This window comes from Streptococcus sanguinis (assembly GCF_050220005.1).
Taxonomy (GTDB): Bacteria; Bacillota; Bacilli; order Lactobacillales; family Streptococcaceae; genus Streptococcus; species Streptococcus sanguinis_Z.
Genome location: NZ_CP071413.1, coordinates 1 through 115,343, shown reverse-complemented (window position 1 = coordinate 115,343; position 115,343 = coordinate 1). Strand labels below are relative to the sequence as shown.

Annotated in this window: 104 protein-coding genes, 20 tRNA genes and 3 rRNA genes (1 of these 127 running past the window's edge); 12 read left to right on the top strand and 115 right to left on the bottom strand. The window is 44.1% G+C overall.

Annotation, left to right across the window (positions count from 1 at the left end; all coding sequences use genetic code 11):
• Positions 1-526: the 5' portion of a Holliday junction branch migration protein RuvA gene (gene ruvA, locus J1C86_RS00635; protein ID WP_125409067.1), read on the bottom strand. The gene continues 65 nt to the left of window position 1, outside the view; only the first 526 of its 591 coding nucleotides appear in the window; it begins with the start codon at positions 524-526; its stop codon lies beyond the left edge, outside the window.
• A gap of 167 nt (positions 527-693) precedes the next feature.
• On the opposite strand from ruvA, the gene J1C86_RS00630 reads away from it, so the two are divergent.
• Together J1C86_RS00630 and J1C86_RS00625 are read left to right on the top strand one after the other, a co-directional pair.
• Positions 694-1,197, top strand: a complete 504-nt coding sequence (locus J1C86_RS00630) for a helix-turn-helix domain-containing protein (RefSeq protein ID WP_004185136.1) — start codon at positions 694-696, stop codon at positions 1,195-1,197.
• Positions 1,181-1,702: an RDD family protein gene (locus J1C86_RS00625; RefSeq protein ID WP_168956407.1), complete on the top strand. Its 522-nt coding sequence runs from the start codon at positions 1,181-1,183 to the stop codon at positions 1,700-1,702. Before J1C86_RS00630 ends, J1C86_RS00625 begins: the two co-directional genes overlap by 17 nt.
• Positions 1,703-1,737: 35 nt before the next feature.
• On the opposite strand, the gene mutL is transcribed toward J1C86_RS00625, so the two are convergent.
• Positions 1,738-3,681 carry a DNA mismatch repair endonuclease MutL gene (mutL, locus tag J1C86_RS00620; protein ID WP_111675153.1) on the bottom strand — a complete coding sequence of 648 codons (1,944 nt, stop codon included), beginning with the start codon at positions 3,679-3,681 and terminating at the stop codon, positions 1,738-1,740.
• 184 nt (positions 3,682-3,865) lie between these two features.
• Between mutL and J1C86_RS00615 the strand changes: the two genes are divergently transcribed.
• Complete coding sequence (locus J1C86_RS00615) at positions 3,866-4,306, top strand: LytTR family DNA-binding domain-containing protein (protein WP_111675152.1); 441 nt, start codon at positions 3,866-3,868, stop codon at positions 4,304-4,306.
• On the top strand, positions 4,303-4,773 hold the full coding sequence (locus J1C86_RS00610; RefSeq protein ID WP_111675151.1) for a DUF3021 family protein: 471 nt from the start codon (positions 4,303-4,305) through the stop codon (positions 4,771-4,773). The genes J1C86_RS00615 and J1C86_RS00610 overlap by 4 nt, the downstream gene beginning before the upstream one ends.
• Before the next feature lie 48 nt (positions 4,774-4,821).
• Here the strand turns inward: J1C86_RS00610 and mutS are convergent, their stop codons facing one another.
• Positions 4,822-7,371: a DNA mismatch repair protein MutS gene (gene mutS, locus J1C86_RS00605; protein WP_125409069.1), complete on the bottom strand. Its 2,550-nt coding sequence runs from the start codon at positions 7,369-7,371 to the stop codon at positions 4,822-4,824.
• A 77-nt stretch (positions 7,372-7,448) separates the two neighbouring features.
• Positions 7,449-7,886 (bottom strand): arginine repressor, encoded by a 438-nt coding sequence (gene argR, locus J1C86_RS00600; protein ID WP_002894105.1) that lies wholly within the window; start codon positions 7,884-7,886, stop codon positions 7,449-7,451.
• 300 nt (positions 7,887-8,186) lie between these two features.
• On the opposite strand from argR, the gene argS reads away from it, so the two are divergent.
• Positions 8,187-9,875, top strand: a complete 1,689-nt coding sequence (gene argS, locus J1C86_RS00595) for an arginine--tRNA ligase (RefSeq protein ID WP_125409071.1) — start codon at positions 8,187-8,189, stop codon at positions 9,873-9,875.
• 32 nt (positions 9,876-9,907) lie between these two features.
• On the opposite strand, the gene nrdI is transcribed toward argS, so the two are convergent.
• The 5 genes from nrdI to malQ all read right to left on the bottom strand — a co-directional run bounded on the left by nrdI (position 9,908) and on the right by malQ (position 14,962).
• A complete protein-coding gene (gene nrdI / locus J1C86_RS00590) occupies positions 9,908-10,396 on the bottom strand; it encodes a class Ib ribonucleoside-diphosphate reductase assembly flavoprotein NrdI (RefSeq protein ID WP_125409073.1) in 489 nt (162 codons plus the stop codon).
• Positions 10,397-10,458: 62 nt separating this feature from the next.
• Positions 10,459-10,977 carry an ABC transporter permease gene (locus J1C86_RS00585; protein ID WP_002905578.1) on the bottom strand — a complete coding sequence of 173 codons (519 nt, stop codon included), beginning with the start codon at positions 10,975-10,977 and terminating at the stop codon, positions 10,459-10,461.
• A 32-nt stretch (positions 10,978-11,009) separates the two neighbouring features.
• Positions 11,010-11,174: a hypothetical protein gene (locus tag J1C86_RS00580; protein ID WP_185755755.1), complete on the bottom strand. Its 165-nt coding sequence runs from the start codon at positions 11,172-11,174 to the stop codon at positions 11,010-11,012.
• A complete protein-coding gene (gene glgP / locus J1C86_RS00575; protein WP_125409075.1) occupies positions 11,156-13,417 on the bottom strand; it encodes a glycogen/starch/alpha-glucan family phosphorylase in 2,262 nt (753 codons plus the stop codon). The genes J1C86_RS00580 and glgP overlap by 19 nt, the downstream gene beginning before the upstream one ends.
• A 33-nt stretch (positions 13,418-13,450) precedes the next feature.
• Complete coding sequence (malQ, locus tag J1C86_RS00570; RefSeq protein ID WP_002922704.1) at positions 13,451-14,962, bottom strand: 4-alpha-glucanotransferase; 1,512 nt, start codon at positions 14,960-14,962, stop codon at positions 13,451-13,453.
• 436 nt (positions 14,963-15,398) lie between these two features.
• On the opposite strand from malQ, the gene J1C86_RS00565 reads away from it, so the two are divergent.
• Positions 15,399-16,382: a LacI family DNA-binding transcriptional regulator gene (locus tag J1C86_RS00565; RefSeq protein ID WP_002922705.1), complete on the top strand. Its 984-nt coding sequence runs from the start codon at positions 15,399-15,401 to the stop codon at positions 16,380-16,382.
• A gap of 117 nt (positions 16,383-16,499) precedes the next feature.
• Positions 16,500-18,575, top strand: coding sequence for a type I pullulanase (gene pulA / locus J1C86_RS00560; protein WP_125409077.1), 2,076 nt, complete (start codon positions 16,500-16,502; stop codon positions 18,573-18,575).
• A 43-nt stretch (positions 18,576-18,618) separates the two neighbouring features.
• Here the strand turns inward: pulA and thrC are convergent, their stop codons facing one another.
• From thrC to J1C86_RS00355, 41 genes are all read right to left on the bottom strand, one after another.
• Positions 18,619-20,103, bottom strand: coding sequence for a threonine synthase (thrC, locus tag J1C86_RS00555; RefSeq protein ID WP_125409079.1), 1,485 nt, complete (start codon positions 20,101-20,103; stop codon positions 18,619-18,621).
• Positions 20,104-20,215: 112 nt separating this feature from the next.
• Positions 20,216-21,316, bottom strand: a complete 1,101-nt coding sequence (locus tag J1C86_RS00550) for a LysM peptidoglycan-binding domain-containing protein (RefSeq protein WP_125409081.1) — start codon at positions 21,314-21,316, stop codon at positions 20,216-20,218.
• 217 nt (positions 21,317-21,533) lie between these two features.
• On the bottom strand, positions 21,534-22,487 hold the full coding sequence (locus J1C86_RS00545; protein WP_260468044.1) for a hypothetical protein: 954 nt from the start codon (positions 22,485-22,487) through the stop codon (positions 21,534-21,536).
• Positions 22,488-22,804: 317 nt separating this feature from the next.
• Positions 22,805-23,428 (bottom strand): V-type ATP synthase subunit D, encoded by a 624-nt coding sequence (locus J1C86_RS00540; RefSeq protein ID WP_125409085.1) that lies wholly within the window; start codon positions 23,426-23,428, stop codon positions 22,805-22,807.
• Positions 23,425-24,819, bottom strand: coding sequence for a V-type ATP synthase subunit B (locus J1C86_RS00535; RefSeq protein ID WP_125409087.1), 1,395 nt, complete (start codon positions 24,817-24,819; stop codon positions 23,425-23,427). Before J1C86_RS00535 ends, J1C86_RS00540 begins: the two co-directional genes overlap by 4 nt.
• Positions 24,806-26,596 (bottom strand): V-type ATP synthase subunit A, encoded by a 1,791-nt coding sequence (locus J1C86_RS00530; protein WP_125409089.1) that lies wholly within the window; start codon positions 26,594-26,596, stop codon positions 24,806-24,808. The genes J1C86_RS00535 and J1C86_RS00530 overlap by 14 nt, the downstream gene beginning before the upstream one ends.
• A 174-nt stretch (positions 26,597-26,770) precedes the next feature.
• Positions 26,771-27,466, bottom strand: coding sequence for a GNAT family N-acetyltransferase (locus J1C86_RS00525; protein ID WP_125409091.1), 696 nt, complete (start codon positions 27,464-27,466; stop codon positions 26,771-26,773).
• Between the two features lie 7 nt (positions 27,467-27,473).
• Positions 27,474-27,794: a V-type ATP synthase subunit F gene (locus tag J1C86_RS00520; RefSeq protein ID WP_002898763.1), complete on the bottom strand. Its 321-nt coding sequence runs from the start codon at positions 27,792-27,794 to the stop codon at positions 27,474-27,476.
• Positions 27,781-28,794 (bottom strand): V-type ATPase subunit, encoded by a 1,014-nt coding sequence (locus J1C86_RS00515; protein ID WP_125409093.1) that lies wholly within the window; start codon positions 28,792-28,794, stop codon positions 27,781-27,783. The genes J1C86_RS00520 and J1C86_RS00515 overlap by 14 nt, the downstream gene beginning before the upstream one ends.
• 10 nt (positions 28,795-28,804) lie before the next feature.
• Positions 28,805-29,395 carry a hypothetical protein gene (locus tag J1C86_RS00510; RefSeq protein WP_125409094.1) on the bottom strand — a complete coding sequence of 197 codons (591 nt, stop codon included), beginning with the start codon at positions 29,393-29,395 and terminating at the stop codon, positions 28,805-28,807.
• A 10-nt stretch (positions 29,396-29,405) separates the two neighbouring features.
• Positions 29,406-29,885, bottom strand: coding sequence for a V-type ATP synthase subunit K (locus J1C86_RS00505; RefSeq protein ID WP_002898768.1), 480 nt, complete (start codon positions 29,883-29,885; stop codon positions 29,406-29,408).
• 132 nt (positions 29,886-30,017) lie between these two features.
• Positions 30,018-31,973, bottom strand: a complete 1,956-nt coding sequence (locus tag J1C86_RS00500) for a V-type ATP synthase subunit I (protein WP_002914212.1) — start codon at positions 31,971-31,973, stop codon at positions 30,018-30,020.
• Positions 31,963-32,286, bottom strand: coding sequence for a hypothetical protein (locus tag J1C86_RS00495; protein ID WP_125409096.1), 324 nt, complete (start codon positions 32,284-32,286; stop codon positions 31,963-31,965). Before J1C86_RS00495 ends, J1C86_RS00500 begins: the two co-directional genes overlap by 11 nt.
• Before the next feature lie 150 nt (positions 32,287-32,436).
• The gene (locus tag J1C86_RS00490; protein WP_002901996.1) at positions 32,437-33,333 is read right to left on the bottom strand and encodes an ROK family protein; all 897 of its coding nucleotides are present in this window, start codon (positions 33,331-33,333) and stop codon (positions 32,437-32,439) included.
• On the bottom strand, positions 33,330-34,172 hold the full coding sequence (locus J1C86_RS00485) for a MurR/RpiR family transcriptional regulator (RefSeq protein WP_002901994.1): 843 nt from the start codon (positions 34,170-34,172) through the stop codon (positions 33,330-33,332). The genes J1C86_RS00490 and J1C86_RS00485 overlap by 4 nt, the downstream gene beginning before the upstream one ends.
• Positions 34,173-34,341: 169 nt before the next feature.
• On the bottom strand, positions 34,342-34,794 hold the full coding sequence (locus tag J1C86_RS00480; RefSeq protein ID WP_002901992.1) for a YhcH/YjgK/YiaL family protein: 453 nt from the start codon (positions 34,792-34,794) through the stop codon (positions 34,342-34,344).
• Positions 34,794-36,332, bottom strand: a complete 1,539-nt coding sequence (locus tag J1C86_RS00475; protein WP_002901990.1) for a sodium:solute symporter — start codon at positions 36,330-36,332, stop codon at positions 34,794-34,796. The genes J1C86_RS00480 and J1C86_RS00475 overlap by 1 nt, the downstream gene beginning before the upstream one ends.
• An 84-nt stretch (positions 36,333-36,416) precedes the next feature.
• Positions 36,417-37,334: a dihydrodipicolinate synthase family protein gene (locus J1C86_RS00470; RefSeq protein ID WP_002901989.1), complete on the bottom strand. Its 918-nt coding sequence runs from the start codon at positions 37,332-37,334 to the stop codon at positions 36,417-36,419.
• A 14-nt stretch (positions 37,335-37,348) separates the two neighbouring features.
• Entirely contained in the window at positions 37,349-38,050 is a 702-nt protein-coding gene (locus J1C86_RS00465) for an N-acetylmannosamine-6-phosphate 2-epimerase (RefSeq protein WP_125409098.1), read from the bottom strand.
• A gap of 323 nt (positions 38,051-38,373) precedes the next feature.
• The gene (locus tag J1C86_RS00460; protein ID WP_023916874.1) at positions 38,374-38,481 is read right to left on the bottom strand and encodes an acetylxylan esterase; all 108 of its coding nucleotides are present in this window, start codon (positions 38,479-38,481) and stop codon (positions 38,374-38,376) included.
• A 116-nt stretch (positions 38,482-38,597) separates the two neighbouring features.
• Positions 38,598-39,278: a DUF6796 family protein gene (locus J1C86_RS00455; protein WP_002901985.1), complete on the bottom strand. Its 681-nt coding sequence runs from the start codon at positions 39,276-39,278 to the stop codon at positions 38,598-38,600.
• Positions 39,279-39,359: 81 nt separating this feature from the next.
• Entirely contained in the window at positions 39,360-39,533 is a 174-nt protein-coding gene (locus J1C86_RS00450) for a shikimate dehydrogenase (RefSeq protein ID WP_125409100.1), read from the bottom strand.
• A gap of 187 nt (positions 39,534-39,720) precedes the next feature.
• The gene (gene adhE, locus J1C86_RS00445; RefSeq protein ID WP_125409102.1) at positions 39,721-42,375 is read right to left on the bottom strand and encodes a bifunctional acetaldehyde-CoA/alcohol dehydrogenase; all 2,655 of its coding nucleotides are present in this window, start codon (positions 42,373-42,375) and stop codon (positions 39,721-39,723) included.
• A 356-nt stretch (positions 42,376-42,731) separates the two neighbouring features.
• Positions 42,732-43,355, bottom strand: coding sequence for a hypothetical protein (locus J1C86_RS00440; RefSeq protein ID WP_427150806.1), 624 nt, complete (start codon positions 43,353-43,355; stop codon positions 42,732-42,734).
• Positions 43,352-43,981 (bottom strand): hypothetical protein, encoded by a 630-nt coding sequence (locus J1C86_RS00435; protein ID WP_125409271.1) that lies wholly within the window; start codon positions 43,979-43,981, stop codon positions 43,352-43,354. The genes J1C86_RS00440 and J1C86_RS00435 overlap by 4 nt, the downstream gene beginning before the upstream one ends.
• A complete protein-coding gene (locus J1C86_RS00430; protein WP_002898789.1) occupies positions 43,978-44,595 on the bottom strand; it encodes a hypothetical protein in 618 nt (205 codons plus the stop codon). The genes J1C86_RS00435 and J1C86_RS00430 overlap by 4 nt, the downstream gene beginning before the upstream one ends.
• Positions 44,592-45,221, bottom strand: a complete 630-nt coding sequence (locus J1C86_RS00425; protein ID WP_125409269.1) for a hypothetical protein — start codon at positions 45,219-45,221, stop codon at positions 44,592-44,594. Before J1C86_RS00425 ends, J1C86_RS00430 begins: the two co-directional genes overlap by 4 nt.
• A 159-nt stretch (positions 45,222-45,380) precedes the next feature.
• Complete coding sequence (locus J1C86_RS00420) at positions 45,381-45,908, bottom strand: hypothetical protein (RefSeq protein WP_125409267.1); 528 nt, start codon at positions 45,906-45,908, stop codon at positions 45,381-45,383.
• 252 nt (positions 45,909-46,160) lie between these two features.
• Positions 46,161-47,966: an acyltransferase family protein gene (locus tag J1C86_RS00415; RefSeq protein ID WP_427150829.1), complete on the bottom strand. Its 1,806-nt coding sequence runs from the start codon at positions 47,964-47,966 to the stop codon at positions 46,161-46,163.
• Positions 47,956-48,381, bottom strand: coding sequence for an MORN repeat-containing protein (locus J1C86_RS00410; protein WP_185757515.1), 426 nt, complete (start codon positions 48,379-48,381; stop codon positions 47,956-47,958). Before J1C86_RS00410 ends, J1C86_RS00415 begins: the two co-directional genes overlap by 11 nt.
• Positions 48,374-48,796: a low molecular weight protein-tyrosine-phosphatase gene (locus J1C86_RS00405; RefSeq protein ID WP_125409263.1), complete on the bottom strand. Its 423-nt coding sequence runs from the start codon at positions 48,794-48,796 to the stop codon at positions 48,374-48,376. Before J1C86_RS00405 ends, J1C86_RS00410 begins: the two co-directional genes overlap by 8 nt.
• Before the next feature lie 275 nt (positions 48,797-49,071).
• Positions 49,072-49,641, bottom strand: a complete 570-nt coding sequence (locus J1C86_RS00400; RefSeq protein ID WP_125409261.1) for a nucleotidyltransferase family protein — start codon at positions 49,639-49,641, stop codon at positions 49,072-49,074.
• Positions 49,638-50,636: a Holliday junction branch migration DNA helicase RuvB gene (gene ruvB / locus J1C86_RS00395; protein ID WP_125406436.1), complete on the bottom strand. Its 999-nt coding sequence runs from the start codon at positions 50,634-50,636 to the stop codon at positions 49,638-49,640. Before ruvB ends, J1C86_RS00400 begins: the two co-directional genes overlap by 4 nt.
• A 559-nt stretch (positions 50,637-51,195) precedes the next feature.
• Complete coding sequence (locus tag J1C86_RS00390; RefSeq protein ID WP_125406433.1) at positions 51,196-52,242, bottom strand: aldose epimerase family protein; 1,047 nt, start codon at positions 52,240-52,242, stop codon at positions 51,196-51,198.
• A 24-nt stretch (positions 52,243-52,266) separates the two neighbouring features.
• A complete protein-coding gene (lacD, locus tag J1C86_RS00385; protein WP_125406430.1) occupies positions 52,267-53,304 on the bottom strand; it encodes a tagatose-bisphosphate aldolase in 1,038 nt (345 codons plus the stop codon).
• Between the two features lie 14 nt (positions 53,305-53,318).
• Positions 53,319-54,497 (bottom strand): SIS domain-containing protein, encoded by a 1,179-nt coding sequence (locus tag J1C86_RS00380; protein WP_125406427.1) that lies wholly within the window; start codon positions 54,495-54,497, stop codon positions 53,319-53,321.
• 311 nt (positions 54,498-54,808) lie between these two features.
• Complete coding sequence (locus tag J1C86_RS00375) at positions 54,809-55,213, bottom strand: PTS sugar transporter subunit IIA (protein ID WP_002894390.1); 405 nt, start codon at positions 55,211-55,213, stop codon at positions 54,809-54,811.
• 11 nt (positions 55,214-55,224) lie between these two features.
• The gene (locus J1C86_RS00370; protein ID WP_125406424.1) at positions 55,225-56,049 is read right to left on the bottom strand and encodes a PTS system mannose/fructose/sorbose family transporter subunit IID; all 825 of its coding nucleotides are present in this window, start codon (positions 56,047-56,049) and stop codon (positions 55,225-55,227) included.
• Positions 56,036-56,941, bottom strand: a complete 906-nt coding sequence (locus J1C86_RS00365) for a PTS mannose/fructose/sorbose/N-acetylgalactosamine transporter subunit IIC (protein WP_125406421.1) — start codon at positions 56,939-56,941, stop codon at positions 56,036-56,038. The genes J1C86_RS00370 and J1C86_RS00365 overlap by 14 nt, the downstream gene beginning before the upstream one ends.
• 25 nt (positions 56,942-56,966) lie before the next feature.
• Positions 56,967-57,443, bottom strand: coding sequence for a PTS system mannose/fructose/N-acetylgalactosamine-transporter subunit IIB (locus tag J1C86_RS00360; RefSeq protein WP_002898809.1), 477 nt, complete (start codon positions 57,441-57,443; stop codon positions 56,967-56,969).
• Entirely contained in the window at positions 57,440-59,227 is a 1,788-nt protein-coding gene (locus tag J1C86_RS00355; protein WP_125409259.1) for a glycoside hydrolase family 35 protein, read from the bottom strand. Before J1C86_RS00355 ends, J1C86_RS00360 begins: the two co-directional genes overlap by 4 nt.
• A gap of 139 nt (positions 59,228-59,366) precedes the next feature.
• Between J1C86_RS00355 and J1C86_RS00350 the strand changes: the two genes are divergently transcribed.
• On the top strand, positions 59,367-60,083 hold the full coding sequence (locus J1C86_RS00350; RefSeq protein ID WP_002907683.1) for a GntR family transcriptional regulator: 717 nt from the start codon (positions 59,367-59,369) through the stop codon (positions 60,081-60,083).
• A gap of 328 nt (positions 60,084-60,411) precedes the next feature.
• Here J1C86_RS00350 and dhaM read toward each other — a convergent pair whose 3' ends face one another.
• From dhaM to dhaK, 3 genes are read right to left on the bottom strand one after another with little or no spacing between them, the layout of a single operon-like run.
• Positions 60,412-60,786, bottom strand: a complete 375-nt coding sequence (gene dhaM / locus J1C86_RS00345) for a dihydroxyacetone kinase phosphoryl donor subunit DhaM (RefSeq protein WP_002898815.1) — start codon at positions 60,784-60,786, stop codon at positions 60,412-60,414.
• Positions 60,786-61,364 carry a dihydroxyacetone kinase subunit DhaL gene (dhaL, locus tag J1C86_RS00340; protein WP_125406412.1) on the bottom strand — a complete coding sequence of 193 codons (579 nt, stop codon included), beginning with the start codon at positions 61,362-61,364 and terminating at the stop codon, positions 60,786-60,788. Before dhaL ends, dhaM begins: the two co-directional genes overlap by 1 nt.
• A 10-nt stretch (positions 61,365-61,374) precedes the next feature.
• Positions 61,375-62,364, bottom strand: a complete 990-nt coding sequence (gene dhaK, locus J1C86_RS00335) for a dihydroxyacetone kinase subunit DhaK (RefSeq protein ID WP_125406409.1) — start codon at positions 62,362-62,364, stop codon at positions 61,375-61,377.
• 216 nt (positions 62,365-62,580) lie between these two features.
• Here dhaK and J1C86_RS00330 point away from each other — a divergent pair, with 216 nt between their 5' ends.
• Together J1C86_RS00330 and J1C86_RS00325 are read left to right on the top strand one after the other, a co-directional pair.
• Positions 62,581-63,177 (top strand): TetR/AcrR family transcriptional regulator, encoded by a 597-nt coding sequence (locus J1C86_RS00330; RefSeq protein WP_125406406.1) that lies wholly within the window; start codon positions 62,581-62,583, stop codon positions 63,175-63,177.
• Entirely contained in the window at positions 63,174-63,740 is a 567-nt protein-coding gene (locus J1C86_RS00325) for an NAD(P)H-dependent oxidoreductase (protein WP_125406403.1), read from the top strand. Before J1C86_RS00330 ends, J1C86_RS00325 begins: the two co-directional genes overlap by 4 nt.
• Positions 63,741-63,783: 43 nt before the next feature.
• On the opposite strand, the gene purB is transcribed toward J1C86_RS00325, so the two are convergent.
• The 8 genes from purB to purD all read right to left on the bottom strand — a co-directional run bounded on the left by purB (position 63,784) and on the right by purD (position 70,827).
• Positions 63,784-65,079: an adenylosuccinate lyase gene (purB, locus tag J1C86_RS00320; protein WP_125406400.1), complete on the bottom strand. Its 1,296-nt coding sequence runs from the start codon at positions 65,077-65,079 to the stop codon at positions 63,784-63,786.
• A 19-nt stretch (positions 65,080-65,098) separates the two neighbouring features.
• The gene (locus tag J1C86_RS00315; RefSeq protein ID WP_125406397.1) at positions 65,099-66,559 is read right to left on the bottom strand and encodes an AAA family ATPase; all 1,461 of its coding nucleotides are present in this window, start codon (positions 66,557-66,559) and stop codon (positions 65,099-65,101) included.
• A 30-nt stretch (positions 66,560-66,589) separates the two neighbouring features.
• Positions 66,590-67,279: an aspartate/glutamate racemase family protein gene (locus J1C86_RS00310; RefSeq protein ID WP_125406394.1), complete on the bottom strand. Its 690-nt coding sequence runs from the start codon at positions 67,277-67,279 to the stop codon at positions 66,590-66,592.
• Between the two features lie 3 nt (positions 67,280-67,282).
• Positions 67,283-67,510 (bottom strand): phosphoribosylaminoimidazole carboxylase, encoded by a 228-nt coding sequence (locus tag J1C86_RS00305; RefSeq protein WP_125406391.1) that lies wholly within the window; start codon positions 67,508-67,510, stop codon positions 67,283-67,285.
• A 20-nt stretch (positions 67,511-67,530) separates the two neighbouring features.
• Positions 67,531-67,794, bottom strand: a complete 264-nt coding sequence (locus tag J1C86_RS00300) for a hypothetical protein (RefSeq protein WP_002931759.1) — start codon at positions 67,792-67,794, stop codon at positions 67,531-67,533.
• Position 67,795: 1 nt separating this feature from the next.
• Positions 67,796-68,887 (bottom strand): 5-(carboxyamino)imidazole ribonucleotide synthase, encoded by a 1,092-nt coding sequence (gene purK / locus J1C86_RS00295; protein ID WP_125406388.1) that lies wholly within the window; start codon positions 68,885-68,887, stop codon positions 67,796-67,798.
• Complete coding sequence (gene purE / locus J1C86_RS00290) at positions 68,874-69,365, bottom strand: 5-(carboxyamino)imidazole ribonucleotide mutase (RefSeq protein ID WP_125406385.1); 492 nt, start codon at positions 69,363-69,365, stop codon at positions 68,874-68,876. Before purE ends, purK begins: the two co-directional genes overlap by 14 nt.
• A gap of 196 nt (positions 69,366-69,561) precedes the next feature.
• Entirely contained in the window at positions 69,562-70,827 is a 1,266-nt protein-coding gene (gene purD, locus J1C86_RS00285) for a phosphoribosylamine--glycine ligase (protein ID WP_125406382.1), read from the bottom strand.
• 320 nt (positions 70,828-71,147) lie between these two features.
• Here purD and J1C86_RS00280 point away from each other — a divergent pair, with 320 nt between their 5' ends.
• The gene (locus J1C86_RS00280; protein ID WP_125406379.1) at positions 71,148-73,103 is read left to right on the top strand and encodes a GBS Bsp-like repeat-containing protein; all 1,956 of its coding nucleotides are present in this window, start codon (positions 71,148-71,150) and stop codon (positions 73,101-73,103) included.
• A 122-nt stretch (positions 73,104-73,225) separates the two neighbouring features.
• Here the strand turns inward: J1C86_RS00280 and purH are convergent, their stop codons facing one another.
• The 51 genes from purH to ychF all read right to left on the bottom strand — a co-directional run bounded on the left by purH (position 73,226) and on the right by ychF (position 111,588).
• On the bottom strand, positions 73,226-74,773 hold the full coding sequence (gene purH, locus J1C86_RS00275; protein ID WP_125406376.1) for a bifunctional phosphoribosylaminoimidazolecarboxamide formyltransferase/IMP cyclohydrolase: 1,548 nt from the start codon (positions 74,771-74,773) through the stop codon (positions 73,226-73,228).
• Positions 74,766-75,848, bottom strand: coding sequence for a hypothetical protein (locus J1C86_RS00270; RefSeq protein ID WP_125406373.1), 1,083 nt, complete (start codon positions 75,846-75,848; stop codon positions 74,766-74,768). The genes purH and J1C86_RS00270 overlap by 8 nt, the downstream gene beginning before the upstream one ends.
• A gap of 49 nt (positions 75,849-75,897) precedes the next feature.
• Complete coding sequence (gene purN, locus J1C86_RS00265; RefSeq protein ID WP_125406370.1) at positions 75,898-76,449, bottom strand: phosphoribosylglycinamide formyltransferase; 552 nt, start codon at positions 76,447-76,449, stop codon at positions 75,898-75,900.
• Complete coding sequence (gene purM, locus J1C86_RS00260) at positions 76,446-77,468, bottom strand: phosphoribosylformylglycinamidine cyclo-ligase (RefSeq protein ID WP_125406367.1); 1,023 nt, start codon at positions 77,466-77,468, stop codon at positions 76,446-76,448. The genes purN and purM overlap by 4 nt, the downstream gene beginning before the upstream one ends.
• 59 nt (positions 77,469-77,527) lie before the next feature.
• Entirely contained in the window at positions 77,528-78,967 is a 1,440-nt protein-coding gene (gene purF / locus J1C86_RS00255) for an amidophosphoribosyltransferase (RefSeq protein ID WP_002907653.1), read from the bottom strand.
• Between the two features lie 94 nt (positions 78,968-79,061).
• The gene (locus J1C86_RS00250; protein WP_125409623.1) at positions 79,062-82,796 is read right to left on the bottom strand and encodes a phosphoribosylformylglycinamidine synthase; all 3,735 of its coding nucleotides are present in this window, start codon (positions 82,794-82,796) and stop codon (positions 79,062-79,064) included.
• A gap of 19 nt (positions 82,797-82,815) precedes the next feature.
• On the bottom strand, positions 82,816-83,523 hold the full coding sequence (purC, locus tag J1C86_RS00245; protein ID WP_002901941.1) for a phosphoribosylaminoimidazolesuccinocarboxamide synthase: 708 nt from the start codon (positions 83,521-83,523) through the stop codon (positions 82,816-82,818).
• A 160-nt stretch (positions 83,524-83,683) separates the two neighbouring features.
• On the bottom strand, positions 83,684-83,932 hold the full coding sequence (locus J1C86_RS00240; protein ID WP_002898839.1) for an acyl carrier protein: 249 nt from the start codon (positions 83,930-83,932) through the stop codon (positions 83,684-83,686).
• A gap of 2 nt (positions 83,933-83,934) precedes the next feature.
• Complete coding sequence (gene plsX / locus J1C86_RS00235; protein ID WP_125406361.1) at positions 83,935-84,933, bottom strand: phosphate acyltransferase PlsX; 999 nt, start codon at positions 84,931-84,933, stop codon at positions 83,935-83,937.
• A gap of 5 nt (positions 84,934-84,938) precedes the next feature.
• A complete protein-coding gene (recO, locus tag J1C86_RS00230; protein ID WP_004184500.1) occupies positions 84,939-85,712 on the bottom strand; it encodes a DNA repair protein RecO in 774 nt (257 codons plus the stop codon).
• A complete protein-coding gene (locus J1C86_RS00225) occupies positions 85,705-86,877 on the bottom strand; it encodes a pyridoxal phosphate-dependent aminotransferase (protein WP_004184502.1) in 1,173 nt (390 codons plus the stop codon). Before J1C86_RS00225 ends, recO begins: the two co-directional genes overlap by 8 nt.
• 180 nt (positions 86,878-87,057) lie before the next feature.
• Positions 87,058-87,900: a class B sortase, LPKTxAVK-specific gene (gene srtB, locus J1C86_RS00220; RefSeq protein ID WP_125406359.1), complete on the bottom strand. Its 843-nt coding sequence runs from the start codon at positions 87,898-87,900 to the stop codon at positions 87,058-87,060.
• Positions 87,901-87,994: 94 nt separating this feature from the next.
• The gene (locus J1C86_RS00215; RefSeq protein ID WP_002907639.1) at positions 87,995-88,564 is read right to left on the bottom strand and encodes an LPKTxAVK-anchored surface protein; all 570 of its coding nucleotides are present in this window, start codon (positions 88,562-88,564) and stop codon (positions 87,995-87,997) included.
• Positions 88,565-88,877: 313 nt separating this feature from the next.
• Positions 88,878-89,843 carry a ribose-phosphate diphosphokinase gene (locus J1C86_RS00210; protein ID WP_002894321.1) on the bottom strand — a complete coding sequence of 322 codons (966 nt, stop codon included), beginning with the start codon at positions 89,841-89,843 and terminating at the stop codon, positions 88,878-88,880.
• Between the two features lie 124 nt (positions 89,844-89,967).
• Positions 89,968-91,182 (bottom strand): peptidoglycan hydrolase PcsB, encoded by a 1,215-nt coding sequence (gene pcsB, locus J1C86_RS00205; protein WP_125406353.1) that lies wholly within the window; start codon positions 91,180-91,182, stop codon positions 89,968-89,970.
• Between the two features lie 96 nt (positions 91,183-91,278).
• Positions 91,279-91,779, bottom strand: a complete 501-nt coding sequence (gene mreD, locus J1C86_RS00200) for a rod shape-determining protein MreD (RefSeq protein ID WP_125406350.1) — start codon at positions 91,777-91,779, stop codon at positions 91,279-91,281.
• Between the two features lies 1 nt (position 91,780).
• Positions 91,781-92,596, bottom strand: coding sequence for a rod shape-determining protein MreC (mreC, locus tag J1C86_RS00195; RefSeq protein WP_125406347.1), 816 nt, complete (start codon positions 92,594-92,596; stop codon positions 91,781-91,783).
• 72 nt (positions 92,597-92,668) lie between these two features.
• Positions 92,669-92,756 (bottom strand) — tRNA-Ser (locus tag J1C86_RS00190).
• Positions 92,757-92,765: 9 nt separating this feature from the next.
• Positions 92,766-92,839 (bottom strand) — tRNA-Ile (locus J1C86_RS00185).
• Between the two features lie 33 nt (positions 92,840-92,872).
• Positions 92,873-92,943 (bottom strand) — tRNA-Gly (locus tag J1C86_RS00180).
• Positions 92,944-92,963: 20 nt separating this feature from the next.
• A tRNA-Phe gene (locus tag J1C86_RS00175) sits at positions 92,964-93,036 on the bottom strand.
• A gap of 5 nt (positions 93,037-93,041) precedes the next feature.
• Positions 93,042-93,115, bottom strand: a tRNA-Met gene (locus J1C86_RS00170).
• 19 nt (positions 93,116-93,134) lie between these two features.
• Positions 93,135-93,224, bottom strand: a tRNA-Ser gene (locus J1C86_RS00165).
• Between the two features lie 12 nt (positions 93,225-93,236).
• A tRNA-Ile gene (locus J1C86_RS00160) sits at positions 93,237-93,310 on the bottom strand.
• Positions 93,311-93,323: 13 nt separating this feature from the next.
• Positions 93,324-93,397, bottom strand: a tRNA-Met gene (locus J1C86_RS00155).
• Positions 93,398-93,402: 5 nt separating this feature from the next.
• Positions 93,403-93,476: transfer RNA gene (locus J1C86_RS00150), tRNA-Pro, on the bottom strand.
• Positions 93,477-93,495: 19 nt separating this feature from the next.
• Positions 93,496-93,569 (bottom strand) — tRNA-Arg (locus J1C86_RS00145).
• Positions 93,570-93,600: 31 nt separating this feature from the next.
• A tRNA-Leu gene (locus J1C86_RS00140) sits at positions 93,601-93,686 on the bottom strand.
• 7 nt (positions 93,687-93,693) lie between these two features.
• Positions 93,694-93,765 (bottom strand) — tRNA-Gly (locus tag J1C86_RS00135).
• Between the two features lie 14 nt (positions 93,766-93,779).
• Positions 93,780-93,852: transfer RNA gene (locus J1C86_RS00130), tRNA-Thr, on the bottom strand.
• Between the two features lie 16 nt (positions 93,853-93,868).
• Positions 93,869-93,950 (bottom strand) — tRNA-Leu (locus J1C86_RS00125).
• Positions 93,951-93,955: 5 nt separating this feature from the next.
• Positions 93,956-94,028, bottom strand: a tRNA-Lys gene (locus J1C86_RS00120).
• Between the two features lie 29 nt (positions 94,029-94,057).
• Positions 94,058-94,130 (bottom strand) — tRNA-Asp (locus J1C86_RS00115).
• 16 nt (positions 94,131-94,146) lie between these two features.
• Positions 94,147-94,219, bottom strand: a tRNA-Val gene (locus tag J1C86_RS00110).
• 3 nt (positions 94,220-94,222) lie between these two features.
• A 5S ribosomal RNA gene (rrf, locus tag J1C86_RS00105) occupies positions 94,223-94,338 on the bottom strand.
• A 116-nt stretch (positions 94,339-94,454) separates the two neighbouring features.
• Positions 94,455-97,355: ribosomal RNA gene (locus J1C86_RS00100) — 23S ribosomal RNA — on the bottom strand.
• 127 nt (positions 97,356-97,482) lie between these two features.
• A tRNA-Ala gene (locus tag J1C86_RS00095) sits at positions 97,483-97,555 on the bottom strand.
• A 64-nt stretch (positions 97,556-97,619) separates the two neighbouring features.
• Positions 97,620-99,167 (bottom strand): 16S ribosomal RNA (locus J1C86_RS00090).
• Together the 16S, 23S and 5S rRNA genes with 18 tRNA genes alongside form the textbook arrangement of a ribosomal RNA operon.
• A gap of 268 nt (positions 99,168-99,435) precedes the next feature.
• Positions 99,436-99,921 (bottom strand): sigma-70 family RNA polymerase sigma factor, encoded by a 486-nt coding sequence (locus J1C86_RS00085; protein WP_002927434.1) that lies wholly within the window; start codon positions 99,919-99,921, stop codon positions 99,436-99,438.
• A 213-nt stretch (positions 99,922-100,134) separates the two neighbouring features.
• Positions 100,135-100,208: transfer RNA gene (locus tag J1C86_RS00080), tRNA-Asn, on the bottom strand.
• Positions 100,209-100,213: 5 nt separating this feature from the next.
• Positions 100,214-100,285: transfer RNA gene (locus J1C86_RS00075), tRNA-Glu, on the bottom strand.
• 105 nt (positions 100,286-100,390) lie between these two features.
• On the bottom strand, positions 100,391-102,370 hold the full coding sequence (ftsH, locus tag J1C86_RS00070) for an ATP-dependent zinc metalloprotease FtsH (RefSeq protein WP_002894312.1): 1,980 nt from the start codon (positions 102,368-102,370) through the stop codon (positions 100,391-100,393).
• 17 nt (positions 102,371-102,387) lie between these two features.
• Entirely contained in the window at positions 102,388-102,930 is a 543-nt protein-coding gene (gene hpt / locus J1C86_RS00065) for a hypoxanthine phosphoribosyltransferase (RefSeq protein WP_032905419.1), read from the bottom strand.
• 4 nt (positions 102,931-102,934) lie between these two features.
• Positions 102,935-104,212, bottom strand: coding sequence for a tRNA lysidine(34) synthetase TilS (gene tilS / locus J1C86_RS00060; protein ID WP_125408304.1), 1,278 nt, complete (start codon positions 104,210-104,212; stop codon positions 102,935-102,937).
• Entirely contained in the window at positions 104,209-105,492 is a 1,284-nt protein-coding gene (locus J1C86_RS00055; protein ID WP_125408302.1) for a serine hydrolase, read from the bottom strand. Before J1C86_RS00055 ends, tilS begins: the two co-directional genes overlap by 4 nt.
• On the bottom strand, positions 105,485-105,613 hold the full coding sequence (locus J1C86_RS00050) for an SP_0009 family protein (protein ID WP_125408300.1): 129 nt from the start codon (positions 105,611-105,613) through the stop codon (positions 105,485-105,487). Before J1C86_RS00050 ends, J1C86_RS00055 begins: the two co-directional genes overlap by 8 nt.
• 2 nt (positions 105,614-105,615) lie before the next feature.
• On the bottom strand, positions 105,616-105,984 hold the full coding sequence (locus tag J1C86_RS00045; protein ID WP_002899511.1) for a septum formation initiator family protein: 369 nt from the start codon (positions 105,982-105,984) through the stop codon (positions 105,616-105,618).
• Positions 105,977-106,243, bottom strand: a complete 267-nt coding sequence (locus tag J1C86_RS00040) for an RNA-binding S4 domain-containing protein (RefSeq protein ID WP_002894302.1) — start codon at positions 106,241-106,243, stop codon at positions 105,977-105,979. The genes J1C86_RS00045 and J1C86_RS00040 overlap by 8 nt, the downstream gene beginning before the upstream one ends.
• A gap of 90 nt (positions 106,244-106,333) precedes the next feature.
• Positions 106,334-109,837 (bottom strand): transcription-repair coupling factor, encoded by a 3,504-nt coding sequence (mfd, locus tag J1C86_RS00035; RefSeq protein ID WP_125408298.1) that lies wholly within the window; start codon positions 109,835-109,837, stop codon positions 106,334-106,336.
• The gene (gene pth / locus J1C86_RS00030) at positions 109,830-110,399 is read right to left on the bottom strand and encodes an aminoacyl-tRNA hydrolase (RefSeq protein ID WP_125348528.1); all 570 of its coding nucleotides are present in this window, start codon (positions 110,397-110,399) and stop codon (positions 109,830-109,832) included. Before pth ends, mfd begins: the two co-directional genes overlap by 8 nt.
• Positions 110,400-110,472: 73 nt before the next feature.
• Positions 110,473-111,588, bottom strand: a complete 1,116-nt coding sequence (gene ychF / locus J1C86_RS00025) for a redox-regulated ATPase YchF (RefSeq protein ID WP_125348572.1) — start codon at positions 111,586-111,588, stop codon at positions 110,473-110,475.
• 166 nt (positions 111,589-111,754) lie between these two features.
• Here ychF and J1C86_RS00020 point away from each other — a divergent pair, with 166 nt between their 5' ends.
• The gene (locus tag J1C86_RS00020; RefSeq protein ID WP_125348529.1) at positions 111,755-112,246 is read left to right on the top strand and encodes a DUF1307 domain-containing protein; all 492 of its coding nucleotides are present in this window, start codon (positions 111,755-111,757) and stop codon (positions 112,244-112,246) included.
• Between the two features lie 127 nt (positions 112,247-112,373).
• Here the strand turns inward: J1C86_RS00020 and J1C86_RS00015 are convergent, their stop codons facing one another.
• From J1C86_RS00015 to dnaA, 3 genes are all read right to left on the bottom strand, one after another.
• Positions 112,374-112,568: a DUF951 domain-containing protein gene (locus J1C86_RS00015; protein ID WP_002894296.1), complete on the bottom strand. Its 195-nt coding sequence runs from the start codon at positions 112,566-112,568 to the stop codon at positions 112,374-112,376.
• 127 nt (positions 112,569-112,695) lie between these two features.
• Positions 112,696-113,832, bottom strand: coding sequence for a DNA polymerase III subunit beta (gene dnaN / locus J1C86_RS00010; RefSeq protein ID WP_002908362.1), 1,137 nt, complete (start codon positions 113,830-113,832; stop codon positions 112,696-112,698).
• A 158-nt stretch (positions 113,833-113,990) separates the two neighbouring features.
• Positions 113,991-115,343, bottom strand: a complete 1,353-nt coding sequence (gene dnaA, locus J1C86_RS00005) for a chromosomal replication initiator protein DnaA (protein ID WP_125408296.1) — start codon at positions 115,341-115,343, stop codon at positions 113,991-113,993.

The window sequence follows — 115,343 nt, the reverse complement described above, 5'->3', positions numbered from 1 at the left end:
AGAATTTCTTGATTTTCTTGAGCTCAGCAGCTTTGTAGCCCAGAGCCAGCATGGCTTCCATGGCTTCTTCAAGCTCTTGATTATCCGCAGTCTGGACGGGCGCCTTGCTTTCTGCCAGACCATCCGCCGCCACTACCTTGCCTTCCAAGTCCAGCACCATCTGCTGGGCTGTTTTCTTGCCAATTTTAGGAAACTTGGTCAGGTAGGTGATATTTTTCTGCTCAATGGCTTGCACTAAGCCAGCATTATCATCCGCCGCAATAATTGCCAGGGCAGACACTGGGCCGATACCTGAGACTGAAATCAAGCTGAGAAAGAGTTGCTTCTCCTCCTCAGTCGCAAAACCGTACAGGAGCTCCGCGTCTTCCCTCACCACCTGGTGCACATAGACCTTAGCTTCCTGATGAAGACGCCCTGAGTATGCATAGGGGTTGGCCACATGAAGAATATAGCCGATAGAGTTGACTTCCAATACGATGTACTTGGCTGTAATTTTACTGATGATTCCTTTAAAATATTCGTACATAATCTTCCTTCTTTTTGTATCATTTTGCCTATCTAGTATATCATATTTTCTGTCTGGAAACTGCAAATAGAAGTGCAACCAGCGGTTGACAAAATGTACAGGAAGCTGTATTCTCAAGATAAATAAAAGCTGTTAGGATAGAGATAGAAAAAAAGGAGGCTGTGATGATGAAACTCGCTGATAAATTATTTGAACTAAGAAAAGAAAAAGGCTGGTCACAAGAAAAGCTGGCAGAACAAATCAATGTCTCTCGCCAAAGCATTTCCAAGTGGGAATCTGGCCAAGCACTGCCAGAGCTGGAAAAAATTGTAGAGCTGAGCAAGATTTTCCAGGTGACGACAGATTATCTGCTTTTAGAAGAAAGTGACAAACCAGAAATAAAACCTGTCCTCTCAGAAGACGAAAAAGATCGCTACTATAAGGAAGTGAAATCTTATGGTTTCTGGCAGGTTCTGTATATTTTTATATCAGCTCTGGCTATTTTTCTCTTCTTCGCAGGTTCCAGCTTTCCAGCAACATTCACTGCCCTGGTCTGGTTGACTTTCTTCCTCTTAATCGCATCAGCAATGGCTATTAACAAGGCACTAAAGATTAAGAAAAAGTATCTGGACAAGGTTATAGGCCTTGATGATTCTGAGAAAGAAGGTGCTCAAGATGAAACTAAAAACTGACAATCCCATACCTGTCAAAACTCGTCTGAAAGAGCTGCTTGGAGACTGGCTCTTCATCTCATTCTATCTCATTTCTCTTTTTTTACTAGCTATGGGCTTTTACAATCTGGTTCTAGGAGGCATTCCTTCATTCACTGAAGCTCAGAGCCAACTTCTGGCTTTTTCTAGCTCCGTCCTGCCTCTAACTATCATCTTTGCTTGGCTAGACTATCGAAAAGGAAGTCTTGGCAAGCGTTGGGCAGGTTTACAGTTGGTTTACAAACATAGGAGCCTTTCCCACAGCCTTTTGCGCTCTGCTATCAAATTTTTCCCTTGGCAGCTGGGACATATGGGAGCTATCCGTAGTGCTTATCAAGCAGATGCCCTGTCAATTTTCTTGTCAACTTCAGCAGGGATTCTCTTCTTGATCTTTCTGCTGATGGGACTGCTTCGCAAGGACAAACGCCATCCAGCTGATTTGCTTGCTAGAACACAAGTTCAGGTCAAACATCAAAAACAGCTCTAGTTCTATGACTAGGGCTGTTTGATCTTCTATACAGTTTAGTATTTCCCTAACTCCCGCAGGCTAGTATGATTTTCCTGAATGCGGCGGAACATTTTTTCCATATCCGACTTGGTAAAATTGACTAAGACCGGTCGGCCGTGTGGGCAGTTGTAAGGATTGTCACACTGGGACAGCTGAAAGAGCAAGTCACGCGCAGAGTAGTCATCCAGACTGTGATTGGCCTTGATGGAGCGTTTGCAGCTCATCATAATGGCTAGCTCTGCTCGATATTTCTTGATGGAAACTTCCTTGGTCAGGAGAAGCATATCACACATTTCATAGATGCCGGCCTCAATCTCCTCTTCCTTGAACCAAATGGGATGCTCACGGAGGATAAACTGATTGGCTCCGTACTCTTCTAAAAAGATGCCAGCATCTTCTAACAGCTCCATCCGCTGCTTGATTCGCAGCATATCGTCTGCTGGAAATTCAAAGATATAGGGCACCAAGAGCTGCTGCTGGCTATTGTCCACATCCCCTATCTTCTCCCGATAATACTCATACTTGACCCGCTCTTGGGCAGCATGCTGGTCAATAATGTAAAGACCACCCTTGCCCTGAGCAAAGAGATAAGTGCCATGCATCTGGCCGAAATATTCTAACTCTGGGAAGCTTGACTTCTCTTCCTGTTCCAACTTATCCACAGCCCGCTCCAGACTGGCCTGATCTAGCTCTGGATGATCTAGTTGGTCATAGCTGGCTAGCTTTCTCTCTGCAAATTTGACTGAAGTTGGTTGTGGCTCTGCTTTTTCATTTGTCGCTTCATGAACAGGCCCTGCTGATTCTTCAAAGGATAGCTGCTGCTCGGCCACCTGTGGCTTGAGGAAAAAGTCATTCTGCTCCTTATCGTAGTAGAGGCGATTTTCTTTCAGCGGAAGACTGGTCTGTTCGGGCTTAGTCGCACGCTTAACAGTTGATTTGGCTAGATTTTCCAAAGCATCCGGGATAAGATCCTGCTCCTTGAGACTGGTTGCAATAGCTTGCGAAATCAAGGCCATGAGTTCCCGCTCTTTAGAAATTCGCACCTCTTGCTTGGTCGGATGGACATTGACATCTGCCAGATAGGGATCAATCTGGATATTGATGACCGCTAGTGGGAAGCGGCCTACCATCAGCTTGCTGCCGTAGCCGTCCAAAATAGCACGATTGAGTAGGAAATTCTTAATGTAGCGGCCGTTAATGAGGATCGTAATATAATTACGATTCGCACGAGTCAACTCAGGCAGGCTGACATAGCCACTCACTTCAAAGTCCAAATCTGAAGCAGAGATTTCCACCATTTTCTTAGCTGTTGCCAAACCATAGATTCCTGAAATAGCCTGACGCAGATTACCACTGCCGGCAGTCCGTGTCATTTCGCGGCCGTCACTGATAAGGGTGAAAGCTACTTCCGGATGGGCCAGACTGAGCCGATTAATCACATCAACGATATGGGACAGCTCAGCCTGCTGGCTCTTCATATACTTGAGCCGGGCCGGAGTATTGAAGAAGAGATCTTCTATCTTGATTTTCGTTCCCACCGGACTGCTGGTAGGCACATGCTCTTCGATCTCACCGCCTTGGGCAACCAGCAGGGTCCCGTGCTGGCCGGCTTCCGTTGCTGTTTCAATGGTAAAACGCGAGACAGAAGCAATGGAAGGAATGGCCTCACCACGAAAACCCAATGTCCGAATCCGAAAGAGATCCGCCTGCTTCTTGATTTTGCTGGTAGCATGGCGGCGAAGTGCCAGAGGGACATCTTGGTGCTCTATGCCCTCGCCATTGTCCGTTACCTGAATGCTCTTGAGTCCGGCCTCCTCGATTTCGATAGTAATCTGACTTGCACCCGCATCAATTGAATTTTCCACCAGCTCCTTGACCACGCTGCTAGGTCGCTCAATGACCTCACCTGCCGCAATCTGATTGGCCAGAATTTCTGGAAGTTCGATAATTTTTGACATCTTTTTCTCCGTATTTGTTCTGCTATCTATTATAACACATTGGGCTTTTTCTATCAGAAGGGAGCCTTATCTCGACCACTCTGCTCACCATTCAAACCAAATAGACACAGATAGCTGCCACATAGACACAAGGGCTTGTTTTCGCTACTAAGTTGCGGTTTAATAAAGATGAAAGGAGGAAGTTATGAAAGTTAAGCTAAGAATCGATTCTCAAGTCACCGAAGACTCCGTCAGCATTGAGGCTCGCCTTATGACAGAAAGCATTCAGGAATTGGTCCACTTTGCTCAACATCTAGGCAAAGAGGACAAGATTCATGTCAAGAAAGAAGACGACATCTATCTGCTGGACGCTAAGGAAATCCACCGAATCTATACAGAAAATCGTCAGGTTCGGGTCCGAACGGCAAAAGACAGCTATCGAACTCAACAAGCTCTTTATCAATTGCTGCAGATCCTACCGGACTATTTCCTGCAGATTTCTCAGTCGGAGATTATCAACAGCCAACAAATCAGCCACCTCAAGCTGACTCCAAATGGTCTGATTCAAATATTTCTGAAAAACGGCGATCAGACATACTCGTCCCGCCGCTATCTCAAATCCATTAAAGAAAGGTTGCAATTATGAAAACTCGTCTTAAAGAACTCTTTTTCGGAGGGATTGGAGGGATTTTCATCGGTCTCTTCTTCTCCATGATTGTTTCTTATTTTTACAATCCAGCTTATCTACCGCTTCACCCTCGCTCTCCTATCGGCCACTTCTTTTTGAGCCAGCATGTCCATGTTTCCCTCATCATGCTCTACTGCATGCTTATCTGGTTTAACATGGGAGCTGTTTTCAGATGGAGTGGAAGCTTCTTCCAAAGAGATTGGAGCATCCTGCGCTCCGTCGTCAGCCACTATGGAGTGATGATTCTGAGCTTTGCACTTTTGGCTAATCTAGCTGGATTTTTCCCAAGAGAAAAACTACTCAGCCTGACACTGACTGCCGTCGGGGAATTCACCCTCATCTATCTAATCATTTCAGGTGCCATCTACTACCGCACTTACCGCAACATTCAAAAAATCAATAGCCGTTTGTCTAGAAAATCGTGAGAAACAAAAAGAACAGACTTGAGGCATTAACAAGTCTGTTCTTTGCTTTTACAGCTTTTTCTTGAGATCGGCCACTGCTGCCATGACTTCCAGAGGAGTCATATTATAGATGTCCAAGTCTCGTAGTTCAGTCAGGACTGGATTTCCCGATCCTTCTGCGAAAAGAGACATCTGCTCCGCCACTTGCGAACGTGTTTGTCTAGATTCAGCAGGAAGCTCTGAGCCTAGCCCTGTATCCTGACTTTCCAAATGACTCAAAATGCTATCCGCCCGCTCCAGTAATTTCTCAGGAAGTCCGGCAATCTTCGCCACATGAATTCCGTAGGACTTGTCAGCCGGACCCGGCTCAATCTTATGCAGGAAAGTCACCTGCCCGTCCTTTTCCAAGGTTGCCACATGGACATTTTCCAAATGCTCCAAGCTGTCCTCTAAGGCTGTCAGCTCATGATAGTGGGTGGCAAAGAGGGTTTTGGCCCCAGTATAGTGATGAATGTGCTCGATAATAGCCTGAGCCAAGGCCATCCCATCATAAGTCGCCGTCCCACGACCCAGCTCATCAAAGAGGATGAGCGAACGATCGCTGGCCTGCCGAATGGCCCGATTGGCCTCCATCATCTCCACCATAAAGGTGGACTGGCCGGACACCAAATCATCCGCTGCGCCGATGCGAGTGAAAATCGCATCGAATAGCGGCAGACTGGCAGACTGAGCGGGCACATAAGATCCCATCTGTGCCATGATGACGATGATAGCCAACTGGCGCATATAGGTCGATTTCCCGCTCATATTAGGCCCGGTAATCAGCTGGATGTCCGTTTCCTGATCTAGCAGAATACTATTTGGAATGTAGCTTTGGGCACCCATGACCTTTTCCACAACAGCATGCCGACCTTTTTCAATCTGCAGACGGCGCTCCGCAGTAAAGACAGGGCGCACCAAATGCAGTTGTTCTGCCACCGCAGCAAAGCTCTGCAAGACATCTACAGCTGCCAGCGTTTGTGCCAAGGCCTGCAAGCGCTGGATGTATTTGCCAGCTTCCTCGCGAATCCGCATGAAAATCTCGTATTCCAGATTAGCAGATTTTTCACGCGCCTCCAACATCTCTCCCTCAATCCGGGCCAGCTCCTCCGTTCCGAAACGCTCAGAATTTTTCAGGGTCGCCTTGCGAAAGAAATGACTAGGCACATGAGCCAGTTGGGAATTGGTCACGTGGAAATAGTAACCATCTTTTTTATTGTAATCAATCTTCAAATTGCTGATGCCGCTGTTGGCACGTTCTTTGACTTCCAGCTCCGCAATCCATCCAGTCCCCTCCCTCAGCACAAGCCGATACTGATCCAAGGTCTCATCAAAACCAGTCTGAATAATATTGCCCTCGGTGATGATATGAGGTGCATCCGGCGAAATAGCTGAGCTAATCAAGCCCGCCAACTCTGGAATAGGATCCAAGCCCTCAATCAAACGAGCTAGATGAGGGCTGCCAATCCCTTGCAGGATAGCCTTAATCTGAGGCACATTGCCCAATGTAGCTGCCAACTGCAGCAGATCCTTGGGATTGGTCTTGCAAAAAGACACCCGACTAGCCAGCCGCTCGATATCATAGACTCCCTTTAAGCTCTCCGTCAAATCACTCCGCTCAAAGAAATGATCCAGAAAAACCTCGACGACATTCTGCCGCTGACTAATTCGCGCTTCATCAATCAGCGGACGCTGGAGCCAAGAGCGCAGCATACGGCCACCCATGGCCGTCTTGGTCTCGTCCATCAGCCAATAAAGACTGCCGTGCTTCTTGCCCGAACGAGCATTTTCTGTCAAATCCAGACTCGCCTTGGTGGCATAGTCCATTTGCAGAAAGTCCTTGATTTCATAATGCTGGGCCTTCTTTAAATGGCTGAGCTCCCTCATCTGAGTCCGGTGCACATACTCAAGCAATTTCCCCGCTGCCTGACGCTCCATAGGAGACAGTTCCTCGCCCAGCAGCTGGACATCGTCCAAGGCCGTCTGTACATAGGACAGCAAAAGATTCATCTGTCCAGCCAAGACCTGCTCCTCAGCTTCTGGCAAAGCATAGCCCAGCACCACTTCCCTAGCCTTCAAATTACGGATTTCCCCGCAGACCAAGGCAAAGTCCTCTAAACTAGTCACCTGAAACTCACCGGTCACCAAGTCCATATAAGCCAGACCATAGAGGCCCTCTGAGTAATCCAGAGCTACCAGAAAGTTATTAGCAGAGTCCGGCTTACTGGAGTCCACCACCGTCCCCGGTGTGATAACCTGAACGACCTCCCGCTTGACAACTCCTTTGGCTTCCTTGGGATCTTCCATCTGCTCCGCAATCGCTACCTTATAGCCTGATTCGACCAAAACATCAATATACTGCTGAGCCGAATGATAAGGAACTCCAGCCATGGGAATGGGATTTTCTGCATTTTTATTGCGGCTGGTGAGGGAAATCTCTAAAATCTGGGCGGCATTGACCGCATCATCATAAAATAACTCATAGAAATCTCCCATCCGAAAGAGCAAGAAAGCATCTGGATAGTCCTTTTTGATATCCAAATACTGCTGCATGCCTGGCGATAACTTTTCTACTGCCATCTCTATCCTTTCTAAAAACAAACGAGGTCAGGACTTCCGTCTCAAACCTCTCCATTTTTCCTGAAAAACTGTGATTCTTACATCACTTCCTGTATTTGCTCCTCAATCTCCTGAGCCGCTGCCTGATCCCGGCAAACCACTAAAAGAGTATTGGCACCCGCAACGGTCCCCAGAATACGGCTATCGAACGAATTGTCCACGACATTGGCTAGCACTGTTGCCTCTCCCAGGCCCGTGCGAAGAACCAGACTAAACTCTGCCCTGGCCACACTCTCCACATGCTTGGCTAAAAACTCTATAAAATCAATCTCTTCAGTCTCATGCGCCAAAACATAATAAGTCAGCCCCTTCTTCTTAACCTTGGTCAGACCAATTTCACGAAGGTCACGCGACAGGGTAGTCTGTGTTACATAAATCCCTTGCGCTTCCAGACGATCCTGAATCTCCTTTTGCGTTCCTAGCTTTTCCTCCTTAATCATCGTTTTGACTAACTGATGACGGTCATTCTTTCTCATTTTTACCTCATTATTGAATATTTAGAAGCTGCATTCATGAAGAATACTCCATCCGATGAAAAACTGCTTCTCCATCAATCTAAGCAAAGATTTGCAGGAATACTGAGAATAAACAAAAAACTTTAACCAAGAGTGTCAGAGAAGGAAGCATTTAGATGGAAAACTCATCTATAAATACAGGTTCTTATCCCTCTTATTATATCAGAAAAATTCCTATTAGCCCAAAAATTATTCCCAAAAAAATTGAAGATTCCTTGAAAAATGTGATAAAATAATAACAAAAGACACAAAGGAGCAAATATGGATAACAAACAGTTGATTGCCGGCGAATTGGCCAAGGTTATTGACAGCCTTGATCAAGACGCTATTTTAAATTTATTGGAGCAGCCAAAGAGCTCTGAACTTGGCGATATCTCCTTCCCAGCCTTTTCTCTGGCAAAGACTGAGCGCAAAGCTCCTCAAATCATCGCTGCTGACATCGCTGAAAAGATTGACACAGCGCATTTTGATAAAGTCGTTGCGACTGGTCCTTATGTCAACTTTTTCCTCAGCAAGGCTGAAATTTCTGGCCAAGTCATCAAAGAAGTCATCAAAGACGGAGCTGATTATGGCCAGCAAAACGAAGGAAATAATCAGAATATCACCATTGACCTGTCCAGTCCAAACATTGCCAAGCCTTTCTCAGTCGGCCACTTGCGCTCTACTGTTATCGGTGACGCTCTTTCCAACATCTTCCGCAAGATTGGCTACAACACCATCAAAATCAACCACTTGGGAGACTGGGGCAAACAGTTTGGTCTCCTGATGGTAGCTTATAAGAAGTGGGGAAGCCAGGAAGCTGTTGAAGCCAACCCAATCGACGAGCTCCTCAAACTCTACGTGCGTATCAATGCCGAGATTGAAAACGACCCATCTCTGGATGAAGAAGGCCGCCTTTGGTTCAAGAAGCTGGAAGATGGAGACCCAGAAGCAACTGAGCTCTGGCAATGGTTCCGCGATGAAAGCCTGACAGAATTCAACCGTATCTACGAACTCCTAGGTGTCAAGTTTGACAGTCTAAACGGCGAAGCCTTCTACAACGACAAGATGGACGAAGGGATTCAAATCCTCGAAGAAAAAGGGCTTTTACAGGAATCCAAAGGAGCTAGCATTGTAGACTTGGAAGACTTTAACCTTCCGCCTGCTATGATTAAAAAATCAGACGGTGCTACCCTCTACATCACACGTGATATCGCAACAGCCATCTACCGGGCCCGCACTTACAACTTTGTCAAAAATGTCTATGTTGTAGGTCAAGAGCAGGCCAACCACTTCAGACAGCTCAAGGCCGTTCTGAAAAAGATGGGCTTTGACTGGAGCGATGACATGATTCACGTTGACTTCGGTCTGGTGACTAAAAATCGTCAAAAACTGTCTACACGTAAAGGAAATATCATCCTCCTCGAACCAACTCTGCTGGAAGCTATCAGCCGGGCTAAGAGCCAGATTGAAGCTAAAAACCCAGATTTGGAAAACAAGGACGCTGTTGCTCGTGCAGTTGGGGTAGGAGCAGTTAAGTTCTACGACCTCAAAACCGACCGCCGCAATGGTTACGATTTTGATCTGGAAGCTATGGTTTCTTTCGAGGGAGAAACAGGTCCTTACATCCAGTATGCCTATGCTCGTATCCAGTCTATCCTGCGCAAGGCTAACTTCCAGCCAGATGCAGAGGCTACGTACAGCCTAAACGATCCAGAAAGCTGGGAAATTATCAAGCTGCTCCAAGACTTCGGTCGCGTTGTCAAACGTGCTGCTGATAACTATGAGCCATCTCTGATTGCCAAATACGCTATCAGTCTGGCTCAAGCCTTTAACAAATACTATGCGCACACTCGGATTCTGGATGAAAGCCCTGAGCGCGACAGCCGTCTGGCTCTCAGCTACTCAACAGCTGTTGTCCTCAAAGAAGCTTTGCGTCTGCTGGGAGTAGAAGCGCCAGAAAAGATGTAAGCTTGCTTTAGAAACATCAAAAAACGAAAACCTCACTGGTTTTCGTTTTTTTCAATGTGATAGAGCTCCTCAATAATTCCTGCAACCTTCTTAATGTCTCCCAACATGCCACGCATTTCAAAATCGGCCAAAACTGGAAAACCGAAGCGCTCTGAATATTGTTTAGCGGTCAGACAATATTGATTATTAAAGTTACGATTGCCGCTGCCAATGACACCTAGGCACTTGCTGGCATTCTGACCGTAGGCGATAAAATCCCCTACATCGGTTGTCAGAATTTCTACATCGCCATTGTCCACACCATTGCCACCCTCCAGATAAGTCGGCAGAAAAGCGATAAAAGGATTGTCCATTTCAAAAAAGGGCTGCCCTTCCTTTACCAGATCTTTGATATGAATCTTCTCTACTTCTATACTTGGATGCTGCTCTAGCAAATAGTCTGTCAGTCGACGGACAAAACTCTCTGTATTGCCGCTCAAGCTGATGTAAACCAAGGAAACCTTTGTCATTTTACTCTCCATTCTAAAAAATAACAGATATTGCTTCTTAAAATTGTAAGCACTTATCTGTTATTTGTCAAATTTTATTCCTTTGCAGCTAGTTCTGCTTTTTCAGCCTCTTTTTGCTGCTGGATTAGCTTAAAGATGACGATGGAAAGGAAGATTAGGCTAATGACTACTGAAAGGAGAATGGAGAAATTCAGCCCCGTCATCTGTGCCGAAAGAAGAGTTGAGTCTGAAAAAGAAGAAGCTATAATTCCCTTTGATACCACATAAGCATAGGCTGTCGAAATCAAGCCCACAAGAACATCGGCAATGTAGATAAGATTGGCCTTAAATATATCTTTCCTAAAAAGGAAGAAAAGAGCCACTATTAAGAGAACGATGTGCCCGTAAAAAAAGAAATTATTGGCTAGCGAATTCGCCACTTCTGCACTCTTGCTAAAATAAGTGGCATACTGGGATTTTGCTGGTTCTTCTATCTGCTTAAGAATGCTTTTTACTCCAGCATCAGAAGAAGTGAACTTGCCAAAAAGTCCCCACAAAGTTCCCACGGTTGACAAGCCCAGCAAAACATAAAGATAAATTGGTTTCTTTTTCATGAACGCCTCCTGTAAAGAAATATTTTCACTTATTATACACCGAAAAGAAAAAGCTGACAAGGCCAAGAGGCTTTCACCTTTTCAGAAGCCCACACAATAGCTAAATCCTTATTCATTTCTTCGACTAAAAAATCAAAGCCGAAACACTGCTGTCTCGGCTTTTTTGATTTAAAGAATATTAGCTGTTCAAGTGCCATACTTCTTCTTCGTATTGAGCGATAGTACGGTCAGATGAGAAGAAGCCAGCTTTAGCGATATTGACGATGACTTTGTCCATCCAAGCATCGCGGTCTTCGTAGTCCGCCAGCATGCGCTCTTTCACTTGGATATAGTCTTCCAGATCCAGCAAGGTCATGAACCAGTCCTTGCTAATCAGCTCATTGTAAAGACGTTCCAAGCGTTCAGCTTTACCGACTGCCAATACTTCATCGCTGACGATAAAGTCAACCAATGGCTTGATAGCTTCGCGCGCATAGTACTCACTAGACTTGTAAGCAGATTTTGCGTAGAGGTCAATAACAGTCTCAGAATCTTCACCGAAGATGTAGATGTTGTCTTCGCCGACCAGCTCTGCAATCTCAACGTTCGCTCCGTCCATAGTACCAAGAGTCAAAGCACCGTTAAGCATGAACTTCATGTTACCAGTACCAGATGCTTCCTTAGAAGCCAGGGAAATCTGCTCAGAAATGTCACCAGCTGCAATCAAGAAGCTAGATGCTGTAACGTTGTAGTTTTCTACCATAACTACTTGCAGATGTGGAGCCACTTTAGGGTCATTAGCAATCACTTCTGACAAGCAAAGGATAAGGTGGATGATGTCTTGTGCAATTGTGTAAGCAGGAGCAGCCTTACCACCGAAGAAGACAGTGATTGGACGAGCAGGGATGTTACCAGCCTTGATGTCCAGATACTTGTGGATAACGTACAGAGCGTTCATTTGTTGGCGCTTGTACTCATGCAGACGCTTGATTTGGATATCAAAGATAGAGTCTGGATTGATTTCCACACCTTGTGCTTCCTTCAAGTGACGAGCCAATTTACGCTTGTTGTGAGCCTTAATGCCTTCCAATTTTTCTTTAACATTTGCAGTGCCAGTGAATTCCAACAAGCCTTCGAGCTTAGTTGCATCATGGTGCCAGTCGCGGCCCAGCAACTCATCCAGATAATGAGACAGACGTGGGTTGGCATGCATGAGCCAACGACGGAAAGTAATACCGTTGGTCTTGTTATTGAATTTTTCAGGATAAATGTCGTAGAAGGCTTTGAGCTCAGAGTTTTTCAGGATTTCTGTATGCAGAGCAGCAACCCCATTGACACTGTATCCGTAGTGGATATCCATGTGAGCCATGTGTACACGATCGTCCTCATCAATGATTTGAACTGCTGGATCTGCGTATTTAGCTTTCACGCGCTTGTCAAGCTCTTTGATGATTGGTACCAGATGCGGCACTACTTCTTTCAAGAATTCCAGAGGCCATTTTTCAAGAGCTTCTGCCAGAATCGTGTGGTTCGTATAAGCAGTCATCTTCTGTACGATGGCAATTGCTTCATCCAGATCCAAACCACGTTCAGTCAAGAGACGAATCATTTCTGGGATAACCAGAGATGGGTGGGTATCATTGATTTGGATGACAGCATAGTCTGCCAAGTCGTGCAGGTTGCTACCTTTTTCAATGGCTTCGTCAATAATCAGCTGAGCACCATTTGAAACCATGAAGTACTGCTGGAAGATACGGAGCAATTCCCCTTGCTTGTCACTATCGTCTGGATAGAGGAAGAGGGTCAAGTTGCGAGCGATATCTGTCTTATCAAAGTCAATACCGTCTGTAATGATATCTGCATCCACTGAGTCCAAATCAAAGAGACGAAGACGGTTCTTAGTTTCTGTCTTGTAGCCTGGCACATCAATATCATAAAGAGTAGATGTCAGAGTGAAGTGAGCAAATGGCACTTGGTAGCTGCGGCTAGAACGAACCAACCAGTTTTGCTCAGTCAGCCAGAAGTTAGGAATAGTTGTCTGTTCGTTATTTTTCAAAACCTGTTGGAAAAGACCGAAGTGGTAGTTCAGTCCTACACCATCACCATTGAGACCCAATGTCGCAATAGAGTCCAGGAAGCAGGCAGCCAGACGGCCCAAGCCTCCGTTACCCAGAGACGGCTCCAACTCAACTTCTTCTACTTCGATCAAGTCTTTACCAGCATCTGCCAACTCTTGCTTCACATCATCGTAAAGTCCAAGATTGATCAAGTTGTTAGACAAGAGTTTACCAATCAGGAACTCTGCTGAGATATAGTAGAGTTTTTTCTTACCAGTGTTGACTGGCTTTTGAGCGCTGGCTAATTTAGTGTAGTTCAAAAGAGCCAGGTAGAGTTCTTCGTTGCTGCAATCAGCAAGATTTTTTGAATAAGTATTTTTGATATAAGTTTGTAAGTTTGACATGATTAATCCCTTCAAGCCTGATTCGGCTGTTCTTTATTCGTTAATTAAATCGGTATTCATACGACGGTAAGTCTTGGTCAAGCTGTAAAGCTCACCTTCGACGATTGGATTCAGCTCTTCAGCTGTCATCCGCCAAGTCCAGTTGCCACCAATTGTGGATGGATAGTTCATCCGTGCTGCACTGTCTAATTCCAGCAGGTCCTGCATGGTCGCAATGGCCATAAAGCTGACTGAAGCAAAGATTGTACGCAGCATTGCATGAGGTACTGTTTCGTACTCCTTACGGTTGGTGTACTGTGCCATGTACTGGCGAGTAGCGTCGTCAATCTCATCCTTGTACCAGCCCAGAACAGTATTGTTATCATGGGTTCCGGTATACATGACTGAGTTGTTTGGCGCCAGATGCGGGCTATCGATGCTTTCATCATCAGGATTGAAGGCGAATTGCAAGATCTTCATTCCTGGGAAACCAGTGCGCTCGCGCAGCTCGATCACTTCGTCCGTCATAAAGCCTAGGTCTTCTGCGATGATATTCAAATCACCCAAGGCTTCCTTAACCGCTGCAAAGAGCTTGTAGTCAGGACCTTTGACCCACTTACCAGAAGCAGATGTTTCTGAGCCAGCAGGTACTTCCCAGTAAGACTCAAAGCCGCGGAAGTGGTCGATACGGACAATGTCGTAAATCTTGAAGCTTTCACGCAGACGCTCAATCCACCATGCATAGCCATCTTTATCCATAGCTTCCCAGTCATAGATAGGATTGCCCCAAAGCTGACCAGTCTCTGAAAATTCATCTGGCGGACAGCCTGCCACACAAGTTGGCTTGCCAACAGCATCTGTCTTAAAGAAGTGCGGCTGTGCCCAGACATCAGCACTGTCAGCTGCCACATAGATTGGCATATCACCGACAATCTCGATGTGATGTTCATTAGCATAGGCTTTTAATTTTAACCACTGCTTAAAGAAGAGATACTGGGTTACACGATGATAAGTCAGCTTGTTAGCCAGCTTCTCACGATAAGAAGCGAGGCTAGTAGCCTCACGGCGGCGAATCGCTTCATCTGGCCACTCTGTCCAAGCTAGATTATCAAAATGCTCCTTGATAGCCATGTACTCAGCGAAAACTTCCAACCAAGCTGCATTTTGCTCTACAAAGCTCTCATAGTCAGATAGATCATCTGCTTTTAAGAAGCGAGCTACTGCTTTTTCCATGATTGGACGGCGAGCATCGAAAATCTTTGCATAATCTACTTTTCTAGGATCATCTCCGAAATCAGCTCCCTTGACATCTGCCTCGTTCAGCAAACCTTCTTCTATCAGAATATCAAAATCGATAAAGTAGGTATTCCCCGCAAAAGCAGAGAAAGACTGATAAGGAGAATCACCATAACTGGTCGTTCCCAGTGGCAAAATCTGCCAATAGCGCTGCTTGGTGCGAACCAAGAAGTCTACAAAATCATAAGCACTTTGGCCAAAAGATCCGATACCGTACTTGCCCGGAAGGGATGAAATGTGCATGAGCACACCGCTTTGACGTTTTTTCATTTTGTCACCTCGTTATTTTTTCCTCTACGCCTTTTCATTTTTACTTAATGCAAACGTTTGCGTCGACTTGATTATAACCTATTTTTTTTTTAAGTGCAAGGGGTTTTTGAGATTTTTTTCAATTTATTGGTTAATGGATATAATGCTCTTTTAGGACTCTCCTACTGCCCCAATTGTTTACCGTTTTTCTCTTCTTGCAAGCGTTCTCTTTTTGTGTTAAAATGTTCTTACAAACAGAAAACGTTTGCGTTTGTGGAGAATCCGCCTCATACTTGCTTTTTTGACCACAATAGTCAGGCAAAACCACTGTCGCTGCTAGCTATTTTTGGCACAGGTTTGCATGACTCTTAGAAAGCAAGTGCTTCTACTAGTAGATTTAAAATAGTTCATGTTATCGTAAGGATTTCCAGCAAATGCAGGCCTTTAGGAGGTTTTTATGCGAGTTACTATCAAAGAAGTCGCAAAACTAGCAGGCGTGTCGCCCTCTACCGTGACCCGCGTCGTACAAAACAAATCAACCATCAGTGAAGAAACCAAAAAACGGGTCCGTGCTGCTATGAAGGAGCTGGACTATCATCCCAACCTCAATGCCAGAAGTCTGGTCAGCCAATCCAGCCAGGTCATCGGCTTGGTCCTGCCGGACGACTCAGATGTCTTCTATCAAAACCCTTTCTTCCCAACTGTATTGCGGGGGATTTCTCAGATTGCTTCTGATTATGACTATGCCATCCAGATCAGCACAGGGCAAGATGAAGAGCACCGCTTAGAAAATATGAAGCAGATGATCTTAGGCAAGAGAGTAGATGGACTGATTTTCCTTTACTCCAAGCAGGACGATCCTTTGGTCGACTTTGCAGTTAGGAACAACTTCCCTTTCCTTATCCTAGGGAAAGCTGTCTCTCCTTTCATCTCTCTGGTGGACAATGACAATATCAAGGCCGGCTATGACGCGACCAGATATTTCCTTGACAAGGGCTATCAGAAAATTGCCTTTCTAGCCGGGAATAAGGAGCTGGTCGTTTCTCAGGATCGTTACACAGGCTACAAGCAAGCTCTGAATGAAGCAGAACGGCCTTTGGATGAACGCATTATCAAATTTGCCTTCGGTTTCCTTCTGGAAGACAACAGTTACAAGATTATGGAGGAGCTGCCGCTGGACGAGATTGAAGCCATCGTGACCTCTGATACCTTGGTAGCAGAAGGAGCCCTGCACTATCTCAAAGATCAGGACTACCAGATTCCCATTATCACCTTTGATTCTCTCAAACCGCGCATTGATGTGGATGCTTATATCGATATCAATGCCCTTGAGCTTGGGAAAGAGTCTTTCCGGACCCTCTTCCAAATCATCAAGGACAATAAAGAAGACAAGCAGATCTGCTATCGCCAGCTGATTCCGCATAGCATCAGCACTCGCTAATCCGAGTGCTTTTGCTCATTTATCAACGATTCACTGAACGGCCTTGTCCCAACCCAGGGCAGAGCCTGAACTAAAAGCAATTACCCGAAGAGAAACCGACAAAGAAAGAGGAAAAACATGGCCTTTCGTATTTTTCAAGCCTATTTAGATGACGAAAACATCATCACCATCGAACTGGAAAAGAGCTTTGATGCCTACTCCATCCACTTTACACTGGAAGACAAGCACAGCTCCAGCCCCTTAACCATCAAAAACATCAACAATCAGGAAGATCGGATTATCTACACCGTGTCAGCTAATGAGCCCATTGACCTGACACAGTCCTACAAGGTCTATGATCAAGACCGCAACCATACCGACTTGCAGTACCGCCATATCGTGAAAAAGCCTGTTTTCGATGATATTTTTGACTATGCAGGCGACGATTTGGGAGCTCAATACAGTCCCCAAGCCACCGATTTCAAACTCTGGGCACCTATTTCCGAAAAAGTCCTCCTGCATCTGAAAGACCAAGTTCACCATCTCAAACGTCTGGATAAGGGAGTCTGGCATACCCGGATTGAGGGAGATTTAGAGGGAGCCTCCTATTCTTATCTCCATAAGATCAATGGCAAGTGGGTGGAAGTCCACGATCCCTACGCCCTATCCTCAGATGTCAATTCGGGCAACAGCTATGTCATCGATCTAGACAAGATTAAAAAGCCTATCAAACGAGCAAAAACACAGCTGAATCCGACAGAAGCCGTCATTTATGAAATGAGCGTCCGCGATTTCTCTATGCAGAAAGAAGCTGGTTTCTCCTATCCTGGGAAGTTTGCCTCACTGAGCGAATCTCCAGTTGTTCACGGTCAGAAGTTTGGTCTGGACTATCTGAAAGAGCTAGGTATCAGCCATGTGCAGCTTCTGCCTGTCTACGACTTTGGCAGCGTTGATGAAAAGCATCCAGAGCTCGTCTACAACTGGGGCTACGATCCTGTCCAGTACAATGTCCCAGACGGCAGTTTTGCCAGCGATCCGCGAGACCCTTATGCCCGCATCAGAGAGTTGCAGGCGGCCATTTCTGCCTACCACAATGCTGATATCAGCGTCATCATGGATGTGGTCTACAATCATGTCTATGATGCCAACAGCTATGCTTTTGAAAAAATCGTGCCCGGCTATTTTTTCCGGCTCAATGATATGGGCTACCGGACCAACGGGACCTTCTGTGGCAATGATGTAGCCAGTGAGAAAGCCATGGTTCGCCGCTATATCAAGCAGTCGGTCAAGCAATGGGTCAGCATCTATGGCTTTGACGGTTTCCGCTTTGATCTGATGGGGATTTTAGATATCCAAACCATGCAGCAGATAGCTGACGAACTCAAGACGCTCTATCCTAACATCTACCTCTACGGCGAAGGCTGGCAGATGGATACTGGGCTGGCAAGTGAGCGATTGGCCCATCAGTACAATGCTGCCCAGCTTCCGGATTATGGATTTTTCAGCGATCATTTCCGCGACAGTCTCAAGCAGACCATCGCCCAAGGCCGGCAAATCGAGAGCAAGACTCCTGCCAGTCAGCTTGAGAATGTCCTGACAGCCAATGTTGGTCTAAAAGGCGAGGCCCACTTCACTGCGCCCCAGCAAGCTATTAATTATGTGGAGTGCCATGATAATGCAACGGTTTTTGATTACTTTGATATCGTCAACCCTGCTATCACCCTGCGGGATCGGCTGGCCAATTCGCGGCTGGCTCTCCATCTCGTCCTCCTAGCTCAAGGTGTTCCCTTTATCCACAGCGGTCAGGAATTTTTCCGGACAAAAAATCTGATTGATAACACCTACAATATGCCTGACGAAATCAATAAACTAGACTGGCTGCGCTCCCTGCATTACACAGAGGACATTGCTTTTCTTAAAAAGCTGATTGCCTTTCGCAGAGCACATCCGCTGCTGCATCTAAAAACCAGCGCCGCTATCAAGCAAGCCTGTCAGGTCAACTGGCTGACAGACAGTTTATTGGAGTACAAAATTCAAGACAGGAAAGAGAGCATGACCATTGTCATCAACTTTGGCAACCAAGAGGCTGACTACGAAAATAAAAACAAGCAAAGATTGCATCTCCAGTATCCAGCCATTGATGTCCAAAAACCAATTGCACCGCTAGCTGACAATTACAGCCTAGCTGGCAAGCAGTTGATTGTGTTGAAATAGATTATAAAACATCAGCCAATGAATAAGCTGATGTTTTTGTTTTTTATAATCCCAAATAATCTTCGACTGCTGCCTGCATTTGGTCTGCAGCGACCGTCGTTTTGTGGCGCACTGGGGCTGTTTCTAAACCATCCACAGCTGGTGGAAGGGCTACGCCAGAAAGTTCGTGCAGTTGAGCCAAAGCCTCGAAGTCACTGAGTCCTATTTGACCAGTCACAGCCTCAACAGCCACGACTGGGAATTTATAAGGACTAGCGGTAGACGCGATAACAGTCTTGCGCTGATCCCCTGTCTCTGCCAAGTACTTTTGATAGACAGCGGACGCAACGGCTGTGTGAGGGTCTTCGATGTAGTCAGATGCTTGATAGACCCGCTTGATTTCAGCTGCTGTTTCTTGCTCTGTCGCATAGTCAGCCGCAAAGAGTTCTAAAATCTCAGCATCAAAGTCCGTCAGTTCATACTGTCCATGCTCATTCAGAGCCGCCATTAGGGCAGCTGTTTTCTCAGCGCTGTTACCAGACAGATGGAAAATCAGACGCTCCAAGTTAGAGGAAACCAGAATATCCATGGACGGACTAGACGTCACCTTGAAGCTCCGCTTCTTATCATAAACTTGAGTCTTGAAGAAGTCAGTCAGGACATTGTTTTCATTAGATGCACAGATCAGCTTGCCAACTGGAAGACCGATTTGCTTGGCATAGTAGGCCGCCAGGATATTACCAAAGTTCCCAGTCGGAACGGTAAAGTTGACCTTGTCTCCTGCTGTGATTTCTCCCGTCTTCACCAGTTGAGCATAAGCATAGACATAGTAAACAATCTGCGGCACCAAACGGCCGATATTCATAGAATTAGCTGATGAAAACTGCAGCTTATGCTCCAAGAGACGAGCTCGTAGGTCTGTGTCATTGAACATGTGCTTAACATTAGTCTGGGCATCGTCAAAGTTACCGTCAATGGCAACCACATGCGTATTGGCACCTGTCTGCGTCGTCATTTGCAGTTCTTGGACCTTGCTGACACCGTCTTTGGGATAAAAGACGATAATCTCAGTCCCAGGAACATCCGCAAAGCCTGCCATAGCCGCCTTGCCTGTGTCGCCAGAAGTCGCCGTCAAAATGACAATTTTGTTTTCCAAGCCGTGCTTTTTGGCTGCCGTTGTCATCAGATGAGGCAGGATAGACAAAGCCATGTCCTTGAAGGCAATGGTCGCTCCGTGGAAAAGCTCTAGATTGTACTGACCATCCAGCTTGACCAAGGGAGCAATGGCTGCATCATCAAACTTGCTGTCATAGGCATGGTTGATACAGTGGTCCAGCTCCGCTTCAGAAAAATCATCCAAGAAAGCAGACAAAACCAGCTTGGCTACTTCCTGATAAGAAGCATCTTTGAGCTTGGCAAAGTCCAAATCGACCTGCGGATAGGTAATGGGCGTAAAGAGCCCACCATCTGTCGCCAAGCCTTGCAGAATCGCCTGACTAGCTGTTACTCTATTCTTTTCGTCGCGTGTTGATTGATAAACTAAGGTCATTCTCACTCATCCTTTATCTGTAGTTCGCTTTATTATACCAAAATTTATCAGAAAATTCTCGCTTTTTCACAGAGAATATCAGAAAAAGCCCATTTCTGGGCTTGTTTTCATCTTATTCATTCATAGATACGTGAACGTGGTCATAGTGGTTTTCAGTTACGCTACCACGGTCTGGCATTTGGTTCCAAGTATTAGCTGGTCCATAAATGCTTTCAAATGGTGCATAGAACTGTTGCTGCCAGATAACGTAAGAGATTCCTCTTTCAGTCATGTTAGAAGTAACATCGGCTGCGACTTGGTTTCCTAATTCAGTATTCTCACCAACGATAAAGTCAGCTGCCAAGCCCTTACCATGATCTCCGCTATCTCCTGGACGGTAGAGACTAAATTCTGTAATGCCATATTTAGCTGCTATCTCTTCTTTCAGAGCAGCAGTCTGTGGCTGAAGACCTTCATTAGCAGGATTGTTAGTTGTCACGCTAGCAGCATCTGTTACAGCTGGAGCGTTGTAAGTTGTAGGTTCAACTGCAGCAGTTGCTTGACTGACTTGGTCTTGGCCTAATTCAGCTGCTGCTGGGGCTGCCTCTTCAGCTGGGGCTTCTGGACTTGCAGCAACTACTGGCTGTGGCGCTGCTTCTACTGGAGCTGCTGCATTTTCTTCCGCAGCTGGGGCTGCTTCACTTGCAACTTCTGCTACTGGTGCAGGCGCTTCTTCAGCAGGCGCTGGTGCTTGGTCTGCTGAAGCTGCAACAGCTTCCTCAACAGCTGGAGCTGGAGTTTCTGCTGGTTGAGCCGGTGCCGCTGGAGCGGCTTGTTCAGTACCAAAAATCTCGCTAGCTGTATAATCTTCCGTTACCAATCCTGCATTATTGCCTGCTTGATAGCTTTGGATTTCTACAGAGGTAATTTCATTATGTCCATTTGTTGTAATAGTCAAAACAGTACCTGGGAAAATCAAGTCTGCATTGGCAATTTGGTTGATTTTAGCCAATTCAACAAGATCAATGTTCATCGCTTGAGCAATATTTCCCAAAGTGTCTCCATATTGAACAGTGTATGTTTGTTGGTTTTCATTGCTCGTAATATCTGCTTTAATTTGCTCAACTGTTCTGGCAGTCCAGTTTTGTGGCTGCTCCTCAGCTTTTGTTGTAAACAAAGGCAATGCTGACAAAGCAACAGTTGAAGCCAAAAGTAATTTCTTATTCATTTTCATATGCAAAATGCACCTTCCTAATCATTCATGATACGAAAACCATCTTACCATAAATTTTCTAAGAAAAAAGCCTTTTTCGACCTATTTAACAGAACTGTCTGCCCCCTGTAATATGGAGATTTGTTTGTAACATATAAAAATTGGTAATAAGCAAAAGAACCCCATTTAGAGAGGTTCTGTATTGATATTTCTTTTGTATTTCTGGAACTTGACTAAGTTACTCCTTTTTCTCTTGTTGCTCTTTCCAGTTGAGGTAGTCCTGATAGCTTTGTATAGGATAGTCTGTTAAGGGCTGCGCATTGCTTGCATAGGGTCTGTCAACTGGATAGACTGTTAAATCACTTTCCCCCTCTGGCGCCAGCCAATGAAGCATATGGTTAAACCAGTCCTTTGACGTTACAACACCCTGACGACCATACACTGTACCTCCTCTGTCTAAGATCTCTTTAACCTGAGGATTCTCGCTTGTTAAATTGATTCTACTGCCTTTTTTAGGGGCATCCTTTTCCAAGTGATCTAACAGGAGGTAGCCATTTTCTCGAGCAATGTTACGCAACGTTGTCGCATTAACATCACTTGATAAAGTGGGATTGGAAGGATCAGCCCAGTGATGTTTTGGATTAATCTTTTTATAGTCTTCTGGGATGTCACTGATTTCATGCGTCTCTAAATTCAGAAATACTTTCTTATCCTTGTCTGAATCCTTTGCCCCTTTAGGCCTGATAATCAAAACTAGATAATCCGTTCCTTGGTAATGGGTAATATAGTCAGAATTAACTGGAAAATAAGATGGATTATATGACCGAACAGCCTGATAAAGATCCACCTTTTGGGAAGGATACCCTTCCTGATCTAAGTCAAAAATGACCAAGTTAAAATACTCGCCTTTTCGTTGAGGATGGCTTGGCACATACTCGCCATCTACTTTGTGAAGAAGGTGACCTTCTTGGCTGACCGTATATCGCTTCCCTGGCCCCCAGCCTCCTGCCATCGCTACAAATTGTTTGTTTTCTCCGAATGCTATGATATCACTTGCTGTAATTGATTTGAAAGTATTATATGTTTCTTTCTTATTCGAAGTTCGTCCATTTAAGTAGAAAAAACTAAACAAGCCCAAAGCTAACACAAGGAGAAGCCCAGCGCCCCATATCAATGTTTTCTTATTCTTCATCGCTTCCCTCATCATTCTACCAGTCTATAGTCCTGTCGGCCATCGGTATATTTATTGAAGCTAACAGCGTTCGTCTTGTCCCATTATACCATACAAGAGATAGAGTGATAAAGAGAGTGTAAAAAAAGAACTAGAGTCAGATTCATCGAATCCATCATCCAGTTCCTATTTTTTTATTCAGTTTTCTTTATTTTTTTGTATTTTGCTAAACTGAACCCGACCTAAGCTCTTGGCAAAAAAGACAAAATCTCCTAGAGGCTAACGCCTCTTCGTCTATTTTTCTATTTTTGCTGTGAGCTCTTAACGGTCTTGGTATCTTATTTCACCTTCATCATTCGGACGAGGCTGGCCCGTTCGGCTTCTTCCAGCTTCATCTCGATGTAGTAGATAGTTTCTTTGAGGTCAGGGATGGTAGCATACTCTAGTCCGTTGACCCGACGGCGAGTTTTCTCGATTTCATCCGCCATGAGCTGGCAGCTTTTTTCAATCTCAGCCAGTCGCAGCAGGTCGGGAAGCAGATCGCTCATACTTTCAATGGTTTCATCCATTTGACTGTTAGAAGCCACATAGCTATAAACCACGTCTCCCTCGTCATCACCGTAGGGATTGTCAATATGGGCGTGCATCTTGGGCACGCGCACACTCATGATATTCTCTGTTTCCACATGCAAATTGACTTCCCGCATGGGCACAGCGAAAATCTCCTTGACCATGAGATCGCTCTCCAGCGCCTTGGCCATGACAAAATCCTGCAGATGACCGACCAGAGCGGATTCGACCTTTTGGCGGAGCTGATTATTCTCACGGACAGACTCAATGAAGCGCCGCATCAGCTCATCCCGCTTGTCCTTGAGCAGTTTATGCCCACGGACAGCCGTTTTGAGACGGGCTTTTAAGTTATTCAGCTCCATCCGAGTCGGCTTGACATTGAGTCGCGTCATCCTTCTTCCTCCTTGGTCTGCGGCAGGTATTGGTCAATCATATCGTCCTTGATCCGCTTGAGCTCCGTTCTTGGCAAGATGGAAAGGAGTTCCCAGCCCAGATCCAAGCTTTCCTCGATGGTTCGGTTGGTCTGGAAACCTTGATTGATGTATTCCTGCTCGAAGCGGTCAGTAAAGCGCACATAGAGCTTATCCGTTTCGGACAGGGCGGATTCCCCCAGAACGACAGCCAGCTCCTTGGCCTGCTTGCCTTGCGCATAGGCAGCAAATAGCTGATTCATAGTTGCAGCATGGTCTCCCCTAGTCTTGCCCTCACCTGAGCCCTTGTCCTTGAGACGAGACAGAGAAGGCAGGACATTAATCGGCGGACGATAGCCGCTGTTGTAGAGATCGCGTGAAAGGATAATCTGCCCCTCCGTAATATAACCCGTCAAGTCTGGAATCGGATGGGTGATATCATCCTCTGGCATGGACAGGATCGGAATCTGCGTTACCGAGCCCTTCTTGCCAACCAGACGTCCAGCCCGCTCATAGAGAGTGGACAGGTTAGTATAGAGGTAACCCGGATACCCACGACGGCCCGGCACCTCACGACGAGCTGCGGAAACTTCACGCAGGGCTTCACAATAGTTAGTCATGTCGGTCATGATGACCAGAACGTGCATGTCCTTTTCATAAGCCAGGTACTCGGCTGCTGTCAGGGCAATCCGCGGCGTTGCAATCCGCTCGATAGCCGGATCATTAGCCAGATTGATAAAGAGCACCGAGCGGTCAATGGCTCCTGTCTCCCGGAGGTCATTCATGAAGAACTCGGCTTCTTCAAAGGTAATCCCCATGGCCGCAAAGACCACGGCGAAGTTTTCATCAGAGTTAAGCACGGTGGCCTGACGGGCGATTTGAGCAGCTAATTCCTTGTGGGGTAGACCAGAGCCAGAGAATACTGGCAGTTTTTGCCCCCGAACCAAGGTATTGAGGTGGTCGATGGCCGAAATTCCAGTCTGAATAAACTCATCCGGATAGTCGCGAGCCACTGGATTAATGGCTTGACCGTCAATATCCAGGTATTTTTCTGGCAGGATAGCTGGACCGCCATCAATCGGCTTGCCCATTCCATTGAAAATCCGTCCCACCATGTCTTCTGACACTGGCAGCTCTAGCGGACGGCCGGTAAAGCGAACCTTGGCTTTTTCCAGATTGATCCCACTGGAGCCTTCAAAAAGCTGGACCATAGCCTTGTCTTCTTGGACTTCCAGAACCTGGCCCTGACGCTTGCTTCCGTCATGAAGCTGGATTTCTACCAATTCATTGAAATGCACGCCAGCGACTTGGTCGACAATCATCAGAGGGCCGACAACTTCACTGACGGTGCGGTATTCTTTAATGACGCTCATTGTCTAGTCCTCCTTGGGCAAGAATCTGGTGCAGGGTTTCCTCGATAGTCTGACTGAGAGCCTGAATTTTTTCAAACTGATCTTCATGGATAAACTTGCTGCGGGCAATTCGGTCACGCAGCTCCACCGTTCCTTCCATGATTTCCCGGAAATAAGCCCCCAGCTCCAAGGCACGATTGGCCTCTGCATCGAAGGTCAGGATATTGCTCAATAAAGCCACCTGCTTTTTGAAAGAAGTATAGGTGTCCACATCATCAAAGGCATTCTGCTGCAGGTAGTCCTCACGAATCATCTTGGCTGCATTCATGGTCAGTCTGTCCTTCTCAGACAAGGAATCCAGGCCCACCAAACGCACGATTTCCTGCAGTTCGCTCTCCTTTTGCAGGATATTCATGGCCTTGGTCACCTTTTCTGCCCAAGCAATCTTCTCATGCTGGTCGATATAGGCTCCCACTTCGTCTAGGTAGAGCGAGTAAGAGCTCAGCCAGTTGATAGCTGGGAAATGCCGGCGTTGAGCCAGCTGGGCATCCAAGCCCCAGAAGACCTTGACAATCCGCAGGGTATTTTGCGTTACCGGCTCAGAAATATCTCCACCCGGAGGTGATACGGCCCCGATAGCAGTAATAGAGCCTTCACGCGCAGTCGAACCGAGCGTCTTGACCCGGCCTGCCCGCTCATAATACTCCGCAATCCGGCTGCCAAGATAGGCTGGATAGCCTTCGTCCCCCGGCATTTCTTCCAGACGACCGGACATTTCCCGCAGGGCTTCTGCCCAACGCGAAGTAGAATCTGCCATGATAGCCACTGAATAGCCCATGTCACGGAAGTATTCTGCAATTGTAATCCCTGTATAAATAGACGCCTCGCGAGCCGCTACCGGCATATTGGAGGTGTTGGCAATCAGCACCGTCCGCTGCATGATGGACTGGCCAGTTGCTGGGTCAATCAGTTCTGGAAATTCATTGAGTACGTCGGTCATCTCATTACCACGCTCACCACAGCCGACATAGATAACGATGTCAACATTGGCAAACTTGGCCACCTGGTGCTGAACCACAGTCTTACCAGCCCCGAAAGGTCCTGGTACGGCTGCTGCTCCGCCCTTGGTCACTGGGAAGAAGGTATCAATGACCCGCTGACCTGTCACCAAAGGCTCAACCGGAATCAGCTTCTGAGCAAAAGGACGCCCACGACGGACTGGCCATTTTTGCATGAGAGTCCCTTTAAAAGTAGACCCGTCCGCCTGCTCAATCTCGTAAACAGTCTCTTCAACAGTGAAACTGCCAGCTGAGATATGGGTCAAACGTCCACTGACTCCGACTGGCACCATGATGCGGTGCTCCACCAGATTGGTCTCCTGCACTGTTCCCAGAATATCGCCAGCCTCAACCGCATCTCCGACAGACAGACTTGGAACAAAATCCCACTTAGTCTCTCGGTCTAGATTTGGCAGTTGGACACCGCGGACGAGGAAGTCACTCGCCGTGATGGTCTGGAAACGCTCCAAAGGCCGCTGAATCCCGTCAAACATCTGAGAAATCAGACCTGGTCCCAGCTCAACGGACAGAGGACTTCCAGTCGTGATGACCGGCTCTCCCGGACCCAAGCCAGAAGTTTCTTCATAAACCTGAATAGAGGCTTGGTCCCGCCGCATTTCGATAATTTCACCGATTAGCCCCAAATCGCCAACCCGGCAGATATCCTGAATATTCGCTTCCTGCATCCCTGATGCCAGCACCAGTGGACCAGAAACTTTGATAATCTTTCCTTGACTCACAATCTTCCTCCATTCTTGGGAGATTTTTGTTACTTCTCAATGAAAATCAAAACTCAAACTAAGTTAGATACGGACCTAGTTTGAATTTCATTTCCAAAGAGTGTTTTTTGATTCTTGCCGCGAGTTTGAAATCCTTCTTAGCTAACTCTAGGGCAAGGATTGTTTCTTTTTATTTTAAAAATCAGATAAGGCTTTTATTTGCTGGCCCTTTTCGTCGAAATTGTCAGGATTTAGCCATTTTTCTAGACGACTCTTGACGGCCGGCCAATCCTTGTCAATCATAGACAGCCAGTCCGTGTCTCGGTTGCGCCCCTTATAGACTACCGCCTGACGAAACCTACCTTCATAGGTGAAACCAAGCCGCTCTGCTGCCCTCCTTGACGGCTGATTGAGGGCATCGCATTTCCATTCATAGCGGCGATAATCCAGCTCTTCAAAGACATAGCGTGCCAGTAAGTACTGAGCTTCAGTAGCCAGTCTGGTGCGCTTCAGCTTGGGCGAATAGGTCACCGCTCCCACTTCGATAACGCGGTTATTTCGGTCAATCCTCATCAAGGCAAAAGTTCCTAAAGTCTTACCGCTCTCCTTGTCCACAATCGCATAGTGAAAACGGTCTTGTGCCGCCAGCATCTGATCTAGCTTCTGGGACCATTCTGCCTGATTTTGGGCAGGATTTTGAAAGAGATAGGTCCACATATCCGCAGGAGAATCCGGGCCATACACTTCATACAAATCCGCCCCATGCTTGTCCTTAGACAAACGCTCGATAATAACATACTGGCCTTCGATTCGCTCCAGCTTAGGCAAGTCCCCCGGCTGAAAATCCGGCAGAGCATCCCCAATGGGCTGACCTAGTTGATTGATTCGCATAAAAACCTCACAATATATCCTGTCCGACAGCCTTTTCGACATTTTCATGAATCCGCGACAGAGCCAGTCCCGTGCTCCCCTTATGGGTAGGAATGAGCACAAGAGCAGGAATCTCCAGCTGGTCATAGTAGGCCAGGGTTTCTGGAATATCCGCTGCCATATCCTCCGTCAGATAGATAATGCCGAAATCTTCACGAGCGAGCCGACGCAAAGTATTAATCGTCTCCTGAGCTTCCTTCACTGGAAAGGTCTGAAAACCAATCAGCTTAAAAGGGAGAATGGTATCACGATTCCCCACGACCGCAATCTTGTAGCTAGTCTTGTCCATAAATCGGTCGCATCCTTTCTCTGATAAGCTCTACGGGCAGCTGATTGTCCATTCCGGTCAAAATCAACCGCAGATTCTTGACTTCCAGCTCCTTACCTAGCAAATAGCGGGCGAGAGGGAGCGGGCCATCTGTCTCAAACTGACCAGCCGCCAGCAACTTAGCCTGCAAGAGGTCCGCTAGATATTCTAACTCTACTGTCGTCAAAGTCTGGTTCCGCATTTTTTCCTCATAGGAGCACAGATCCAGATCGTAACCACAGGGATTGACCTGGCTAAACCAAGTCAAGAAATCTCCCTGCTCTGCCATGGCAATCCAGTTGGCGGCAGAAAGGCTTCCTTCATCAGACAGGAGCTGCCTCATAAAGCTGCGCGGTTTTCCCAAGTCAACAGCCCGCTTGACGGTGATGGCATTGTAAAAATCAATAGTCAGATTCACCAGCTGCAGCAGGCTCTCATCTTCCAACTCCTGTGTCAGGCGCTTGAGATGCTGGAAATAAGCCATATCCATGCCAATCTCCAGCACGCGCACATCCTGATAATCCTGATATTCCTGCCAGGTCGCAAGCACCTCGTCCAGCATGAAATCTGGACAATACTCAGCTGAAAAGGCCATGACTAGGTGCTCTAAAACCTCCAGCGAATAGGTCCCCACCGGCATCAGCAAATGCTCCAAGGACTGACCTGTCGCCCGGCCCTTGAGAAAAACCTTGAGATTATGGTAAGTGTAGCGGAGTGTGAAAATCTCCACCAGCTCCTTACTTGGACTAATATCAAGCGCCCAATTATAAACGGAATACAAATGCTTCATCAGCACTTGCTCAATGGCATTGAGATCCTTAATCGCTTCAGCATCCATGGCATAGACCGTTCCCTGCAGCAGAGCCGAACGGCTGGCAGGATCGTCAGCCTGCAGCAACTGTTCATATTGCTGGGGCGTCAAAAAGGAAGCCTCCTGCACACTAATGGCTGTATTGACTTGAGAGAAGCTTGTTTCACTCATGGCCCGCCTCCTATTCTGCCTGGTCTTTGAAAATATCCTGAGCCAGACGGTAGCTTTCCTCCTGCCAGACAGAGTCCAGCAAGTCACGATAGAGATAACTGTCATCCACCCGTCCCTGGCTTAGTACAAAACCTGCCTGACCGGCTATAAACTGGTCTGAAAAGTGTACTTGCGGAAAGGCCTTTTTCAAGCCTTCTAACTGGCTGGAGCTGAATTTCTCAGCTGATAGAGCACCGAAAGTCAGTGTCAACTTTTCCTCTGGGTATTTAGCCAGGACACTCTTTAGAAAATGTTCCTCTTCAGCTGGTGACCAAGCTGCCATCTGAGCATAGGCTTCCTCAAAAAGCTCTCTGAGAACCCGCTGTTTGATGACCAAGGTAGATTGACGTTTTTGATTTTCTAACTGCTGAATATCGCGCTGACTGCGACGGCTGATTTCTTTGAGCTGCTGCTCCCGCTGAGTCAGCTTCTGCCGCATTAGCAGCGCTTCACGCTCCTTGGCTTCCTGCTCTATTTTCTCAGTAGCCTCGGCCAAAAGCAAACGCCCCTTCTCGTGAGCCTGCTCCAAGACAGAAGCTTTGAGATCTGATATATCAGACATAAAAGCCTCCTTACTTCACATTCAGAACCATGATGAAGGAAACAACGAAGGCCAAGATAGCGTAGGTTTCAACCATGGCCGCTAGGATAACCCCTTTCATGACCTCTTCTGGACGCTTGGCCAAAATCTGAATACCAGCTGTCGCCACTCGTCCTTGATGCTTGGCTGAAAAGTAACCAACAATCGCAACTGGCAAAGCAGCTAGGAAATAAGCCACGCCTGACTGCAGAGCCAATTCTGGCTTGATATTAAAGAAGACGGTAATCCCGATAACAAAGCCGTAGAGACCTTGGGTACCTGGCAAAAGCTGAAGAATCAGAGCTTGAGCGAATTTTTCCGGCTGCTCTTTCAAGAGGGCTGCTGCTGCCTGACCAGTGCTTCCAACCCCCAGAGCTGAGCCCATTCCGCTGAGAAAGACTGCCAAAGCTACTCCCAGACCTGCAAAAAAGGCGCCACCGTAAGTTCCAAAATATGATGCTAAATGTTCCATGATTTACTCCTATGAAAATGCTGTAATTGTCGTAAAACCAACAGCTAGTTGAATGAATATTGCTTGTTTTGATGTTGTAGAAAGTGTATTTCTAAAGATGAGCTTCTCATCTCTTACCATAGTTCCTAATCTTTATTTCTTGCTTTGCTGAACGTATTTCTCACTAGGCTTGAGCGGAGTGAAAGGCTTGCCGCCACCGTCGTAGAATTTCCCGAAGAATTCCACAAAAATCAAACGCGCTCCGTGTACATAACCGGACAGAAAAGATAGAAACATATTGACCAAATGCAGGGCAATAAAGAGCAGAATGCCAATGCTAAAGCGAGCGACAGGTGGAAAGAGGCTGACAATCAAGTTAAAAGCCGAGCCAATGCTGGCTCCCGAAAGCCCCAGAGCCATCAGCCGCGTAAAGCTGACAAGGTCTCCTACATAGCCGCTGACATTGTAAAGATTAAAGAGACCTGACCCCAATCCTGCCAAGCTTTTAGCACTGACAATGGATACTGCCAGTATGCCCAGAGCATTGATGATGGCCAGCCACTGACCAATCGTTGCAGCAAAGGCCAAGGATGGGAAGAAATTTCCCAGGGCCAAGAGTAGCAGCCCCAGCAAAATCAGCACCCAAGCAAAGCCCGCATTATAAGCTTCTGCATAATCCTTGAGGCGGATATTTTTCAGACCGCTGAGGAAAAGGCCCGCCAGCACTGTAACAAAGCCAAAGACAACAGAAATAACCAGAATCGTCATGGCGTCTGAGCTGGTGCTAATCAGAGCAAAGGGCAGTTCAAATCCAAAGAAAGAGCCATAAACCAGTCCCCAGATGATGACTGCCACACCCAGCAGGCGGAAGAATCGCAGATTCTTAGCCAATCCCGGCTTGACATGCAAGAAGTGCAGCGCCAGGCTGGTGCCCACAAAGAGCAAAAGGCCGTAGCCAATGTCGGCAACCATCATGCCAAAGAATACAAAATAAAATAGAGAAACGACGGGGGTTGGATCCTTATCACCATACTTAGGTAGGGAATACATCTCCGTCACTAGCTCGAAGGGCTCCACCAAGGCATTGTTTTTAAGCTTGGTCGGAACCTTATCTTCCTCGTCCTCTCGGATTTCTCTGGTCTGGATGAGAATGCTCTGGCCAAACTGCTCTGTCAAGCAAGCCTCAAGAGCTTGAACTTGATTACTTTCGATCCAGCCTTCCAAGGCTGCTAGATTTTGCGTGCTGGCTAACTGATTCTTACTTTCTTGACGAGAGGAGAGATTGCAGAGATAGTCCAGCTGAACCTTGAGCTGATCCAACTCGTTCTTAGAAGCTGCCAGACTCTTAGTCATAGCATCTGCCACCGCCTCCTGTTGTCGAATATTGGCCTTGAGCTGGGCTACCCGCTCAACAGGCAGTTCCGCGTGGTCATACTCAAAAGGCTTAAAGCCATACTCTTTCAAGATTTTGCGAACTTCTTCCAGAGAGCCTGTCTTATAAAAGACAAGAACCCCATGCTCCGTATCATCGGTAAAGACTTCCTGAAACTTCAGGTCGGGATGTGATCCCAGAGTCAGGCGCAGAGCATCGTCGTCTGTATTGGGAATCGTCCCAATCAAAGCTCCCAGATGACTGAAAGTCGCAGCTGCTTGCGGTGTTAGCTCCAGTGGCTCCCACTTCTCCAGCGCAGCCACTTCCAAGCGGTCAGCTTCTATCTGACCCTTGGCCTCTTGCAAGACCTTGAGCTGTTTGCTGATTCCTTCTAACAGCGCCACCTCATCTCGGGCCTTCCCTGCCTGCTCTAAAGCAGCAAAGGACAACTCCAAAGGTTCTTCTTTTAAGGCTTCCAGCAGTTTCTTTTTGGACATAAAAGGCTCCAGCTCTGCAATCAGTCTCTCGAGCTTTTCCTGACGACTGAGCAAATCCTGCTGAGATAACTGCTGATCCGGCTGGCCGACTAAAGCCTGCTCAAAGGCTGCCTGCCAGTCCTCTTCCTGCCGCAAGTCATGAATCTGAACCGACTCTAAACCCTGTAGGTAAAAGAGAAGCTGATCCAGCAGTTCCTTGGGCAGAAGCAGAGACAACTGCCGCATTTGACTAATGGCCATAGGCTTCTACCACCTTCTCTACAATGGCTCGCGCCAAGTCTGCTTTTTTGTCTGTCAGCGCAGCCTCAACCTTATCCTCATTCTGCTGAGTTGTCTGCTCCAAGTCTTGCTGCAGGAGCACCAACTTTTGCTGGGAAGTCGCGGTTAATTCCTCTGCCAGCTTCTGCGTTTCATCGTCATAAGTCAGACCTAGCTGCCTGAGATCTTCATCTACGCGCTGTCGTAGCTCCTGAGCCTGCGTCCTGTAGCCCATCAAAACTTCTTCTGCAGCAGTTTCAATTTCCTGCATTTTTTCAAGTGTTTCATTGGCCATCTATTCACCCCCTCGTTTTCAAAAACCTTCGAAAACGGATTTTAAAATCTGCATTCCTAACTGACTGTCCAACCATCTGGCAAGTTATCTTCAAGAATACAGCTTCGTACTTGCATAAATTATATCATATTCTTTCTGAAAACATCTTTTTCAAACAGATTTTTTCTCCTGATTCAGAAAATGTTGAACAGCGCCTAATCGTCCGGCTTCATTCCCTAGGGCTGCTGCCACCAACTCTCTAGGCAAAAAGCGCGGATCTACTACTTGCTGCTTCATCAGACTTTCAAGACGTGGCAGAATAAGCTCAGAACGAGCTAATATGCCGCCGCCGACAATCAACACCTCTGGATTTAGAATATAGGATAGCGTTAAGAGACCTTTAGCTAGGCGACCTAAGAAAATATCAAGTGTTTCCTGCGCCAGCTTATCTCCTTGGTCTACTGCCGCAAAAAAACTACGCCCAGTATGGCCTTGTTCACCTGTCTTTTGGCTGTATAATGCTAACAAGGCAGTTGTTGAGGCCTGGGATTGCCAGTCCTGTCCATCTTCCATGGGCAGATAGCCTACCTCACCAGCGGTATAGGTGGATCCATTGACAATTTTTCCATCATAGATAATGCCACCGCCAATGCCTGTACCGACAGTAATCATAACCGCAGAAGCATGACCTTTGGCAGCACCTAGCCAAGCCTCACCCAGAGCAGCACAATTAACATCATTTTCAATCGCAATCGGCAAACCAAATTCTTTTAAAACCCGACTACGGAAATCTGTCCCAATATAACCTGGAATGGTATAGCCTGCGTAACTGATTTTCCCAGCCTGGCTGTCAACTACACCAGCAGATGAAATCGCTACTCCATCTAGCTCAAACTTCTCCTTATAAAATGCTATTAGCTGGCAAACCTGCTCTAAAATCTGATTCGTTTTCTTTTCAAAATCGATCTCAGTAGTAACTTCTCGAAACTCATTTAGACTACGTCCATCAGACCGATAGAGATCTGCTTTAATCGTTGTCCCACCGATATCTATTCCTACAATATTCACGATTCATGCTCCTTCTCTTCTTGATTTTCTTCTAAAGCTGAAAGTGTATTTGTAAAGATTTGGCTGCGATAATCTCGGTCTAAATCTATATAATAGGCATAGAAAATGTCCATCACAACTAAAACCGGAAACTGAGGAGAGATATTATTGCCCTGTGCCAAGTGCTTCTTGACAGCTACTAGGACCAGTTCATCACACTGCTGCCTCAAGTCGTCGCTGTTATTGGAAGTTACCAGCACAGTCTTGGCTCCGACTTTTTTGGCATTCTGAATAGCCTGCGTGATAATTTTAGTCTCGCCAGATATGGAAATGCCAATAACCAGACAGTCCGGATCCAGCATGACTCTATTCACCCGAATCATATGGTCGTCCGTAATGGCCTTACAAACCATTCCCAACCGCATGAAGCGAAACTCCATTTCCCGAGCCACTAAGCCTGAACTCCCCTGCCCGTAGATATAGACTCGACCAGCATTGTTGAGCATATCCCCCACGCGCAGGAACTGTTCTTCGTCAATCAAGGAAAAAGTCTTATTGAGCAATTCGCCATAATCAGACAAGACATTTCTCGTCAAATCCCTACTGACATTTTTACTTTCTGAGCTGGATTCCTGAAATTCAAAGATAAACTGCCGGTAGCCTGAAAAGCCACATTTTTTGGCGAAGCGAGTCAGAGAAGGCACAGAGACATAGAGCTTCTGAGACACCGCCTGAGCCGATAGATCAGCTGTCAGTGCCTCATCAGACAGAAAATAATCTGCAATCTTCTTTTCCAGGTGTGTCAGACTACCATATACAGACTCAATCACTGGCAAAATGTTTTTTTCCAAAGAAACCATCAGACATTTTCCTCCTGCAACTATTTTCTTTATTCTACCACTTTCTCAAAAGTAATTCCAACCCTTCCTTGCTAGAATTCTCCAGCAGAAAATAAAGTTCAAAACTGACTAAAAAAGCTGGGGCAGCATGTTAAGAACAATCCGTCTTTCTCATCCCGCCCGCAGCCTTTTATACAATTTTTACTTTAAAGACAACCTTACGGATGGGGCCGGCTTCTTCAGCTATCAGTCCAGTCTTATGGGCGTCATTAGGATCCAGCAAGAGCAGGCTGCCAGGAGTGAATATCAGGTCAAACAAAGCTTGGCCGGACATCTGCTGCCAGTCTCCTTCCGCATCATAATCCCCTTCTTCCATATTGGACAAAAAGTTATAGTGGATGCGCTCCCTTCCTTCAAAAATCAGATGCACATCGTAAAATTCCCTATGACTTTCCCAGACCCGATCCTCATCGGTCGTGGTCGTCATTTCAATGACATTGTAAAAGAAATCATCAGACACAGGGTGATTGCCCTTTTCATCTTGGCTGACATCATGTGTCCTTAAAAATTCTAAGACTTTTTTTAAGGCAGGTTGCTGAATGTCTCTCTCAACAGCTGCTCCTTTATATTGAACTAGTTCCATTAGTGCCGTACCTCCCAGGATTTATCTGCATGAATACTTGCAATATCGTAAACTGTTGTATTCTCTGGCGCAGCCTTGCCGCCAGTTAAGACGGAAACAACATAGCCTACAATCAAGGAAACAACAATTGAAATCAAGGAATAAGCCCAGATACTAACGGCTTCTGCTGGCAGAGCGTACTTGATGACTAGCAGGACAATACTAGAAGCAATCATAGCTGCATAAGCTCCCTTGAGGTTGGCACGCTTGGTGAAGATTCCCAGAATAAAGATTCCTCCCAAGACACCTAGTACCAAGCCCATAAAGCCATTAAACCAAACATAAGCCGATGTAATACCTGTATGAGCCATCACGATTGAAACTACTGTGGAGAAGACTCCTACACCTAGAGAAACATATTGGGCGATTTTAGTCCGTTTCTTGTCGTCCAGATTGCTAGATACAACATCTTGAATATCCAAAGTCCAAGAAGTCGCTACAGAATTAAGACCTGTAGAAATAGTAGACTGAGCTGCTGCATAAATTGCCGCAATCAGAACACCGGTCACTCCAACTGGAAGACCATAGGCGATAAAGTAAGTGAAGATCTGGTCTTGAGGAATAGAGCTGCCCTCACTGCCTGGATGCTGTACTTGATAATAGACGTATAAACCTGTACCAATCAGATAAAAGACAGAAGCGATAAAGATTGACAAAACTCCATTCGTAAACATCATTTTATTGAGTTTCTTCACATTCTGAGTTGTCGTAAAGCGCTGAACGATATCTTGCGAAGATACATAAGAGGACAGGGTATTGATACCAGATCCCAAGATAATTAGGAAAATAGAATCTTTCAGCAAGTTAGGATTGAAAATAGTTTCTTTCCCTGAGATAAATTTACCACTGGCCAGCTCACTAGCAATATCGCCAAAGCCACCCTTGAGATTAGCAATCAGGAAGAAAAGCCCTACAACTGTACCAATCAAGAGTACTGAACCTTGGATAAAGTCTGTCCACAGAACTGACTTGACTCCACCGGTATAGGAGTAAACAATGGCAATCGCACCCATCGCGATAATCAGGATATTGACATCAATCTTCGTCAAAGTAGCCAGGGCCACTGAAGGTAGATACATAATGATGGACATGCGGCCGATTTGATAGATGATGAAGAAGACAGCTGACAAAGCTCGCAAGGCCTTAGAGCCAAAACGTTTTTGCAGGTAGTCATAGGCTGTATCAATATCTAGACGTGCATAAATCGGCAAGAAGAAACGAATAGCCACTGGAATGGCAAAAATCATACCCAACTGGGCAAACCAGAGAAGCCAAGTCCCTGCATAAGAGTTCCCCGCCAGTGTCATAAAGGAAATCGGACTTAGCAATGTAGCAAAAATGGAAACAGATGTTACATACCAAGGCACCGTTCCATCACCTTTAAAGAACTCTTTACCCTGCATCTCCTTTTTCGAGAAGAGCAAACCTGCTACCAGAACAACTAGTAAATACACAATCAGAATAATCATATCGATTGTGGTAAAACCAACATTTCCCATAGAATTTCTCCATTATTATTCATCGTCAAAGCCTAGGACGGGCAGGTTTAGCCTGCCCTAAACTCTGGTGTTACACTCTTTGTATTACAAGAAGTCTTCTCTTACCTGCTTAATCATAGCAGCTGCTTCTTTGGCAATCGCATAGTCTCCCTCAGATAGAGGCTCTAACGGTGCTCGAACAGAGCCAATATCTAAGTCCTCATTGAGACGAAGAATTTCTTTCATAACAGCATAGAGATTTGCGCGACCGCTGACCATCTTGTAAATCACACTATTAATCGCATGCTGCAGTTCTTTAGCACGATCCAGATCTTTGTCAATGATGAGCTGGTTGAGCTTGAGGAAGAGATCTGGCATCACAGCATAGGTTCCGCCAATTCCGGCCTTAGCACCAATAACTCGACCGCTGATAAACTGTTCATCTGGACCATTAAAGACAATATGATCTTCCCCACCTTCTGCGACAAAGATTTGAATATCTTGAGTCGGCATAGAAGAGTTTTTAACCCCAATAACTCGTGGATTTTTACGCATTTCTGCATAGAGTGCTGGTGTCAGAGTCGTTCCAGACAGCTGCGGAATATTGTAGATGACAAAGTCAGTATTCGGAGCCGCTGCACTCATATCGTTCCAGTACTTAGCGATAGAATAGTCCGGCAAACGGAAGTAAATAGGAGGAATAGCAGCGATAGCATCAACACCCAAACTTTCAGCATGCTTAGCCAGTTCCACACTGTCCTTAGTGTTGTTGCAAGCCACATGAGCGATAACTGTCAGTTTGCCCTTAGCCACTTCCATGACATTTTCCAAAATTAATTTCCGGTCTGCTACACTGAGGTAAATACACTCACCAGAAGAACCATTAACATAGACACCCTTAACTCCCTTATCAATAAAGTACTGAGTCAAAGCACGAACACGTTCTGAGCTTACTTCTCCTGCTTCATCATAACAAGCATAAAAAGCCGGAATGACACCTTCATATTTTTCTAATTTTGACATATTCTTCCTCTTTTCTATTCTTTTGTTGCGTCTGCAAACTTCCTTGTAATCAGCTGCGGCCGTGTAATGGCAGATCCTACTACCACACTAAAGGCTCCCAGCTCTAGAACTCTTTTCACCTTTTCAGGACTATCAATATTCCCCTCAGCAATCAGAGGGTGCTGAATCTCAGCTAAAGCTTTTTGGATGATTTCAAAGTCATTGGCTTCAATCTTATCTCCTTCGCTCTGACTAGTATAGCCCACCAAGGTTGTTCCGATAAAATCAAATCCCATTCGATCAGCTTCCAGCATCTCGTCAAGAGTTGAACAATCAGCCATCAAAAGCTGCTGAGGATATTTTTCTTTCACTTTCTGGAAAAATGCTTTTAAACTCTCTCCTTGAGGTCTGCTGGAATTTGTCGCATCTAAAGCGATAATCTCCGGATGGGCTTCCATCAGCTCATCCACTTCCGCTATAGTTGGTGTAATAAAAGCTTGGGCATCTGGATAATCTCTCTTGATAATCCCAATTACTGGCAAATCCACCGCTTCTTTAATAGCCTTGATGTCTATAACCGAGTTAGCCCGAATTCCGCTAGCACCTCCTTCTTTGGCCGCCACTGCCATACGAGCCATGATAAAGTCGCTATGTAATGGTTCGTTTGGTAGAGCCTGACACGACACAATTAACTTATGTCTCAACTCTTCCATTTGATTCCTATCCTCCTTACTCATTTATTGTAAGCCTTTACATTTATTATCTTAACATTTATTGCAATTAGTTTCAATATGGTTTTACTTTTAGAAAGTACTTTCTTTTTAAGTATTACTTTTTATCTCAGTTTGAAACTTATACAGACGAATATAGCTAAAGTATTTATTTTTTTCGTGGCTGTTCCAACATTTTTCTACAACTAAAAAGAACTAGGCAAATGCCTAGTCCCAGGGGGAAGCAGTTTTGTAGACTTCAGTCTTAAAGGAATAAAAGTTAACAAACACTATGCTCAACCAGCTTATTTGAAAGCCCATATTTGAAATTTAAATCAGCAGAGTGCCAATTAGCAAGCCTCCGCCACTTGTTTATTCCAAAAGGTATCAAAATCGTCGGGCATTTCATCTCTTCCGCGATAATGTAAACATTCTTTAAGTAAAGTAGGGTTTTTCATGTCTTATCCTCCCAACGATTCTTGAAACCTCTTTCATCATACCACAGAAATAGAAATTTTTCAATAGGTTAACATATAGATTTTCTGTTTTTTCTGAAATTTAACCGATTCACTGCCTAAGAACCTATATGAAGCAGGAGCAGTAAATAGAACAAACTAAATCCTATATTTAGGCCAGCTCCGTTAAGGTAGGGACGTCCGATTCTCAGCTTTTCTACTAGTAAGATAGTTAACAGACTGAGCGGTAAAGGGGTCAGCAGCCCCAGATAAGCAGGCAATATTGTCTGACCGGCAACTATTAGCAGTGAGTAAATGAGCCAACCTAGACCTGTCAGAGCGATAGCTGTCCGCCAGGTTATATCTAGAAAGAGCACTGCTTCATTGATAAGCTCGCTGTCTTCGTCTGAGCAGACCTGTCCGTTGCTTCGTTTATAAGCCTTTTTGCTGATGATCCCAACGTAGTAAAAAGCCACATGTGCCACTGGCGATAGGGCAAATCCAATTCCTAACAAGGCTATTGACAGGTAGGCCCACAAGCCCTTATTTGTCAAACCAAAGAGAGCATAAAGCGAGACTAACATAAGAGGAATTGAGAAGTTAGCCACCAGAGCACCCAGACGCAGCCGATTGACAGAACCAGACAGCATCAGCATAGCCAGATTCTTATTGCCAATCCGACTCTGCTCCGTAAAGTAGGCATAACTTTCCTTATCTACCTCAAAGCCAACCAGCAGAATATCCCCCAATAACCAGCAAAGACCACTCAACAGCCCAGCCCATAAAGATAAAAAAATCACATTACTCTCCTTTTTTCATTGTCCTCTTATCTTAGCACAAAAGCTCACTTAATCACAAGTAATCAGAAGGTTTACGTCTTTTTACCCCAGCAAGCTCCTTTCGTTAAGAGACCTAGAGCTCACGTCGCTACGCTCCTCAGCATCCATGTCTCTAAGCTTGGCTTCGACCAATGGTCTTGCCTTGCTAAATGTTTCTTCAAGGTATACAGCTTTTGTCCTAAAGGGCAAAACTGCATCTACTGCTCTATAACTCAACTTTGTCCTACGGACACGTTTCGTTAAGACACATAGCGCTCACGTCGCTCCGCTCCTCAGCATCAATGTCTCTAAGCTTGGCTTCGACCAATGGTCTTGCCTCGCTAAGACACATAGAAAAATCCCCCACCAAAGGGTAGGGGATGACCGACAGACTGTCTTATTTTTTATTGAGGAAGCTGCTCGCTTATTTGCGGCGTCCTGGGCGTTCCTTGTAGCCATAGTATGCGTCTTCGATGATTTCCTGCATGTGGTCAACCATTGGAAGGCGTGGGTTGGCTGGAGAGCATTGATCTTCATAAGCAAGGAAGGCCAATTCGCGTGAATGTTCTTTCCATTCTTTTTCGTCAATACCTTGAGCCTTGAAGTTCATTTCGATACCGACACGTTCTCCCAGTTCATAAACAGCTTTTGCGTAAGATTCCACACCTTCTTCTGGAGTAGAAGCTGGCAAGCCAAGCATGCGAGCAATGTCTTGGTATTTCTCATCCGCACGGTAGTAGTTGTACTTAGGCCATGTCGCTGTCTTAGCTGGACGTGTACCGTTGTAGCGGATTACATATGGCAGCAAGATCGCATTGGTACGACCGTGGATCGTATGGAACTGAGCACCAATCTTATGGGCCATAGAGTGGGAAATTCCCAGGAAGGCATTGGCAAAGGCCATACCAGCGATAGTAGAGGCATTGTGCATCTTTTCGCGAGAGTGGAAGTCAGCATTCTTAACAGAGCTTTCCAGATTTTCAAAGACTAGTTTGATAGCTTGGAGAGCCAAACCATCCGTAAAGTCACTGGCCATCTGAGATACATAAGCTTCTGTTGCGTGCGTCAGCACGTCCATACCAGTGTCTGCTGCGACAAATCCTGGAACAGTCAGTACCAGAGCTGGGTCTACGATAGCCACAGTTGGAGTCAGAGAGTAATCAGCGATTGGGTACTTACGGTTATTAGCCTTGTCAGAGATAACGGCAAATGGTGTCACTTCTGAACCTGTACCAGATGTTGTAGGGATTGCGATAAACTTAGTCTTCTTACCAAGCAATGGGAATTTGAAGGCACGTTTACGGATATCCATGAATTTTTGCACAAGGTCACGGAAGTCCACTTCTGGTTGCTCATAGAAGAGCCACATGACTTTAGCTGCGTCCATTGGTGAACCACCACCAAGTGCGATAATTGTATCAGGTTTGAAGGTACGCATAATCTCTGTACCACGTTCAACTGTTGTGATATCTGGATCTGGCTCTACGTCTGCAAAGATTTGGTAAACAACCTTATTACGACGAAGATCGAGTTGTTCGATGATACGATCTAGGAAACCAAGCTCTACCATAGCATGGTCTGTTACGATCATGACACGTTCCACATCACGACATTTTTGCAAGTATTGGATAGAGTCACGCTCGAAGTAAGTTTTTGAAGGGAGTTTCATCCATTGCATATTATTTCTACGTCTTCCTACTTTTTTGATGTTCAAGAGATTCACAGCACTAACGTTATCACCAACTGAGTTGCGACCATAAGATCCGCAGCCAAGAGTCAGTGATGGCAGGAAGGCATTATAAACATCCCCGATACCGCCGAAAGTAGAAGGTGAGTTGCAAATAACACGGATAGCACGAACAGCCTTACCAAATTCCTTAGTCAATTCTTCGTCCGCTGTATGGATAGCAGCTGAGTGACCAAGACCATGGAATTCCACCATTTGACGGGCCTTTTCAACACCGTCTTCACGGGATTCAGACTTGAGCACAGCAATGACAGGTGACAATTTTTCACGTGTCAATGGCTCTTTTTCACCAACTTCTTTACACTCTGCAGCCAAGATATTCGTATCTTCTGGCACGCTGAAACCTGCTTGCTCTGCAATCCAAGTAGCTGGCTTACCAACGATATCCGGATTTAGCTTAGCACCAGCACAGTTCTTGCTGTTTGCTTTAGCGCCGAAGCAGAATTCTTCCAACAGAGCTTTTTCTTTCTTATTTACAAAGTAAGTATGATAAGATTTGAACTCTTCTACAAATTCATCATAAACTTCCTTGTCAATGATAACAGCTTGCTCAGAGGCGCAGACCATACCATTATCAAAGGACTTAGACATAACGATATCATGCGCTGCTTGACGGATATTAGCGGATTTTTCCACATAAGCTGGTACGTTTCCGGCACCAACCCCCAGAGCTGGCTTACCACATGAGTAAGCTGCCTTCACCATTGCATTACCACCTGTCGCAAGGATAGTCGCAATCCCTTCGTGGTTCATAAGCGCAGAAGTTGCTTCCATAGATGGCGCTGTAATCCACTGCACACAGTTTTCAGGCGCACCTGCTGCAACCGCAGCATCACGAACGATTTGTGCTGCATGAGCAGATGATTCTTGAGCAGATGGGTGGAAAGCAAAGATAATCGGATTACGTGTTTTTAAGGAAATCAAAGCCTTAAAAATAGCTGTTGAAGTTGGGTTAGTTGTTGGAGTAATTCCGCAGACAACACCCACTGGCTCCGCAATCAAGGTCAAACCAGTCACATCATCTTCCTGAATAACACCGACAGTTTTCGTGTGGCGCATATTATTCACAACGTGCTCACAGGCAAATAAGTTTTTAGTCGCCTTATCTTCAAAAACTCCGCGACCCGTTTCTTCATAAGCATGCAGAGCCAACTCACCATGGGAATCCAAAGCTGCTACAGAGGCCTTGGCTACGATGTAGTCCACCTGTTCCTGATTCAGCTTTCTCATTTCCTCGAGTGCAACCAGACCTTTTTGCACCAATTCGTCGACATGCTTTTGCGCTGCCAAAGCCTTGTCTTCTTGTTCTACCGTTTTCTTCTTTTCAGCCATTCTATTCCTCCAATGGTTTTGTCTTAGGTTAGACGAAGAACCCTAACCTTTGTTAAACATTTCACAATTCAATTATAACCCATTTAATGATTTTTGTAAACACTTTCACTTAACATTCACAAACTTTTCTCTATTAATTTGTGAAATACATAACAAATTCGCTTATTTTACAGCCTATTCTTTTAGTTATTGTGAAAAAATTTTTTACATTTTAAAGATTTCACATACTTTTACTTTCACATAATATATGAAAGCGCTTTCTTGTTTTGGATATAAAAAGCTCAGATGGACCGAGCTAATCTTTACTTTATAAACATCAAAAAGATGAACCTTAATTTCTATTTTTAATGATAATCTCAATCATCATCACAAACTCGTTCACCATGGATTTTGATATATTCTTCGCGTTTTCTATCCAACTCTTCCCAGATGGGATCGTCAATAGCATCAATCATCTGAATTTCTTCCAAACTCATCTCATTTGCTTCCTCAAAGGTTAGAGATAAGATATCTTCGTGTTTTTCCTTGAATTCATCGATTGTTATCCATGTTTTCTTGTCATCTTCGCTAATTTGTCCATTAAAGATTGTGGCAATCTCAATGGCCATGATATAGAACGCTCTTTTATCAAGAGTGAGCAGTTCAAGGTGGGTAGAGATCAAACGTAAACAGTCTCCATTTTCGCGAAAATCTGTTACATAAGCATGCTCAAATTCCAAATTTAGGTCTTCATCAATTTGTGAATAAAAACGGTATTTTATCCCTTCTTGTATCGGAATATGCAACCAACGTTCGTCATAATCCTGTTTATCTAGTTTTAGATGAATGGCTATATCATTCCTATCTCTGATTTGACGAAAACCAGAATAGGAGAGAGGGATGCTTTCTCCTTGATAATTTTCAAACCACATTTTTTTCGCTAGTTCTAAATAATCAAACGGAATTTCTTTGGTGTAATCGCCTTTGATATATAGTCTCACTCGTCTTCCTCTTCGTCTAACTCCACTTCTCCATGGATTTTGATGTATTCTTCATTCCTGCGGTCGTCTTCTTCCCAAACTGGATCTCGAACATCATCCATAAACGGAATTTCTTCAAGGCTCATCTCATTAGCCTGTTCATAACTCATCGAAAGGATATCTTCATGCCGTTTTTTAAATTCCTCCACACTTAACCAGCTCTCTTTATCATCTTCGCTAATCTGACCATCAATAGCAGTCGCAATTTCAATCGCCATAATATAGAAGGCACGTTTATCAACAGTTAGAAGATCAAGGTGGGTAGAAGCTAAACGTAGACAGTCTCCTTTTTCTCGATAGTCTGTTGCTGGATTATCTTCAAAATCTAATTCAAGGTTTTCATATACATGACTTCCAAATTTGTTGGTAATCCCTTCTTTCAACCGAACATTACTCCATCTATTATCATGTATCCACTTATTTAATTTTAAGTGAATAGTTGGGTCTGTTTTAAATGGGCGAGTATTTCCAAAATAAGAAAAATCTACTCGCTTACCATCTTTAGTATCAAACCACATTCTCTTCGCTAGTTCTAAATAATCAAACGGAATTTCTTTGGTGTAATCACCTTTAATATAAATTCTCACTCATCTTCCTCATCGTCGTCCAACTCTACCTCTCCATGAATTCGGATATACTCCTCGCGCTTCCTATCCAATTCTTCCCAGAGTGGCTCGTCAATGGCTTTCATAACCTTTATCTCTTCTAAACTAATATCGACTGCTTCGTCGTAGGTCAAATTCAGCAGGTCTGCATGTTTCGTTTTAAATTCTTCAATACTCAGCCATGTTTCTTTGTCGTCTTCGCTGATTTGACCGTCAATGGCAGATGCTACTTCAATCGCCATGATATATAGAGCTCGCTTATCAACCGTTAGAATATCCTTATGAGTCGTGATTATTCGAAGATAGTCTCCTTTTTCTCGCCCATCACTTTCATAGGAATCTTCACAATCCAATATTAGATACTCATATTTAAATGAACTCCATGGATTATCTCCTATTTTAAAATCAGTCATTCCCCAACGCTCATCATTTGAAGAAAATTTATCCAAACTAACACTAAAATAGAAGTCATCATCACGTGCATAAGAAAAACCAACTTTCACTCCCTTACGTTCCTTGAACCACATTTTCCAAGGATATTCCATACAGTTTTGGTAAATACTAGTTTCGTAGTTGCCTTTAAGATATAGTCTCACTCATCTTCCTCATCGTCATAAACACGTTCACCGTGGATTTTGATATATTCTTCTCGAAGCCTTTCCTCCTCTTCCCATAGAGGATCTCTTACCGGTACCATTGTCTTTAATTCTTCCAAACTGATTTCAACAGCTTCATCATAAGTCAGTGAAAGAGCATCCTTGTGATATTCCTTAAATTCTTCTACACTTAGCCAACTTTGCTTGCCGTCTTCGCTAATCTGACCATCAATGGCAGATGCTACTTCAATAGCCATAACGTATAAAGCGCGCTTGTCAACCATTAAAATATCTACATGAGTTGAGGCAATTCGAAGAAACTCCCCTTTTTCGCGGTCGTCGGAAATAAAGGCATGTTCAAATTCAAGTTCAATATCTTCATATTGCAAGGACAACCAAGGATTGCTCGGAATTATAAAAGGAGCCTTATCCCATCTTTCATCAACTGAAGCCCATTTGCGCAACTCTGCTCCGAAATAAAAATCATCTTGCAGCATCTCATCATCACCAACGTTGGAGTAACTTATTTTCTTGCCATTCCGTTCTTTAAACCACATCTTCCAAACTAGTTCTCTAGTAGTAAATGTTATTTTTTTAGCATAATCACCTTTGATGTATAGTCGCATATTGTCCACCTAGTTCCCGTAATAAATTCGATAACCCTTAAAAATCCTATTAATTATCTCTTCCTTTGTACTTGTACCAAGCTTCTTTAGTCGGCTATTAGTACCACTGCTTGGCTCCCAATCTACACGTAGGTTCACTTTTCGAGTTCCTACTCGACTTCATCTATCCACCACTCGGGCTTCAAATTGAGCGGGTTTATCGTCAATATTAGTGATAGTGATATTATACGGTTTACTTTTAGTAACATCAAAGATTTTTTTATTAGTATAATTAACTACAATTCCATCTTTCTCCAGGTGAATATTTTTTTGATTATTAGATAGTTTTTTAGCATTCGTTTCACCATTTTCATAAATAGATTGAGAGATATACTGTTCCTTAACATAATAGTAAATTCTAGAATTTTTTTCGCTCCAAACTTCAATACCTGTTAATTTGATTTTTTTATCATCGTTCTTTTTTAAAATCAACTCAGAACTATATTCCAGTTGGTCTGCATTAGGATGCGCTCTCAGCTCTATGCTTTGACCAGGCTGCAAAGTGTATTTACCGTAATTCAAAACTGCTTGAACATACCATATAAGAAACAAACTATATAATAACGCAATAATAATCCGTGATTTACTATTTTTAAAATAACGGAAAAGTAACACTAGAGAAGTAATAAAAACTATTGAAGTTATCATTCTTTATTCTCCTTCTTGTATGCATCAATTCCATCCTGAATCATAGCAGCGTCTCCTTCATTGTCCCCATAATGACCTTGCAATAAACTCAAGTCATATTTAATATCTGCACCCACTATGAAATATTTATCAACATCAAGATAATCCTTGCACTTCCAGTTTGAATCCCCATCGAATCTCTGTTAGTAGCATTAGATAAGGCTGTGTTTTCTTTTGGTTTCTATAAAAGCTCGGACGAACCGAGCTGATTATTTATGGTTTCACATTGCCAGAATTTGCTTCATCTATGGCTTGCTTAATGGTATTGGCATAGAGAGTCCCTCCCTCAATCATAGACTCTGAGTTTGAGCCAAAGTGGACATAGTCTGTCCCTTCCCAAATCTGCGGATTTTCGATAGCAGTTTGATGCCAGTCAGCCACAAAGACATAGTCGTACTTTTTGGCTAATTCCAGCTCATACTCCCGCTGCTGAGCTAAAACACCGCCCTCTGAGCGACCGTCATAAGGAGTCACGAGGATCAGTTGATGACCCTTAGGCAGGCTAGAAACATATTCATCCAAAAGCTCATTCGAGTAACCGGACGAATTGGTTCCAAGAGCCAGGACAACCTGCTTCTTCAGCACCCTATTAGCAATATCTGTCTTATAGACCTCCAAGCCTGTACTCAGACTGCGGCTAACGACAGTGTCTAGCTCGATTCCTGGTAAGATCTGCTGCAATTGATCGCTTGAGCGCAGGGCAACCGAGTCACCAATCATAGTAATCCCGTCAGCCACATTGTACTCAGTCGCCTTGGACTGATCAACCTGACTGCGAGTTGTCTGCATCTTAGTATCTGCTTGATTCAGAGCGTTGACAATCAAACTTTCCTCAAAAGCTCCTACCTTTGGTGCTGTCACCGAGATAAAGAACATGATCAAAGTCAGCGGAATCATGCTGTAAAAGATTGGTCTGGTAAGAGACGATAGGTCCATCTTGGTTCCCATGATAACTGGCTGACGACCAGCCAGAGTTGGCTCCAAGATATAGAAAGACAAGGCTGCAAAGGTAAGAGACAGTAGCGTGGTCAAGAGAACCGCCAAGCCATTACTCATCAGCTGGGTAAAGATAATATAGAATGGCCAGTGGAAGAGATAAACACCATAGCTAGTATCCGCGATAAAGTTGATAAGGCTAGGTTCCTTCACATCAGGGAGCTTGTCATGCAACATCCTAGCAGCCAAAATCATCAGACAGGCCAAAATAGTCGAAATCAAGAATCCTACCAGGTAGGTCCAAAGGTTATCAAACTTGAGCAGGAAGCTGAGCAAAAGCAAAATAGCTGCGCTGCCCCCCATGATTCCAAGCACTTGCTTGAGAGCCAGCTTTTCCTCCAGCATCTTAAAGCGGCTGCTGACATGGCCAACGCCAGATAAGGTTGCTAGGATGCTTCCTGCAAAGAAAGGAAAGACGTGGGTCAAACTTGAGAAATAAATATCAGAGAAATTCTTAGTGGTCAAAGCGCCAGCAAACATTGATACAAAGCTTAGCAAAAAGAGACCTGCAGAGACTAGCGCAATCATACCGCGATAGCGGGCCGTTGACTTGGCAACCTTGCCCAGGCCCCAAGCAGCCAATCCCCAAAGAACATAATAGTGCACTTCTAGAGCCAGACTCCAAGTATGGATCAGGATGTGCGGCACAAACTGACTCTCATAATTGCCGCCTGAGAGCATTTCATAAAAGTTGGTCACAAAGCCCAAAGCAGCCGCAATCTGCGTCCCAATCCCAGCCACAAAATCCTTACGGATTAAGAAAGTAAAGGGCATAACGACCAAAATCATAAAGACCAGAGGGGGTACAATCCGATAAAAACGCCGTTTGAAAAAGCCTTGGATATCGATTTCTTTCTTCTTGGCAAACTCGTCAATAAGCAGAGCGGTAATCAAGAAGCCAGAAAAGGTAAAGAAGATATCCACGCCAATAAAACCGCCAGGGAAAACGCCCTGGAAGTAATGATAAAGCAGAACTAGAAGCAGCCCCGTGATTCTGACGAGCGAAAACCAGTTAATGCGCATTTTGATAAATTCCTTGTTTAAACGTTCCTTCATAAACGACATTGCCTTCTGTCGTTAGCTTTCCTTGTCCATCGGCCTGACCCTTGCTGAAGTCCCCTTCATATTTCCAGCCAGCCTGAGAGGTAAAGGTCCCTTTGCCGTCAAAGATGCCATTGCGAAATTGACCGCTATAACTGTCGCCGTTTTGAAAAGTCATAGTCCCCTGACCGTTCATCTTCCCGCGAACCAAGGTTCCTTCATACTTGATTTTCCCCTGATCCAGCGTTAAAACGCCCTTACCAGAAATCCCCGAAGTAAAGACCAGAATAGCTGACAGCACAATGACCGTTACAGCCAAGAGTTCTAAATTCTGCCGGGTCAGATAGACCTTGTATTTATCGTAAAATTCTTTTACTTTATCCATATTCCTATCCATCCAAACGCTCTAGCCACTTTTTGCAGCCAGCCAAGACCAAATCATAGGTTTGGTCAAAATCTCCTGTGTACCAAGGATCTGGTACACTTTCTTCTTCAAACTGATAAATTTTATGCTGAAAATCCTCAGGCGCCATCCGCTTCAAATCTCGGACATTGCTTTCATCCATACCAATCACATAGTCAAAATCCGCAAAATCCGCTGTCGAAATCTGCTGAGAAGTCTTGTTCCTATCATAAGAAATGGCATATTTCTTAAAAATAGCCTGTGTCCCCTGATGAATAGGATTGCCGTGCTCCCAGCTTGAGGTTGCCCGGCTCTCGATTTTCAGATGGTCTGTTAAACTCTTCATGACGAATTCTGCCATCGGACTGCGGCAGATATTGCTCAAACATACAAATACAATTTTCTTCATAGAATACCTCGCTATCTATTATAACAAAATAATGGCAAAAACTAGCTCTGAATCGTTTACAGTTTCCTGATTCTCGTTGAAAACTGGCAAGCCCTGCCCCTCTCATGTCTGAAAATAGCAAAAAACCACCGTTCGGTGGCTTTTTGTAGGGAGATTATTTTTTAAAAAGAAAAAAGTTTTAGGAGTTAAGTTAATTTCTTAACTTGGTTATAGTATAATATCCATTTCTTAAAACTTTCTTAAAATAACTCAAACATTTTACTCTTAGCTTGTACCTATTTATCAGGATAGTGATATTCCAGCTGCGACCAGCGTTTTTGCCAATTCTTCTTAGCCAAACGCTCAGAATAGACACGCTGGCGCTCCTTATTTTCAAGAAAATGAGGAGTCGGTCTAACCTGAAAGTTTAAGATATCCTCCAAACCATAGGGAGCAAAAAGTTCCAGTTTGTCATTTGCCAGCAAGCGCAGGCCGATAGCCATGCAGCGCTCAGGATACTTACTCATGGCTTCGCGAGCGTTTTTATAAGGCGCTGTTCCAGGACTATGCCGGTGCATATAGGCTTGATTTCTCAGTTCCCATTGATACTGTGGCCAGTCTGCCTTGAGCTTGGCTTCCAGCTCTACCGTCTCTGCCTCAGCATAACTCGGATCAAAGAAAATGACATCTACATCCGTGTCTGGGTCAAAACCTGGTCGCTCTGACAATAGATTCCAGATAAAATTCCTCACACATCCAGCTGCTAACCAAGAGTCCTTGAGCTCCAGACTGCGAATAATTTCCAAAATTGCTCGGATGTCTGGAGCTTGACCTAGTCGGTCTAAAATCTCCTTTTCTGTCATCATTCCTTCATATACTCATATCCTAAATGCTCATAGGCTTTGCGGGTAGCCACGCGCCCAGTCCGTGTCCGCATGACAAAGCCTTTCTGAATTAGGTAAGGCTCATACATGTCCTCCACTGTTTCACGCTCCTCAGCAATATTGACCGAGAGGGTTCCAAGCCCTACCGGACCGCCACCGTAAACCTCAATCATAGTCTTCAAAATCTTCTGGTCCACATAGTCCAGCCCCTCTTGATCCACATCCAGCATGGAGAGAGCTTGGTCGGTTATCTTATCATCAATCAGGCCATTGCCCATAATCTGCGCGTAGTCCCGGACCCGCTTGAGCAAACGGTTGGCAATCCGCGGCGTGCCTCGGCTACGCAGAGCCAGCTTCTTCGCAGCCTCGTGGGTAATAGCCATCTCAAAAATCTCTGCCGTCCGCTCAACGATTTCAGTCAGGTCGCCAGCTTCATAATACTCCATGTGACCGGTAATCCCAAAGCGAGCCCGCAGAGGATTGGACAGCATGCCTGCCCGAGTAGTCGCCCCAATCAGAGTAAAAGGCGGCAAATCCAGATGGACGCTGCGACTGGTCTCACCCGAGCCAATCATAATGTCGATGTAAAAGTCTTCCATAGCGCTGTAAAGCACTTCCTCTACTGCCATTGGCAAGCGGTGAATCTCATCTATAAAGAGGACATCACCCGGCTCAAGGTCATTTAAGATCGCAACTAAATCACCAGATTTCTCAATCACCGGACCTGAAGTCTGCTTGAGATTTACGCCTAGTTCATTGGCAATGACAAAGGCCATGGTCGTCTTCCCCAGACCTGGAGGGCCAAAAAGAAGGGTGTGGTCGAGCGCCTCATCCCTCAGCTTGGCCGCTTCAATAAAAATCTTCAGTTGGTCCTTGACCTTGTCCTGGCCGATATACTCCTGCAAATACTGGGGACGCAAGGTGCGCTCCACCAATTCCTCATCACCCATTAATTCATTGTCTAAAATTCTACTCATAGAACTATTATAGCAGAAAATAAAGCAGAGGAAGCAAATCTAATCAACGTCTGAACACAAAAAAAGACCACCGGATTGGGTGGCCTTTATGGGAGATTATTATGAAAAAGTTTAGGATTTCTATCAAATAAAGTTAGGAGGTCTTCATTTGATACTCATAGTATACTGTCCCTAACTTAAAGAAACCTTAACTTTGTATAACGTATCCTTTAAAATTTAACATTTGAGTTACAATCCGATAAACTTCCTGTCTTATTCTAAAATTTGAGCAAAAAAAGACCACCGGATTGGGTGGCCTTTATGGGAGATTATTATGAAAAAGTTTAGGATTATCAAACAAAGTTAGGGGGCTTCATTTGATAAAAATAAGTATAGCAGCCTTAGCTTAAGAAAAACTTAAAGTAAAATTCAGTTAGCAAAAAAGATTTTGCTTTTGATTGTGGAGGCTTTTTACTTGCTTAAATTAGCTACTTATGGAAACATAGTCTCTGAAAACTGGACAAAGAAAAACGGCAGAAGGAGGTACTGCCGTTTTCTGTGCTCTTTCGCGATTGTTTCTTTATAAAGTTGCTGGTACATCAGCAAAATACACCGTCCTGCTGGTAAAAATCTGACCGGCCTTGAGAATGACATCTGACTGCTGGCTGCTGTGAATGGCATCCGGCAAAGCCTGGGCTTCCAGGGCCAAGCCATTATGCTGAATCATAGGTTGGCCATCAAACTGAACGGAATCATCCACGCAATTCGCTGAATAAATCACTAGGCAGGGCGCCTGAGTCTCAATAGTCAGACGGCGGCCCGATGCTGGATGATAGAGCGTACCTGCCTGGTTTCGGCTTGGGCTTAGTGCAAAAGGATGATCCAAGCCAGATACCAGCTGGATTTGCTCATCGGTCGCAGCGAAAATTTCTTTAAGGGCAGCGCCCTTGGTCAGCTTCTTGACAAAGTCACGCTCTGCATCAGCCTTTTTTTCAGGAAGGCCGTCAGCTGCGATAGGATAGACACCATCAGTATTGAGCTGCAGGATATGATCATCTATCGGTTGATTGAAACGACCAGACAGATTGAAATAGCTATGGTTGGTCGGATTGACCAAGGTATCTTGATCTGTCTGGACTTGATAGGAGATTTCCAGCTCACCCTTCTCTGTCAGGGTATAGGAAACCCAGATTTTCAGATTGCCCGGGAAGCCGCCAGTTCCGTCAGTCCGCTCTGTATAAAAGGTAAGTCCGTCATTACTGACTTCCTCTACTTCAAAAACGCTACTGTCCCAGCCGCTGGATCCACTATGGTTGCAGTTTAAGCCATTATTGGCCTCTAGCTGAAAGGTCTGACCATTCAGATCAAATGTTGCACCAGCAATACGTCCAGAAACTGGACCAATGCTGGCTCCGTGCTTAGGGCTGTTCCCAATATAGTCCTCAAACTGATCAAAGCCAACGACGATATTGTCAAAGTGATTATTTTTATCAGGAGTGACATACTTGATGACGGTTGCTCCGTAGTTCATGACTATCAGACGATAGCCTCGATCGTTTTCAAAAGTATAAGCCAGAATCTCCTGACCGCCCAGCTTGCCAAAAATGGATTCTCGGTAAGATTTCATACAAAACCTCTTTTATCTATCCTGCTAAAAATCACGAACTTGCCAAGTCCTGTCTTCAAAAGGCAGGTCAAACTTGTCCACCCAAGACACAGCTGTTTGACGCAAGACTTGATTAAGATCCTCGATATTCTGACGGCCTGTTTCGTCCAGCCATGCTTGAGCAGCTGCAGCTCCCTCTTGGGCAAAGACTGATACTGCATCCTTCCAGGTAGCCCGTCCGCACAGAACGCCGTTAAACTGTGAGCCCGCTTCATGGGCTAGCCGCAGCGTTTCTTGGAAAAGTTCGGCACTGACACCAGCGCTGAGGAAGATGAAAGGCAAGTGCGTCGCATCTGACTGTTCTTTAAAGAAAGCTTGGGCTTCCGGCACGCTGTAGACTGGCTCAACTCCTTCTTTGGTGAAGCCCTCGACAAAGTTCATATTGACCGGCACTTCAACCTTTAAGACATCTACATGATAGCGGGGATCTGAAAAGAGCTTGACTGCCTCGTTGACCTTATGCGGCTTAAGCTTGGCATAGTTAGCGTCCAATACACTGTCACTCTTAGCATCATAGGTCAGAATCTCCAGAAAATAAGGAATATCCTCAGCTAAGCATTCACTGCCCACGCGCTCAACCCAGGCCTGCTTGATGTCGTTGATTTCTGCCTTGTCATCCACATCATAGTAAATCAAGACCTTGACGGCATCTGCGTCCATGTCTCGGATGCGACTAGCTGACCAGTTTGGCAGCAAGTCCGGCAGGCGGCCCTCGACTGACACATCATAGCCAGTCTTCTCGTAGGCCACTATCAGCCCGCAGGAAGCATCCCGCAGCTCGGCTGCCGGCAGACCGAACTCCGGATCCAGTAGGATGGAGCTGGCATAGGGCGTCAGCCGACTAGAGATTAATTCTTTAAACTGAACCAGAGCTTGATCACCAGATGGCACATCTTCTCCGCTGGCCAGCATTTTCTTGAGCGAACCACGCTGGTCAATAGCTAAAGCCCCGATAATTCCCTGCTCGTCTGATAGTTTTTTCAAATGGCTCACTTTTTTGTGACTGATTTGTAATTTCTCCATAACTTTTCCTTTTCTTACTGCCCAAAAGGGTGAATGATAACTCCCTGTACTACACGATTGACAGTGCCTGTCGGAGATGGTGTGTCTGGACGGTTCTTGACCTTGAGCGAGGACAGGAGAGCAAAGAGCTGAGCGTAAACGATGTAAGGGAAGATGCGATAGCTATCTCCCAGAGGCTCTTGGGTACTTAGCACTACTTGCTCGACTTCTTCCAACTGCTCCTCCCGGTCAGTCAGCAAGACTAGTCTGCGGACAATCCCGTCACCAGCCACTTCCTGCACCAAGTCCAAATCATAAGCCTTGGTATAGGCATCTGTCGAACCAAAGACCAGAACAACTGTGTCTTGGTTAATCAACGACTTAGGTCCATGCCGGAAACCGACTGGGCTTTCGTACATGGTCGCAATTTGGCCGGCTGTCAGCTCTAAAATCTTGAGCTGGGCTTCATGTGCCAAACCAAAGAAAGGCCCTGCTCCCAGATAAATGACCCGACTGAAATCCAAATCAACCAGCTGCTGCACATCTGCAACGTTTTCTAAAACATCTTGACTGATCTGAATCAGAGCCGCAACCTTGACTTCCTTCTGGTCTAGTTCAGCCCGGTCAAAGACCAAAAGGGCCGTCAGCATCATGGAGCTGAAGCTAGAGGTCATGGCAAAACCAGCATCATTAGAAGCTTCTGGTTGCAGGAGCAAGAGATTCTTCTCATCACCTTGGGCCTGCTGAGCCAGCTTGCCTTGGGCAGCACAAGTAATAGTAATCTGGTACAAGTCATCTACCAACTGCTTGGCCAAGTCCACAGTCGCTACACTTTCTGGGGAATTTCCGCTGCGGGCAAAGGAAACCAGCACTGTCGGCACTTCTCTCTTCAGATGCACCAAGGGATTGGCAACGATATCTGTCGTCGCAATAGCGTTGAAATTCCATTTGCGCTCATCATAAATCTGCCTGAAATAAGGCGTTAAGGTATCTCCGACATAGGCTGATGAGCCAGCTCCGGCAAAAATGACCTTGATGTAGTCATGTTTTTCCTCGATTTTTTTCAGAAAAGCAGCGATGTCTGCGGCCTGAGACTTGTAACTGTCAAAAGCTTCCTTCCAGACCTCAGGCTGCTGATAGATTTCTCTCGTTGTGATGTCAGCCCCCAGACGCTGCAATTCTTCCTGTGAATAATCTAACATTCTCTTTCTCATTCCTTTCCATCATTTGAAAAAAGGGGGAGCGAGACAGAAATCCAGAAAATCAAAGATTTTCGGCTCGCTGTCCCACCCCCGCAACGATGGCTAGACTTGAAATATGCTTTTAACAAGCTTTTTCAAACCAGACAGCGACTGCATTTTGCAATGCTGAACCATCCATTTCCCTAGGCCAAGAGGCATCTCCCAAATTCCTCTTAGACCAATATGCTTGAATCAACCACAGTGGCTTGGCCTCACCTATCATCAGTCTCCCATCTGCTGACAGCGCAAGGACTTGACCTAACTAGAAGTGGCTGTTCAAGCTTTTATTCATCTTCATCATCCATTAGACCAGCTAGAACATCATTAACCTTAACAATATTCTCTGCTGCCTTGGATGGATAGCTGACTTCTGCTCCTGTCAAAGAAGCGTTAATAAACTCAATGACCATGGGCAGATTGACCCCCGCATAAAGCTCAATATCCTGTCCTTCCATAATGAAGCGGCTGACTACATTACAAGGAGTGCCCCCCAAGAGATCCGCAAAAACCAAGTAATCCTCAAAGTCTTTGACCGTTTCTAAGAATTTAGCTGCGAAGTCTTCTGGGCCTTCCTCCGGAAGCAGGGCTACTGCATGGATGTCCTCCTGAGGTCCCATAATCATTTCCGTAGTGGTTTTCAGCTCTTCACAAAAGCGACCATGGCTGACTAAAACTAATTTCTTACTCATAAATCGCTCCATTATTCTGGTACTTGTCCCAGCAGGAAATAGCCAATAGCAGAGAAGCTTACTGCCATGATAATGATAATGAAGATAGCCTTAGTAGAGTTCATTCCTTTCTTGCCCAAGAGCCAGAAGATAAAGCCTGTAAAGACTGCTGGAATCAAACGTGGGAAAATCAGATTCATCATGTCTTGGAAATCAATAGCTTTTTTACCGATGTTCCATACCCAGGATACTTCAAAGTTGATCATAGTAGCAATCAAACCACCCACCATAAAGATACCCAATACAGAAGCCGCTTCAACAAGAGCTGTCAAAGTACTTTGCATGTTGGTGATGAGATTGACCCCTTCTTTGTAGGCAAATTCTAACTGTTTCCAACGGAAAATATCATAAGCAACTGCTACAGCAATCCAAAGTAAAATTCCCCAAGGCTGGCCTGCGATAGCCATGGTAGCAGCGATAGATCCCATGATGGCTGGCACAAGAGAGCCAAAGATAGAGTCTCCAAGAGGAGCAAACGGCCCCATAAGACCTGTCTTGATACCATTGACCGCATCTTTTGATTTAACGCCGTCTTTTTCTTCCATAGCTAGGTCAAAACCTGCAATAATGGTGTGGAAGAAAGGTGATGTATTGAAGAATTGCGTATGCAATTTCATCATTTCTTTCAATTCTGGAGTGCCGTCACCATACATTTTACGCAACTGAGGCAAGAGCATGTAGAGGTAACCAGAACCTTGCATTCGCTCGTAGTTCCAGCCCAATTGGAAGGTGAACAAGCTGCGTTTGTTGATTTGTTTAAAATCTTCTTTTGTTAATTTATAATTAGAGTTCGTCATCTTCAATTTCCTCACTTTCTGATTTTATGCTAGCAGCTGGAACAGCAGCTACTGTTCTTTGGCTGTATTTGAAATGCTGTACTGCAAGGAAGATACCAAAGATAGCTACACCAATCATAGACAAGCCTTTGAAGTTGTTGGCAAATGTGATCGCAGCATCTTTTGGAAGAGTTCCAACAATACTAGATACAGCCCCACCCAAAGTTTGAATATTTGAGTAAAGAACAGTCAGCATAGCAGTCAAGCCAAAACCAAGAGCTAAGTAATGAAGATTACGTTTAACTGGAAGGTAACGAAGTAAGATAGCAAACCCAAGTCCTGGAAGCATACGACCTGCCAGTGTCAAACCTGCAGCCAACCATTTCACACCAGCAACACCATCTACTATCGCTTGAACAAATGTTCCACCATAAGCCAGAGCCAGAAAGACTGGCAGGGCACGAGACAGAGCCCAAGGAAGGGCACCTAAGAGATAGTTGCGTTCAATACCTTTATAGTCGAAGCGTTCAACTGCTGCATCCACACGGTGTGCGAAATAAGTCGTTGTCATGCGACCTAAGATATCGAAGTATGTCAACAAAGTTGCTACTGGTACTGCGATTGTCGCAATAGCCAACTCTGGCTTAATGCCTTGTGCTACAGAGAAGGCTGTCGCCAAAACGGCACCTGATGTTGCATCAATACGAGAAGCCCCACCAAATGTCCCTACACCAAGAACGAATAATTGCAGGCTACCACCGATAAACAAACCAGTCGTCAAATCACCCATAATCAAGCCAGTAATGAACCCAGCAAATACAGGGGATCCTGCTGACGAAACGATAGTCAACTCATCACAGATTTGATAAGCTGAGTACAAAGTGAGTAGTAAAATTTGCCACCATTGTATCATAACAATGTCCTCCTAAAATTTTGTCCTATTTTAATAACTTCATGAAGTCCTCAACCGGATCGTTGGGAACCATTTGCGCTGTCAGTTTGACTCCTTTTTCATGCAGCTTGTGAAAGGCTTCAACATCTGCATCTACCACGTTGATCGAGCGGGTAATGGAGCGAGTTTCGTCTGACTGAGACATATTGCCGACGTTCAGCGTTTCCAGCGGAACACCAGCTTCAACCAACCGCAGGAAGCGGTCTGGCTTGCGAGCGACAATCAAGAGTCGCTGTGAATCATACTTGCCAGCCAAGATATTTTCTGCTGCCTTAGCAATCGGCAAGACACTGAGTTTCACACCAGCTGGCGTTGCGAGCTTGAGCCCGCTCTTTTCGATAGCATTTTCAGCTACCTCATCGTCAATCACCATAATGCGTGAAATGTTGAGCTTGGTAGTCCAAAGATTGGCTACCTGTCCATGGATCAAACGTCCATCGATACGTGCACCTACTATTGTCATAGATTTTCCCCCTTTATTGTTTTAAATGTAGGTTGGTTAACTAAGTGAATGGTTTCGCTATAGATCCCTTCTGTCTCAAAGATAATGATGCGATTGTCGCCTTCTCTGAGCAAGCTGTGCGGGATATAGAGCGATAGGGTCGGTCCGACATTCCAGAAACGGCCAATGCTGACACCATTGACAAAGACGACACCCTTGCCAAAGTCGGACAGATCCAGATAAGTATCTTTAAGCGCTTTCATTTTAAAGTCAAAAGCATAGAAAGCTGGTTGCTTTTCCTGCCACCCTTTTGAAAAGTCAATCTTTTCTGGATGATCTAGCGGCAATGGGTAATGCTGCCAGTCAAGCAGGAAGTGCAGGTCCTTACAGACACCGGTACGAATACCCTTCTGCTGGGTATCTGCCAGTAGCTTATGCCCATAATTGACCCGGCCCATATTTTCCATCAGAATGTCAAGCTGGTGCTCTGCCTTTTTCTGACCGTCCACCATGATATCCTGACCGATTTCTGTCTGGTACTGGGTTGCAATGTGCTGACCGTCCACATAGAGCTGCATACGGTCGCGGCCGTCAATGACACGGAGCCTTTCCTGATCAGCATCCCAACTAGCCCAAGTCCGATAGAGCAAGTAGCCGACATTTTGCCCCAACTCTTCCATCTTCATCGGATAAAGACTTTCGATAGGCTCTGCCAAGTCAGACAGTGTCTCAAAGAGACTAACCTTCTGACTGAGCGGAATATTCCTGAGCTCAAAAGACTCTTTAACCAAGGGCTCCCTCTGCGGATACTCTGGATAATACTTTTTCAGCATCCTCTGGACTGCATAGTACTTGTCCGTCGGATTGCCACGCTCATCGAGTAGAGCATCATAGTCATAGGAAGTTACCTGTGGCAGGTCAATGACGCCTCTGGCCGAACAGCCGTTCATAAAGCCAAAGTTGGTACCGCCATGAAACATATAGAGATTGATTGAGCCCTGCTGGAGCACTTCGTGGACAGCTTGAGCCAACTCGTCTGGATCTCGCTTGATGATAGGTTCTTTCCAGCGATTGAACCAGCCGTCCCAGAACTCCATACACATGAGCGGCCACTTTTTACCATGCTCGTCAAAGAATTCCAGCATCTGGGCAAAATTGTAATCTGCCTTAGAGCCGAAATTTCCTGTCACAAAGACCTCATCATCAATCAGCGTACCAGCTTGAAGGGTAGCCCGCCAAGGTCCGTCTGAAGTAAAGAGCGGACAAGTTACACCTCGCTCCTCCATGAGCTGTCTGATTGCTCTCAGGTAGGCCTTGTCTTCCCCATAAGAACCGTACTCATTTTCCACCTGCATCATGAGGATATTTCCCCCATTGTCCAGAAGCCTTGGAGTCAGTCGCGGCAGCAGCTCGTCATAATAACCGGCTACAGCCTGCAGAAAGGCCTCATCTGATGAGCGGATGCGCATATTTTCATTGAGCAGCCAGGCCGGCAGACCGCCAAACTCCCACTCAGCGCAGATAAAAGGCGAAGGGCGGATAATGGCATAAAGTCCCAAATCCTGAGCCGTCTGTAAAAATGCCTCAATATCTAAAATCCCTTGAAAGTTAAAGACACCTTTTTGAGGTTCATGCATATTCCAGGGAAGATAGGTCTCTACTGTATTAAAGCCCAGAGCTTTGAGATTATAAAGGGAATGATACCAATCCTCAGGCTGTACCCGAAAATAGTGAATGGCCCCCGATAAAATCTTAAACTCTCGATCATCCAAACAGAAGGAATGACCAATTTTGAATCTTGCCATCTGATGTTCCCTCAGTTATAAAACCGCTTTCATCTCTTATTAATATTAATATAATAAATTTTTGCATAAATGTCAACATTTTTTTTAAAAATATGTTAAAATCTTAAGTAAGAGAAGTAAAAAAAGAGAGGTGAACAAAATGGCTATTCCAAAATACCAACAAATCAAAGATGAGCTCAAGCAGCAAATCATTTCTGGCAAATTTGAAAATGGCGATAAGTTTTACACAGAGGCTGAGCTGATTCAGATGTTTAATGTCAGCTCCATTACTGTTGTCCGCGCTTTGAATGAGCTGGCCAATGATGGTTACATCATCCGCCAGCAAGGCAAGGGAACCTTCGTTTCACGTGCAAGAAAGCACAAGCTGGTGGAATTTTCTGACGTTGAGACATTCCCTATCCAAAAAGATAAGGTGACTGTTCTCTCCATCAAACGTGGGAATGACCTGAAAATCTTGGATAAGCTAGAACTGGCACCAACGCAGTTCTACTATAAGATTGACCGGATCAGACGGACTGGCGATAAAGTCTATATCTATCACCAAACCTATATCCCTGAGCAATACATCAATCCTAACTATCCAGATATGGACTACTACAGCTCCATTTACAACCGCTTCAAAACTGACTACCACATTCACATGAATGATGAACATTTTGAAGAGACCAATGAAATTGTCTTTCCAACACCAAAAGATGTTGCGAAAGTACTGGAAGTTGATACCAACTTCCCGACCGTTCATCAGGTGAAGATTACCCAGCTGGAAAGTACTGGACAGATCTTAGAGTACAGCGAAACTTACAAACGCGGTGACTTCTTCAAGATTAAGTTCATTTCCTGCAATCGGGACCACTAAGATTAAAAACGATGGCTTCTAATCGGCTGTCGTTTTTTCTTTCATCTTGTGTACTTATATCTATTATAAGTCTATCTATACCAATTTGCAATCCATTCTAAGAACTTTTGTTCATTAAAAGGCGAATAGTGTCAAAAATTAAACGCAGGCTATAAATTTGTCCTATTTTTAATCAATTTAAAGAAGAAAGAAATAAGAAACACTGGCTCTTCCCCTGAAAATTAGTACAGCGATAAAGCAAAAAAGCTGAGGTTGAATCCCAGCTTTATAATATAAAATGTTCCTTATTTTGCAAATGAAGTCGTTTATTAAGTCTCTATAAAACCTGCTATTTCTTTATTTCTAATTCACGAACCTGAAGCAAAACATTAGGTAAATCTGCCCCAGCCTGAAGAAGGGCAGCAGCCGTATAGGCTCCCTCTACCAAAGGAACATTATTGATAATGATTTCCTTGTCAGAAAAGTCTGCGACCATTTCTAGATTCATGCGAGCTGAGCCCAAATCGAAAAAGGCCAAAATAGTGTCCTTGTCATTGGCATCTAAAGCTGCCTGAATCCCTTCAAAGCTGGTCCCAATGCTACCGTCGTCCAACCCGCCCACATAGCTGATGGCCACATCTGCCGCCACCTGCGAAATGAGGTCAAACAAGCCTTGGGCTAGGTTTTTGGAATGGGAAACGATAAGAATGCCAGTATCTGCCATCAGCCTGCCTCCGTTTCTAACAGAGCCTCAAAGAGGAGACCAGATGAAGCCGAACCGGGATCAATATGACCGATAGACCGCTCACCGACATAGGAAGCCCGCCCCTTGGTCGCTTTCAGATCTTTGGTCGCTTCCACTAGGGAGCCAATTTTTTCATGCGTCAAGCATCCGGACTGCAGAGAAACAGGAATCCCCGACCAGACATCCACCATGGTCTTCTCACCCGGCACAGCCTTGCCCCGCTTCTGAATCATGTCCAGCCCAGCTTGGATGACTTCTGACAAGTCTTTGCCGTCTTTTTCGGCCTTGGCCATGCCCATGAAGGCCGAGCCATAGAGAGGGCCGGAAGCACCACCGACCTTACTAATCAGCTGCATGGAAACAGCCTGAAAAACCTCAGCCGCACTAGCAAAGTCCTTAGCAGCTAAACTCTCTACTGCTGCTGCCATTCCCCTGGCCATATTGCCACCGTGATCTCCGTCGCCGATGGGAGTGTCGAGATCAGACAGATAGGCTTTCTGGTCCTGGATCTTCTCGTTGAACAACTGCATCCATTTTTTTGCTCTTGCTGCGTCCATAAGCACCTCCTTACCAAGCGGCTGTCGTGACAGGACTATTGAGAGCTGTCAGCCAGTCTGACTGGTCCAGCTCGATAAAGGTCAGAGAAATCCCTGCCATGTCAATGGAGGTCATGTAATTACCCAGCTTTTTATAGACAACTTCAACTCCAGCATCTGCCAAGAGATTTGCTACATCGGCCGCAAAGACATACTGCTCCATAAGCGGTGTTGCACCCATACCATTGATGAGAATGCCGATTTTCTTACCAGATTTGAGCTCAAAGGACTGACTGAGTTTTTCGATCAATTCCTTGGCTAAGTCCTTAGACGGCTGCATCTTTTCCTTGCGATAGCCGGGCTCACCATGGATGCCAATGCCGAACTCTATCTCATCATCAGCCAAAACAAAACCAGGCTTGCCGACTTCCGGAACGGTTGCTCCGCTCAGAGCCAAGCCGACCGTGTGGATATTTTTGACCAGCTCATCAGCTAGAGCCTTGATTTCAGTCAGAGATTTGCCTGCACGCGCCGCATCTCCTAGAATTTTATGGACAAGAATGGTGCCAGCCACTCCACGGCGACCTTGAGTATAGAGACTGTCTTCCACTGCGATATCGTCATCTACGACGACACTAGCCACCTCAATCCCTTCCATCTCAGCCATTTCCTGAGCCATTTCAAAGTTCATGATGTCACCGGAGTAATTCTTGATTACCATGAAGACCCCGGCTCCCTCATCCGCTTCCTTGATAGCTTGCAAGACTTGGTCAGGTGTTGGCGAAGTAAAGACCGCTCCGCAGATAGCAGCCGACAGCATGCCCTCACCGACAAAGCCAGCATGGGAAGGCTCATGACCACTGCCACCGCCAGAAATCAGGCCAACCTTGGCTGTCTTCTCACTCTTGCGGGCAATGATATCAAAGCCCTCCACCCGATAAACCAAATCGCTGTGAATATAGGCCAAGCCGTCCAGCATCTCGTCCACAACCGCTGTTGGGTCGTTGATAATTTTCTTCATAGGTGTCCTCCATTTCTCGGCGCTTCTCTAAAATGAGCAATTCGCCCTAAAAAGAAAGCGCTATCATTTTAATGTTATTTTAACATTTTATCTTACCGAAAGCAAATTCTGCCACATCCTAGAATAGAAGAAAGCATCAAATTAGTTGACAAGAAAAAGTAGACAGTGTATACTAAAGATAGATAAGTAGACAGTGTATACTTTAGGAGAAAATGAATGAAACGCAATACTGCCCAGCTGAAAGAACAGCTCATTCAAACAGGGATTGACGAAATCGGAAAACATGGAATTGAACAGCTCTCGCTAAGGACTGTTGCCAAGGCCTGCGGTGTAACTCACGGCAGCCCTTACCGCCATTTTGAGAGCAAGGAAGGCTACCTCAAGGTGGTTTTGACCCAGCTTTCGCTGTTTCTCAATCAGGAAATCAATGAAAATATTGATGCGACAGGTTCTGCGCGTGATCAGCTGACCCAGCTTGGTCTTAATTTCATTATTTTTGCCAAGACCTACCCTCATTTTTTCGAAGCACTCTTTATCAAATTCCCTTTTAAATATATGAAGGTGACGCAGGACACTATTCTCTTGGAGTCTGACCTGCCTGGATTTGATAAATTTAAGGAGCTCGTTTTAAAGCTTCGCAAGGAGGAAAAGTTTAACAATAGCGAAGCGGAAAGCCTTTTTCACTTTTGGAGCTTTATCACAGGCCTAGCCGTTCTAGCCAACAGTCCCATCGGACAAGACCTTGATCCCCAAGCCATCCAAAGCACGATTGAGCACATGCTTGACATTTATATCAAAGGAGAACGATCATGAAAACCTTGATTATTTACACCCACCCCAGCCCAACTGGCTTCAATGCTGCTATTCTCAAAGAAGTTCAAAGCAACCTTTCTAAAAAGCACGAGGTGAAAACCTTGGACTTGTATGCTGAAAATTTTGATCCAATCTTGCGCTTTGACCAAGAACACAGACGCCGTGACTTGCATAAAGACCCTGAAATGGCCAAATACCGAGATTTAATCACTTGGGCAGACCATCTGATTTTCATTTTCCCTATCTGGTGGAGCGGTATGCCGGCCATTCTCAAAGGCTTTATCGACCGCGTCTTTGCAGCTGACTTTGCCTACTCTTATAAGAAAATCGGCATGCAAGGCCACTTGCAAGGCAAGTCTGCATGGATTATCGTTAGCCATAATACACCAGGTTTTGCCCTGCCTTTCGTCCAAGACTACGGCAAGGTACTTAAAAATCAAATCCTGAAACTTTGTGGTATTTCTCCAGTCAAACTGACAGAGCTCAACGGAGTAGAACGCAAAACAGACCAACAACGCCAAGAAATGCTCAAGAAAATCGGGCAGCTGGCCAGTCAAATTTAATATAAAGAAAATAGGCACTTCTTACGAAATGCCTATTTTTTGTTTAATCCAGCCCCACGCGCTTGAAGATTTCATCTACGCGCTTGGTATAGTAAACTGGGTTGAAGATTTCATCAATCTCTTCCTGAGTAAGACGGGAAGTGACTTCTGGATCCGCTTTGAGTAGAGGCTTGAAGTCCACTTGATTATCCCAAGACTGGGCAGTCTTTGGCTGCACCAAGTCATAAGCTTGCTCTCGCGTCATGCCTTTTTCAATCAAGGTCAACATAGCCCGCTGACTGAAGATAAGACCAAAGGTCGAGTTCATGTTGCGCTTCATGTTTTCTGGGAAGACGGTCAAGTTCTTGAGGATATTACCAAAGCGGTTGAGCATGTAGTCGATAAGAATGGTCGTGTCTGGAGCGATAATCCGCTCAGCTGATGAGTGGGAAATGTCACGCTCATGCCAGAGAGAGACGTTCTCAAAGGCCGTCACCATGTGACCGCGAATAACACGCGCCAGACCAGTCATATTTTCAGATCCGATTGGATTACGCTTGTGAGGCATAGCTGAACTGCCTTTTTGACCCTTGGCAAAGAACTCTTCCACCTCGCGCTGCTCAGACTTTTGCAGACCACGAATCTCAGTCGCCATGCGTTCGATAGATGTCGCAATCAAGGCTAAGGCTGAGAAGTATTCAGCATGGAGGTCACGTGGCAGGACTTGGGTCGAAATCTCTTGTGGACGGATGCCTAATTTCTCACAGACATAGCTTTCCACAAATGGCGGAATGTTGGCGAAGTTCCCAACCGCTCCAGAGATTTTCCCGGCTTCCACACCCGCAGCCGCAATCTCGAAACGCTCGATGTTGCGCTTCATTTCGCTGTACCAAGTCGCGAGCTTAAGTCCGAAAGTCGTCGGCTCCGCATGCACCCCGTGAGTCCGTCCCATCATGATGGTGAACTTATGCTCCCGCGCCCGCTCTGCAATGATGTCAGTGAAGCAACGCAGATCCTCACGAATAATGTCATTAGCCTGCTTGTAGAGGTAGCCGTAGGCCGTATCCACCACATCAGTCGAGGTCAAGCCATAGTGCACCCACTTGCGCTCTTCACCAAGTGTCTCAGAAACTGCCCGCGTAAAAGCCACCACATCGTGGCGCGTCTCCTGCTCAATCTCCAAAATACGATCGATGTCAAAGTCTGCCTTCTCGCGAATCAAAGCCACATCTTCCTTAGGGATTTCCCCCAACTCAGCCCAGGCCTCATCAGCCAGAATCTCTACCTCCAGCCAAGCCTTGTACTTATTTTCCTCTGTCCAAATGTTCGCCATTTCAGGGCGAGAATAACGGTTGATCATTATTTGCTCCTTTTTATTTCTAAATAACTTCAACTAACTTTAGTGTTCTTCTAACAAATGTCAGCAATTCTTGATAATCAATAGACTGTCTTTGGTTTATATTGCTATGATGAAATTCTTTTGAATAATCATTAACATCAGTTAGTTCTTCCAGATAAGGTTTTAATTTATAAAATACAGAACTTTGTTCTGATTTTTTTACATGAGCAATCATATCTCCTAGCCACTCATCTTTTTTCAAATGATTAAAGTATTTAATCCTAAACATTCCCTCTAATGTTGGACGAATACTTCTAGCAACTCTTAGTATATCGCTCTCATCTGTTAATAAACCATTTGAGAAACTATGTAAATCAGTAATATCCTTCAATAATCCCTGCAATGAAAGCTCCTCAAACGATACACTCTGAATATGACGATTTTTAGGTAAAATTCTTATTTGTAATGTTTCAGGATTTAAGAGACTCCTCTCAAGCTCACTTCCAAAATTTAAATCATGGGTTAAAACAATTAGTTGTTTTATTTTTTCAGATAGCCTAGATAATTCCTTAATAGTCGCTTTTTTTCTGGAAGAATCAAAACTTGTAAACGGGTCATCCACAACCACTATATAAGATTCAGAATCAGCTATTAAATCAAACTTTGCTAAGAATATTGCCAAAGCTAATGTATTTTTATCACCCTCACTAAGAACATATCTTAATGGGATTTTACTTTTGCCATCTTCATCTAGCACAACTCTATTTCCGTTTACTTTTATCTCAATAGCAGCTCTTTGAAATGTTGCGCTTCCTTTTCCAAAGGAATAAAAGGGTGTGATTTTTGTCACTTCAATGTTAGGTGTGAATCTGAGTAAATATTTATTAATAGCTTCTTCAAATTTTTTGAATATTATTGCTAGACTATTGACTTGTACATTTTTAATTTGTCGTAAAGCTTTTTTATTCTGTTTCCATTTGCGCCTAGTGCGTTCCCAATCATTTTTTATCCCATTTATATTACGCGACCCCCAGAGTCTTCTAGCTAAGATTTTTCTATCAGATTCAAGTCGAATAGCCTCTTTCATTATAAGCGAAGCCTCAGGAACATTTAATAAACTAAATAAAGTTGATGTGTTCAATGAATCATCTCTATTAGAATCGCTTCCAACAGAATATATATTATTTTCTAAATAAAAATTATTAAACGTAACAATGTTGCTCAACTTTTTATCCCATTGCTTATCCTTAAACTTATAATTTTCTCCTCCTATTCTTAAATGGATATCTGGTTTTCCTTCCACAAATAACGACGCTTTCTTCCCCACCAATTTAGTTTTACCATTAAGTGAATCAAATAAAATTGAGAGGGTGGTTTTCCCACTTCCATTAGGGGCATAAATAATATTATTCTTTCTTAAAGTACCGTCCCATTCACTACCACCACTCATGTAATTTGTAAAAGGACCATAGTTTTTTATACTAATGATTTTTTCAATCATATTACTAATTCCCTCTCTCTAAACCTCCTCTTACCCAACCGCCCACTCCGCTGTTTTCTCTGCATGAATCACCGTTGTGTCATAGAGTGGCAGGTCAGTGTCGGATTGCTTGACGAGGAGACCAATCTCGGTACAACCCAAGATAACAGCTTCAGCACCTGCTTTTTTCAATTCATCTATAATGGCAAGATAAGCCTGTTTTGAGCTTTCTTTGATGTTCCCTAGGCAAAGTTCGTCATAAATAATTCGATTAACCTCTGTAATGCCAGCTTGATCTGGAATCAGCACTTCTAACCCAGACTCTATTAATTTCTCCTTGTAAAAATCTTGAGTCATGGTGTACTTGGTCCCTAGGAGACCGACTTTTTGAATGCCGTCAGTCAACAAGGCCTGCACAGTTGCCTGCGCAATATGCAAGATTGGTATTGTAATCTTTTCTTGTATCTGCGGAGCAACCTTGTGCATGGTGTTGGTACAAATAACGATGAAATCCGCACCAGCTTGCTCCAAGCTCTGAGCAATATCTGTCAACAGTTGACCGCTTTTCTCCCAGTCTCCAACTGCCTGATAATGCTCAATCTCTGCAAAATCAACACTATAAAGTAGAATCTTAGCTGAATGCAAGCTACCCAGCTCTTTTTTGATGGTTTCGTTGATGATTTGGTAGTAAGATGTGGTGCTTTCCCAACTCATACCACCAATCAGACCAATAGTTTTCATAGACTAATCAAACTCCTCCTTGCTTATCGCTACCGACGGATAGTGTGGCAAGCCACTTAGATCCGTATCTAATGGCAAATCATAGATAGCCAGATAATGGTTTGGATATTGAATCTTTAATTCCTGATATTTAGCTTTTACTTTTTCATGGTCGGCACTGGCAAAGAGCACTTCCACAACAGCAGTTTCTTTGCCTTCTTCCACAAAGGCATTAACGATGATTTGAATCATAAACTGGTCTCCATTTAACTTTAAAGATTATCATTTTCTGAGTCTTCATGTATAGAAAATTCAAATGAAATTCTCTCAGGATGTCTAGGCAGGCCGTAACTACTCAGATAATCCTTAACTTCCTTCACGGAACAAGAATATTCTAAGACTAGCTGATTGCCAGCTCTCTCTAAAATATGAATCCCCTCTCTATCCGCAATCTCTGGAACAATCAAATCATCCGTATAAGTCAGTGTTACGGTCGTTATTTCATCATCTAGCAATTCATCAAATTCTTCTGTCATTTCAAAAATCAATCCCCTCACCAAATTCAACCACACTATCCGGCGTATCACTAAACACAGTCACATGCCCCATTTTACGGTTGTGTTTCGCTTCTATTTTACCATACAGGTGGAGGTGGGCGCTTGGATTTTCTGTGACATATTTTTCAGCGACCTCGATATGCTGGCCGAGTACATTGAGCATAACGGCTGGCGCATGTAGGTGGATAGCTGGCAATGGTGCTCCCAGAACACCTAAGATATGGGTGTCAAACTGGGAGAAGTCGCAGGCTTCGATAGAGTAGTGCCCAGAGTTGTGTGGGCGGGGGGCAATCTCATTGACAATGATATCATCAGCTGTTGCAAACATTTCCACGCAAAGAGTTCCAGACAGGTTCAATTGTTCTGCAATTCGTAGAGCCATAGCTTTGGCTTTATCAGCTAGACTTTCTGAAATACGAGCTGGCACAATGGTCTTAGACAAGATATTGTTGCGGTGGATATTTTCCTGAACTGGGAAAACCGTCACGTCCTTGCCATTTCCTGACACGATGACAGAAATTTCAAGGTCAAAATTGACGAATTCTTCCAAGACACAAGCTGCTGAATCGGCTAAAGCATGGGCTTCTTCCAAGTCTGCTGCCGAGCGAATAACCTTTTGTCCATGCCCATCGTAGCCACCAGTCGCCGTTTTGAGGACATGGTTTTTCGACAGGTCGATATCTGCCAAGTCTTGGCTAGAAGTCACAACCTTGTAGGGTGCCACAGTGACTTGGGCCTTGTTTGCGAGAAAGTCCTTTTCAAAAATGCGATTTTGGGAAATACGGAGCAGATCCGTTCCTTGAGGGAGCTGACCATCCTTGATAACGGCATCCAGCCCGTCAGCATCAACATTTTCAAACTCATAGGTCAGGACATCGCAACGCTCCGCCAACTGGCGCAGGGCATCCACATCGTTATAAGGAGCTACGATGATTTCCGCCACACGAGAGGCTGGGCAATCCGCCGCAGGATCCAGCGCGATAACCTTGTGCCCCATGTAGATAGCAGAAATGGCCATCATCTGACCCAGCTGACCGCCACCGATGATTCCGATTGTTTTAGATGAGCTCATTCGCGGACTCCTCAGCGATTTTTCCTTGTTCTTCTGCAAAATCTGCTAGCGCTGCTGCTAGGTCTTGATCTTCAATCGCCAAGATCCGAAGGGCAGTCAGGGCAGCGTTGATCGCTCCCGCTTCACCGATTGCCATAGTTGCCACAGGTACACCGCCCGGCATCTGCACAATCGAATAAAGAGAGTCCAGACCACTGAGCGCGCGTGATTTGACCGGTACACCGATGACCGGCAGGGTGGTTTTAGCCGCTACCATTCCTGGCAAATGGGCTGCACCACCTGCACCTGCGATGATGACCTTGATGCCACGACTGCGGGCTTCTTCGGCATGTCTGAACATGAGGTCAGGCGTCCGATGAGCGGAAACGACTTTCTTTTCGTAGGCAACACTGAAGCGATCTAAAACTTCAGCTGTTTTTTGCATGGTGGCCCAGTCGGATTTAGAGCCCATGATGATGGAAATAATTGGTTTAGTCATAATTTTTCCTTTTCTTTTTTGATAATCGTCTATTGTAGTGCGGACGTAAGCGACCGCCTATGGCGTTCCATTACTAAAACTGGAGCCTAAGTCTCCAGTTTTCCGCTCCTAGTAGCAAAGCTACTAGGAGTTCCACTACTGCGACGATTATCCTATAGTGGCGCGCTTTCGCTCGCCATGACAACTATAGTATCTGTTAATCTTTTATGGCCTTGCTTCCGATATCAGTTCGGTAAAAGAAGCCTGTGGTGTCTTGTTTTTTTAGTTGGTCGTAGATTTTTTCTTGCGCAGCTGAGACGGTATCTGCTGTGGTGACCAGCATATACACTCGGCCGCCATTTGACAGCAGTGCTCTGCTATTTTCCGCAAACTTAGCCCCAGCATAGTAGGTGATGATGTCGCCGGCTGTCTTCTCCGGCAGAGGCAGGCCTTTCTTATAGTCCAGCGGGTAGCCATTTGATGCGACAACCACGCCAAGGGTCACGCCCTCATCCAGCCAGGTGATAGTCGGCTCCTTCTTGTCCAAAATGTCCGTGATGTTCTGCGCAAAGTCAGACGTCAGGCGCGGCAGGATAATCTGGGTCTCCGGATCACCAAAGCGCGAGTTAAACTCGATAACCTTAGGGCCATCTGCTGTCAGAATCAGCCCAGCGTAGAGCACGCCCAGATAAGGTCGTCCTTCAGCTATCATGCCTTTGAGAACCGGCTTAATAATCGTCTCAACTGACTGGTCCACCACGCTTTTTGGCAGGTGAGGCACTGGCGCATAGGCTCCCATGCCGCCTGTATTGGGCCCCTTGTCCCCGTCGTAGGCCCGCTTATGGTCCTGAGCCGTCGGCAGGATGTAAAACTTATCGCCATTGACAAAGGCAAAGAGGGAGAACTCCTCGCCATCCAGAAATTCTTCGATAACCACACGCGCACCGCTGTCGCCAAATTTATTATCCAAGAGCATATCGTGAGCTGCTTCGACTGCCTGCTCAACAGTCTCTGCGACGACCACGCCCTTGCCCAGAGCTAGGCCGTCTGCCTTGACGACGATAGGTGCTCCCTGCTTTTCGATGTAAGCTTTGGCTTCCTCAAAGTCGGAAAATGTGCCATAGGCTGCTGTCGGCACGCCGTATTTGACCATGATTTCCTTGGCAAAATCCTTGGACCACTCCAGCTCCGCTGCTAAACGAGATGGACCGAAAGCCTTGAGACCAGCTTGGTTAAAATCATCTACAATTCCAGCTGCCAGGGCATCATCCGGACCAATAAAAGACCAAGCAACATCATTCTCCTTGGCAAATTCAATTAGTTTAGAATGTTCGGAAATTCCAATGTTTACTAAATCCAACCCATCCAAGATCATGCCATCATTTCCAGGAGCGACAAAAACCTGCTCCACATCCTGAGACTCTAATAACTTCTTGGCAATCGCATGTTCACGACCGCCTGAACCAACAACTAAAAGCTTCATAGCCAAGATACCTCAATATCCAATATCACAGGTGCTTACGCACCAAGCTAACACATCATGTAAAAATATCGCATTTTTACGAATTATTTATCTAAATTATATCATAATCGTTCGTTTTATTCCATTCTAATGAGAAAAAGAATGTCTCTTCTATCTGATTGCCGTAATTGTTGTTGTCTTCAGCCTTCTCCTTTTTGAGTGGATTATGTCTATTTTAGACAGAAAATATTCAGGGCTTGTCAAATTTACTATCATTTTCAAATAAGTTTTCCGAATAATACAGGTGGGCCCATCCAAAACCATTCTCACAAAGGAGTTTTATGAAGAAATATCAAAAACTGTTTTTATTATCCGGAGCTGTCCTAGGTCTCTTTGCGAGCCACTCAACAGTTCATGCGACCGAAACGCCTGAATCTGAAGTCAAAATTCTAGGCCCTACTGATCGTGCCAGCAATGTCGATGTGACTGTGAACGATCGTACAGCCTCTATTAGTTATACCCGTTCCCAAGCTCAAGAACCTCATCGTATTCTCTACGCTGTTTGGTCTGATGAGAACGGACAGGATGATATCAAATGGTATGAAGCACCGTCAACAACTACTACTAACACTGACATTGACCTGAGTAACCATCCAGGATATGGTACGTTTCATGTTCATACCTATATTGATCTCTATGGAAAATTAATTGGGCTGAATGGAACAACCTTTACTCTCGATAAACCAGCCATTAATGTCACTTCTAATATCCTAGGGAAAACCGCTCAAATTCACTTTAATCGCAACAAAGACCAAATAAATTCTAATATTCTACATGCTGTTTGGTCTGATGAAAATGGACAAGATGATATCAAATGGTACAATGCAGGACAAGATATTACTGAATTTGAACTTTCAAATCACAAAGGCTATGGAACTTATCACATTCATACTTATGAAAATAAAGATGGTAAGATGATTGGCTTAAACGGAACCACTTTCAATTTAGAAAAACCTAATCCTACTGTTGAGACCAGCTTCCCTCAAACAGGTATCATGGACATTACTGTCAAAAACGTACCCGATACCATGCATCGAATTGTTCTTCCAACTTGGTCTGAGAAAAATGGGCAAGATGATCTACAATGGTATGAAGCAAGCAAAAATCCAGATGGTAGCTACAGCGCTCGGGTGGAACTCAGAAAGCATAACTACGACACAGGGATTTACAATATTCACCTTTACGGTGAAAGTTATGTTAAATCTGACTTAACAGGTCTCTCAGGAACTACTATACAAATTGATAGTGGAAAATTGCCTTCTGAAGAGGAGCAAAAACCGCTTTTTACTGTGGAAAATATCAACCCCAAACAAGGGACCTACACCGTGAAAACTACCGAAACTAGCTTATCTAAACCTATTCAATCTGTCCGGGTGCCAATTTGGAGCACTAGTAATCAGAGCAATCTTAAATGGTATGCAGCCACTCCTAACGGAGATGGCTCCTTCAGCGCAACCTTTGATATCCGTAATCACCAGGCTTTGTCTGGAACCTATAACAACCATGTGTATGTCACCTATAAGGACGGCAGTGAGCGTAGCTACGCAGCAGATGCCGTCTCAATGTCTACCGACCAAATCCAAGCCAAGGTTGCAGTCAGGAAAACTGAGGCTAATCGCTATGAGGTGACAGTGACAGACGCCTACGGAGATGGCGATATTATTCTGCCGACTTGGTCAGAAGTCAATGGGCAAGATGATATCAAATGGTATACCGCTAATAAGGTCGGCAATGGAACATACAAGTTTACCGTAGATACTCAGAATCACAAGGGGAGCGGTCTATTTAACACCCATGTCTATCGTAGAAAAGCGGGACAGTTAATCGGCCTGACTGGAACTAGCTATCAGGTTGAGAAATCAAGCGTTCAATCAGCTAATATTCAGCCTAACTATGCCGCTGCTAATGCGACAACTTATCCTGTCGGTCAATGTACTTGGGGAGCCAAAGCTCTAGCTCCTTGGGCTGGAAATTACTGGGGCAACGGCGGTCAATGGGCAGCTAGTGCCAGAAGAGCTGGATTCCGTACCGGCAGTACACCTGAGGTTGGTGCCATCGCCTGCTGGGATGACGGTGGCTACGGCCACGTTGGTGTTGTGACTCATGTCGAATCCAATACCCGCATCCAGATTCAAGAGTCTAACTACCTCGGCAAGCAGTACATCAGCAACTTCCGTGGCTGGTTTGACCCAACTGCTTCCTACTGGGGCCGCCTGACCTATATCTACCCTAAATAAGTCGCTTTCGCACTTCTCAAAACTACTTTGAGCAGACTGCTCCTGCTTAGTTTATTCATGAATTTCATTGAATATAAGTCTACTCAAAAATCCTCGGCTGACCCGAGGATTTTTTATATTTCTTAATGCCTAAAATGCCGTACGCCAGTGAAGATCATGGTCAAGCCGTGCTTGTCGGCCGCAATAATAGACTCCTCATCACGGACGGACCCACCCGGCTGGATAATGGCTTTGATACCAGCTTCTGCGATTTCTTCGATATTGTCCGCAAAGGGGAAGAAGGCGTCAGAAGCCAGAGCGGCACCGTCAAGGCGATCTTTGGCTTGCTCAATAGCAATCTTGACAGAAGCCACGCGGTTGGTCTGACCAGGACCGACTCCCAGCACCTGACGGTCATTGGTAATGATGATACCGTTGGATTTGACATATTTGACGGACTTCCAAGCAAATTCCAAAGCCACTCGCTCCTGCTCGCTCGGCTGGCGCTTGGTCACGACCTGCCAATCAGCTGAATTTTCCTCGATAACATCTTGGTTTTGCACGAGGAGACCACCCAGAACACCGGTCACTTCCTTCTCGGCTCCAGAAGCTGCCTGAGCATCAAAAGCCAACTCCAAAATCCGCAGATTTTTCTTTTTATTGGTCAAAATAGCTAGCGCTTCTGCCGTATAGCTCGGTGCAATGATAATTTCCAGGAAAATACTGTGCATCTTCTCAGCTGTCGCAGCATCGACCTGACGGTTGAGGACGACAATCCCACCAAAGATGGACACTGGATCAGACTCATAGGCATAGTCCCAAGCTGTCTCGATATCATCCGCTTGACCAATGCCACAAGGATTCATATGTTTTAGCGCCACAACAGTTGGCCGATCCTTAAAATCTCGAATAATCCGAATGGCCGCATCGGCATCACGAATGTTATTGAAGGACAACTCTTTTCCATTCAGCTGCTTGGCCGAAGCGATGGAATAGTCCAGTGGCAAGGCCGTCTGATAGAAATCAGCATCCTGCTGGGGATTTTCCCCGTAGCGCATAGGCTGCTTGAGCTCATAGGTCAAGGTCAGCTTTTCAGGCTTGCTTTCGCCCACCTGATTCGTGAAATAGTCTGCAATCAAAGCATCATAAGCTGCTGTATGACGGAAAACCTTAGCTGCTAAGCGCTGCCGCGTTTCATAGGTCGTTTGGCCATTTGCTGCCAACTCTTCCAGAACAAGAGCATAATCAGCCGGATCTACAACAACCGTCACGCTGGCATGATTTTTAGCCGCAGAGCGCAGCATAGAGGGCCCACCGATGTCAATATTTTCCACCGCATCTGCATACTCTACACCTGGCTTGAGAATGGTTTCCTTAAAAGGATAAAGGTTCACCACCACCAGGTCAATGAGCTCAATCTGATTCTCCTTGGCCGCTTGCAGGTGGCTATCCAAATCCCGACGAGCCAAGAGACCTCCGTGAATGTTTGGATGGAGGGTCTTGACACGGCCATCCATCATCTCTGGAAAACCAGTCACATCATCAATGGCAATGGTGCCCACTCCTTCATTTTCTAGGGCCACCTTGGTACCACCGGTTGAGATGATATCCCAGCCCAGAGCTTTCAGCTCTTTCGCAAATTCTACAATGCCTGTCTTGTCTGAGACACTGATCAGTGCGCGTTTAGTCATTATTATTCTCCAATCTGAACTGGCTATTATAGCGTTCTACCCTGCATTTCGTTTCTTCTTCATTAAATTTTAGTGTACACAAAGTAGGATTTATTCCATCAAGATAAGCGATAAATGATAGCATCCCAAAACTTCTTCTTTTTTCATCATAAGCACTCTCATACTGATTTACTGAGTTATTGAAAATATACTCTCGAATAACAGATGGTAATTGAAATGTAAGTCTATATCGATCATAATTTCTAGTTGGTCTAACTATCCATACATCATTCTCATTTTCATTCCATGTGATAGTTACTTCTTGATGTGGATCTCTAAGTAGAGAATTACGAAACTCATCATCATTATCAGGTATAAGTGCTATGATTTGTGAACTCTTTGTACTCGCTATATAAATACTTCTAACATTTTGCATTTGGTTTACAAATTCATTCACAACTGATTGTTGAATATTGAAATCAAACCATCTATAAAGTTGATTGTAACTTAAATCATTAACCCACCTAGAAAAATATTCTTTAAAATCATTAAAAATATCACTACTAATATCATCGCCACTATTACTGTACCTGATAAATAATTTATCTACAATTTGATTTATAAAATCTCTAATCCATTGATAATAACCAGACGATAAATCCATTAAGTAAATCTTATGAGCGATAGCCAATCTTTGAGCACCATTTGTAAATCCTGATGTAGAAAAAATAGCATAATTATAATTATATTTAGGTAGCTTTAACTCTTCACTTGTCATCTCAACTGTGGAATAATTAGTATTTACATCTTGTAGAATACCTATTCCCATTCTAATTCTATCTATGCCAACCTTATTATCTGTATAAAATTTAGCCTCTAAAAATAAACGTATAGGATATACAAATGGTGGCGTGATACGGAACGTTCCTAAAGAGTCAAATTGATGATAACCACCTCTTCCCTTGACATTTAAACCATTCGTTTCCAAGAATCTAATTTCATTATCAGAGCTTGTTACTAAATCATATCCGTTAACTTTTAATAACTTGGCCAATACAATTTCTAATAAATATCCTTTTGCTTGTGATTTTTTCATAATATTTTTTCCTTCCTATAATTAGAATTCCCACCAAATAAGTTACCTACTACCTTCTCTCCACTCCTAAACTCTCCAGCACTTGAGGATAGAGCTGATACTCGGCGGTATGGATGCGTTCTTCAAAACTTTCAATCGTATCATCAGCTAGTCGCGGCACGCGCACTTGCTGGATAATCTTACCAGTGTCAACGCCTGAGTCCACCCAGTGGATGGTGACACCAGATTGATCAACACCGGCATTCCAGGCATCTTCGATACCATGAGCTCCTGGAAATTCAGGCAGGTAGGCCGGGTGAATATTGATAATACGGCCTTCATAGGCGCCAAGCAAGGTCGGCCCGACAATTTTCATATAACCTGCTAGACAAACCAAGTCAATCTGGTGCTCTTCTAGCAGGTCTACAATAGCTTGCTCGTAAGCCGCCTTACTGTCAAACTCTCTAAGCTCAAAAGCATAGCTTTTGACACCTAGCTTATCCGCCCGCTCGAGCACATAGGCATCACGATGGTCTGAAAAGATAAATTCAACAGGAAACTGCTCAGCAATCACTTGGAAATTTGATCCATTGCCCGAAGCAAAAACGGCAATTTTTTTCATTTGATAAGGACACTTTCACTTTCTTTTTTGACAATCCGGCCAACTTCATAAACAGGCTCGTCAAGAAGTTCTTTGACACGATTCACATTTTCAGGAGCAACTGCCAAAATCATCCCAAGTCCCATATTGAAGATTTCAAACATTTCTTGGTGCTTGATATGACCATATTTTTCTAAAGCCTTAAAAATCGGCAAGACTGGAATCTTATCTTCTTCAATCTCAGCAGCCAAGTCATCGGCAAACATGCGAGGCACATTTTCGATAAAACCGCCACCAGTAATATGGGCAATCCCATGAACCAGCTTTTCCTTAATCAGCGGCAGCAAAGCCTTGACATAGATACGAGTCGGCTCAAGCAACACTTCCTTGAGTTTTTTACCTTCCAATTCTGGCAGTTCTTCCTCACCCGTATAGTCCACAAAAACACGGCGCACAAGGGAGTAACCATTTGAGTGGATGCCGCTGGAAGCCAACCCCAGAAGGACATCGCCCTCTGCGACTTTAGATCCGTCGATAATCTCTGACTTTTCAGCAACTCCGACCGCAAAACCAGCTAGGTCATAGTCATCTTCACCATACATGCCAGGCATTTCAGCGGTTTCCCCGCCAATCAAGGCAGCTCCAGACTGAACACAGCCTTCAGCTACACCAGCAACAACTTGTTCGAGTTTAGCTGGTTCATTTTTCCCAGTGGCAATATAGTCTAGGAAGTAAAGGGGCTCAGCTCCTGCAGCCATGATGTCATTGACACACATAGCCACACAGTCCTGCCCAATGGTATCGTGCTTGTCATACTGAATGGCCAACATGAGCTTGGTTCCGACCCCATCCGTACCAGAAATTAGCACTGGCTCCTTGACCCCAGTCTGAGATAGGTCGAACATGCCTCCAAAGCCACCCAGTGCTCCCATGACACCAGCCCGCTCTGTACGTGCCACATGCTTTTTGATTCGCTCAACAACTTCGTAACCCGCTTCAACATCCACACCGGATTGAGCGTATGCATTTTTATTTGTCATAATTTTCTTCCTTACTCTTATTTTTGAAAAAGATTGCGACAACTACCGCTGACCTCGTTTTAATAAAAACTTGTCTTTTCCTTCAGACTTTCCAGATAGCGCTCTTCATAGTCATAGAGCGGAGTTGGGTACTGACCGTCAAAGTAAGCCACACAAAGCCCGCCATTCGGAGCATCCGTCTCAATACCAACTGATTCAATGAGACCTTCCAGCGATAGGTAGGTCAGGCTGTCAGCTCCGATAATCTCACAAACCTCATCAACAGTATGATTGGCCGAGATGAGCTCGCGACGATTCTGGATATCAATGCCGTAGAAACATGGATATTTAAGCTCTGGACTGCCGATAGCCACATGGACTTCAGCAGCTCCTGCATCTCGTAAGAGCTGGACGATGCGTCGGCTGGTTGTTCCCCGCACGATAGAGTCATCCACCATGACCACGCGCTTGCCCTTGACAATGCTGGAAACAGCTGATAATTTCATTCGAACTCCTTGTTCTCGCAACTCCTGCGTCGGCTGGATAAAAGTCCGTTGGATATATTGATTTTTAATCAGGCCCATTTCATTTGGCAGGCCAGACTCTTCGGAAAAGCCAGAGGCTGCTGACAAGGAAGAATTCGGCACACCAACAACGATATCTGCCTCATGCTGGAATTCCTGAGCCAGCCTGCGACCCATTCGTTTGCGGGCTGCATGGACATTGACCCCGTGAATGACGCTGTCCGGCCGAGCGAAATAGACATATTCCATTGAGCAAATAGCCAGCTGGGTATCTGTCGTATAGCTATCGTAGGTCACGCCTTCATCATCGATAATCACGATTTCTCCTGGCTCAAGGTCGCGCACCCATTCGGCACCCACCACTTCAAAAGCACAGGTTTCACTAGAAACGACCCAGGCCCCATTTTTCATGCGGCCGATGGACAAAGGACGAAAGCCATTAGGATCCAGCGCAGCATAGAGCTTGTCCTCTCTCATGATGAGGTAGGCAAAGCCGCCCTGAACTCGTCTCAAGGATTCCTTGAGCTTATCTAAGAAATTTTCCTGCTCGCTATGGCGAATCAAATGCATGAGAATTTCCGTATCAGACGAACTGGCAAAGATGGAACCCTTCTTTTCTAACTCCCGTCTCAGTGAATGGGCATTGGTCAGATTGCCATTATGCGCCAAGCCCATCTGCATATCATAGAAACTGAAGAAGAAAGGCTGGACATTGTTGATAGATGCCCCGCCAGACGTTGCATAGCGGACGTGGCCGATGGCTGCTTCTCCTGTCAGATTATCCAAATCTGCTGGGTTTTTAAAGACCTCTGCAACCAATCCCAAATCGCGGTGGCGTTTGAGCTTTCCGTGGTCGTTTGACAGGATACCAGCTCCTTCCTGACCGCGGTGCTGCAGACTGTGGAGTCCGAAATAGGTGACCTGAGCCGCCTGTGGATGACCCCAAATTCCAAAAATACCGCACTCTTCATTCAGTGACTTTACTTCGTATGTCATTGTTTTACCTAAATTCTTTTGTCTTGTAAAAGGGAGAAAACCTGGCCTTCCAGGCCAAGCAGACTCCTTTTTTGCTTGCTCTTGCAAGCCAACTTTATTCGTGACTCGCTTGGAAATAACGAACGGCGCTTTCAAACAATTTCTGGTCTTTCTGACCTGGAATATTTTGGAAAAGGCCGTCTTCATAACGTTCTGAGTGCCCCATCTTCCCGATGATTTGGCCGTTCTTGCTCATAATTCCTTCGATAGCGTAGAGAGAGCCGTTTGGATTATACTTGCTGTCCATGCTCGGCTGACCGTCAAAGTCTACGTACTGACTCCAAATCTGACCATTATCGCGCAGCTCAGCAAATTCCTCAGCCGTCACAACAAATTTCCCTTCACCATGTGAAACCGGAATGGCATGGATATCTCCCACTTGCACACCAGCTAGCCAAGGCGAGTTGGTATTGGCAATGCGGGTTTCAACCATCTTGGCCACATGCTGGTTGGCATCATTGTAAAAGAGAGTTGGGCTGTTAGCCCCTACTTCTTCGAAATTTCCGTAAGGAAGCAGACCGGATTTTACCAGAGCCTGGAATCCATTACAGATACCAATGATGAGACCGCCGCGAGCGATGAAAGCATCGATGGCTTTCTTAACCTTCTCGTTTAGCAAGATGTTGACGATAAACTTAGCGGATCCATCTGGCTCATCTGCAGCAGAGAAGCCGCCTGCAAAGAAGATGATATTCGCTTTGTCAATGTTGTCAACCATGCTGTCAACGGACTTGACAATGGCTGCTTCATCCAAAGTAACGAATGGAACTAGATTGACCTTGGCTCCAGCTGCTTCAAAAGCTTTGGCTGAATCGTATTCTGAATTGGTTCCAGGGAAGACTGGAATGTAAACCAGCGGCTCCACCACTGTCTCTTTAGCTTTGATAACTGTATCAGCGACAAGAGCCGGCACTTCTTCAATAACTGTTTCCTGTTTAAATTCTGTCGGGTAGATAGGCTCTAGTCGGCCTTCAAAGCTTGCCAAAAGCTCTGCTCCCTCAAGCTGGACACCATTGACAATCAGTGTAAAGTCTGGCTTGGTTTGACCGATCTTCACCACACCTGGAATATCCTGCTCCGGACTTGTAAAGACAAATCCGCCCAGCTGCGCCTCTAAAACGGAAGACAGATCAGCAACATCCACTTGAGCACCAATACGATTACCAAAGCTCATCAAGGCCAGACTCTCTGCCAGACCACCGTATTTAACAGCGGCGGCTGCTGTAATCTGATACTTGGCCTGAATGGCCGCAAAATTTTCAAAATTATTCTTGATTAAGTCAAAGTCAATATCCTGAGACAGGACCTGCCCTGGCAGATAGTAGATAGACTCTCCTGTCGCCTTAAACTCTGGAGACAGGATGCGCCCAGCAGTTGAAGTAGTCACGCCAAAAGCTACTAAGGTCGGCGGTACAGTCAATTCTTCAAAAGTTCCGCTCATGGAATCCTTGCCACCAATAGACGGCAAACCGAGCTGAATCTGAGCTTCAATCGAACCAAGCAGAGCAGAGACCGGCTGTCCAAAACGATCAGCCTGCTTGTCCATCCGCTCGAAGTATTCCTGGTAAGAGAAGCGAGCCTTGGACCAGTCCGAACCAGCAGCAACCAAGCGAGCTGTCGCTTCAATCACTGCATAAGCTGCTCCATGATAAGGCGACCAAGCAGCCACATAAGGATTGTAGCCCTGCGCCATCACAGAAACCGTCTCAGTCTTGCCATGCTCAACTGGCAGTTTCTGCACAGAAGCCTCAGTCGGCGTGATTTGGTAGCGCCCGCCGACAGGATGATTGACAGTAGAGCGGCCAACAGAGCTGTCAAAGATCGTCTGCAACCCCTTTTGACTGGTATGATTAAGGTCGCTGAGCAAGCTCTTGAGGTTCTGCTCCAAAGTCGCTTCAGAAGTCACAGTCTGCCCTGGCAGTGCTGCTTGAGCATCCACAACCTTGGCATCCACAACCACACGCACACCATTGGTATCTAGAAAACTCCGCTCAATATCCACGATAGTTCCCCCGTTCCAGTGCATGACCAGATTTGGCTTTTCTGTCACTTTTGCAACCACGACTGCCAACAGGTTTTCCTTAGCTGCTGCAGTGATAAATTGTTCCACATCTTCTGGGCGGACCACCACAGCCATCCGCTCCTGCGATTCAGAAATCGCGATTTCTGTACCGTTAAGTCCTTGGTATTTGAGCGGTACCTTGTCAAGGTCAATTTCCAGCCCATCTGCCAATTCGCCAATAGCCACACAAACACCACCAGCTCCAAAGTCATTGGATTTCTTGATGAGACGAGTCACATTGCCATCGCGGAAGAGACGCTGAATCTTGCGCTCCTCAATAGCATTTCCTTTTTGGACTTCCGCGCCAGCCGTCTCCACAGATGCAGCTGTCTGTACCTTGGACGAGCCAGTGGCTCCACCAACACCATCACGGCCCGTCTTGCCTCCCAGCAAGATGACCACATCACCTGCCGCTGGTTTTTCACGGACAACATTTTCCTTAGGAGCCGCACCGACAACCGCACCCAGCTCCATCCGCTTGGCTACAAAGCCTGGATGGAAATACTCACGGACATAGGTCGTTGCTAGACCAATTTGATTCCCGTAAGAAGAATAGCCATGCGCTGCAGTTTTTGAAATGACCTGCTGAGGAAGCTTGCCAGCCCGCGTTTCAGCAATCGGCTCAGTAATATCGCCTGCACCTGAAATCCGCATAGCCTGATAAACATAAGAACGGCCAGAAAGCGGATCACGAATGGCTCCGCCAATACAGGTCGCAGCCCCACCAAAGGGCTCAATTTCTGTTGGGTGGTTGTGGGTTTCATTTTTAAACATCAGCAGCCAAGGCTCCTTGACACCATCCACATCCACTTCAATCTCTACTGAGCAGGCATTGATCTCATCAGACACTTCCATGTCATCCAGACGGCCATTAGCTCGCTCGTAGCGACCAAAAATAGTCGCCATATCCATGAGAGTCTGCGGTTTGTCACCACGTCCTAGCTCATCGCGCATAGCCAAGTATTTATCATAAGTGGCCTGGAGCTGCTTTTCAAACTTAGAAGCTGAAAAATCAATCTTCTTCAACTCCGTCTCAAAAGTCGTATGTCGACAGTGGTCGGACCAGTAAGTATCCAGAACCTTGAGCTCTGTTTCTGTCGGGAAACGACCAATCGACTTGAAATAGTCTTGAATAAAGAGCAAATCTGCCACTTCCATAGCCAGACCATGCTCCTGCTTGTAGGCTTTAAAGTCCGCTTCCGTGTAGTCCTTAAAGAAGTCCAGAACCGGAATGGTCTTGTCAGACTCGGAGAACTGCTCCAGCTGGATCGGCTGCTCAATATCTTTAAAGCGTGAATCAACTGGATTCAGCAAGTATTTCTTGATTGCTGCCAACTCGCTGTCTGAGATGTCTTTATTGACCAAATAAAGCTGAGCAGTCCTCACCAAAACATCTGTCCCAGCGCCGAGCAAAAAGAGGGCCTCCTGAGAGCTGGCTGCCCGCTGGTCAAACTGACCCGGCAGCGCTTCGATGGCAAAAAACGCTGTCTCTGCAAATGCAGCCTCTACTTCCTCTTCCGCCAGCAATCTATCAGTCACCTGCTCGGAGAAAATATGCTTTTCAGCACGAGCGACCAAGTCTTCTGCCAGATGAAAGACATCATAAACTTGAATCATCCGAAGATCTGACAATGTTTTCAACTGAAGATTGTGCGTCAGCTCTCTCACCAAGCTCTGTGACTTCACACCGAAGTTACTCTTCTTCTCTACAAAAATACGCTTGTCCATGATTTTTTACACCCTGCCCTTACTTAATCGCCTGCAATTTTTCCCAAACAACCTGATAGACATCTGTCAGTTCACCAAGGCCACGCCGGAAAACATCCTTATCCATGTGATGACCTTCCGCATCCCAGAGGCGGCAATTGTCTGGTGAAAATTCATCTGCCAGAATAATCTTGCCATCTTTATCAAAGCCGAACTCTAACTTGAAATCAATCAATTTCAGTCCGATTTGGCGGAACCAGTCTGACAAGAGCTCATTGATCCGACGAGTTTCTTCTTTCAAAAAGGCAATTTCTTCGTCGCTAGCAATCTTCAAGAATTTCACGTGTTCGTCATTGATGAAAGGATCGTCCAAATCATCATTTTTGTAGTAAAATTCCACAATCGGAGTTTCAAGTGCGATGCCCTCTTCTACTCCAAAACGTTTGGAAAAAGAACCTGCTGTGTAGTTGCGCAGCACCACTTCCAAAGGAATAATCTCTACTTTTTTATTTAGCTGGTCCGTATCCGAAACCTTCTCAATGAAATGCGTCGCCACACCAGCTGCATTGAGTTTCTCAAAAATAAAAGATGAAATCTGGTTGTTGAGCACTCCTTTACCAGCAATCTGCTCCTTCTTGACTCCATTAAAGGCCGTTGCCTGGTCCTTGTAGCGTGCCAGAATGACTTGCTCATCATCTGTAGAGAAAATATCCTTAGCTTTTCCCGAATATAACAACTTGTTAGACATTTTAATATTCGCCTTTCGTGGTTTTATACCCTCATTTTATCATCTTTGAATATATTTTACAAGAAATTCCGTATAAACTTTATATACCATATACCCAGTTAAAGAAATCGTTTCCTTTCCAAGATACAAAAAAAGACCGGAAGATACCGATCTTTGATTTTTAATGTTGCTTCTTCAGTTTCTCATGGATATAAGCCACCACATCGGAAATTGTTTTAAAGTTATCCATATCCTCATCGGGAATCTCAATATCAAAAGCTTCTTCCAGATTGATGATAAATTCCATCAAATCAACAGAGTCCACTCCCAGTTCTTCTTTCAAATTCAACTCTGGAGTGACATGCAGCTTACTGCTGTCATGTTCTTGAATGATTTCGACAATTTTTGCATAAATTTCTTTTTCGCTCATGGTTACTCCTTTGCATCTGAAAATTCAATGACCGATTTACCAACAACATCCGTTTCCAACATGGTCCGAATCTGTCGAATTGTGCTATAAACAGCCTTAGCATCGCTAGAGCCATGCGTTTTGACAACAGGCGCTTTCAAGCCAAATAGAACTGCACCGCCTGCACTAGAATAGTCCAGACTATTCTTGAGTCCTCGCAGGCTGTCCTTGAGCAGCCAAGCTCCCAATTTAGCCTTGAAACCACCGCCTAAAATAGACTTCTTCAGCTGACCCATGATACTGATAGCAGTTCCTTCGATTGATTTCAGAACGGCATTACCAGTAAAGCCGTCTGCAACGACAACATCCGCAACATCATCCATTAAATCACGCGCTTCCACATTGCCGATAAAGTTAAGTGTTGAATCCCCCGACAAAATCTCATAGGCTTCCTTGCGTAGAGGGTCGCCCTTACTGCTTTCCGTTCCGTTATTCAAGAGACCTACCCGCGGCTTCTTGATTCCTCGGACATTTTCAGCATAGAAAGAACCCAAAGTCGCATACTGGTGTAAATGATGGGCTGTGTTTTCAGCATTAGCTCCCAAATCCAGCATATCAAATCCCTGACCGCCAACCGTTGGCATAGTAGATAGGAGACCCGGTCGGTCAATATTCTTGATACGCCCCACGATAAAGAAACCTGTCGCTAAAAGCGCTCCAGTATTTCCAGCAGACAGCATAGCATCTGCTTCCCCTGCCTTCACAGCCTTGGCTGCCAGAACCATACTAGCCTCTTTCTTCTGACGGATGGCCTTGGTCGGCTCGTCGTCCGAGTCAATCTTCTCCTCCGTGTGGATGATGTGGACCCGCTCACCAGCAGTCAGATAAGGCTTGATTTTCGCCTCATCGCCATAAAGGAGAATTTCAATATCCGAAAACTCCTGTACCGCTCGATTGGCTCCTTCTACCAAAGCCTGAGGGGCATTGTCCCCTCCCATAGCATCAACAGCTATTTTTTTCATTCGATTTATTCCTCGTTCTTATCTTTTAAAATGCTTCCCCAGTCCCCCAGAGAATCTATAAATTTTTTGGATTTGAGATGGATGCCGACATATTCATCATAGAGCAGGTCGATAAAATCCCGCAGCTGCTTTTTAATATCTGGCTTCAAAGAAATGGTCTCCAATTCGCTAAAGCGGACCGCCTGAAATTGGTCCAGCAGAAAAGGAAGATTTGGATTTAGATGACAGCGGCGTTCATCCTGATGGTAATGCTCAGGGCAAAGAACTCCGCTATATTTGAAAGAGAAGTCAAAAGGCAAGCCCGTCCGATGACAAAAGGCACAGTCATGGAAGTTCAGCGAAACCCCAAAACGTGACAAAATTTGAATCTCAAAGATATTGGTCAGCACCTCATAGTCCAGACCATTATTCATCATCTCCAAAGTTTTCTGCAAAAAAGCAAAGAGCGCCGGATCCGGCTGATTGTCCTGAAGACTGGCATCTGCCAAGGCTGCCACATAGCTGGCATAGGCCATGATGAATAAGTCCTCATTGATGCGATGGTAGGTGACTACATCTTGATAGTCCTCGATATAGCTAAGACCATCATCATTGATTTTCATCAGTAAGTTCGCCGCAGTCAAAGGCTGAATGACGGGTGCTAGCTTAGATTTACCAGCATGCTTGACGAAAAACATACGCTTACCAGCCTGTTCCGTAAAGATTTTGACCAGCTTATCATCCTCACGGAAATTGCGATTATAGAGAACCAGACCTTGACTTGTTAGAGATTTAAGCATAGGCCTCCATGTAGTCCTTGAGGCGTTTCAGAGCTTCTCGAATCGTCTCCATACTAGCCGCGTAGGACAGGCGGATATAGCCTTCCCCATATTGACCAAAAGCCGCTCCCGGGATAAAGGCCACAGCCTTCTTCTCTGCAAAATCCTGTAGAAAAGCGAAAGAATCTTGATTATAACCGTCTGGTATCTTAGCAAAAATATAAAAAGCCCCATCTGGTTTGATAATCTTAAAGCCTAGCTCAGCCATTTTCTCTATGATATAATCGCGACGCTGGATATACTCAGCCTTCATTGGTTCCGCATCATCTTTCCCAACTGTCAGGGCTTCAATGCCTGCAAACTGAGCCATGGTATTGGCTGCTGTTACGAGATACTGATGGCTCTTAATCAGCTGAGCAGTGAAAACTGCTGGAGCAAAGATAAAGCCCAACCGCCAGCCAGTCATGGCATGAGACTTAGACAGGCCGTTGATGACGATAGTTTGGTCTGGCAGATACTCCGCGATGGAGACATGCCCCTGCTCCGTATAGGTCAGCTCAGAATAGACCTCATCGCAGACCACAAAGACTTGGTATTTTCCTAGGACATCCGCCAGAGCTTTTATCTGCTCCCGCGAATAAGTCACGCCGGTCGGATTGGCTGGATAATTAAGAATGACCGCTTTTAACTGCTCGCCCTGCTCCAAAATAGCTGCTTCCAGCATCTCTGGAGTGAGGACAAAGTTATTGGCCGTTGTGTCAATCTCGACAATCTCTGCCCCTACTAGATTGACAATGGGCTCATAGCCTGGATAAGCAGGAGCTGGCAGCAAGACCTTGTCTCCTTCTTCTAGAATAGCTGTCAGCGTAGCCGACAAGGCCTCTGTTGCGCCAATAGTGACTAAGACCTCATCTTCTGGGCGATAGTGCAGATTGTACTTTTCTTTCACAAAGCTGCTAGCCGCCTGACGCAGCTCCAAGAGACCGCTCATGCCAGTGTAGTGACTTTGATTAGCATCAATCGCTGCCTTGGCCGCTTCTTTGATATGATCCGGTGTCGTAAAATCCGGCTCCCCTAAGGTCAGCCGAAGAACTCCGGGAATAGCAGAAATTGATTGGTCAAACTGACGAATCAGCGAAATTTCTATTTTTTCTAAGTTTTTATTAAATTTCTTACTTAAATCCATACATACCTCCAGCCGCTCAATAGAACTATTATACTATAAATGCAGAAGCATAGCAAAAGCTATTACATGATTTCTTATGCAGAAAAAGGACTAAGCTTTGCACTCAGTCCCTTTTTTCCTTGCCTTAAAATTCTTCTCTGGCAGATAGTGGTTATAGCTGCATCTCACGTGACTGGCCAGTCAACGAGTCGGTGTATAAGTCAATTCCTTGCCATGCTTGGTCAGAAAATCTGGCAGTTCTGAATCAGGAATCTGCCGCAAATAAAGGTTAGAACGAATCGTATCATCTTCCTCACGACAGGTTGAGAGAACCAAATACCGGTCACTCGCCTTAATCTGGAACTTAGGATCCTTAGTACGAGCAGCCTCATAGATATTTCTAAGCTGAGTTGTAAAGTCCTCGTCATCCTTAAACTCCGTCCGATAAAAAGCAGTCTCTTCCGGCACGATGACCAGTCCCATAGCTTGATAATAATACTTACGCTCAGGAGTCTCAATCACGACATATCTATGTTTGTCAAAATAATCCTGACGATCATAGTAGTTGACATCATTAAACATGCGATGATCTCCTGCCTTGCTGCCCCGAGCATGCCCGAAAAGCCAAGTCAGACGATCACTGAAATCTTTATGATTGTCCTTATCCATAAAGACCGCTCCCATATAAGGCTCTTGCTTTCCTTCAAAAGTCTTCAGCAGATAAGTCGCATTATCTTTCGTTTGCACCACCGGCTCATCCAACTGTGTACCAGGAGCATAGACATAGCCTATCGTTTCTGAATTCACAGCCTTCAGTTTAGCAAAACGCTCTGCTAAATATTCCTTTTCTGTCTGACTTGAAGATGCAGATGAGCTTGATGTTTCAATCCTTCTAGGATGCGAAACTTGAAGCTTGCTGCCTAATGCTGATGAACGGAAAGAATAAAAAACAGAAACAATAACCAGAACAACTAGCAGGAGGCAGATGCCAACAACAAGGAGCTGTTTCTTATTCGAAGATTGACTCCTATCTTTTTCTTGCATAATCTAAAAATCCTTTATTTTTCATTTTTTACAAAAAATATCACCGAACGAAGGCTCAGTGATATTTAGGCGTTAGCACAAATTAAAGACAAAATTATTTGACTGCACTTGTCTTAGGAAGTGACTTTTCTTCAGAATTCTCCTCATTTTCTTTGTTCTCTTCTTTTGCTTCCGGAGCTTTTTTTGCTTTATTTTCTGATTTTTTAGCCTTCTTTTTACCTGCTGATGAAGAGGACGCCGCCGAAGATTGAGACGGTGCTGGAAAAGTCGGAACTGATGAAGAGGCTGTGGAGTAAGGTGCTGCCGAATAAGCCGGTGTAGATGGATCTGTAGTAGATGGTGCCACTGAAGGCTGATCCGCATTAGCCGACTCTCCCTCACCAATAACAAGAACTTTGTTACCAGCTTGATCCTCCATCACAGCACTTTTGCCAACCGGAGCTTTCTTAGCTTCAGCAACTTGCTGATCCAAAGCTGATTGTGCATCTCTATAGGCCTGCAATTCATCCATAACTTTATTAGATTCTGAGTCCGTACTGCCTTGGGGAACTTCATTATTATCAATGTCATTAACCCAAAGACTGGCTGTACCCTCAGCAAATACTGGTGCAGCAGCCGCGAAAAGTGAAAGGGCCACAGCACTTGAAAGCAAAACCTTTTTCATTATCTCATCTCCTCGTTACTTTTCAAAAATAATTGTAACTCCCCGTTACCTAATATTACCTACTATTAAGTATAGTTCGAACTCTAAAAAAAGTCAAGAATTTTACTACATAAAAATTTCTAAAATCAAAGAATACCAAGGGATGAGACAAATTGTCAATTTACCAACTATTTAAATGGTCATTTATTTATATTTGAAACATCAAGTAATTTGAGTTTTCTTTCAAAGTGAATGTTGGACTTTTTTAAAAAAGATAGTAGGAATAAAATAAAAAAGAGGCCAGAAATCAAGTATCCCAGCCATATATCTCAGATTATTTTTTACCTATTTCAAACAAGGGTGACAGCGGCCGTTTTTCATGAATACGGACAATGGCTTCCCCTAAAAGATGCGCAATTGAAATCTGCTCAATCTTATCAATCAAGCGCTCTTGAGGCAGATAAATTGTATCCAGCACAACCAATTTTTTAATCGCCGACTTTTGGATATTATCCATAGCTGGACCAGACAAGACTGGATGCGTACAGCTAGCATAGACTTCTACAGCCCCTGCTTCAGCGAGAGCGTCAGCTGCATGGCAGATAGTCCCTGCTGTATCAATCATATCATCAATTAAGATACAAGTTTTTCCTTCCACCTTACCAATGATGTTCATAACTTCACTGCTATTCATCTTGTCCACACTGCGACGCTTATCAATAATCGCAATCGGGGTTTTCAGAAACTCTGCTAACTTACGAGCCCGACTCACACCACCATGGTCAGGACTGACTACCACATAGTCTCCTCCTGTCATATTACGGCGCTCAAAGTAATCAGCAATCAAAGGTGCACCCATCAAGTGATCCACTGGAATGTCAAAGAAGCCCTGGATTTGCGCTGCGTGCAAGTCAATAGTCAGCATCCGATCCACACCAGCAATTTCCAACATATTAGCAACTAATTTAGATGTAATTGGCTCACGAGCTCTAGCCTTGCGATCCTGCCGAGCATAGCCATAGTAAGGCATGACAACATTAATGGATTCAGCACTAGCCCGTTTCAAAGCATCTACCATAATCAAGATTTCCATCAAATTATCATTGACTGGCGAGCTGGTAGACTGCAAAATAAAGACGTGTTTCCCGCGAATAGATTCTTCAATATTCACTTGAATCTCTCCATCAGAGAACTGACGAACAGTTGATTTTCCAAGTGGCAATCCAATCTCTTGAGCAACACGCTGCGCTAATTCTTGATTAGAAGAAAGAGCAAAGAGTTTTAAATCAGAAAAAGACATGATTCCCTCCAGATTCTAAATCGTCTTTCATTGTCCAATTACAACTTTTCCCAATTACCATTGTAACTTTTTTCAGTTGATTTTTCAATTAAAAATAAAAAACGCCAGAGGCGCTTTTTACTGATTAGTTCGGATAGATATATGAAACTGTACCTTGTGCAGTTGTTGGGTTAAACCATCCACGGTAGTTACCGATTGATTGTTGTCCAAGGTAGTTTGCTTCTGATACTTGGATGCTTGTAGTAGATTGAACAGCTGTTACTACTGCAACGTGTCCGTATCCACCGTCAGTCCAACATGCAATCGCTCCAACTTCTGGCTGTGAACCAACACGGAAGCCTGCTGCTGCTGCACTTGCAGACCATTGTCCACCATTACCCCAGTAATCGCCAGCCCAAGGAGCTAATGTCTTAGCACCCCATGTACATTGACCTACTGGATAAGAAGATGCAGATGAGCTATAAACTGGTCTATTCGCACGGGCAACAGATTGAGTTACTGCAGGTGCAGCTGGAGCCGCTGCTTCAGCTGCTGGAGCTGAATTAACAACTGCTTGAACCTGAGCTTGCAGGGTAGTGTTTCCTGAAGCTTCAATTGCTTGGCGTTTTGATTCTTGCTCTGCTTTATAAGCAGCTTCACGAGCTGCTGCTTCAGCTGCTGCTTTTTCAGCTGCTGCTTTTTCTTCAAGAAGAGAATTCTTTTCGTTTTCAGCAGTCGCTTTTTCAGCTGCAAGACTTGTCTGAGCTGCTTTCAGTTCAGCTTGTTTTGTTGCCAAAGTTTGCTCGTCATCAGCTAACTTCTCTTGGTTAGCAATTACAGTATTGATAGCTTCATTATTCGCAACTTGCTTTTCAGCAATTGCTTCTTTATCTTTCTTTTGTTGTTCTAGCATTTTGTTATTTGCTGAAACAATTTCGCTCATAGCTGCTACACGAGAGATAGCTTCTGTGATAGAGCTAGAATTTACAACTGTATTGATGTAGCTAGTAGCAGTTCCATTTGTTTGGGTACTGCGTGCTTGATTTGCAAGTGACTCATTACGAGCTACAATATTTTTAGACAGTTCATCAATTTCAGCAGAAAGTTTTGCAGATTCAGCAGACAACTTTTCATTTTCTGCTTTAAGCTCTTCTTGTTGCTTTTGAATAGCAGACACTTGACCTTGAATTTCGTCAACTTGCGTCTGAGCTGATTGTTGTTGCTCTGTCAAGCTATTAATCTTGCTGTCTTGTGCAGCAATCTTTTCATCAGTTGTCTCCGCTTTAACGCTCACAAGTGCAGCTCCTTGTGAAAGGATAACCGTACTCAATAAAATTGATGTGAGTAGTTTTTTCTTCATAAAAATAATACACTCCTTCTTATAAGACATTAACTAGTATACCAGAAAATGCTGTATCATATGTTACGCCTTTATTACATTTTTATTTCTTGTTTATCATAAATACATTTTTTCGAAAACAGGCTGAAAAATGAGGAATATCAGGCCATTGAGAAGGATAGTCGGTACTAAAATGCTAAGGACAAAATCCTGCAAATTCAGACTAGAAAGATTCAAAAATACCGCAAAAGTAAAACTGATTAATTCAAATAAAAATACAAGAATCAAAACAGATAAAAAGCGAGTAAATTTATTTAAAAGCATAGTTGAACTAGACTGACAAACCAAGAGACTTAGAAGAGGAAAAAGAATAAGAGCAATACCAATGGTATGAAAATAGTAAACATCATAAATCAACCCCAAACAGCAAAATAAGAGAATATTGTAGTTTCTAGAGAGGTTGATGGAAACAAAAAGCATGAAAATAAAGATAAAATGACTGACAAGGTGCCATTGCAAAGGCAGAATATTAGCCAGAAAAGTCGAAATCTGCCCGTCGATCAATAAAACAAAAAATAAAATAATAGGAGTCAAAAGATGTTCTTTAATATCTCTCATATCAGTTCCCTACCAACATTACAGCACGGATATCCGACAAATCCGCAGCCGGCTTAACCAGAACAATCTTGTTTAACTGATCCTTAGCCTCAGACACGGAAAGTACCTTACCGACAGGAATATTTTCTGCATTATAAGCACCCAAGCCACTGGTTGCCACCTCATCTCCCTCTTTTATATCTTCAGCACTATTTAACTGACTGATGATATAAGCAGAGTTTTTTGCATCATAACCCGTAATAATCCCATAAACTGGACCAGACTTCGTTTGAATTCTAACAGAAATTTTAGTTGAGTTTTCCTCGTTAGTCAGTAGAGAAACCAAGCTAGACTGACTACTAGTTTCAGAAACACTTCCTACTAGACCACCATTAGCTACTACCAACATAGCATCTGTCACATTATCAGATGTCCCCTTGTCAATGGTCAGCTCATTTTTCCAGGATGCTGGCGTACGGGCAATCACTTCGCTGGCAATTTGTATTTGATTTTTATCAGCCTCTTTAAATTCCAGAAGTTTTCGCAACTGCTCATTTTCATCTTCTAAGGAATCTGCCTTCCCAGCCTTTTCCTCAACCTTATAAAGATTTTTCTTGAGCTGCTGATTCTCTCTATAAGTAGACATCAAATCTGACATTTCTTCTTTTTTATCAGCTACAAAAGCAAAAGGAGAACCAACAAGTCTATCTACCAATGAAATAATATTTGAAGTAGTTGATACAAACCAACTAGAAGAGGTAGATAAGATAAGTATCGTCATTGTAACAACTAATACAAAAAAAGAAAGCAGAAACTTAGACTTTTTAAATCGATTCATCAGAAAAACCTCACTAAACAGGACGAGAAAGTATAAGAAAAGGAGATAGCAAACGCTAAACTCCTCATTATACGGAGAATGGGGGATTCGAACCCCCGCGCCGGTTACCCGACCTAACGATTTAGCAAACCGTCCTCTTCAGCCTCTTGAGTAATTCTCCAATATTTAATGGGCACGAGTGGACTCGAACCACCGACCTCACGCTTATCAGGCGTGCGCTCTAACCACCTGAGCTACGCGCCCAAGTTTGAAAACTTGGTATGAACTTTCGTTCAAAGCGGGTGACGAGAATCGAACTCGCGACAACAGCTTGGAAGGCTGTAGTTTTACCACTAAACTACACCCGCATCACCACTATGATAATGTATGGCGCGAGACGGAATCGAACCGCCGACACATGGAGCTTCAATCCATTGCTCTACCAACTGAGCTACCGAGCCAACTATTGCGGGAGCAGGATTTGAACCTACGACCTTCGGGTTATGAGCCCGACGAGCTACCTAGCTGCTCCATCCCGCGTCAATACTATTCGTCCCTAAGGAGGATGTGGGATTCGAACCCACGCACGCTTTTACACGCCTGACGGTTTTCAAGACCGTTCCCTTCAGCCGGACTTGGGTAATCCTCCAAGATAACACTATGGACCTTGTAGGACTTGAACCTACGACCACTCGGTTATGAGCCGAGAGCTCTAACCAGCTGAGCTAAAGGTCCGACAAGATCATTATAGCGGCGAAGGGGATCGAACCCCCGACCTCCCGGGTATGAACCGGACGCTCTAGCCAGCTGAGCTACACCGCCATCTATCGGGAAGACAGGATTCGAACCTGCGACACCTTGGTCCCAAACCAAGTACTCTACCAAGCTGAGCTACTTCCCGAACTTAAGTTATTACTTAATGCACCCTAGAGGAGTCGAACCTCTAACCGCCTGATTCGTAGTCAGGTACTCTATCCAGTTGAGCTAAGGGTGCTCATCTTCTTCTACTGCCTCTTACAAGTCTATGCCGAGGACCGGAATCGAACCGGTACGATCGTTACCAATCGCAGGATTTTAAGTCCTGTGCGTCTGCCAGTTCCGCCACCCCGGCCGCCTCAAGCGAACGACGGGATTCGAACCCGCGACCCCCACCTTGGCAAGGTGATGTTCTACCACTGAACTACGTTCGCATCCTATTCAAAAATGCCGGCTACATGACTTGAACACGCGACCCTCTGATTACAAATCAGATGCTCTACCAACTGAGCTAAGCCGGCTCATTATTATCTTATATGCGGGTTAAGGGACTTGAACCCCCACGCCCTAAAGCGCCAGATCCTAAATCTGGTGCGTCTGCCAATTCCGCCAAACCCGCTCTTATGACCCGTACTGGGCTCGAACCAGTGACCCTTTGATTAAAAGTCAAATGCTCTACCAACTGAGCTAACGAGTCTCTTACTTTTGAAATCGTCTCGACTTCAACGGTCCCGACGGGAATCGAACCCGCGATCTTCGCCGTGACAGGGCGACGTGATAACCGCTACACTACGGGACCTATTCTTTTCAGAATATGGGAGTTAACGGGATCGAACCGCTGACCCTCTGCTTGTAAGGCAGATGCTCTCCCAGCTGAGCTAAACTCCCTTCGCTAAGCGACTACCATATCTCACAGGGGGCAACCCCCAACTACTTCCGGCGTTCTAGGGCTTAACTGCTGTGTTCGGCATGGGTACAGGTGTATCTCCTAGGCTATCGTCACTTAACTATTGAATTAACTGTCCTGTCCTCTCAGACAAGTCTTGTCAACTCAAAATTGAATACAATATCAAATCTAACATTCCTCTAAACCATCCGCTGCACTCTGATGAATCTCTTATTCTAGGATAAGTCCTCGAGCGATTAGTATTAGTCCGCTCCATGTGTCACCACACTTCCACTCCTAACCTATCAACCTGATCTTCTCTCAGGGCTCTTACTAACTTGCGTTATGGGAAATCTCATCTTGAGGTGGGTTTCACACTTAGATGCTTTCAGCGTTTATCCCTTCCCTACATAGCTACCCAGCGATGCTCTTGGCAGAACAACTGGTACACCAGCGGTAAGTCCACTCTGGTCCTCTCGTACTAGGAGCAGATCCTCTCAAATTTCCTACGCCCGCGACGGATAGGGACCGAACTGTCTCACGACGTTCTGAACCCAGCTCGCGTGCCGCTTTAATGGGCGAACAGCCCAACCCTTGGGACCGACTACAGCCCCAGGATGCGACGAGCCGACATCGAGGTGCCAAACCTCCCCGTCGATGTGAACTCTTGGGGGAGATAAGCCTGTTATCCCCAGGGTAGCTTTTATCCGTTGAGCGATGGCCCTTCCATGCGGAACCACCGGATCACTAAGCCCGACTTTCGTCCCTGCTCGAGTTGTAGCTCTCGCAGTCAAGCTCCCTTATACCTTTACACTCTGCGACTGATTTCCAACCAGTCTGAGGGAACCTTTGGGCGCCTCCGTTACCTTTTAGGAGGCGACCGCCCCAGTCAAACTGCCCGTCAGACACTGTCTCCGTAGATGATAAACCTACCGGGTTAGAGTGGCCATAACACAAGGGTAGTATCCCAACAACGCCTCCATCGAAACTGGCGTCCCGATTTCATAGGCTCCTACCTATCCTGTACATGTGGCACAGACACTCAATATCAAACTGCAGTAAAGCTCCATGGGGTCTTTCCGTCCTGTCGCGGGTAACCTGCATCTTCACAGGTACTAAAATTTCACCGAGTCTCTCGTTGAGACAGTGCCCAAATCATTACGCCTTTCGTGCGGGTCGGAACTTACCCGACAAGGAATTTCGCTACCTTAGGACCGTTATAGTTACGGCCGCCGTTTACTGGGGCTTCAATTCATACCTTCGCGTTACCGCTAAGCACTCCTCTTAACCTTCCAGCACCGGGCAGGCGTCACCCCCTATACATCATCTTACGATTTAGCAGAGAGCTGTGTTTTTGATAAACAGTTGCTTGGGCCTATTCACTGCGGCTGACAAAAGTCAGCACCCCTTCTCCCGAAGTTACGGGGTCATTTTGCCGAGTTCCTTAACGAGAGTTCTCTCGCTCACCTGAGGCTACTCGCCTCGACTACCTGTGTCGGTTTGCGGTACGGGTAGAGTATGATACAACGCTAGAAGCTTTTCTTGGCAGTGTGACATCACTCACTCGCTACTAAACTTCGCTCCCCATCACAGCTCAACGTTAGAGGTATAAGCATTTGACTCATACCACGCCTCACTACTTAGACGTACATCCATTCGTACGCACGAGTTAGCCTACTGCGTCCCTCCATCACTTCATACTCTAGTACAGGAATCTCAACCTGTTGGCCATCGGATACACCTTTCGGTCTCTCCTTAGGTCCCGACTAACCCAGGGCGGACGAGCCTTCCCCTGGAAACCTTAGTCTTACGGTGGACAGGATTCTCACCTGTCTTGCGCTACTCATACCGGCATTCTCACTTCTATGCGTTCCAGCACTCCTCACGGTACACCTTCTCCACACATAGAACGCTCTCCTACCATACCTATAAAAGGTATCCACAGCTTCGGTAAATTGTTTTAGCCCCGGTACATTTTCGGCGCAGGGTCACTCGACTAGTGAGCTATTACGCACTCTTTGAATGAATAGCTGCTTCTAAGCTAACATCCTAGTTGTCTGTGCAACCCCACATCCTTTTCCACTTAACAATTATTTTGGGACCTTAGCTGGTGGTCTGGGCTGTTTCCCTTTCGACTACGGATCTTAGCACTCGCAGTCTGACTGCCGACCATAATTCATTGGCATTCGGAGTTTATCTGAGATTGGTAATCCGGGATGGACCCCTCACCCAAACAGTGCTCTACCTCCAAGAATCTTTATGTCGACGCTAGCCCTAAAGCTATTTCGGAGAGAACCAGCTATCTCCAAGTTCGTTTGGAATTTCTCCGCTACCCACAAGTCATCCAAGCACTTTTCAACGTGCCCTGGTTCGGTCCTCCAGTGCGTTTTACCGCACCTTCAACCTGCTCATGGGTAGGTCACATGGTTTCGGGTCTACATCATGATACTAAAGCGCCCTATTCAGACTCGGTTTCCCTACGGCTCCGTCTCTTCAACTTAACCTCGCATCATAACGTAACTCGCCGGTTCATTCTACAAAAGGCACGCTCTCACCCATTAACGGGCTCGAACTTGTTGTAGGCACACGGTTTCAGGTTCTATTTCACTCCCCTCCCGGGGTGCTTTTCACCTTTCCCTCACGGTACTGGTTCACTATCGGTCACTAGGGAGTATTTAGGGTTGGGAGATGGTCCTCCCAGATTCCGACGGGATTTCACGTGTCCCGCCGTACTCAGGATACTGCTAGGTACAGAATCTATTTAAAATACGAGGCTCTTACTCTCTTTGGCTGACTTTCCCAAGTCATTCTTCTATAAATTCTGAGTCCACATTGCAGTCCTACAACCCCGAAGAGTAAACTCTTCGGTTTGCCCTCCTGCCTCTTCGCTCGCCGCTACTAAGGCAATCGCTTTTGCTTTCTCTTCCTGCAGCTACTTAGATGTTTCAGTTCACTGCGTCTTCCTCCTCATTCCCTTAACAGAAATGGGTAACAGGCATCAACCTGTTGGGTTCCCCCATTCGGACACCCCCGGATCAAGTGCTTACTTACAGCTCCCCGAGGCATTTCGTCGTTTGTCACGTCCTTCATCGGCTCCTAGTGCCAAGGCATCCACCGTGCGCCCTTACTAACTTAACCTTATTTTTGACCTTTCAGTCTTAAACTCATTAATTTTTACAGCGTTTTCGGTTTATTTTCTTGTTACTATTTGATATCGGTATTCAATTTTCAATGGACAAGTTCTTTATCTAGTCAAACTAGATAATGGAGCCTAGCGGGATCGAACCGCTGACCTCCTGCGTGCAAAGCAGGCGCTCTCCCAGCTGAGCTAAGGCCCCACATAGCCCTCTCAAAACTAAACAAGACTCAAGTGCATTCCGTGTGTCCTTACGGACTCCTTAGAAAGGAGGTGATCCAGCCGCACCTTCCGATACGGCTACCTTGTTACGACTTCACCCCAATCATCTATCCCACCTTAGGCGGCTGGCTCCTTACGGTTACCTCACCGACTTCGGGTGTTACAAACTCTCGTGGTGTGACGGGCGGTGTGTACAAGGCCCGGGAACGTATTCACCGCGGCGTGCTGATCCGCGATTACTAGCGATTCCGACTTCATGTAGGCGAGTTGCAGCCTACAATCCGAACTGAGACTGGCTTTCAGAGATTAGCTTGCCGTCACCGGCTTGCGACTCGTTGTACCAGCCATTGTAGCACGTGTGTAGCCCAGGTCATAAGGGGCATGATGATTTGACGTCATCCCCACCTTCCTCCGGTTTATTACCGGCAGTCTCGCTAGAGTGCCCAACTCAATGATGGCAACTAACAATAGGGGTTGCGCTCGTTGCGGGACTTAACCCAACATCTCACGACACGAGCTGACGACAACCATGCACCACCTGTCACCTCTGTCCCGAAGGAAAACTCTATCTCTAGAGCGGTCAGAGGGATGTCAAGACCTGGTAAGGTTCTTCGCGTTGCTTCGAATTAAACCACATGCTCCACCGCTTGTGCGGGCCCCCGTCAATTCCTTTGAGTTTCAACCTTGCGGTCGTACTCCCCAGGCGGAGTGCTTAATGCGTTAGCTGCGGCACTAAGCCCCGGAAAGGGCCTAACACCTAGCACTCATCGTTTACGGCGTGGACTACCAGGGTATCTAATCCTGTTTGCTCCCCACGCTTTCGAGCCTCAGCGTCAGTTACAGACCAGAGAGCCGCTTTCGCCACCGGTGTTCCTCCATATATCTACGCATTTCACCGCTACACATGGAATTCCACTCTCCCCTTCTGCACTCAAGTTAAACAGTTTCCAAAGCATACTATGGTTAAGCCACAGCCTTTAACTTCAGACTTATCTAACCGCCTGCGCTCGCTTTACGCCCAATAAATCCGGACAACGCTCGGGACCTACGTATTACCGCGGCTGCTGGCACGTAGTTAGCCGTCCCTTTCTGGTAAGATACCGTCACAGTGTGAACTTTCCACTCTCACACCCGTTCTTCTCTTACAACAGAGCTTTACGATCCGAAAACCTTCTTCACTCACGCGGCGTTGCTCGGTCAGGGTTCCCCCCATTGCCGAAGATTCCCTACTGCTGCCTCCCGTAGGAGTCTGGGCCGTGTCTCAGTCCCAGTGTGGCCGATCACCCTCTCAGGTCGGCTATGTATCGTCGCCTTGGTGAGCCGTTACCTCACCAACTAGCTAATACAACGCAGGTCCATCTGGTAGTGATGCAATTGCATCTTTCAATTAATTATCATGCAATAATCAATTTTATGCGGTATTAGCTATCGTTTCCAATAGTTATCCCCCGCTACCAGGCAGGTTACCTACGCGTTACTCACCCGTTCGCAACTCATCCAAGAAGAGCAAGCTCCTCTCTTCAGCGTTCTACTTGCATGTATTAGGCACGCCGCCAGCGTTCGTCCTGAGCCAGGATCAAACTCTCATTAAAAAGTTTGAGTTCGCACTCATTACTGTCCACTGACAGATTTATTTTCTCGTTTTTTTGACAGGTTACATATCTCTATGTCACCCTGCACTTGGTTCGTCTTGTTCAGTTTTCAAAGGGCTTTGTCTTTCGCGACAACTATATTAGTATATCACCTATACCTACTACCTGTCAATACCTTTTTTAATCTTTTTTTATTTTTATTTAATAAAAAAACTTGATAGTCGAACCTGTTCTATTAAAACAGATTTCGACTCATCAAGCTTGATTATTATAAAATCGTATTATCTTGAAAATCTTTTAAATGATTTTTCAAATCTTTGAGCATGGCTCTTCTTCCTTTGAAGCGCTCATTGCTCATCAATCTCTGATAATTATCCAATCCAACATCATCAAGAGTCCTTTTATAATTACCAATTGCCTCTCTGAAAGCAACTAACTCATCCAGAAACAATTCTTTTGATTTTAAACGATGTCCAATCTCACTCACTTCTTCATAAGGCTGGCGGTCCAATTTGCGCTTTTGGCTTTCTTGTTTGCGAATTTTATCATGTATATGATTTCTGAATTTTGTTTTGAAATAACGATAGAGTTTTTCCTCATCATTTTCAATTCCTTTTTCTTTAAGTAGAAGCTCGTATAAAACTAACATCCCTTCTTGCTCCCAATCACTATGTTCCCACAAATGAATATAGTAATCTTTCTTACACTTCCAAACTATCCATTTTACCTTCTCATAAGTAGTTCTAAAATCCATAGTTCCTCCTTAAAATTTACTTGACTTAATTCTACTGTAAATAGAAAGTAAGGTGGGCTCTTTCTTCTAAAAAGCATCTTTCAGGAGCTCTTCTGACTCGAATAACTGTTTTTAAGTCATTTCAGGCGTATATTTAGTCATTTGGGAGGATTGTGCGAAGTATGAAAGCAAGAAAAAAATCAAATGCTTACACATTTGATTTTTTAAACCTAGCTCCGCCAGTAGGACTCGAACCTACGACATCATGATTAACAGTCATGCGCTACTACCAACTGAGCTATGGCGGATTATATAGTCCGTACGGGATTCGAACCCGTGTTACCGCCGTGAAAAGGCGGTGTCTTAACCCCTTGACCAACGGACCATTTTTTGTCCCTCTGCAGAACATATTCCATTATATCAGCTTTTCTTCCTTTGTCAATAATTATTTCAGAAAAAGAGAAAAAAGTTGGAATTTCTCCAACTTCTTCTACTCGGAACTTTTTTCTTCCATTTTCGTTTTAATTTCATCATAAGAAAGTGCATGAGCTTCTTTATCTAATTCAAGTTCAGACTCTTCTGGCATTTTGCCAGTTTCATACAATGATTTAATCTGATTGCTATCCAAAGTTTCATATTTAAGAAGCGCTTCGGCAATCAATTTATGAGTTTCACGATGGGACTGAATAATCTCTGCAGCTTTGTTACGAGCTTCATTAAGAAGTTCTCTTACTTCTTCGTCAATCTCATATGCTGTCTGTTCTGAAATTGATTTTTGAGGACTGGCTGCACCAAACATAGCATGGTTTCCTTCGTATTGAACCGGACCAAGTTTTTCGCTCATTCCATATTCTGTTACCATACTGCGGGCCATCTGAGTTGCCTGTTCAAAGTCATTAGAAGCACCCGTTGTTTGAACATTAAAGATAATCTCTTCAGCTACACGGCCACCCATAAGACCAGCTAATTGCTCTTTCATATCTTCTTTAGATAGAAGCATTTGGTCTTCTTTAGGCAAGGCAATCATATATCCACCAGCGCGTCCACGAGGTACGATAGTTACCTTATGTACGACACGCGCATTTGACAATACCAAACCAACAATAGTATGTCCAGCTTCATGATAAGCAACCATTTGACGATCACGTTCAGACACCATCTTATCTTTCTTAGAAGGTCCTGCGATTACCCGATCTTCTGCTTCATCAATATCATCTGCATCAATGACTTTCTTGTTACGACGAGCAGCAACCAAAGCAGCCTCATTCAAAACATTTTCCAAATCAGCACCAACAAAACCTGGTGTCTGCTGAGCAACTAGTTTCAAATCAACATTTTTAGCCAGTGGCTTATTCTTAGCATGAACACGGAGAATAGCTTCCCGACCTTTAACGTCAGGACGGCCGACCAACACTTTTCTGTCAAAACGGCCAGCACGCAGCAAGGCTGGATCCAATACATCCGAACGGTTAGTAGCCGCAATGATAATGATTCCTTCATTGCCTTCAAAACCATCCATTTCAATCAAGAGCTGATTAAGGGTTTGCTCCCGCTCATCGTTACCACCGCCAAGGCCAACACCACGCTGACGACCGACTGCATCGATTTCATCGATGAAGATAATGGCAGGAGCTGCTTTTTTCGCATCTTCGAACAAAGAACGAACCCGGCTTGCTCCGACCCCAACAAACATTTCTACAAAGTCGGAACCTGAGATACTGAAGAAAGGAACACCTGCTTCTCCAGCAACTGCCTTAGCAAGCAAGGTTTTACCAGTTCCTGGAGGGCCTTCTAGAAGAACACCAGCAGGAATACGAGCACCTAGTTTGGTGTAACGTTTCCGATCTTTCAAAAACTCAACAACTTCTACTAGCTCTTGTTTTTCTTCTTCGGCACCAGCTACATCTGAAAAACGAACCTTAATATCTTCTTTGTTAGCAGCACGCGCCTTATTGCGGCCGAAATTCATGGCACCGCGGGCACCACCGCCTCCACCTTGATTCATCATGGACATAAAGAAGAAGATGACAATCACAAAAGGAACGATGGAAGTAAGGATTGTAATCCACATTCCGCTTGAACTTTCACGCTTTATGCTGATTTCAGTATTATGCTCAGAGGCTAATTTTTGTAAATCAGAAATTGTAATATCTGACGGTAAAATAATACTTGTGAATTTCTCTACTTTAGAAATGTTTGGAGTGAAAAATAAAATCCCTGTATCTTCTTTTGATTCCTGAGGTGTTTTGTAAGTACCTGAAATCTCGACGACGCTGCCATTTGGCTGGTAGCTCATCTCTGTGACATTATTTTCCTTAATTTCCTTCACTAATTCTGTGTAATTGATTTGTTGACTGCGACCGCCAGTATCTCCTGAGAAGAAATACTGAAACCCTGTCACTAGGACAACAATAATCAGAATATAGAGAAATGGATTTTTTATAAAACCATTGTTTTGCTTATTTTTCATCTATTAATAGTAAACCTTTATTTTGTATAAACTTCTTCTTTCAAAATACCAATATATGGAATATTACGATAGTTCTCATTATAATCTAATCCATATCCAACAACAAATTCATTTGGAATTGTGAAACATGTATAATCTGCATCAATTTCAACAACACGGCCTTCTGGTTTATCCAAAAGTGTAGCAATTTTTACTGATGCAGCATTTCTTTCCTTAAACAAATTGCACAGATTTTTTAAAGTCTGACCAGTATCAATAATATCCTCAACAAATAGGATATCACGTCCTGTGATGTCTTGATCAATGTCCTTAATAACATTAATGACACCTGAGCTAGCAGTACCACCATGGTAGCTAGAAACCAACATAAAATCAAGCTCAATATGTGTGTCAATATGCTTGATTAACTCAGCCATAAAAGGCACGGAACCTTTTAAGATTCCAACAAAAATTGGATTCTTACCTTGGTAGTCTTTGGTTAATTGCTGACCAAGCTTTTTTGCAGCATCCACGATTTCTTCATGGGAAATCAATATTTTTTTGATATCTTGTTCTAGCATAATTTTACCCATCTATTTTCTGAATATAAAGTACAGTACTCATTATATCACTTTTTAATGCCTTACTCAAATCACTGATAGCAATATTTAAGATTGCTAAAATTTGATGATTTTGTTCCACTATTACAGATGAATTCCGTTCTTCAAAGGAAACCTTCTTATCAATAAAAAGACGACGAAGTTTCTTGTGATGATCATTCAGCAAAATACTGTCTCCCTCTTTTCGGAAGCGGAGTGTCAGCGAAGTTTCACGCGAAACAAAAATTTTCTGGATATTTTCACCACTCAAAGGAATCCCGAATGAAAATCGATAATGCCCAAACTCAATCAGATTCTCAAATTCTAACAAAATTGAATCCATTTTTAAATCGGGCTTACGACTGATTTTTTTAATTTCAAAACGCTGGTAATCTTTAACAAGCTCATAGTCTTTTTTCAAAGTGTGCTGATAATTGGCCTTAGTCCGCAGGATGTTTAAAACTTCCTCAAACTGCTGCTTGCTCAAATTCAGTCCAGGAAAGTTTTCAAGATAGTTCTGCAATAGAAAACGTTGAACCTGGGGGATTTGCTGATGAAAGACTTGGACATTTTCTATATCTAAATCTCTGGTCAAGTGAAACAAAGCGGTCTGCCAATCTTCAATTTCCTTTCCTAGATACCGCAAAGAATCCTTAAATTGTGGATTTTCTTTTTCTAGATCCGGCAGATAAAGATTGCGAATTCGATTTCTGAGATAGTCATTTTGAAAATTACTGCTATCTTCAAAATGCTGAATATCTGGAAAGTCTGACTTACGAAAAGTAAGCAAAGGACGAATCAGTTCCCCGCAAGCAAAAGACTGGACAGCTTTCATGCCGGACAGATGACGAAGTCTAGCTCCACGCAGCAGCCGCATAAAAACAGTCTCAGCTTGGTCATCTGCGTGGTGGGCAGTTACCAAAGCTGTATAGTGCCCCTCCTGCATCACTTTCCCGAAAAAATCATAACGGAACTGCCGAGCAGCATTTTCTGAAAAATTACCAGAAAAACTTGATGTAAAAATCTTTACACCAAGCTGTTCCGCAATCTTTACTAATGCCTTTTCTTCTTGATCTGACTCTGGCCGCTGTTTGTGATTGACATGAGCAATCGCAAGCTCGATAGCCAGTTCTTTTTGATAATCAACCAACAGCTGCAGCAGCGTCATAGAATCCAGTCCACCTGATACAGCAACCAAAACTTTTCGATGGTCTTGGAAATACTTTTTCTCCTGCATTTTTTTAAGAAATTCTTGCTTAATCATTTCAGGACTCCATAGACATCGTCTGCTATCTGGGAAATGTTATCATAGTTTGAATTATTAGTAAAAATGACAATGATAAAAGGAGAATCTGCATAGACAATCGCAGCATCATGCTTGAAATCATAGGCGTCGCCAATTTTATGAGCTACTTTAGCATCAATATTTTTAGAAATCCGTTGATTATCATAATTTGTCTGAGACAAGGCATCGATAATCATACCATTTTGCTCATAGATTGCTTCCAAAACATTTCCAGTCATACGTGAAGATGCTTGTCTTTCTTCCACATCCCATTTCTTTCCAGCTATTTTGTTGATAGTTTGCTGAAATTTTTTATCAGATTGATTGGTCGCATAATAACCTAAGATATTGTGGGCAACATTATCTGATTCTTTGGCCACTCGATTAATCAAATCCTGAACTGAATATTCCTTGTCATCAGCTGACTTAGCAATACTGCCACTTCCTTCTGGTTCATAAGCACCTGCAAAATCGTTGACTGCTCCAATATACTTGAACTTCTGATCTAAGGAAAGTTTTTTCTGATCCAGCTGTTCCTGCACATAGTAGAGATAAGGCAGTTTGGTCACACTGGCCGAATACATCTCTTGATCTTGATTGATACCTGCTTCTTTGCCAGTGTCCAACTGTTTGACATAGATAGAGTAGTCAGCTTTGTTATACTTACTGCTCAGAATTTCTTGAACTTTGTCCATTCGATTATCAGTCTCATCCAGAAATTCCATAGAAACCCAGCCCTGTCCTTCAATCTGGGCATAAGTTCCTTTGACTGTCTGGACAATTTGAACAATGTTTACTTTTGTATATGGAGCTAATGTTGTATTGATTTTTTTAGCTCCGTTGATATTGGCTTTATCATAGAGAATGAAGCCAGGTTTCAGCCACATTTCTTGATGGATATCTTGAATTGACTGGACAGTATCTTCGTAAATTGTATTTTTATCCGCTATCACAAATTGCCCATTTTTCAGCTTGAAAATCGGAACTTCTTCTTCATTTACATAAAATCCTGCTATTTGAATAGGCTGGTCTGGAACTAGCTTTCCAGCAGTCTTACTCAGAGTAGAATCTGTAAATGTAGGAATTTCTTCATAAACATTAGGATTTGTCGGGATGCTATCATAATAGCGTCCATACGTAGTGCTTGTAAAACGATATTTTTCTTCCTCGTCTAACACGAAATCTTTTTCGGTACTAATAACTGTGATACTGCTAAATAAAGCTGGCAACAAAAATATCAGTAACAAAAACTTACGCATGTTTTCCCCTTCCCTCTTGATTTTCTTGAAGTTTCAAAGCTTGATTTTTTTCAGCCAGTTCTTCTAATTTCTCATCTGAAAAGGCCAAGAACTGCTCAATTGTTTTTAATAAATCTTCCATAACTACTGTGGTAATAAATCAGGGATAGTATAAATGTACTCGCCCTCTTTTGAAAAAGAGTATTTAGCGCGTGCATACTTAGCAGCATAGCTGTCATCTTTTAACTTTGTTGCTATATCAGATTGATAGACCTTTTCTTCGCTGAGTGTCTGATATTTCTCCTGGAGTTTAGAATACTGTTCACGACGCTGCAGCAAGGTTTGATAACTCTGGTACAAATTATAGGTAGGTAAAATAAATAAGAGGATCACCAAAATCAGAACCCAGCCCATAAAACGGTTGCGTTTTCGCCGTTCCTGATCCACATATCTGCGGCGTTGATTTTCATCTTGAATAAAACGATTATTGAGTTGGACGATATTTTTAGGCATCTTCTTCTATCCTTGTTTCACTGACTATTTCGTACATTTTAGCTGCATCTTCTTTTTTGGTACTATCTTTCATCTCCAGAACCTTTACAGTCAAGAGTTTATTACCAAAGCGTACTTCAACCAAGTCATCCACTTTCAAATCTGTTGAGCTCTTAGCCAAGATACCGTTCACTTTTATCCGGCCCTTGTCAGCTACTTCTTTAGCCACTGGACGTCGCTTGATAATCCGTGACACTTTCAAATATTTATCTAATCTCATCCTATTACCTCATTTTCTCTTAATTTATTATTCTACCATTTTTTGAGAAAAATAGAGCTTAAAAAGCCAAACTTCACTGAATTGTAACCTTTATTCTGCCTTGCGGTGTTTAATTTCCAGCATCTTTTCTCCAAAATTAACTAGACCTTCTAAAATCTCATAATCTTTTTTGTTCTTCACATCAAAAATCACTTCAATCAAGCCATTTTTTTCACCAATTCGAGCCTTTAAATTCGTCATCGAAAGTGCTTCAAAATAGTCCTGCGTTAGATAAAGCTGCTGCGAAATTTTCTCAAAATGAATACTTACTGCATTCTGCTGGCGTTCCACTGACTTTACAAATGCCTGATCTAAATAAGACTTAGCAAGTCCAATCTCCAACAGATAGGCTACAACATCAGGATACTCCCCAAAGCGATCAATCAATTCATTTTGCAGATTTTCATAGTTTACACGGCTGTCAATCTCACGAATTCTCTTGTAAATTTCAATTTTCTGTCTTTCATCAGAAATATAGTCACTAGGCAGATAGGCATCAATCTGCAGATTAATCTCTGCATTGCTCTTTTGACGCTTGTTTTCTCTACCCTGCTTTTTAGCAATGGCTTCTTCTAGAAGCTGTGAATACATTTCAAAACCAACAGAATCAATAAAGCCAGATTGCATACTTCCTAAAATATTGCCAGCCCCTCGAATAGACAAATCTCGCATGGCAATCTTAAATCCAGAACCTAACTCTGTAAATCCCTTAATAGCCTCTAGACGCTTTTCAGAAACTTCTGTTAGGATCTTATCTGGTCTGTACATCAGATAAGCGTAGGCAATCCGATTACTGCGGCCAACCCGTCCACGAAGTTGATACAAAGTTGACAGCCCCATATGGTCAGCATTTTCTACAAACAAAGTATTGGCATTTGGGATATCAACTCCAGTTTCAATAATGGTTGTGGTCACCAAAATATCGTATTCTCCATTGATGAAATCCAGTAAAGTATTTTCTAAACGAATCTCACTCATTTGACCATGAACATAGCCTATAGAAGCTTCTGGGATTAACTCTCTTAATTCCGAAACTTTCTTTTCAATTGTGTCAACCTTGTTGTAAAGATAGTAAACCTGTCCACCTCGGTCTATTTCACGTAAGACAGCTTCTCGAATTACTGTAGGATTGCTTTCTAAAACATAGGTCTGAACAGGATAGCGATTGGTAGGCGGGGTCTCAATGACTGACAAATCGCGTATCCCCAGCATAGACATATGAAGAGTTCGAGGAATAGGAGTTGCTGTCAAAGTTAAGACATCAACTTTCTTTTTCAATTCTTTTAATGTTTCCTTATGTTTAACTCCAAAACGCTGCTCCTCATCAATGATGATTAAACCTAAATCCGCAAATTCTACATCTTTTGATAAGAGTCGGTGGGTTCCGATGATAATATCAACTTGTCCCTTCTGCAGCTTCTCCAGAGTCTGTTTTTGTTCTGCTTTACTCCTGAAACGGCTGAGTACCTCGACATTAACCGCAAAATCATTAAAGCGTTCTTTAAAGTTAGTATAGTGCTGCTGGGCTAAAACCGTTGTTGGTACTAATACAGCCACCTGTTTATGATCGTTGACAGCCTTAAAAGCAGCCCGCATAGCTACTTCTGTTTTTCCAAAGCCGACATCACCAACTAAGAGCCGGTCCATTGGACGACTGCTTTCCATATCCTTCTTCACTTCCTGAATACTTCTTAGCTGGTCCTCTGTTTCAACATAGGGAAAATCATTGTCAAATTCCTCTTGATTAGAATCATCCGTTGAGAAAGCAAAACCTTTTAGCTGGCTGCGTTCAGCATATAGTTTAATCAAATCATCCGCAATATCCTGAACCTGATGCTGAACTTTTTGCTTACTCTTCTGGAAGCGACCGTCATTTAGCTTATTTACCTTAGGTGTTTTTCCATCGCTGGCAACATACTTTGATAGGAGATCAATCTGGTCAACTGGAATCGAAATACGATCAGAATTTTGATATTGAATTGTCAGATAGTCACGGTGGACGCCAGAGATTTCAATCGTTTCTATCCCCAGATAACGTCCTATCCCATGAATATTATGGACAACATAATCCCCTTTTTCTAGCTCATTATAATCTTTCAGTCGTTCAGCATTTGAGATATTCTGACGCCGGATTTTTCGTTTTATTTTTTTATGAATAATTTCGTACTCTGTAATAAGAACAATTTTCTCATCTACGAAATTAAAGCCTTGAACAAGATTTCCTTCTATAAGCTGAACTGCATTTTTGTGAATCTCAGCCTCTTTTATATAGTCTAAATGAATATCATATTCCTGTAAATTTTTATGTAAACTTTGTAAACCTGCTGAAGAATTCGCTTGTAAGATTATTGTATAGCCAGATTTTTTATAACGATTAATTTCTTCCTTGAGCAAAGGAAACTGACTGAAAAATTCTTGCATTGGGTACTGATTGAATTGATACAAAGCATCAAATTTCAGATTTCCCAAACCTTTTTGAAAGCTTGAAAAGAAGGTTGCTGGTTTATATTGACGATAATCTTGATACTTATCTGCAAAATATTTCTGACTTGATAAAGCTTTACAATTTTGTAAATCATCTGTCAACAAGCTAGCTGTTTCCAGTTCAAATTGAGCATGTCGATCCACAATTTTTTGAAAATCATCAAAAAACACAGGACTATGAACAGGCAAGTAGTCTAAAATAGTCCATTCTTTCTGATAAAAATAAGAAAGGAATTTACGAATATCTGCATGATGAAACTCCTGTTTGGAACTGATTAGTAATTCTTCTAAGTAAGATTTCAAAGCAGGATCAACAGCTTTTTCTAAAATAGCTTCCAGATTTTCCCGTCCTCGAGCATAATCTTTCTCAGAAAGCAGGATATCAGAAGCAGGTTTAATCAAAATACTTTCTATGTTATCAATTGAAGTTTGATTTTCTGGATTGAAAATCCGAATACCATCAATTTCATCGCCAAAAAACTCCAGACGATAAGGTGCCTCTGCTGAGCGCTCAAAAATGTCTAAGATGTCTCCTCTTAGACTATATTCTCCCTGACTTAAAACTTGAGACACCTTCTTGTATCCTGTTCTTGACAGGATCTTGACAAGATTGTTTAGGTCATATTCTTGTCCAACTGTCAAATTTATGTTGATCTTTTTAAAATCAATGGGATTAGGCAAGAGTAATTTGCTAGCCGCTACATTAGTAACTAGAATTCCAGACTTTTGATTATCTATTAAAAAGTTTAGAGCATCTAATCTCGAAAATATTTTCTCCTGTGAGGCAAAGACAAATTCTGCTATAGGAGTATCATCTGCTAAGAAAGTATAGACCTTGTCTTCTCCCAACAAAGAAATCAAATCGCTAGCCAAACGATCTGCTTCATTTTGACTAGAAGTCAGCACAAGGATTTTCTCTGCTTCTTCTAATCCAGCCGCTATAGTAATTGCTTTTGTTGATGCAGACAATCCCATTATCAACTGTCTGCTGTTTTTATGGAGATTTTTCTTCCAATCTGAAATTTGCTGGTTTTGACAAAATAAGTCAATCAGGTTCATTTTATTATCCATTGTATTTCTGCATAGTTTGTTCAAAATTGCCTGACTGTAAATAATAATTTACAGCATTGTCAACCTTATCAAGAGTCTTCAGAATTGTTATATAATCATCTGTATCAAATTTTCCTAGAACATGGTGAACCACTGTCATGCCTTCTTTAGGACGGCCAATCCCTATCTTTATCCGTTTAAATTCTTGACTTCCAATGTGTTTGATAATAGATTTAATACCGTTATGGCCACCAGCTGAACCCTTGCTGCGCAAACGAATCTTACCAACTTCCATATCCAAATCATCATAGATGACCAATAAATCCTCTATATCTAAACCATAGTATGCTAGTAAAGCTTGAACGGCCTTTCCGCTCTCATTCATAAATGTAGTTGGTTTGACAAAATAAACTTTTTCACCATTTAGAAAAGTAGAGGCGATATCTGCTTGAAAGATTTTATCAGCTGTAAACTTTAAATCAAGATCTTTACAAATCTTGTCAACTAGCATAAAACCAATATTATGCTTGGTTTCGATATATTTTTCTCCTGGATTTCCCAGACCGACTATTAACTTTACCATTTTTCTCCTTTATAAAAGCCAAAAGGGCTGGAAAAAATTTTCCAACCTAGAATTTTTAAACTTTACAAATACTTTACACATTAAATCTAAATTCCATAATATCGCCATCTTGAACGATATATTCTTTTCCTTCTTCGCGCAAACGTCCAGCTTCTTTAACTGCTTTTTCGCTACCATAGTGCACTAGGTCATCATAAGACATAGTGACTGCTCGAATAAAGCCTTTTTCAAAGTCTGAGTGAATAATGCCAGCTGCTTGCGGAGCTTTCATTCCACGCTTAAAGGTCCAAGCACGCACTTCCTTTTCACCAGCTGTAAAGTAGGTTCCAAGTCCCAACAGATGATAAGCTGCTCTGGTCAGTTTATCCACACCTGATTCTGTCAAGCCGATAGCTTCCAGAAATTCTGACTTATCTTCATCGTCCAATTCAGAAATTTCTTCCTCTGCACGCGCTGAAATGACAACAACTTCAGCTTTTTCTGTAGCTGCAAATTCACGAATCTGTTTCACATAGTCAATATTATCTGGATCAGCTACCTCATCTTCACTGACATTGGCCACATAGAGAACTGGCTTAGTCGTTAAGAGAAAGAGCCCTTTGACAATTTTTTGTTCTTCTTCTGTGAATTCAATTGTGCGAGCTGACAGACCATCTTCCAGGACAGGCTTAATTTTCTGTAAAACATTAAATTCTGCCACTGAATCCTTATCTTTTTGGGTCCGAGCCATCTTCTCTACACGCGCATAGCGTTTGTTAATACTTTCTAGGTCTGCTAAAATCAATTCTAGATTAATGGTCTCAATATCAGCCATTGGATCTACAAATTCAGACTCACGACCTTGTTCCCGCATGACATTTTCATCATCAAAGGCACGTACTACATGGACGATAGCATCTACTTCGCGGATATTGGCTAAGAATTTATTCCCTAGTCCTTCTCCTTTTGAAGCACCTTTCACAATTCCAGCAATATCAGTAAATTCGAATGTTGTTGGAACTTTCTTCTGTGGTTTGATGAGTTCTGTTAATTTATCCAAACGAGCATCCGGAACTTCTACCCGCCCGACATTTGGATCAATTGTCGCAAAAGGGTAATTAGCTGCTTCTGCACCTGCTTTTGTAATTGCATTAAATAAAGTTGACTTACCAACATTGGGTAAACCAACGATTCCTGCTGTCAAAGCCATTCTTATCTTCTCCATTCATCTTTTCAATCCAAACCATTATACCATAAATCCTTATCCTAAACAGCGGATTTAAGTTATTTTTTCTAGCTTTCTTTACAAAAATGTAAAATAAATTGAAGAAAAAAATGGTATAATATAGCTAATATTCTTATTAAAGGAGTCTCTAATGAAAAAGAATACTTTCAAAACACTTTTTCTTTCCTTCCTTACGGTTTCCGCTTTGTTTGTTTTAGCTGCCTGCAGCAGTCCTAAAAAAGCTTATTTCCAGCTGATTGACCAAAATACTAAGCAAGATAGCCGCATCACTGTTGAATATAAAGGTGATGAGCTTCTTATAAACGAAACAAACAACACCTTCTACTATAAACCAGTTGGCTTGACAAAAGACACTGCTAAAGAGCAGACAGAAGCCTATGCTAAATCTATTGAGGGTATCAAAGGATTAACTCATAAAATTGAGTACAAAGATGATTATTTAACTGAAAAACTGACAATTGATTTTAGTAAAGCTGATATTGAAGAACTACAAAGTAAGCAGCTTCTTCAAACATCTGGTAATCAAAAAGCAGATTATATCAGCTATAAAGAAACTGCTAAATTACTCGAAAAAGCAGGTTATAAAGAAGTTAAAGACGGTAAATTTGAAGATCTTAAATAAAAGCAAAAGGGATAGGACTAAAAAAGTCCTATCCCTTTTTGATTGAAAAATAAGAAAATCAAATCTAAATCTGCCGTTCAGCAATGCAAATTAGTTTTCCACAATTGTATTTACGATGATTTTTAGTTCAATCAATTATTTTCTTCATTTTTCTTTCAAAATCGTGACGACTCATCATCACAAGATGTTCACAATTGGTGCAACGAATTTTGATATCTGCACCAACCCTTGTGATTTCCCAGCGATTCGCCTTTTTCCCAGTCGCTTTAATAGTGCAGGCATGCGGCTTTTTCATTTCTACAAAATGACCAATTTCATACATTTTCTTTCTCCTTTCAAGGAACTAGCATAGTTCAGGAAGAAAACTTAAGCATCTATCATACTTTGTAAATGAAAAGAGCTTAGAACCAAGAATTAAAAATCTTTAACTTGGCCCACTGCTTTTCATCTTAATTAGTTCTGACAGGTGTAATTAGCTGAATAAAGTTTTCTGTGTCTTCACTCGGTACCAAGGTGAAAGGACGAACGGATGAGATAAAACTAATCGTTACTTTTTCACTGTCAATGGCCTTCAAAGCATCGATCAGATAAGTTGGATTAAAGCTAATGGTCAAATCTTCGCCAGTTACACTTTCTGTATCAATTTCTTCGTTAACACGGCCAACCTCTGGTGAATTTACATGGGCACTGACAATACCGCCTGCAATCTCCAGTTTAACTGTTCCATTCTGTGTAGCATTAGACAAGAGACGAGCGCGTTCCATAGCTGCACGTAAATCAGAAGTATTAAAAGTAAGGACACTCGTAAATTCAGTTGGAATCAAACGATCTGTATCTGGATAATTTCCTTCTAAGAGGCGGGTGTAGAAGCTGATATTTTCGCTTCTGAAAAGAATTTGATTGTTAGCAAAGAAAACCTCTACCGTTTCAATTTCATCGGTAAAAACAGCCGTAAATTCACGTAAAGAGCGACTTGGAATGACTACGTCAAAATTATCTCCGTTTTTCTCTAGAGTAATTTTCTTTTGACTCATTCTGTGGGAGTCTGTCGCAACTGTTTTCAAAGAACGGTTATCTGTCAAAACAAAGTGAACACCAGTTAAAATTGGACGGCTTTCCTGAACACTGGCTGCAAAGGCTGTTTCGTTAATGACATCTTTGAGAATTTTTGTTTCAAGAACCAAGGGATTGCTGGCAGAAATTTCCTGGATTCGTGGATACTGGTCAGCGTCTTTTCCTTTCAGGGTAATCTCTGATTTGCCGCTAGTCAAGACGATTTGTTTTTGTTCAATTTCTTTAAAATCCAAAATAATATCTGGCAGGCTAGAAACAACATTAATAAAGAAAGTCGCTTCTAATAAAATTGAGCCTGTTGAGTTGACAAGCAAGCCTGCATTTTCATTTTGAGTAGAAATAAAGTTTTCAATTGACACTTGACCATTTGAACCGATTAAGGTGATTCCTTCTTTGGTAACATCGATTTTCACAGTAGAAAGAATAGGAATTGCATTTTTATGACTGATAGCCCTTTTAGTGGTATTTAAAGCTTGTAAGAAGAGATTTTTATTAATAGAAAAATGAATCATGGGATCTCCTTTTTATTTATTTATGATTATAAGATTAATAGTAATAGTAGTTTGTGTGAATTATGTGGAAAAATAGCTTCGTCCTTATTCTAACAAGTTTTGAGACTTGTTCACAAAGTGTGGATAAGTTTTGAAAAAATTCTGTAGTTTTCCACACGCTATTTTATTTTATTCTTGATGCTTTCAATTTCTAAACGCAAATTGTCGTCTGATTCAATCATGGTTTTGATTTTTCCATGTGCATGGATAACAGTCGTATGATCTTTCCCGCCAAATTCACGACCAATTTTAGGCAGACTGTTGTCAGTCAGCTCACGAGTCAGATACATAGCTACCTGCCTAGCTAAAACGATATTTTGTACTCGGCGGCTACCTTTCATCTCTTTGACACTAACACCATAGAATTTCCCAACTTCAGACTGAATCTTATCAATCGGGATAACTGTTACCTGGCTTGAATCCTGCTTGCGTGCTCGAATAGCCTCTGCTGCGATATCAATAGTGATTTCTTTTAGATGTCGAACTCTAGCGATGAGACTGATATCATTCAAAGCGCCTTCCAAGTCGCGGACATTGGAGTCGAATTGTCCTGCAAGATATTCTAAGGTATCATTCGGGAAAATATAATCTAAGTCTTCAATTTTGTTTCGCAGAATTGCAATGCGTGTTTCAAAATCTGGCGGTGTAATATTCTGAGTTAATCCCCATTTGAAACGTGTTACCAAGCGTTCTTCCAAATTGTCCAGATGATCAGGACTGCGGTCGCTGGTTAAAACAATCTGTTTATTTTCACCATGAAGAGCATTGAAAGTGTTGAAAAATTCTTCCTGAGTTGAAACTTTTTTTCCTCCCAAAGATTGAATGTCATCAATCAGCAGAAGATCCAGACTACGATAGATTTTTTTAAAGCTATCCATCTCTCCCAATCTTAAATGTTCAAGGAAGTCGTTAATAAAGGTTTCAGCCGGTATATACTTGACACGCGCATCTGGAATATTTTCTAAAATTTGATTGCCAATAGCATTTAATAAATGAGTTTTGCCTAGGCCAGGTCCTCCATAGATAAAAAGAGGATTATAGGTTGTGGCTAGATTCTCAGACACCGCCAAGGCAGCAGCTTTAGCCCAGATATTTCCGTCTCCCTGAACAAAATTGTCAAAGGTATATTTTGACTTTAATCCAGTATCAATAGGTGGCAAGCTTGGCTGAACAGTGCTGATTTGAGGACTGGTTACTGCAGATTTCGGAGTTTCAGTGTTAGTTTCTTCTTCAAAAATATACTTTCCCGCAATCTGATCATTAAAAATCTCAAATCCTGCAGTAAGAATAACTCCTACTAAGTTTTGTTCCCAAAATAGTTGTTTCACTGGACTATCTAGGAAAATAATAGCTTGTTTTTCTTCAACTTTAACAAGCTTGGCTTCAGCAACAAAGAAATCATAAGTTGTCTGTTTTAGCTGAGCATGAGCCAATTCTAAAATACGATTCCAAAAGTCCTGTTCTTTGGTCAT

Bases quoted from the DNA above. Each gene is read 5' to 3' on its own strand.
- J1C86_RS00630 (WP_004185136.1), top strand. From the start codon at position 694: ATGAAACTCGCTGATAAATTATTTGAACTAAGAAAAGAAAAAGGCTGG.
- J1C86_RS00625 (WP_168956407.1), top strand. From the start codon at position 1,181: ATGAAACTAAAAACTGACAATCCCATACCTGTCAAAACTCGTCTGAAA.
- mutL (WP_111675153.1), bottom strand. From the start codon at position 3,681: ATGTCAAAAATTATCGAACTTCCAGAAATTCTGGCCAATCAGATTGCG.
- J1C86_RS00615 (WP_111675152.1), top strand. From the start codon at position 3,866: ATGAAAGTTAAGCTAAGAATCGATTCTCAAGTCACCGAAGACTCCGTC.
- J1C86_RS00610 (WP_111675151.1), top strand. From the start codon at position 4,303: ATGAAAACTCGTCTTAAAGAACTCTTTTTCGGAGGGATTGGAGGGATT.
- mutS (WP_125409069.1), bottom strand. From the start codon at position 7,371: ATGGCAGTAGAAAAGTTATCGCCAGGCATGCAGCAGTATTTGGATATC.
- argR (WP_002894105.1), bottom strand. From the start codon at position 7,886: ATGAGAAAGAATGACCGTCATCAGTTAGTCAAAACGATGATTAAGGAG.
- argS (WP_125409071.1), top strand. From the start codon at position 8,187: ATGGATAACAAACAGTTGATTGCCGGCGAATTGGCCAAGGTTATTGAC.
- nrdI (WP_125409073.1), bottom strand. From the start codon at position 10,396: ATGGAGAGTAAAATGACAAAGGTTTCCTTGGTTTACATCAGCTTGAGC.
- J1C86_RS00585 (WP_002905578.1), bottom strand. From the start codon at position 10,977: ATGAAAAAGAAACCAATTTATCTTTATGTTTTGCTGGGCTTGTCAACC.
- J1C86_RS00580 (WP_185755755.1), bottom strand. From the start codon at position 11,174: ATGGCACTTGAACAGCTAATATTCTTTAAATCAAAAAAGCCGAGACAG.
- glgP (WP_125409075.1), bottom strand. From the start codon at position 13,417: ATGTCAAACTTACAAACTTATATCAAAAATACTTATTCAAAAAATCTT.
- malQ (WP_002922704.1), bottom strand. From the start codon at position 14,962: ATGAAAAAACGTCAAAGCGGTGTGCTCATGCACATTTCATCCCTTCCG.
- J1C86_RS00565 (WP_002922705.1), top strand. From the start codon at position 15,399: ATGCGAGTTACTATCAAAGAAGTCGCAAAACTAGCAGGCGTGTCGCCC.
- pulA (WP_125409077.1), top strand. From the start codon at position 16,500: ATGGCCTTTCGTATTTTTCAAGCCTATTTAGATGACGAAAACATCATC.
- thrC (WP_125409079.1), bottom strand. From the start codon at position 20,103: ATGACCTTAGTTTATCAATCAACACGCGACGAAAAGAATAGAGTAACA.
- J1C86_RS00550 (WP_125409081.1), bottom strand. From the start codon at position 21,316: ATGAAAATGAATAAGAAATTACTTTTGGCTTCAACTGTTGCTTTGTCA.
- J1C86_RS00545 (WP_260468044.1), bottom strand. From the start codon at position 22,487: ATGAAGAATAAGAAAACATTGATATGGGGCGCTGGGCTTCTCCTTGTG.
- J1C86_RS00540 (WP_125409085.1), bottom strand. From the start codon at position 23,428: ATGACGCGACTCAATGTCAAGCCGACTCGGATGGAGCTGAATAACTTA.
- J1C86_RS00535 (WP_125409087.1), bottom strand. From the start codon at position 24,819: ATGAGCGTCATTAAAGAATACCGCACCGTCAGTGAAGTTGTCGGCCCT.
- J1C86_RS00525 (WP_125409091.1), bottom strand. From the start codon at position 27,466: ATGCGAATCAATCAACTAGGTCAGCCCATTGGGGATGCTCTGCCGGAT.
- J1C86_RS00520 (WP_002898763.1), bottom strand. From the start codon at position 27,794: ATGGACAAGACTAGCTACAAGATTGCGGTCGTGGGGAATCGTGATACC.
- J1C86_RS00515 (WP_125409093.1), bottom strand. From the start codon at position 28,794: ATGAGTGAAACAAGCTTCTCTCAAGTCAATACAGCCATTAGTGTGCAG.
- J1C86_RS00510 (WP_125409094.1), bottom strand. From the start codon at position 29,395: ATGTCTGATATATCAGATCTCAAAGCTTCTGTCTTGGAGCAGGCTCAC.
- J1C86_RS00505 (WP_002898768.1), bottom strand. From the start codon at position 29,885: ATGGAACATTTAGCATCATATTTTGGAACTTACGGTGGCGCCTTTTTT.
- J1C86_RS00500 (WP_002914212.1), bottom strand. From the start codon at position 31,973: ATGGCCATTAGTCAAATGCGGCAGTTGTCTCTGCTTCTGCCCAAGGAA.
- J1C86_RS00495 (WP_125409096.1), bottom strand. From the start codon at position 32,286: ATGGCCAATGAAACACTTGAAAAAATGCAGGAAATTGAAACTGCTGCA.
- J1C86_RS00485 (WP_002901994.1), bottom strand. From the start codon at position 34,172: ATGGTTTCTTTGGAAAAAAACATTTTGCCAGTGATTGAGTCTGTATAT.
- J1C86_RS00480 (WP_002901992.1), bottom strand. From the start codon at position 34,794: ATGGAACTAGTTCAATATAAAGGAGCAGCTGTTGAGAGAGACATTCAG.
- J1C86_RS00475 (WP_002901990.1), bottom strand. From the start codon at position 36,332: ATGGGAAATGTTGGTTTTACCACAATCGATATGATTATTCTGATTGTG.
- J1C86_RS00470 (WP_002901989.1), bottom strand. From the start codon at position 37,334: ATGTCAAAATTAGAAAAATATGAAGGTGTCATTCCGGCTTTTTATGCT.
- J1C86_RS00465 (WP_125409098.1), bottom strand. From the start codon at position 38,050: ATGAGTAAGGAGGATAGGAATCAAATGGAAGAGTTGAGACATAAGTTA.
- J1C86_RS00460 (WP_023916874.1), bottom strand. From the start codon at position 38,481: ATGAAAAACCCTACTTTACTTAAAGAATGTTTACATTATCGCGGAAGA.
- adhE (WP_125409102.1), bottom strand. From the start codon at position 42,375: ATGGCTGAAAAGAAGAAAACGGTAGAACAAGAAGACAAGGCTTTGGCA.
- J1C86_RS00425 (WP_125409269.1), bottom strand. From the start codon at position 45,221: ATGCGACTATACATCAAAGGTGATTATGCTAAAAAAATAACATTTACT.
- J1C86_RS00420 (WP_125409267.1), bottom strand. From the start codon at position 45,908: ATGATAACTTCAATAGTTTTTATTACTTCTCTAGTGTTACTTTTCCGT.
- J1C86_RS00415 (WP_427150829.1), bottom strand. From the start codon at position 47,966: ATGCGCATTAACTGGTTTTCGCTCGTCAGAATCACGGGGCTGCTTCTA.
- J1C86_RS00410 (WP_185757515.1), bottom strand. From the start codon at position 48,381: ATGGATAGGAATATGGATAAAGTAAAAGAATTTTACGATAAATACAAG.
- J1C86_RS00405 (WP_125409263.1), bottom strand. From the start codon at position 48,796: ATGAAGAAAATTGTATTTGTATGTTTGAGCAATATCTGCCGCAGTCCG.
- J1C86_RS00400 (WP_125409261.1), bottom strand. From the start codon at position 49,641: ATGATGACAGAAAAGGAGATTTTAGACCGACTAGGTCAAGCTCCAGAC.
- ruvB (WP_125406436.1), bottom strand. From the start codon at position 50,636: ATGAGTAGAATTTTAGACAATGAATTAATGGGTGATGAGGAATTGGTG.
- J1C86_RS00390 (WP_125406433.1), bottom strand. From the start codon at position 52,242: ATGAAATCTTACCGAGAATCCATTTTTGGCAAGCTGGGCGGTCAGGAG.
- lacD (WP_125406430.1), bottom strand. From the start codon at position 53,304: ATGGAGAAATTACAAATCAGTCACAAAAAAGTGAGCCATTTGAAAAAA.
- J1C86_RS00380 (WP_125406427.1), bottom strand. From the start codon at position 54,497: ATGAGAAAGAGAATGTTAGATTATTCACAGGAAGAATTGCAGCGTCTG.
- J1C86_RS00375 (WP_002894390.1), bottom strand. From the start codon at position 55,213: ATGAGTAAGAAATTAGTTTTAGTCAGCCATGGTCGCTTTTGTGAAGAG.
- J1C86_RS00370 (WP_125406424.1), bottom strand. From the start codon at position 56,049: ATGACGAACTCTAATTATAAATTAACAAAAGAAGATTTTAAACAAATC.
- J1C86_RS00365 (WP_125406421.1), bottom strand. From the start codon at position 56,941: ATGATACAATGGTGGCAAATTTTACTACTCACTTTGTACTCAGCTTAT.
- J1C86_RS00360 (WP_002898809.1), bottom strand. From the start codon at position 57,443: ATGACAATAGTAGGTGCACGTATCGATGGACGTTTGATCCATGGACAG.
- J1C86_RS00355 (WP_125409259.1), bottom strand. From the start codon at position 59,227: ATGGCAAGATTCAAAATTGGTCATTCCTTCTGTTTGGATGATCGAGAG.
- J1C86_RS00350 (WP_002907683.1), top strand. From the start codon at position 59,367: ATGGCTATTCCAAAATACCAACAAATCAAAGATGAGCTCAAGCAGCAA.
- dhaM (WP_002898815.1), bottom strand. From the start codon at position 60,786: ATGGCAGATACTGGCATTCTTATCGTTTCCCATTCCAAAAACCTAGCC.
- dhaL (WP_125406412.1), bottom strand. From the start codon at position 61,364: ATGGACGCAGCAAGAGCAAAAAAATGGATGCAGTTGTTCAACGAGAAG.
- dhaK (WP_125406409.1), bottom strand. From the start codon at position 62,364: ATGAAGAAAATTATCAACGACCCAACAGCGGTTGTGGACGAGATGCTG.
- J1C86_RS00330 (WP_125406406.1), top strand. From the start codon at position 62,581: ATGAAACGCAATACTGCCCAGCTGAAAGAACAGCTCATTCAAACAGGG.
- J1C86_RS00325 (WP_125406403.1), top strand. From the start codon at position 63,174: ATGAAAACCTTGATTATTTACACCCACCCCAGCCCAACTGGCTTCAAT.
- purB (WP_125406400.1), bottom strand. From the start codon at position 65,079: ATGATCAACCGTTATTCTCGCCCTGAAATGGCGAACATTTGGACAGAG.
- J1C86_RS00315 (WP_125406397.1), bottom strand. From the start codon at position 66,559: ATGATTGAAAAAATCATTAGTATAAAAAACTATGGTCCTTTTACAAAT.
- J1C86_RS00310 (WP_125406394.1), bottom strand. From the start codon at position 67,279: ATGAAAACTATTGGTCTGATTGGTGGTATGAGTTGGGAAAGCACCACA.
- J1C86_RS00305 (WP_125406391.1), bottom strand. From the start codon at position 67,510: ATGATTCAAATCATCGTTAATGCCTTTGTGGAAGAAGGCAAAGAAACT.
- J1C86_RS00300 (WP_002931759.1), bottom strand. From the start codon at position 67,794: ATGACAGAAGAATTTGATGAATTGCTAGATGATGAAATAACGACCGTA.
- purK (WP_125406388.1), bottom strand. From the start codon at position 68,887: ATGAGCTCATCTAAAACAATCGGAATCATCGGTGGCGGTCAGCTGGGT.
- purE (WP_125406385.1), bottom strand. From the start codon at position 69,365: ATGACTAAACCAATTATTTCCATCATCATGGGCTCTAAATCCGACTGG.
- purD (WP_125406382.1), bottom strand. From the start codon at position 70,827: ATGAAGCTTTTAGTTGTTGGTTCAGGCGGTCGTGAACATGCGATTGCC.
- J1C86_RS00280 (WP_125406379.1), top strand. From the start codon at position 71,148: ATGAAGAAATATCAAAAACTGTTTTTATTATCCGGAGCTGTCCTAGGT.
- purH (WP_125406376.1), bottom strand. From the start codon at position 74,773: ATGACTAAACGCGCACTGATCAGTGTCTCAGACAAGACAGGCATTGTA.
- J1C86_RS00270 (WP_125406373.1), bottom strand. From the start codon at position 75,848: ATGAAAAAATCACAAGCAAAAGGATATTTATTAGAAATTGTATTGGCC.
- purN (WP_125406370.1), bottom strand. From the start codon at position 76,449: ATGAAAAAAATTGCCGTTTTTGCTTCGGGCAATGGATCAAATTTCCAA.
- purM (WP_125406367.1), bottom strand. From the start codon at position 77,468: ATGACAAATAAAAATGCATACGCTCAATCCGGTGTGGATGTTGAAGCG.
- purF (WP_002907653.1), bottom strand. From the start codon at position 78,967: ATGACATACGAAGTAAAGTCACTGAATGAAGAGTGCGGTATTTTTGGA.
- J1C86_RS00250 (WP_125409623.1), bottom strand. From the start codon at position 82,796: ATGGACAAGCGTATTTTTGTAGAGAAGAAGAGTAACTTCGGTGTGAAG.
- purC (WP_002901941.1), bottom strand. From the start codon at position 83,523: ATGTCTAACAAGTTGTTATATTCGGGAAAAGCTAAGGATATTTTCTCT.
- J1C86_RS00240 (WP_002898839.1), bottom strand. From the start codon at position 83,932: ATGAGCGAAAAAGAAATTTATGCAAAAATTGTCGAAATCATTCAAGAA.
- plsX (WP_125406361.1), bottom strand. From the start codon at position 84,933: ATGAAAAAAATAGCTGTTGATGCTATGGGAGGGGACAATGCCCCTCAG.
- recO (WP_004184500.1), bottom strand. From the start codon at position 85,712: ATGCTTAAATCTCTAACAAGTCAAGGTCTGGTTCTCTATAATCGCAAT.
- J1C86_RS00225 (WP_004184502.1), bottom strand. From the start codon at position 86,877: ATGGATTTAAGTAAGAAATTTAATAAAAACTTAGAAAAAATAGAAATT.
- srtB (WP_125406359.1), bottom strand. From the start codon at position 87,900: ATGCAAGAAAAAGATAGGAGTCAATCTTCGAATAAGAAACAGCTCCTT.
- J1C86_RS00215 (WP_002907639.1), bottom strand. From the start codon at position 88,564: ATGAAAAAGGTTTTGCTTTCAAGTGCTGTGGCCCTTTCACTTTTCGCG.
- J1C86_RS00210 (WP_002894321.1), bottom strand. From the start codon at position 89,843: ATGTCTTTTTCTGATTTAAAACTCTTTGCTCTTTCTTCTAATCAAGAA.
- pcsB (WP_125406353.1), bottom strand. From the start codon at position 91,182: ATGAAGAAAAAACTACTCACATCAATTTTATTGAGTACGGTTATCCTT.
- mreD (WP_125406350.1), bottom strand. From the start codon at position 91,779: ATGAGAGATATTAAAGAACATCTTTTGACTCCTATTATTTTATTTTTT.
- mreC (WP_125406347.1), bottom strand. From the start codon at position 92,596: ATGAATCGATTTAAAAAGTCTAAGTTTCTGCTTTCTTTTTTTGTATTA.
- J1C86_RS00085 (WP_002927434.1), bottom strand. From the start codon at position 99,921: ATGGATTTTAGAACTACTTATGAGAAGGTAAAATGGATAGTTTGGAAG.
- ftsH (WP_002894312.1), bottom strand. From the start codon at position 102,370: ATGAAAAATAAGCAAAACAATGGTTTTATAAAAAATCCATTTCTCTAT.
- hpt (WP_032905419.1), bottom strand. From the start codon at position 102,930: ATGCTAGAACAAGATATCAAAAAAATATTGATTTCCCATGAAGAAATC.
- tilS (WP_125408304.1), bottom strand. From the start codon at position 104,212: ATGATTAAGCAAGAATTTCTTAAAAAAATGCAGGAGAAAAAGTATTTC.
- J1C86_RS00055 (WP_125408302.1), bottom strand. From the start codon at position 105,492: ATGCGTAAGTTTTTGTTACTGATATTTTTGTTGCCAGCTTTATTTAGC.
- J1C86_RS00050 (WP_125408300.1), bottom strand. From the start codon at position 105,613: ATGGAAGATTTATTAAAAACAATTGAGCAGTTCTTGGCCTTTTCAGAT.
- J1C86_RS00045 (WP_002899511.1), bottom strand. From the start codon at position 105,984: ATGCCTAAAAATATCGTCCAACTCAATAATCGTTTTATTCAAGATGAA.
- J1C86_RS00040 (WP_002894302.1), bottom strand. From the start codon at position 106,243: ATGAGATTAGATAAATATTTGAAAGTGTCACGGATTATCAAGCGACGT.
- mfd (WP_125408298.1), bottom strand. From the start codon at position 109,837: ATGGATAATAAAATGAACCTGATTGACTTATTTTGTCAAAACCAGCAA.
- pth (WP_125348528.1), bottom strand. From the start codon at position 110,399: ATGGTAAAGTTAATAGTCGGTCTGGGAAATCCAGGAGAAAAATATATC.
- ychF (WP_125348572.1), bottom strand. From the start codon at position 111,588: ATGGCTTTGACAGCAGGAATCGTTGGTTTACCCAATGTTGGTAAGTCA.
- J1C86_RS00020 (WP_125348529.1), top strand. From the start codon at position 111,755: ATGAAAAAGAATACTTTCAAAACACTTTTTCTTTCCTTCCTTACGGTT.
- J1C86_RS00015 (WP_002894296.1), bottom strand. From the start codon at position 112,568: ATGTATGAAATTGGTCATTTTGTAGAAATGAAAAAGCCGCATGCCTGC.
- dnaN (WP_002908362.1), bottom strand. From the start codon at position 113,832: ATGATTCATTTTTCTATTAATAAAAATCTCTTCTTACAAGCTTTAAAT.
- dnaA (WP_125408296.1), bottom strand. From the start codon at position 115,343: ATGACCAAAGAACAGGACTTTTGGAATCGTATTTTAGAATTGGCTCAT.